This window comes from Micromonospora sp. WMMD730 (assembly GCF_049178955.1).
GTDB lineage: Bacteria > Actinomycetota > Actinomycetes > Mycobacteriales > Micromonosporaceae > Micromonospora > Micromonospora wenchangensis.
Genome location: NZ_JBMHML010000002.1, coordinates 2,351,849 through 2,467,191 on the forward strand (window position 1 = coordinate 2,351,849; position 115,343 = coordinate 2,467,191).

Below are 115,343 nucleotides of genomic sequence, written 5' to 3' on the forward strand. Positions count from 1 at the left end.
AGACCGCCGCCGAACACCTCAACCTCACCTACCGGCCGACCGGCCCGGCCACCGTGCTGCCCGACCCGGCCGCGGTGACCGACGCCCCGTTGACCGTGAGTGGGACGGACGGGCCGCTGCGGCTGGTGCCGATCCCGGCCGACAACTGGCTGGCCTGGCGGGACGGTGCCGTGCCGGTGCCCGACCGGTACGCGGCGCTCGGCTTCAACGGAGCCGCCGCACTCCAGGCCACCGCGCTGCGGGCGCTGCGGATCGTCGGCTCCGGACCGACGGTCGGGATGCCCGGAACGACCCTCAACCACCAGTTGATGACCCTGCTGGGACGGACCCACCTGTGGGCCGCCACCCCACACCGGATGGCCGGCCCCTACGAGATCACCCTCGCCGACGGTTACCGGATCGTCCTGCACACCCGGATCACCGCGGTACGGCTGGACACCGTGCTCGTGCCCGCCGAGGGGAACTCCGGTGTCGGTGGGGCCGGCCGGCACGGCGACGCCCGGGTGGTGGCCCGCGCCGACGCCGCCCTGCCGGACACCCTCGGCACCTCGGTCGGGGTCGTGCCGGCGCTCGGCGTCTCCGTGCCGGGCAACTCCAGCCAGCAGGAGGCCGCCGGGCACCGGACCGACGTGATGTGGCTGGGACTGGACGACGAGGGCGCGCGGGCGAAGGTGTGGTGGACCACCGAGACGGTCGTCGTCGCCGAGCACACCGACCTCACCGGCACCCGCCGTACCGCCGTGCAGGTGACCATGCCCGACTCGCAGCCGGTGCTGGTCGATCAGGCCGAAGCCCTGGACCACCTGCTGGCCGGTGACGCACCCGGGAGCGCGCCCGTCGACCGGGTGGTCGTGGCCGGGCTCCTGGAGCAGGCGGTCCACGCCGCGAAGCAGGCGCAGAAGGCGCTGAAGTCCTGGCGGGAGCTGGAACGGATCGCCCTGGTCGCCGAGTTCCCGGGTGCCGCCGGCACCGCCGCAGACACGGTCGCCAGGGCCGCCGCCGCGAACGCGACGGAGCGCGCCGAGGCGGAGGCGTCGGCCCGCCGCAGGTGGTGGGAGGCCCGAGCCGAGGTCGAACGGCTGGTGGCGCTGGCCGCCGGCCACCTCGGCCGGGGTTCCGCAGCCGACCCGGTCCTGCTTCCCCCGACCGACGGTGCCGATCCGACGCCGCCCGGTGGACGACCCGCCCCGCCGGCGGCCGGGCGGCGTGACCCGGTCGAGCCGGTTGACCCGGTCGTCGACGACCGTGCGCCGGCCACCTCGGTCGCAGCCGTAACCCCGGCCGGGCCGTCACCGTCACCGTCACCGTCACCGTCGATGGTCCGTGCGGTGACCGACAACCAATTCACCGCACTTCCTCCCCCCGCCGCCGGGGAGGTCGTCGACGTCAACCGCAACGGCCTCTGCCTGCTCGAATCCGTGGTCGTCAGCGCGTTGCCCGAGGTGCGCGGCCTGCTGCCCGACGGGTACCACGGGCAGCTCGACGAGATCCAGGCCTGGCGGGACGCCCGAGGGCCCCTCGACGTGACCCTGCCCTTCCGCCTGCGCCCACTGGTCCTGCGGGTCGCCGACGGCCTGCGCGCCCAGATCCATGCCCTGCTCGTCGACGGCCGGCTCGCCGAGGTGGAACAGGTGATCGCCGACGGCGGACTACTGGGCCGGGGTGTCAGGGCACAGCGGCGGGTACGCGTCCAACTTGCGCGGACCGTCAACAGGTGGCAGGCGGACTGGGCGGCCGACACCGGCGACTACCTCGTCCTGTTGGTCGGAGCGGCGCTGCGCCGCCCGGTGGTGCTGGCCACCCCCGTCCCGTCGGCCCGTCCAGCCGTCGACCCGACCGCCGGTTCCCGGCCCGCCGGCGACGCGCAGGCGGCGGCCCGTGACCAGGCCGCCGACGACGCGCAGGGGAACGTCGGGAGCTGGTCGATCCGGACGGTCTACAACCCGCGCTTCGACGGTGCCGAGGCCCGGATCAGCGAGGGACCGGTGCTGCTCTACCTGGCGAACGGCCACTACCGGGCGTGGCTACCGGAACCGGACGTGCTCGATCTGGCCCGGGCCCGGGAGGAGGCGCTCGAACTGCCCCGCCCGACGGCCGGCCTCTGGCGCGAGAGCACCGATCCGGCGACCCGCCGGCCCACGACGCCCGGGAGCGATCCCGGGTACGGCGCTGCGAACAGTGACGCCGTGCTCAGCGACGCCGTCCTGAGCGACACGGACAGTGACGCCGTGCTCAGCGACGCCGAGAGTGATGCCGGGTCCGACGGTGCCGTTCTCGGCCATCCGGGCGGTCATGCCGGCGTGCCCCGGCCGACCGGCCGGGGACGGCACCCGTTGACGCTGGCGGGGTTGGAGACGGCCGTGCAGGAGACCCAGGACGTGCAGGCTGCCGTCCGTCCGGCCGGCTCGGTGACGGATTGGCGTCCGACCGAGGATCCGTTGTCGTGTCTGGCTCTGGCCCGCCGGTTCGCGGCCGTCCTGCATCCGGGCATCGACGGGTTCGTCCGGCCGGGCCTGCGGGTCGGTCGGACCCGGGACGACGCCGCGATCGGCACCCGGTGGGCCGGCGAGTTCGCCGGTGACCGGTCCGACTGGGCGGTGGTGGATTCCTGGGCGCAGGTCGAGCGGGCGCTCGTCGCCGCCGTGCCCGGCACCGCCGTCTTCGTTTTGCTGGAACGTGCGGGCAGTGCCCCCGGGCACGCCTTCGCGGGGTACCGGTTGGACCGGGAGACCGATCCGGTGCGGTGGGTGCAGTTCGGCGGTGACCGGGGCGCGGTGCTGCTGCCCCGGGCCGCGGCGGACAACCGGCTGCCCCGGCTCAACGCCCTCGGTCCGGAGGTCGCCGCCCGTGCGGTCCTGGTGGATCCCGACGGCACTGTCGATCCGGCGGCGCTCGTCGACACCGGGACGTTCGCGCCCGTCGCCTCGACCTCGGTGGCGCGGGCGATCGTGGATGCGCCGGTGAACCGGACCTTCCTGGGCCACGGCACGGAGTTCGAGTTCTTCGAGATGCTCGACCTCAGCGCGGCCGCCGACATGTTCACGGACGCCACCGCCGAGACGCTGCCCGGTCTGGCCCGGACGAAAGCGCTCGCCAGGGACCCCAAGGGAACGGCAGTCATCGAGGTAGAGACCAAGACATACTTCCGCGACAGCGGCGACGGCCAGCTCTACCGGCGACCGGGCCCGAAGCGGACCGAGGAGGCCGTCGCCATCCTGGAGGTCATCGTCGGCGTCGTACCCGACACCGACGCCGAGATGGACGCCCACCACGGCGGCGAGTCGTTGTACCCGGCGATCACAGCGTTGGGTCAGGCCCTGTCGGCGCTCACCGGGCCTGTCCCGTTCGCCCAGCTCCTGGGCACGGTGCAGGCCGCCGGCCACCTCCCCCAGGTGGCGCTGACACCGCTCGGGCGCAAGGTGAACGTCGGCCCGCGCCCGTCGGACAGCGAGCCCGGCGCCCGGGTGCACCACAGCATCGGGGTCCCGCTCGCCGGCGCCCACTCGTTCCTGACCTACGTCGCCCGGCACACCTGGCGCAGCCCGACGAGTGTGTCCCCCTCCTACGCGCGCCCCCACCTGGAGGACGCGTTGTCCTTCGCCGACACCGTGGCCGACCACTTCGCCGACGGGGGCGGTAGCCCTCGGGACGTCGCGGAGCTGCGCGGCTTCGCCACCGTGCTGTACTCCAACACCGCGGGCGTCGCCGGAGCCTGGCTCCACCGGGGTCTGGTCAAGGAGAACGTCGCGGCGTTGTCCCGGCAGGACATGCGGACGCTGCTCGACGCGTTGTCCCCGGCGGTACAGGCCTACTTCCAGGCCAACTTCACGGAGATCGCGCAGTTGTTCCGCGGGATCTTCACGGACCGGTTCCCGGATCTCGAAGAGCGCTTCGAGCTGAGGACCAGGGTCAAGCTGGTCGGTGACTTCCTCCAGAACGTCGCCTTCGTCGACGAAAAGAACAACAACAAGCAACATTCGATCATCGACTACCTCCGCGGAGACGTGCGGCAGCATCTCGGGTACGGCGGGATGACCGTGATCAACGGTTTCGACACGTCCAACGGTGCGCTGCCGCTGATGGTGCTGGAGGTCCGGTACTTCGGCGCGCAGCACGTCGACGGCGCCACCGCCGAGGTGGAGGCAGCGGTCCTGCGCCGGGAGGCCGCGGCGGCCTTCGACGAGGCGCTACAGGTCACCGGCGTGGCGGTGGAGCGTCCGGGGGGCCTCCAGCTGGCCCTGCCCGACCGGGACCTCTGGCCGATGTGGCGGCATGCCGGCCCGCCCGGCCTGCTCACCGTCGAGTTGCCGCTGTACGCGCTGAACTGGTCGCTACGCCCCCTGTTGCCGGTCTCCGACGAGGTGACGGCGATCCGGGTCGTCCAGCACGTGGGCCTTCCCGAGCACTACGTCTTCCTGCAACGCCTCGCGGACCTCACCGGCCGGCCCGTCTACGCGTTGGCCGGGGAGGCGACGCCGGGGTGGGACGCGGATGCGGGGGAGCTGCGGGTCGACTGGCCCGACGGCACGCGGCCCTGGCTGGAGTTCCTGCCGGCGCTGTACGACGCCGACAGCGACCGGGGGGTCCGGCGGGGAATCGACCCCGACGGGGTGCTCGTCCCGCTGGACGACCGGGTCGACCTGCTGGACCCGACGACGGTCCACCTGAACCTGTATCCGCCGGACGTGGCGCATGTCCTGCCGCCCCTCTTCGGCACCGAGGACCCCGACGTGCTCGACCTGGTGCCCCTGATCCAGGCGTCCGGCAGCCGCCAGCTGATCTTCGCCGGTCCCGACGCGCCGACGTACCTGGCCGGCTGGGCGACGGCCGTCGTCGAGACGGTCATCGCCCAGTCGACACCGGTCGAGGGTCTCGTCCTCGTCGGGCACCCGCTGCCGCACGCGGCGGCGCAGACCCTGGTCGACGTGCTCGGACAGGCGGTGGCCGAGCAGCCGGGACTTCTCGTCACACCGGTGGTCCTGACCCACGGGGCGGACATCGACATCACGACGCGCGCCGGCGCGGCCCGGATGGTGTCCACCGACGACGGCCTCGGCGGATGGCGGGTGTTCCGGCCGGACCAGAAGGGCCGCACGGGTGCCGTCCCCGACGACCTGCGCGCGGTGATCACCGCCCCGACCGTGGCACCGGAACAGCCGCAGGGCAATGCGGACCCGCTGGGGCCCGACGGGGCGGAGCCGGCCCCGCCCCGCCCCGAACCCGGCACGGTGCCGCGCGGGGACGACGAGCCGTTGGAGTGGACGATCCGGCGCGCGATGGCACAGGTCGCGGTCCGCGAGCACCACTGGGTCGACCCGGTCAGCCGGCCCGGACCCGCCCAGGACGACCGCTACGAGGTCGTATCGCGGTTCGAGGCCCGCCGGTTCCACTACGGCGGCCAGCCGGTGACCGACCTGACCGTGCGGGTGTGGCTCGACGACGATCCCGGTCGGGCGATGTTCGCCGCCCTCGAACGGGAGGTGCACCGGGTGTTCAACACCAGCGCCGACGCGACGGCGTACCGGCTGCCCAACCGGTTCGGCGACCTGCTGCACGTGACCGTGGAGCGGGCCGCCTCCCCGCACGACGCCCACCTGCGGGTGCAGGTGATCGACGAGGGGCCGACCGACCAGTTCCACTGGCGTCGCGACGCCGCAGAGGAGGACCTGGTACACGAGTTCGCCCACCAGCTCGGCCTGCGCGAGGAGTACCGCGACGCCACCGCACCGCACCGCCCGCACGTGCCGGGCAGCCTTCTCGGTGACCTCGCGGGTCGTCCCACCGACGCCCTGTCCAACGAGGAACGGGCGGCGCTGTCCGACGAGGAGAAGGCCCAACTACGGGGCATGCGGTGGGCCGGGCTGCGCTCGCGGCACCTCCACCTGCTGGCGGCGCTGGTCGGCGAACCGGACGCCGACGGGGAGTACCGGGCGGTGGACCCGGTGCTCCGACCGATCGGTGTCGCGCCCTTCGCACCGCAGAGCACGACGGGCCAGCCGGGGCAGCAGCCTCCGGCAGCCGATCCGACGGTGCCATCGGTCAGGGCGGCCCAGCTGGAACGCACCTGGCGCACCCGGCCCGAGCGCCTCGACGTCGAGGCCCCGGTCCGGATCGCCGCGGACCACGCCGTCCGGGCGGTTCTCGACCGGGTGGAGCTGCTCCGCCGGCCGTGGGACCTGGAACTGCTCGGCGACACCCCGCCGACGACGGCCGTTGGGGGCCACCAGCGGCTCACCCCGGCTGAACCGGTAGCTGACTGGGCGGTGTTGACCGGACCCGCCCGCGACGCGATCGCCAGGCGGGCCGCGCTGGTCACCTCCTGGTTGGCCGGCCTGCCGCAGTCGGCGACAGCCGGCACGGCGGTGGAGTTCGGTCTGGTGCTGGGCGTGCCCCCGGAGCTGCTCGCCGATTCCCGGGACAACGCCGTGGCCCGCGTCCTCGCCGACGCCGCTGCCGACTTCCTCCGGGGCCAGCTCGACGCCCGGCTCCCCGTCGGGATGCTCCCGGTACGGGTCATCGTCGAGGTCACCGCCTTCGACGGGGTCGTCGACGGGGTCCGTGAGCAGATCCGGATGCAGATCGAGCTGTCCCTGCGCCGGGTGCTCCCCGGCCCGGTGTACGCCGACGTCCCGACGTCCGGCAGCGCGGTCGGCGGAGTCCACGACGGTCGGGACCTCCGCGACGACGTGCTGCTGCGCGTCACCGAGGCGCGGCAGGCCCTCGAAGGGCTGCCCGCCGGGGAACCGGAGGCCGCGGCGGCGGTCGTCGTCCACCGGCTCGGCGGCGTCCTGGTCCGGCTGCTGCCGGTGCTCGTCACGCCGGCCCTGGCCGCCCCGTTCGCGGCCCACGCCGCCCAGGTGCGTGGCGTGCTGGACGATTTCCGGTGGCTGGTGGGCCGGTGGGCGCAGCAGTGGCGGACCGGCGACGTCGAGGTCGCCGAGCTGGTCACCCGCGCGACCGGGACGCTCGACGCGATCGTCGACCTGACACCGCTGATCGAGCTGGCCCCGGCCGCCCACCGCGACCTCGACCTGACGCCGCTGGTCGACGGCGACCAGGCGGACGACGCGGACCACGTCGCGGCGCTGGCCCGGTTCCGCGCCGAGCTGAGCCGGCTGCGCGACGCCACCGGGATCGCGCTGGACGGGCCGATCATGCAGGTCTACGGCTGGCAACTGCTGACCCAGGCCCTCGGGGCGCTGTGGTTCGGCGTCACCGGGGGCCCCGAACCGGTCGCGGACTCACGCGCCCTCGGGGCTGCCGCTGCGGCGCTGGACGCGTACCACGAGGTGGTCGGCGGGCTCGGTGCCGGCACCGCCGATCTCGCGGCGATCGACCGGGCCGCCGGGGCCGTCGGGGTGCTGGCCGGCTGGCTGCGTCCCCAGCCCGACCAGGCGGCGACCGACCGGGAGCTCGCCCGGCTCGACGACGCGCTGGCGGTGGTGGGCCTGCGCACCGACGCGCAGCTCGACCGGCTCGCCCTGGACACCCGGGAGGCGATGCTCGACGGGCTGCTCGACGCGGCGACCGCCGCCCTGGACACGTTCCGGATCAGCCGCGACCCCGGCCGTGGCGCGCTCGCCGGGATCCCCGGCGCGCCGGGCCCGCTCGCCGACTGGATGACGCTGCTGCGCACCCTGCAGCAGATGAGCGCCCTCTGGAACGGCGGGGAGCCGGACCGGCCCCGGCTGCGTGCCATGCACGGCCTCGCCGGACAGGTCCGCGACGGCATCGCGGCCGGTCGGGACGACTTCGTCCGACTGGCCAACCGGGAGGCTCCCGGTGGCGACCCGCGTGCGGTGTCGGACCGGGTCCTCGACGCGCCGGCTGCCGGGGCCCGCCGCCCGGCCACCCCGGTCCGGTCCGCCATGGGCGTGACCGGACCCGGGACGGTGCGACCGGGCCCCGGTCAGGTCCTGCTGCACCTGGTCGTCGAGGTGCCCCGAGGGCGGCAGAGCGGGGCTGCGGAGCCGGTGTCGACCGACCTGCACCAGGACCCGGCCACCGGGCGGGTACATCTCACGACCGGTGACCCGTACGCCCCCGTCGCCGTGTTCACCCGGCCGGAGACCGCGTACGGGGTGGCCCGGGGGATGGCCGACCACCTGGCGCAGGTGGGTCTGCCCTCCGGCGACGGCCCGGTGGTACGCCGGTTCGTGGTCGACGCCGACGCGTTCACCGCCCCGGCCGACGCGCAGGTGTACGTCTTCCCGGCCCGTGACTTCGCGGCCCTGGTCGACCGGGCCGAACCCGGCTCGCTGGACAGCTACGCGACCGACCCGGAAACGGTCGACGACACCACCCGTGCCCTGGACGCGCTCGCCGCCGCCGACACCCCGGTCGTCACCGTCGACGAGGCCAGCCGGATGCTGCCGACGCGGGAGCCGAACGCCCGACACCGGCCGCGCCCCGAGCCGGCCCCGGTCGCCACCGGCGACCGACCTGCCGGCACCGCCGTCCCCCCGGTCGCCCGTCGGGACGCCGGTCCGGCTGCTGCCGTCCCGCCGGGCACGGTGCCGCCCGGTCCGGTCCCGTCGGGCACGGTGGTGCCCCCGGGCGCGGTCCTGGCGGGGGTGGTCCTGGCGGGGGTGGCCCTGCCGGGCACCGTCGTCGTGCCGGGACTCGGTGACATCCTGGTCACCGGACTCCCCGGACTGCCGGTGTACCCGCCCGGCGCGCGGTCGACCACACCCGCCCCGGTACCGGACCGCCCCGGCAGCCCGCCGCGCCGCCGACAGCGCACCCCGCGACCGGCGGCCGATCGGGGGTGAACCGGCACGCCCCGGGGGCCGTTGTGGGGGCATGACCACGACGACCGGGCCGACCACCGATCGGCGTACCGCCGTGCACCGGCTGCTGCTGCGCCTCGCCGGACAGGCCCCGGACGAGGTGGTCAGCGCGGCCCGGCAGTGGCTCGCGGCGGATCAGCTCGCCGAGGTGGCCCAGGCGGTGGCGTTCACCTGCCTGACCGGGGGCGTCGGGCTCACCGCGCCCGAGCAGGTACTGCTCGCCGGGGTCCTGGCCGACGCCGGCGCGGACGACGACATGCTCGCCGGGCTGTCCACCGGCGAAGCCCCGCCGGTGGCGTACGGGATGGCCCCGGTGGGTCCGCAGGTGCTGGCCGGGGCCGGCGGGCGGATGCCGTACAGCATGGACCTGACCGTGGGTGGGGACGGCCCGGGCTCGCCCGACGACCTCGACCGGGTCGCCATCGCCGCGGTGGCTGCCGCACCCGGGCCGGTGGGGCTCTGGCGGGCCTGGCGGTACCCGGCCGTGGACACGCCGTATCCGGCGCCGAAGCGGCTCTACCTCGTGCAGGGCGCGGATCCGGTCGCCCTCGCCGCCCGGATCGGGTCCACCCTGGAGGCGGCCGGGGAACGGCATCCGCTGGTGGAGGCGTTCGGTGAGCCGGTGGAGCTGCCGGAGTACCAGCGGCGGGCGTTGGCCTACTCGGCGCTGCTCTGGGCGGACCGCCCCGCCGGGCCGCTGCGGACGGCCACCCCACCGGACCCCGCCGACCCACCCGGCACCCTCGGCGACGACGAGGCGGAACGGGTCGTCGCCTACCTCGGCGCGGGGGTGCCGCTGCTGGCCAGCCCGCACCGGTCGGCTGACGGCTTCGATCCGGCGTCGGCCGTCGACCCGGTACCCACGGGTGTCCGGGGCGACGGGCGGTGGTTGTGGTCGGAGGCGGTCACCTACTACGCCGACCAGTACGGCTTCGCCCCCGAAGCGGACCTGCTCGCGGCGATCCGGGCCGCCGACTACACCGCCCCGGCCCTCGACGCGGTGGCGGTGCACCGTTCGCTGTCGTACCTCTTCGCGGCGATGTGCGACCCCGACCGGACCGGGGTGAACCATCACGCCGGACCCCCCGTTGTGGAGGCATGAGCGTGCCGTCGGCGATGCACCGGCTCCTGCTGCGGATCGCCGGGCAGGCCCCCGCCGCGCTGCTCGGCACCGCCCGCGCCCGGCTGGCCGACGGTGCGGTGACCGAGGTGGCCCGGATGGTGGCCTTCGCCGCCCTCGCCCGGCAGATCCGGCTGACCGACCCCGACGTGCTGCTGCTCACCGGGGTGCTCGTCGCCGCCGGTGCGCCCGACGACCTGCTCGCCGACCTGCCCCGCACCGCCGACGACCGCACCCCGCCCTACCTCTGGACACCGGACCCGCCCACCGACCCCGGCCAGCCCGGCAACGGTCACGCCGCCGGGCCGCCCGGGTCGGCCCCCTCCGGTATGCACCCACCTGTCGGGGGCGTCGCGTCCGACGGCGGGGACGCGGTCGACCGGGCCGCCGTCGACGCCCTCGGCGGCGGGGAGCCACAGCCCGCCGGGCTGTGGCGGGTCTGGCGACGCCCGGCGTCGGCCACGCCGTACCCGTCGGCCAGCCGGGTCTATCTGGTCCAGGCCCGCGCCGGGGCGGTCGCGCTCACCGCGCGGCTCCAGGCCGCCCTGGCGGCGGTGGGCGAGACCGACCCGCTGGTCGAGGTCTTCGGGCACCTCGCCGGGCTGCCGACGTACCACCGGCGGGCGCTCGCGGGGGCCGTCCTGCTCTGGGCCGCCCGACCGGTCGAGCGGGTACGCGTCGCGGCCACCTTCGACACCCTCGACGCGACCGGGAACCCGACGTTCGGCCCCGACCGGGCCCGACTGTCGACTGCGGAGGCGAATCGGGTCGCCGGCTACCTCGCCGCCGGGTTCCCCCTGCTCACCGGCCCGGCCCGGGTGCCCGACGTGATCACCCCGGGCCGCACGGTGCCGGTGGACCTGCTCGGCGACGGCCGGTGGATCTGGTCCGCCGCCACCGCGCACTACCTCACCCGCTACCGGATCGCCCCGGACGAGGGCCTGCTGGCGGCGATCCGGGCGGCCGGCTACGCGCCCCCCGACGTGGACGCGGTGGCGGTGCACCGGTCCCGGGCGGCGCTGGTCGAGGCCACCGGCGGGGTACGACGGGCGGCGGGCTGACCGACGATGACCGACCCGCCCGACCCCGTACACGCCGCCGTCGTCGGTGCCGTGCTCCTCGTCCACACCGCCACGGAGCCGTACGCCGCCCTGGCCGGGGTGGCCGCCCGGCTGCCGGCCGACCCGGACCGTACGGTGGTGCTCTGCTCGGCGACCGTGTCGGCCCGACCGGACCTGTTCGCTCTCCTGGCCGATTTGCTGCCCCGCCAGCTCGGCGGGTCGGCCGCCGGGTTCCGGCTGGTCCCGCTCGGCGGCTATGCCGACCCGGTGGCGGTGCCGGACCTGGCGGCCGGCCTCGCCACGGATCTCGGGATCGACGGGGCGGTGCCGCTGGACGCCCCGGCCGTGTCCACCCGGGCGGTACCGGCGGCCCGCCGGTGGATCGTCGCCGACGGTGGGCCGGCCCGACCGGAGCACCCGCCCGCCGACTGGTGCCCGCCACCTGCCGGGCCGGCCCGGCAGGTCGGCGGCCCCGAGGGCTGGCTGGTCGCCCCGGTCGGGGACGGCTACACGTGGCTGCCCGCCGGCTGGCCACCACCGGCCGCCGGGCCCGTCGGGTCCGTCGAGGACGCGGGACGGCCGGAGCGGACGGATGGTGACGGTCCGGCTGCTCCCGGCGGACAGCCGGCCGGTGACCGGGGCCGCCCGCCGGGGCGACCGGTCCCCGGTGGCTGGTCCTTCCTGCCCGACCCCGCCGGGACGCCGCTGGGGCGCGACGATCTCCCGGGCCCCGGACGGCAGGCTCCGGTGCCGCTCGACGTGTACCTGGTCGAGGTGGCGCTCGGCGCGGGCGGCTTCCAGGTGGACGGCCGGCCGGTGCCGCCCGGGGTGCTCGCCGGTCACCTGGCGGCCCTGCGGCGTGCCGGGCGACCCGTGGTGCTCTGCGGGGACGCACCGTACCCCGCCACGGCCGGGATGCTGTTCGGGGCTCTCGCCGACGCCCTCGGCGTTCCGGTCGTCGCCGGTGACGCCCGGGTCGAGGTGACCGCGACGGGGCTGCTGACCACCACGGGCACGTTCCGCCGGTGGCGTCCCCGGCCGGCGGCCCGCACCGCCCGCACGGTGACCGACCTCGGCCCGGTGCTTCCCGCCCCGGCGGACCTCCCCACCGCGCCTCCCACGCCACCTGCCGCGCCCGCCACCCCCGGACCACCCGACGACGCGCCCGCCACGGCCGGTGCCGCGCCGGCCACGACCGGCACCGCGCCCGCCATAACCGGCACCGCGCCCGCCATAACCGGCACCGCGCCCGCCATGACCCGTGCCGAGCCCGTCGTGACCGCCGACCGCCGGGCCGGGCCGGCCGCCGTGCCGTCGGACGGTGCCGGTGTGGCCCCGTACACCCCGGGCGTGCTCCTGGTCGGCGTGTCCGCGTCGGCCGTCGACCCGGCAGCCGTGCCGGTGGACTGTGTGCACCGGTGGCAGCGGATCGCCGCTCCCTCACTCGACCTGCTGCGGGTCGCGTCGCCGGAGGTGACCGGGGACGTCCGTCCGCCGGCCCCGGAGCCGACGGACGCGGCCCCGCCCGGCCCGCAGAGCCCGGCCCCCGACCCGACCGTGCCACCCGCCGCAGCCCACGACCAACCGGCCCCGGCCCCGGCACCCGACCGTCCGGACATCCCGGTCGGGACGCCCGACGCGGTGCCGGGCCGACCGGAACCGGCGTCCGGCCCGGTGACCGGCGACCCCGGCGTGCCGCCGGCCGCCGTCCCCGGACCGGGACCGGCCCCGCCGGGCCCGACGCGGGTCCCGGTGACGTTCCGGCTGGACGGGAGTGCGCCCACCGCCGGGGACCGGACGGCGCTGCGGCGGATTCTCGCCGGCCGCTACGACTCGTACACGCAGGTGGTGACCCGGACCCTGGCGGAGGAACCCGGCCTGCGGGTGGCCGCGGTGAGCGCGCCGGACCTGCCGGCGGGCCTGGTCGCGGTCCGCGCCTACTGCGTCGGCGAACGGGAGACGGTGAACGCGGTCCTGCGGGGCGACGCCGCGCCGGCCGACGATCAGGCGGTGCTGGCCCGCTGGGTGGGCTACGGCCTGCGTCGCCTGCCGGTGGTCTTCGGCCCGGTCTTCCGCGCCGCGGCCGTCGCACCGCCGGGCGGCTACCCGCCCGGCACGCTGCTGGTGGAGCCGGCCTTCCTCGACGTCGACCCGACGCCCGCGCCGGCGCCGGACGCCGGGGTGCGGTTCGTGATCTGGTCCGTCGGCGCCCGCCGGCTGGGCGGTCTCGGCACGACCGGCACCGGGGCCCGCGCCACACCGGCCGGCGTCCACACCGGATCCCGCACCGACGGTACGGCGGTCTTCCCCGCCGGGACCTGCTTCCAGGTGCTGGCGGACGAGCCGGTGGGCGACCGCGAGCTGCGGCAGGTGTTCCTGCGGGAGTTGCCGGCCGGCCGGCCGACCCGGGGCGGCGAGCAGACGTTGCAGCGGTTGCGGGCGGTCGCCGGGGTGGGGGATGCGGCAGGCGGCGGCACCCCGCCGCTGGCGGTGGGGGTCGGCGTCGACGGGGCGGGGCGGTTGTTCGCCCCGCCGTCGGGGTGACCGCCGGTGGTGGGGCGGGTCGGCACGACGGAACCCGCCCGTCGCCGGTCGGCCGGCGGGGTGCGGTGGGCGGGGGATCAACCAGACGAGAGGGTGGTGAGGGGTGAACAGCACCGTGATGGCGGTCTCCCAGACGGAACCGGGGTGCCCGCCGACGATCGCCGGTGCGTTGGCCGTCGCCCCGGCCGGTGCCACCGTCGTCGTGCAGCCGGGGGTGTACCGGGAACAGCTCCAGCTCGGCGGCGACGTGACGCTGATCGCCGAGGAGGGACCGGGCACGGTCACCATCGACGGGGGCGACGGGGTGGCGCTGCACGTCGGCGCGGGAGAGGTGACGCTGCACGGGATCGAGCTGCTCGGTGGTGGCGGGCACATGCCGGCCGTCCAGGTCGGCGGCGGCCGGCTGGAGCTCACCCGGTGCGGCGTACGGGCCGGTGGTGTCGTCGCGGTGCACGTGCCCCGGGGCGAGCTGACCATGCGGGACTGCCGGGTGGGCAACCCCGCCGGGGCGGGCCTGCTGTTCGAACGCGCCGGCACCGGTGAGATCGTCCGTACCACGGTCGCCGGGATCGGCACCGTGGCGGTGGCCGTCACCGGCGGCGACCCGGTGCTGCGCGGCTGCACGATCACCGACGTACGCGGCAGCGGGCTGTTGTGCACCGGCGGCGGCCGGGGGCTGATCGAGCAGTGCGTGGTCTCCGCCGTCGACGGCCCCGGCGTGGTGGTCGAGGACGGCACGGTCCGGCTGGTCGACACCCGGATCGTGGACACCGGTGGCACCCCGGTGCTGGTGACCGGTGGCAGCCCCGAGCTGACCGGCTGCGAGATCCGCACGGCGACCGGCCCGGCGGTGCTGGTCGGCGGGGCCGCCGACCCGACGCTGCGCGACTGCGTCCTCGGCGTCGAGGGCGGGCACGGGCTGAGCGTGCAGGCCGCCGCCACCGGCAGTTACCTGGGGTTACGGGTCGAGACGACGACCGGGGCGGCGGTGGTGGTCAGCGGCACGGCGGCGCCCCGGATCGAGGGCGGCACGCTGACCGCCACCGACGGGGTCGGCCTGCTCTTCGCCGACGCGGCGACCGGCAGCGCCCGGGAGGTGACGATCGTCCGGACCCGGTCCGGGCTGCTGGCCCGGGGTACCTCCCGGCCCGAGGTCGACGACCTGACCGTCACCGCGCCGACGCAGGAGGGGCTGCGGGTCGCGGAGTCGGCGCGGCTGCGGGCGCGAGGGGGAGCGGTGACCGACGCCGGGTCGGCCGGGGTGTCGGTGACCGACGGGGAGCTGACCGTGGAGGGGACGACCCTGCGCGACTGCGCCACCGGTCTCGTCGTGTCGGCCGGGCGGCTGCGGGCCACCAGTGTGGACGTGCTCGGCAGCCGGGGTGCCGGGTTGACCGCACAGCGCCAGGCGACGGTGCAGCTACGGCGCAGCCGGGTACGGGGCGGCGACGGGCCGGGGGTGTGGTTCGCCGGGGAGTCGCAGGGCGAGGTGACCGGGTGCGAGGTGTTCGGCAACACCGGCCCGGGGGTGCTGGTGCAGACGCGCCGACCGGTGCGGTTGGTCGAGACCGAGCTGCGGGGTAACGCGGGCGGGCGGCTGCGTACCACGGTGGACGACGCCGCGGTGGAACTCGTCGGCACCGACGCCGATCCCGCGCCCACCGGTCGCGCCGGCGGCCCCGGGTCCGTCGGCCCGCCGGCGGACGGGCCGCACCGGCCGCCGGAGCCGGTCGGGCGGCCCGACCCGGCCGCTCCGGCGCGGGCCGCCGATCCCGCCGTGCCGGTGCCGGCGACGCCGTCGGCCGGTGCCCCGCCCGCCGACGACCCGGCCGCGCCGCTGCTGGCCGAACTGGACGCGCTGGTCGGTCTGGCCGGGGTGAAGCGGGAGGTGGCGACCCTGGTCGGGCTGCACCGGATCAGCCGGCGGCGGGCCGCCGCCGGGCTACCGGCCCCGCCCATGTCCAGGCACATGATCTTCGCGGGTGCGCCGGGCACCGGGAAGACCACCGTGGCCCGGCTCTACGGCCGCATCCTGGCCGCCCTCGGTGTGCTGCCCGGCGGGCAACTGGTCGAGGTGGCCCGCGCCGACCTGGTCGCCGAACACATCGGCGGTACGGCGGTGAGGACCACCGAACGGTTCACCGAGGCGATCGGCGGTGTGCTGTTCATCGACGAGGCGTACACCCTCGCCCCGGTCGACGGTGGCGGATCGGGGCACGACTTCGGTCGGGAGGCGATCGACACCCTGGTCAAGCTGATGGAGGACCACCGCGACGAGGTGGTGGTGATCGTCGCCGGCTACTCCGCGCAGATGCGCACGTTCCTGGCGGCGAACCCCGGGTTGGCCTCCCGGTTCTCCAAGACCGTCGAGTTCGAGAGCTACACCTCCCCGGAGCTGGTGCAGATCGTCGAACGGCTGTGCAGCAACCACCACTACGCCCTGGAGTACGACACCCGGATCGCCCTGGAGTCGTGGTTCGAGTCGATGCCGCGTACCGGGTCGTTCGGCAACGCCCGGGTGGCCCGGCAGACCTTCGAGGAGATGGTCAGCCGGCAGGCGTTCCGGCTGTCCGGCAGCGGTGCCGCCTCCGGGGTGGAGCTGGCCCAGTTGCTGCCGCAGGACCTCGACGAGGCGGCGGCCGGTCCGGCCGACGACGGGCCGCCGGCCGGTGCGGTGGACGCGCTGCTGGCCCGGCTGCACGCCATGATCGGGTTGGACGCGGTGAAGCAGGAGGTGGCCGACCTGATCGACCTGCTGGCCGCCGTACGGACCCGGGTGCGGGCCGGCCTGCCCGCGCCGTCGGTCTCCCGGCACCTGGTGTTCTCCGGGCCACCGGGCACCGGCAAGACCACGGTCGCCCGCCTCTACGGGCAACTGCTGACCGCGCTGGGGGTGCTGCGGGGCGGGCAACTGGTCGAGGTGGCCCGCGCCGACCTGGTCGGCGAGTACGTCGGGCACACCGCGCACCGCACCCGGGAGGCGTTCGAACGGGCCCGGGGCGGGGTGCTGTTCATCGACGAGGCGTACACGCTGGCACCACCGGACGCCCGCAACGACTTCGGTCGGGAGGCGATCGACACGCTGGTCAAGCTGATGGAGGACCACCGCGACGAGGTGGTGGTGATCGTCGCCGGTTACGAGGCGGAGATCGAGCAGTTCCTCGCCGCCAACGCCGGCCTGGCGTCCCGGTTCTCCCGCCGGGTCCACTTCGCCCCGTACACCGCCGACGAGCTGGTCGCCATCTTCGAGGGGCTGGCCCGCGCCGGCGGGTACGACTGCCCCGGCGACACGCTGACCGCGCTGCGCCAGCACTTCGAGCAGGCCCCGCACGGTCCGGCCTTCGGCAACGGCCGGTACGCCCGCCAGGTGCTCGACGAGGCGGTGACCCGGCAGGCGGGCCGGCTGCGCGGCCTGACCGGGCCGACCGTCGCGGACCTGCGTACCCTGCGGGCCGAGGACGTCACCTCCGCGACGGCCCCGCATGGCTGACCGACCCGGTGGGACCGTGTGGCGGCTGCGGCCGGTGGACCGTCCGCATCGGAGCCGGTTGCGCCGTCGGGCGACGGGCGGCATCAGCGACAGCGGGTCCGACGGTGCCCCGTATGCTCTCCTGGATCGACGTGGGACCGGAGGTACGGGCGCGCCCGCGCGGCCGGTCACGCGGACGGTGAGCGTGCTGGGGAGGCACCGGTTGGCAGGTCTTTCTCGCGGGCCGGACGCGGACGCGCCGGGCGGGGCCGGCATCGGGGTGGCGGCAGCCGTCGACGCGTCGGCCGTCGACGCCGGGCCCCCGTCACCCGCCGCCGACCTGGCCCCCGACGCGCGGCTGCGGGAGCTGCACGCGGTGCACGCCGAGCCGCTGTTCCGGTTCCTGCTGCGGCTGGCCTCAGGTGAACGGCAGCTCGCCGAGGACCTGCTCCAGGAGACGATGATGCGGGCCTGGCGCAGCATCGACAGCCTCGCCGCCGACCTGGAGACCCAACGGCGCTGGCTGTTCACTGTGGCCCGCCGGGTCGCCATCGACGTGGCGCGGGCCCGGCAGGCCCGCCCGACCGAGGTCGGCGCGCTGGATCTCAGCCGGATGCCGGCGACCGCCGACGAGGCCGAGCGGGTGGTGACGGCGTGGACCATCCGTGACGCCCTACCGAAGATCAGCGTCGAGCACCGCCGGGTGGTGGAGGCCGTCTACTTCCGGGGGCTGTCCACCGCCGAGATCGCGGCGGAGTTCGGCATCGCCGAGGGCACCGTCAAGTCCCGCGCCCACTACGCCCTGCGCGCGTTGCGCGCCGTCATCGGGGAGGTCGACGGTGCGTGAGGCGTCCACCACGACCGCGATGGCATACGATTGCGGCGGCGGGGCCGCGAGGCGCTGCCTCCCCGAGCAGAGCTGACAGGCCATGACCGACCTCCGAAGCGACAGCGACGCCCCCGGTCCGGTGGCCCACGCCCCGCTGGAGCAGTGCGCTCCCTACCTGTGGGGTGACCTCGACCCGCAGGACGAGTGGGAGTTCGAACGTCACCTCGGCACCTGCACGATCTGCCTCGACGAGTGCGACCGGCTGGGCCCCCTGGTGGGGGCGTTCTCCGGGCTGACCCCCGGCGAGATCGCCGACCTGCGCACCGGTCCGGCCGACGCCACCGCCGCCCCGGCCCTGCCGGCCGCCGACGCGGCCCCTGACGCCATCCCGGCCCCCACCGCCACCCCGGATCCCGGCGGTGCCTCGGGGGATTCGTCGCCGTCGCGTCCGGGGCCGGCGGACCGGCCGCCCTCCCGGGACGCGGGCGGGCGGGGTCCGGCCGGCCGCGCGCCCGACCGGGCCCGGCGGGGTCGACGGCGGTGGCTCGTCGCCGGCACGCTCGCCATGGTCGCGGCGGTGTCCCTGGGGGTCACGCTCGGGCAGCGGCAGCAGGGCGGCGCGCCCGACGCCCGGCGGTCCACGGTCAACCCGGTCGCCGCCGGGGTGACGGTGGAGGGGGTCGGTGCGGCCACCCGGCTGTCCGTCACCGTCTCGGCCCGCACCGACGGCCCCGGACCGGCCTCCGACGTGCGGGCCACCGTGCTCGGCCTGACGGCGGGGGTGCAGTACCGCCTCTACGCGGTCGCCGCCGACACCCGCACCTACCAGGTGGCGCAGTGGACGGCGACCGCCGGGCCGCAGGAGGTCACCGGGGAGATCCCCGCCGCGATCGACACGCTGGCGTTCTTCGCCGTCGCGGAGACCGACGGGACGGCACTGGTGTCGGCCCGGATCGGCCGCCCCGCCGGCCCCCGCTAGACCTTCACCCGCGTCCACTTCTGGTTGGCCTCACCGGTGCACGTCCACAGTTGCAGGCCGGTGCCGTTGGCGGTGGACCAGTCCCGGATGTCGACGCACCGGCCGATCGCCGAGTTGACCAGATCACCGGAGCCGTTGATCCAGAACTTCTGCGCCCAGCCGCCGTTGCAGGTCGCCAGCTGGATGCGGGTGCCGTCGGCGCTGGAGGCGTCCGCCAGGTCCATGCAGAGCGATCCCATCCGGATCGTGCCGTCGCCGCCGAACGTCCACTTCTGCCGGGCCGAGCCGTTGCAGTCCCAGATCACCAGCGGCTGGCCGTCCACGGTCGAGGGGGCGTACAGGCAGGTGCTGCCGTACCCGCGAATGCGGTAGCCGGTGGATGCCGCCGCCGCTGGCGCCGGGGTCGTCGGCCGGGCCGCCGCCTGCGTGGACGGGGCGGCGCCCGCCGGGGCGGGCCTGGTCGGGGTGGTGCCCGGCCTGGTCGGGTTGCCACCCGGAGCGGGGCCCGCACCGGCGGGCGTGGGCGGCAGGGCCAGCACCGGGCCCCTGGTGCCGGCCGGCAGCGGGGGACGCGGGGACGGACGCCCACCGAGCCGGGGGTCCTGGGCGTAGAAGGCGGCGTAGGCGAGGACCCGGCCGGCGTTCTCGTCTACCGTGCCCAGGTCGGGTGCGCCGCCGGCCTGCACCCCGGGCCCCCACTGGAAGGCGGCCAGCGCGAGCGGGTACGGGTCGGCGGTGAGCCCACCCAGGTCGGTGGTGAGGGCGCACATCGTCTTGCCGAGCGTGGCGATCGCCGTGGCGGCGTCCCACGGTGACTGGCCGGCGGTCGCGTAGCGGCTCCACACGGTGGGGAGGAACTGGGCGATGCCCTGCGCGCCGTTGGGGCCGAGCAGGTTCGGGTTGAACCCGGACGCCGCCATGAGCTGACCGGCGATCTTCGCCGGGGTCACCGCCGGGCAGGTCCGGCCGGCGGCGAGGATCGCCGCCAGGTGCTCGTCGGGGATGGGGCGTGGCGCGCTGCCGGCGGGTGGCGCTGGTGGGGCGGGCGTCGGTGACGTGTCCGCCGCGTCCGGGTCGAAGTCGGGCTGGCGGGAGTACCACTCGGCGTAGCCGACGACGGTCCGCACGTACCCGGCCGCCGCGTCGGGGACGCCCCGGTCGGCCTGGACGGCGGGCATCCCGGAACGGTGTGCGGCGAGCGCGAGCTGCCAGGTGTCGCCGTCGATGTCGCCGTGCGACACCTGCCCGACGAGGTCGCACATGTGGTGGGCCAGCGCGACGATGTTCGCGGCGACGTCCAGCCGGGGCGCGTCGGGCCAGGGCAGCCACCGCTGCCAGAGTTCGTCGGTGAGGCCGGCCACCCCGGAGCCGCCGTCGTCGGTGCGGGCGTCGGCCACGAACCCGGAGGCGGCCATGAGCTGACCGGCCAGCCGGGGCGCGGTGAGGGTCGGGCAGGAGAGCGCGGCCTGGGCGATCAGGGGCACCTGCTCGGCGGGGACCGGTTTGCCCTCCACGGTCTCGGCGGTGGCCGTGCCGAATCCGGTGCTGGCGGCGAAGCCGGCGAGGACGGCGAGCGCCAGCGCCATCAGCCCGGCGATGATCCGCGCCACGATCGGCGGGCCGGGCAGGCGGGACATTCCCCGTCGGACGACGCCGGTCAGTGGTGACAGCCGTTGCCGCACCCCACCGACGAGTCGTTCCAGCCGCTGGCGGTGGGACGTGGAGGTCAGTGGCACCGGTGCGCTCCTCGACAGGCTGTGGCTTCGACCTCTCAACGCACCGAGCCAGCCGAAGGTTCAGTCGGATCAGCGTGGAGTTTGCCGGGTGCCGTTGATCGCGGCGCTGCCGGGGTGGGCGGTCCGGGTTGCCCGGCAGGTCGGCACGCCACCGACCTGCCGGACGTCACCGGGTCGACCCGCTATTCGCGGCTGTGGGGCTGCGCTGCGCTGCACTCCTCGCGCTCACCGGTGCCGACCTTCCGTTCGCGGCTGCGGGGCTCCGCTGCGCTGCACTCCTCGCGCTCACCGGATGATCAGGGTGTCGAGGTAGCCGGTCAGGTTGCGGCGGATCTCGGTCACCGAGTCACCACCGAACTTCTCCACCGCGGCCTCCGCGAGGACCAACGCCACCATCGCCTCCGCGACCACCGCAGCAGCGGGAACGGCACACACGTCGCTGCGCTGGTTGATCGCCGTCGCCGGCTCACCCGTGGCCACATCCACCGTCGACAACGCCCGGTTCAACGACGAGATCGGCTTCATCGCCGCCCGCACCCGCACCGGCTCACCCGTCGTGATCCCACCCTCCAAACCACCCGCCCGATCCGTCACCCGACGCACCCCCGTAGCGGTGGGCATGATCTCGTCGTGCGCCTCCGAACCCCGCGACCGCGCCTGCAACCACCCGTCCCCGATCTCCACACCCTTGATCGCCTGAATCGACATCAACGCGGTGGCCAACCGGGCATCGAGCTTGCGGTCCCACTGCACGTGACTACCCAGACCCGGCGGCACCCCGTACGCCAACACCTCCACCACCCCACCGAGGGTGTCCGCGGCCTTCTTCGCCGCGTCGACCTCCGCGACCATCCGCGCGCTCGCGTCCGGGTCGAGACACCGCAACGGGTCCGCGTCGATCCGCTGCGCATCCTCCGGCACCGGCCGCAAACCGGGCTTCACCGCCACCGACCCGAGTTCCACCACATGCGACACGATCTCAACACCGAGGGCCTGCTTGACCAGGGCCTTCGCCACGGCGCCCACAGCCACCCGGGCAGCCGTCTCCCGAGCGCTGGCCCGCTCCAGGATCGGCCGCGCATCCGTGTGACCGTACTTCTGCATCCCCGCCAGATCAGCGTGACCCGGCCGGGGACGCGTCAACGGGGCGTTACGGGCCTGACTCGCCAACTCGTCCGCATCGACCGGGTCGGCGGCCATCACCGTCCGCCACTTCGGCCACTCCGAGTTCCCCACCCGGATCGCCACCGGACTACCCAACGTCAACCCGTGCCGCACACCACCGACGACCTCGACCTCATCCTGCTCGAACGCCATCCGCGCACCCCGGCCGTAGCCGAGCCGACGACGCGCCAACTCACCTGCGATGTCACCGGAAGTCACCGCCACCCCGGCCGGCACCCCCTCCAACAACGCCACCAGAGCCGGACCATGCGATTCACCTGCAGTCAGCCAACGCAACACCGCCGTCACCCCCGCACGCCGGGCAGGGCGTGCGCCACCCCGACAGCGGCCGGGGCGTCGGCGGCGGCCGGGTTCCCGAGGTCGGCCAGGTGGCGGGCGTGGGCGGCGGCGAGGTGGCCCCCGGTCCGGGCGGTGCTGATCAGCACCGCCATGTTGGCCCGGGAGGACCGGCCGTGGGTGGCCGCGTCGACGGCGCGCATCAGGTACTTGGTGATGGCGTTGCCGCGTACGCCGTCCCGTCGGGCGGCCGCCATCGCCTCCTCGATGGCCCGGTCGACCTCGGCGTCGTCGACGGCCTCCGCGGCGTCGACCGGGGTGGTGATCAGGAAGGAGCTGTGGTTGCCCAGGGCCCAGTGGTTCTCCACCGCGCGGGCGATCACCGTCGCGTCGTCGACCCGGCAGGGGCTGGGGATGCCGCTGGAGACGCAGTAGAAGGCCGGGAAGTCGGCGGAGCGGTAGGAGACCACCGGCACCGAGTGGGTCTCCAGGTATTCCATGGTCAGCCCGAGGTCGAGGATCTTCTTGGCCCCGGCGCACACCACTGCCACCCGGGAACGGGTGAACTGGATGAGGTCCGAGGAGATGTCCATGCTCGTCTCGGCGCCCCGGTGCACCCCGCCGATGCCGGCGGAGGCGAAGAACGCGATGCCGGCCAGGTCGGCCGCGATCAGCGAACTCGCCACGGTCAGCGCGCCCATGCCACCCTGGGCGAGCGCCACCGGCAGGTCCCGGGCGCTGACCTTGGGGATGCCCGGCGTGGAGGCGAACCGTTCGATGTCCGCCGCCGTCATGCCGACCCGGATCACCCCGTCGTCGACGGCGACCGTCGCCGGCACCGCACCGCCCTCCCGGACGGCGTCCTCCACCCGGTGCGCGGTGGCGGCGTTGTCCGGGTACCGCAGGCCGTGGGTGATCACGTTGGACTCCAACGCCACCACGGCCCGTCCCTCGGCGAGGGCGTCGGCGACCTCCTCACTCAACCGCACCTCGACGGTGGAGTGGACCTTGCGTGTCATGCTGGCTCCTCGGTCGGTCCGGTCCGGTGCCCCGGGACCGGTGTCGGGCAGGGTGGGGTGCGGGCTAGGGCGGGTCGGGCTCGGTGCGGGCCGGGGATCGGCTCACTCCTCCAGGACCGCCTCCAGCGCGACGGACACCGCGTCCTCGTCGCAGCCGAAGGCCCGGGTCATGGCCCGGGTGACGGCGGTCACCAGCCGGTTGTGCTGCTCGTCGGTGAGCGCGATCGGCAGGTGGGAGATGCTCACGTGCGGGCGGACCGGGCGACGGCGGGAGCGGGCGGGCAGTGCCGCCACCACCTGGTGGACCCCCGGTTCGCGCAGCACCCCGTAGTGGTCGGCGGCCAGGTCGACGACGACGGGGGAGAGGTTGCGGCGGGCGGCGGCGGTGTCGAGGAAGGACTCCTGGTCACCCCGGGTACGCAGCACCGTCACCGGGGCCCGCACCGGCCGTCGGGCGAGTTCGGCCTCGGTGTGCCGTAGCCCGTACGTGCGGGCCACGACCCGGGTGATCCGGCGGACCAGCGGCAGGTCCAGGGCGGGGAAGTGCCGCTGGACGAACCCGGTGAAGGTCTCCTCGTCCGTGACGGTGGCCAGGCACTCGTCGATCACCGGGCCGGTGACGGTGCCGGCGAACACGGAGCACAGCACCGCCAGGTACGTCGGGTTGGCGAAGCTCGCCGGGCCGTCCGTGGCCGGGCCCTGCGGCACCCGGACCCGGGGTGACCCGGGGGCGATCAGGACGAGTTGGTCCACCTGCTCGCCGGCCTGCTCCAACTGGTACGCGGCCTCCACCGCCACCCGGGTGCCGAACGAGTAACCCCACAGCGTGTACGGGCCCCGGGGTTGCCGTTCCCGGATCGCCCGGATGTCCTCGGCCGCCATCCGGGAGATCGTCCGGTAGGGCTCCTCACCCGGGTTCACGCCGTACGCCTGTACGCCGTGGAAGGGACGCCCGGCGGTGCCGGCCAGCAGCCGCAGGTTCATCGGGTAGCCGCCGAGGCCCGGCCAGCAGTAGACGGAACGCCCCTCCCGGCCCCGCGCCAACGGCACCAGTCGGGACCTGCTCACCTGGTCCCGTTGCGCGACCCGTCGGGCGAGTTGGGCGACCGTCGGGTTGTCGAAGATGACCTGCATCGGCAGCGCCGCGCCGAACACCCGGTTGAGCCGGTTGATCAGGGCGACGGCGATCAGCGAGTTGCCGCCGCAGGCGAAGAAGTCGTCGTGGACGGAGACGTCGTCCTGGCGGACCGCCTCGGCCCACAGGCGGGCGATGCGGCGTTCCAGGTCGGTGCGGGGCGCGACGAACGGCCGTTGCGGGCCGGTGTCGTCGGCGACCCGGGCGGCGAGCGCCGTGAGGTCGGTCTTGCCGTTGGCGGTCAACGGCATCCGGTCGAGGATCACCACCTTGTTGGGCAGCATGTAGTCCGGCAGCCGACCGGCCAGGTCGTCGCGGATCAGCTCCGCCGGCCCCTTCATGTGGACGACGTCCTCCTTCATGCCCCGGCCGGCCACCTGGGCGGCGCTGACCCGCCCACCCACGGCGAAGTACGACGGACCGTCGGGCAGCCCGTGCCGGCGCAGGATGCCCCGGATGCGGTGGGCCGACGGCAGGTCGTGGCCGGTGTCGGAGCTGTAGCCGGAGGACATGAAGCCGAAGCCGCCGTCGTTCATGGACAGTCGTTGCAGGACGCGTCCCAGGTCGACGTAGCGCCGCCACCGGGTCGACGTCGTGCTGATCATGCTGATGCCGATCGCGGCCCGGTCGTACACCTGCTGGTTGATGGCGATGACGTGCTGGCGCTGCACGAGGGCGTCGTCGAGGCGGACCAGCTCGCCGTCGTGGTACCGGTACTGCCCGGCGGGCAGGTCGACGCCCCGGTCCGGGTGGACCTGGACGTACAGGTCGATCTCGTCGCGGGGCGGCGGGGCGTACGGCGTCACCGCGAAGCTGCCCAGGTAGAGGTCCTCGGCGGCGCAGTCGAGGTGCCGGATGGTCTGCGGCGCGTGATCGGTGGCGGTGATGCCCAGCCCGTACCCGGGCAGGACCTGTTCCAGCAGGCCGACCAGGTGGCCGGTCTCGATCTCCAGGACCTCGCGGATGTTGTCCTGGTAGACCGGTTCGATGGCCCGGCGTCGCCCGACGAGGTGCAGCCGGACGGTCGGCTCGGGTCGGGGCGGGGCCGGGCTGATCAGGACCAGCTCGTGGGTCAGCGGGTGGTGGTAGTAGTAGCCGGACGGCTGCCCCCACAGGTGGTGCAGCTCCAGGTAGACCTGGGTGGCGTTGAGCGCCCCGGGTGAGGCGTAGCCGTACTTGGGCAGCAGCCGTTCGTCGCTGACGAACTGCCCGAGGTAGCGGACGATCTCCCCGAAGGTGGCCAGGTCGAGCTGCCCGAGCGGGCGCGGTGGCACCGGGTCGGGCCGGGCCGGGCGCAGCAGCGCCAGCAGGTCGGCGTGGGTGACCGGCGGGCCCTCGTAGAACCGGTACGTCTTGCGGGCGAACACCCGCCGCACCTGCTCCGCGGTGGGTTCGGCCCCGGGCAGCGCGAGCACCGGCCGCCCGGTGAGCTCCTGCGGGGTACGCACCCCGACGTGCGACAACTGCGCCCGGACCTGGAGCCGGCTCTCCTTCGACCGGTGGTGGGCACCGTGGTGGCCCTGGTCCATCAGCGCGGCCTCGCGCGGGTTGAGTTCGACGACGGCGAGCAGGTGCGGATGGCCGGTACGCGGATCGTCGCGGACCAGCACCCCCGCGTGCCGGACCCACTGGTGGGCCTCCACGGCGAGGCGCACCTCGTCGAGTTCGACCCGGAACCCGCGCAGCTTCACCTGGTTGTCGACCCGCCCGACGAACCGTACGGTGCCGTCGTCCTGCCAGGCGGCCAGGTCGCCGGTGCGGTAGAGCCGTTCCCCGGTGACCGGGTCGGGCACGAACCGTTGCGCGGTCAACGCCGGCCGGTGCAGGTAGCCCCGGGCGAGCTGGATGCCGCCGATGAGCAGTTCCCCGACGGCGTCCCCGGTGACCGGGGCGTCGTCGGCGTCGACGATGACGTAACGCAGGCCGGTGACGGGCCGGCCGATCGACACGGACTGCCCGGTGGGGTCGAGCCCGGCCGGGTCGACGGTGAACGCCGAGGAGTTGATCGTGCACTCGGTGGGGCCGTAGAGGTTGACCAGCGTGGCCGGGTGCGCCTTGAGCACGTCGGCGGCCAGCGTGGTGGACAGCGCCTCGCCGCCGGTGAAGACCTGCCGCAGGCTGGTGCAGGTGCCGAGGCGCTCGGTGTCGACGAGCGCCCGCAGCAGGGTCGGTACGCACTGCAGGGCGGTCACGCCGTGCCGGCGGATGCTCGCGATGATGGCCTCGGGGTCGCGGTGCAGGCCGGGGGTGCCGGCGACGACCGTGCCGCCGCAGGCCGGGGCGAGGATCTCCCACTGCGCGGCGTCGAAGCTCATCGGGGTCTTCTGCAGGACGACGGCCTCGTCGAGCCGGTAGGTGTCCCGCAGCCAGCGCAGTTGGCTGACGATGCTGCGGTGCTCGATCATCACCCCCTTGGGTCGCCCGGTGCTGCCGGAGGTGTAGATGACGTAGGCCAGGTCGCGGGGGCGTGGCCGGTGGTCGGGCACGTCGGGCGGGGATGTGTCGTGCCAGGCGCTCAGCGGCACGACGGCGGTGTCGGGCGGGACCAGGTCGGTCAGCCGTTCGACGAGGTCGTCCTGGGCGACGACGAGGCGGATCCGGGCGTCGGCGGCCATGTAGCGCAGCCGCTCGTCGGGGTAGTCGGGGGCCAGCGGCAGGTAGGCCGCCGAGGCGTACAGGATGCCCCAGGCCCCGACGACGAGCCCGGCGGACGGCTCGGCGAACAGGCCGACCCGGTCGTCGGGGCCGGCACCGCGTTCGCGGAGCTGGGCGGCGAGGGCACGAGCCCGGCGGGCCAGTTCCCGGCGGGTGACGCCGTCCGGCCCGTGCCGGACGGCGACCGCGTCGGGGTCCGCCCGGACCTGCTCGTCGAGCAGGTCCGGCAGGGTGGCGGCGGGTGGGTGGTGGGCGTCTTCGCCCGGGTCGTGGGTGTCGGTGGTGGCGGGCGTGGTGCGCATGCTTCCCCCTGTGGTGGGTGACGCCTCACCGGCTGGTCAGCGCGGGTGACGCCACCGGCTCCGCGGCGGGTGGCGGTGCCGGCGGGGACGACCTGCGTTGGGCGAGGGCGACTGCGGCGACGATGACCAGGCCGCCGACGAGCTGGGTCAGGCTGAGCCGTTGGTCGAGGAAGGCGAAGCCCAGCAGGCTGGCGACGATCGGGCTGACCAGGCTGAGGAACGACGCGGCCAGGGCGGGTAGCCGTTCCAGGCCGCGGAACCAGACGGCGTAGCCGAACAGCGAGCCGACGATCCCCAGGTAGGCCAGTCCGGCGAGGTTGGGGCCGGTGAGGTGGTCGGGCAGCCCCTCCATCAGCAGGGTGGTGGGGAGCAGGACGAGCCCGCCGGCGGTGAGCTGCCAGCCGGTGAACTGCAACACCCCCACCCCGGGCGGTCGGGCCCAGCGTTTGGTCAGCACGATCCCGCTGGCCATGCTGGCCGCGCCGGCCAGCGCCGCGACGACGCCGAGCGGGTCGAGCGCGGCGGTCGGGCGCAGCACCAGCAGCGCGACCCCGGTCGCCCCGAGCAGGCACGCCACGACGTGCAGCGGCCGGATCCGGTCGCGCAGCAGCAGCGCGGCGAGGATCAGCACCAGCATCGGCTGGAACGACATGATCAGCGCCGCGACGCCGCCGGGCAGCCGGTAGGCGGCGATGAAGAGCAGCACGAAGAACAGGCCGATGTTGAGGGTGCCGAGCACCAGCGCCCGCCAGATCCAGGTGCCGCGCGGCACCACCCGTCCGAGCGCCATCAGGGCGAGCCCGGCGGGCAGGGCGCGGGCCAGGGCGGCCAGGTAGGGCCGGCCCGGGGGCAGCAGCTCGGTGGTGACGAGGTACGTGCTGCCCCAGATCGCCGGGGCCAGCGCGGTGAGCCCGACGTCGCCGATTCCGCCGCGCCTCATCGGGGCTGGTCCGTGCCGAAGTAGCGGTCACCGAAGTCGCCGATGCCGGGCACCATGTAGGCGTCGGCGTTGAGGCGCTCCTCGATGGCGGAGGTGACGATCCGGACCCGGGGGTACCGGGCGTGGACCGCGCTGATGCCCTCCGGGGAGGAGAGCAGGGTGACGAAGACGATGTCCTCCTCGAACACCCCGTACTCGCGCAGCAGCCCGAGGGCGGCCAGCGCGGTGCCGCCGGTGGCGAGCATCGGGTCCAGCAGCAGCACCTGGGACGTGGCGATGTCCGGTGGCAGGGCCGCGTAGTGGAAGTGCGGCAGCTTCGTCGTCTTGTCCCGCTGGATCAGGATCTTGCCGATCCGGGTCTGCGGCAGCATGGCCCGCAGTTCGCCCTCCATGCTCTCGCCCGCGCGGGCGATGGACACCCCGCAGACCGGCGCGGCCGGGCGCAGCCCGTGGTAGGTCTGCCCGACCGGGGTGCGCACCGGCGTGGGGACGACCGGGAGCAGGTCCAGGGCGGTGTCGAGGAGCTGCCGGAAGATCTGGGCGGAGGTCTGCACGAAGTCGGCCCGGGAGGCGTCGCGGTCCCGGATGACCGTGTGCAGCGCACGCAGCCGGTTGGTCTGCGGCAGCAGGTGCAGCCGGTCGGCCACGGCGGGGTCGGTCACGGTGCGGGTGGTCACGGTGCGGGCGGTCACGGTGGGGTCGATGGCGGTGTCGGTCATGGTTCTCAGTCCTGTCCGGCGAGGTCGGCGAACGCCTGGCGGGCGGCGGTGACGAACCGGCGCACCTTGGCCCGGTCCTTGCGACGGTCGGGGCCCTCCAGGCCGGTGTGCGCGTCGACGGCGGCGGGGCGTACCGCCGCGATGGCCGCCGCCACGTTGTCGGGGTTCAGGCCACCGGCGAGCATCAGCGGCCGGGGCGCGATCCGGACCAGCTCGGCGCTGACCGACCAGTCGTGGGTCAGACCGGTCGCGCCCTTGGCCCCGGTGGCGGGGTTGAAGCTGTCGGTGATGTACATGTCGACCCACTCGGCGCTCTCGTCGACGATCTTGGTCAGCTCGTCGATGTTGTCCTCCTTGACCACCAGGCTCTTGAGGACGTAGAGGTCGGGGTCGATCCGGCGCAGCTTCTCCAGCTGGGCGGGCTCGACGTCGCCGTGCAGCTGCACGGCGGTGACACCGAGTTCGGCGCAGAACTGCCGGATCTCGTCGGCCTCGGTCAGGTAGGTGATCAGGACGCCCCGGTGCCGGGGCTGGATCGCCGCGACGATGGCCGCGGCGTCGGCCTCGGACAGGTCCTCGTTCTTCGCCGGCAGCCGCAGGGCGAACCCCAGCCAGTCGGCGCCCTCCGCGCAGATCAGGTCGGCCTCGTCCTGGTCGATGACCCCGGCCACCTGGATCAGTCCCTGCATCTGCTGCTCCCTCTCTGTGCGAAAAACCGCTCGGATCTCCACCGACGGAAATCCCACGTGTGCGTCGACCAATCCGTGGCGGCCGGGGATCCGGGACGGGCCCGGCCGCGTGGTCGACTCGACGGGAGAAACGTACGAAACAAACGGCACCGGGGGACAGGCCCATGTCCGGCCCCGCGTCGGTGCCACTTCCACCGATGGCCCCGCCCGACGACGAAGCGGCCCCACCTGCGCACGGTGGAGCCGAAAAGGATTCGCCATGTCATTGTTTGAATTCTCGCGAACAATTCATGAATGGCACAGCCCCGCTGAGCGCGAAACGGCCGCCGATGACGGGACACGCCGTCACGACGATGCCACGGAATTGCCCGGACCCCTTGCTATCACTGTGCCGAGGAGGTCCACCAGTGACAACGAGTTCCACACCCGCCGCGGTTTCCGTCTCCGCGGCCGACCCGCACCCGCGCCGGCGCATCGACCTGTGCGGTACCCATCTGTCGTACGTCGACGTGGGGGCCGGCGACCCGATCGTGTTCCTGCACGGCAACCCCACGTCCTCGTACCTGTGGCGCAACGTCATCCCGGCGGTCCGCGACCTGGGCCGTTGCCTCGCGCCCGACCTGGTCGGGATGGGCGACTCCGGTCCGGCGTCCGACGGCGGCTACCGCTTTACCGACCAAGTGCGCCACCTCGACGCCTGGTTCGACGCCGTGGTGGGCGACCAGCCGGTCACGCTGGTGCTGCACGACTGGGGTTCGGCGCTGGGGTTCCACTGGGCGGCCCGTCACCCCGACCGGGTCCGGGCCGTCGCCTACATGGAGGCGATCGTCCAACCCCGCCGGTGGAGCGACTTCGAGGCCGGCCGCGACCAGCTCTTCCGCGCCATGCGCTCAGCCGAGGGGGAACGCCTGGTGCTCGAGGAGAACTTCTTCGTCGAGGTGGTGCTGCCCCGCAGCGTGGTGCGCCCGCTGTCGGAGGCGGAGCTGGACCGCTACCGCCGGCCGTTCGGTGACCCCGACTCCAGGCGGCCCACCCTCGCCTTCCCCCGGGAGCTGCCCATCGAGGGCGAACCGGCGGACGTGACCGCCGTCGTCGAGGAGTACGGTCGCTGGCTGGCCGCCTCCCCGGTGCCGAAGCTGCTGGTGGTCGCCGAGCCGGGGGCGTTGCTGACCGGTCGGGCCCTGGCGTTCGCCCGGACCTTCCCGAACCAGCGCGAGGTCACCGTCACCGGCAGCCACTACGTGCAGGAGGACTCGCCGGACGAGATCGGCGCCGCCCTGCGGGACTTCGTCGCCGGCCGGTGAACGCGGCCGTGGGGCGGGCGGTGGGAAACCGCCCGCCCCACGTGGCTGCTCAGGCCGCCGAGGTGGCCCGCTCCTCCTGCGGCGACTCGACCGTCGCCGACGAGGCGCTCAGCTCCCGCAGGATCGACTGCTCGGTGCGGGTCCGTGCCACGTCCAGCCCACCGTCCTCGTCGGTCAGCAGGAGCTGGGCGAACTGCGCGCGCACCTCACGCTTGAGCACCTTGCCGGTGACCCCCAGCGGGATCTTGGTGTCCCCCTTGGAGACGACCGTCGCGGCCAGCTCGTGCTTGCCCGCCGCCCGCAGCGCCCGGTTGATCCGGGTCAGCAGCTCCTCGGCGGTGAGGTCCGACCCGTCGATCAGGCGCAGCGCGGCGATCGGGGCGAACGAGGTCGGCTCGACCGGGTCGACCACCCCGACGACGGCGCAGTCCACCACCGCCCGGCACGCCTTGAAGATCTCCTCCTCGAGGGTGAGGCTGTAGACCGGGCCGCGCCGCGTCGTGATCACGTCCGTGGTCCGGTCGTAGTGGTAGAACCGGCCCTTGTCGTCCTTGTAGCCGATGTCGCCGGTGAGCCAGTAGCCGTTGCGGATCGACTTGTGCGTCAACTCGTGGTTGCCCCAGTAGCCCAGGGTCACCGTCGGGGTGTGCACCGCCAGGTAGCCGACCTGGTTGGGGCCGAGCTCCCGACCGTCCTCGTCGAAGACGACCGCGTCCTCGACGATCGGCTCCGGGTAGCCGACACAACGGTTGTAGGCGTTGGTCTTGGGGCCGTGGATGTTGAGGAACAGGGCCATGCCCATCTCCGAGGCGCCCAACCCGTCGAGGTAGTGCGACCCCGGCCGCCAGCTGCCGTTCTCCCGGTGCCGGCCGAGCCGGACCAGCTCCCGGACGTGGGCCTCGTGCGAGGCGTCCGCCGTGCTGATCCAGGTCGTCACGTTCGACGCGGCGGACGGCTCCAGGCCGAGCGCGAGCATCTCGGTGAAGGTGATCGGGAAGCCGGTCACCACGCTGGGCTTCCACCACCGCATCGCCTCGGCCACCGTCGCCCCGTCCTGGGACTCCATGACCAGCGTGGGCAGGCCGATGAGGGTGGCCATCATCATGTAGCTGTAGCCCGACGAGTGCGAGGCCGGGAAGGCCAGCAGCATCTTGTCGTCCGGGCCCGACGGCAGCGTCATGATCCGGGGGCGCTTGCCGGCGAAGAACTGGCGGTGGCCGAACGTGGCGGCCTTCGGCATGCCGGTGGTGCCCGAGGAGTGCGAGATGAGCACCGGGTCGCGGTCGCCGTGCCGGTACGGGTAGACCCCGGGCAGCGGGCCGGCCGGCGGCGCGGCGTGCATCGCCTCCTGCGAGGCGGTGAACCGGAACGGACGCGCGTCGGCCATCCCGTTGAGCAGCGGGCCGAGCTTGTCCGCGTCGACCACCACGCCGACGGCGTCGAGCCGGGAGAGGTACTTGGCGGCGGTGTCGGGCACCATGTTCGGGTTGATCACGGCGGGGATCGCGCCGAGGCTGTTGAGCGCCAGGAAGTGCACGAAGCTCGCCATGCCGTTGCGGGTGAAGACCCCCACCCGGTCGCCGTGGGTCACCCCGGCGTTGTGGTACCACCGGGCGTACCGCTCGGTCTGGTCGCGCAGCGTCGCCAGGCTGTAGACGACCAGGTCGTCCGGGCCACCGCCGGGCGGCAGGTGGTGGAACAGCGGGGCGTCGTGGTCCTGCCCCCGCTCCAGGGCGTGCCACAGGAAGTCACCCGCGCCGAGCTGACGGGTGGCCAGCAGCTCCAGCCGGGCCCGCAGCCCCCGGTGCGACCGCCCGAAGTGCATACGCGGGACCGATGCCAGATAACGCTGTAGTGACCTGAGCTTCATGGTGCCTCCTCGGTGCTTCGGTGCGGCCAGATGGCCTCGGGGTCGGGCAGGGGTTCGGTCAGCGCGTCGAGATGGGCGCGCCAGTCGTGCAACCGCCGCGCGTCGACGGGGGCGGTCGGCTCTCCGTTGATCCGGGTCAGGACCCGGATTCCGTGCAGGGCACTGGTGATCCACACCTCGCTGTCGAGCAGCTCCGCCACGCTGGGCAGCCGGTGGCGTACCGGCATCCCCAGCTCGGCGCAGCGGTCGAGCAGCAGCCGCCGGGTGACGCCGGGCAGGATCCGCCCGTCCTCCGGTGGGGTGTGCAGGACGCCCGACGACCACCAGTAGATGGTGCTGAACGCCCCCTCGCGGATCCGACCGTGCTCGTCGCAGAGCAGGGCCTCGTCGGCGTCCGCGTCGTGGGCGGCGGCTCTGATCTTCTCCAGCTCCTCGAAGTCCGGCCCCTTGAGGTGGGGCAGCCGCCGGGGGTCCGGATGCGGCCACAGCCAGCCACGGGCCTCACCGACCCGGGGCGGGGCGGGCCGCAGCCGCAGGGCCAGCCGCTGGGTGGGAACCAGGTGCAGTTCGATGCGGGGAAACCACACCCCGGAACGGGGCAGCGCCGTGGTGACCGACGCCCCGAAGGACGCCACCCGGTGCGCCGAGACCCCGAACCGTCGTACGGCCGCGCCGAAGCGCTGCCAGTGCAGGCGGTACGCCCGGGCCCGGCCGTCGGTCAGGAGCCAGGAGTCGGCCACCACGGGGCGGTAACGACTGTCCTCGATTCCTTCGCGGACCCCCGTCTCCCACAGCAGCAGGGGGGCGGCCCGAGTCGCCGACGGCATCTTCTTCTCCGATCCGTGGTGTGTCGCCGATTGGCTGGGCCGACCATAGGGCGGCCGTGAGGTCCCGCTCCAGAGCCACGTTGACGCCGTGCTCCGGGCCACTTGTCGCCCGCCGGCTTTGGACCCGTGCGAACCCCTGATGTGGCCCTGTACCGACCGTGGCCGGGTGCCTATCGTCGCTACCTACCGTGATCGCTGTTCACATTCGTCACCGTCCGTCGGCACGTCCGGCCCGGTGGGGGCGGGGGCACCGACCGCACGGACCGGCAGCCCGAGCCGCCGCGTTTCCAGCCAGACAGAGGGGAGTACGCCGTGACCGCCGTCATCGAACCCACTCAGGACACCTATCGGGTGGACGAGTTCGTCGAGGCCGCCCGAGCGAGGGCGGGAGTTGCGGACTTCGAGTTCGCGCACCTGGACGCCCTCGACCGGCTGCTGCGGGCGTTGGACACCGAGGGTGGCCTCAACGAGGCCGGTCGCCGGTCGGTCCGGGGCGCCCTGGTCGCCGCGCTGGCCACCCAGGCCGCCGCGCACCGGGCCCGGGTGAAGAACCCGGAGATCGCCTCGGTCGAGATCAACCAGCCGGTGTTCATCACGGGCATGACCCGCAGCGGCACCACGCTGATGCACAACCTGCTCGGCCAGCACCCGGACCTGCGTTCCCCCGACCTGTGGGAGCTGATGGCCCCGGCGACCGACGACCGCGACGAGGCGACCCGCCAGGCGCTCGTGCAGGCCGCGGAGAACTTCTGCACCGACTACTACACCGTCGCGCCGGCGCTCAAGCCGGTGCACCTGTGGGAGCCGCACCGCCCCGACGAGGACCACCGGCTGACCGCGCCGACGTTCAAGACGATGGCGTACGAGCTGCGCTACACCGTGCCCTCCTACGGCGAGTGGCTGCGCACCCAGGACCAGTACGACGCCTACGACTACCACCGGTACCTGATGCAGCACATCGTCTGGCGGGTGCCCACCGACACGCTGGTCCTCAAGGACCCGTTCCACCTGTGGCGGGCCGACGCGCTCGCCCGCACCTACCCGGACGCCCGGCTGATCTACATGCACCGCGCCCCGAGCGTCACCATCCCCTCCACCTGCAGCCTCACCGAGATCATTCGACTCGCGCGCGCCGACCGGGTGGACCGCCTCGCGCTGGGTAAGCTCTGGACCGAGCGCTTCGCCCAGATGCTCGACCTGTTCGCGCGGGCCGAGCAGGAGCAGCTCGCCGGCACCCCGGTGCTCGACGTCGACTACCAGCGTCTGATGGCCGACCCGATCGCGGTGATGGCCGAGATCTGCGACTTCCTCGGTGCCCGCTGGGACGGCGAGGTCGAGAAGGCGTTCCGCGACTACCTCGCCGCGAACCGCAAGGACAAGCTCGGCAAGCACGTCTACCGGGCCGAGGACTACGGTCTGGACGCCGACGAGCTGGACGAGCGCTTCTCCGCGTACCTGACGAAGTACCAGATCGGAGGACGGGCGTGAGCACCACGTCGGAGCCCACGGTGCTGGAGACGGTCACCGAGCAGGTCCGCGCCTTCGCCCGTACGGTGGACGGCGCCCCCACGGTCACCATCGGCATCGTGACCCCGCTGTCCCTGCCGGGCGACCCGACGGCCGGCACGCTGACCGCACGCGGGGCCCTGATCGGCGCGGAGTACGTCCGCGACCACGGCGGCATCCGCGACGGCCTGCAGTTCGACTTCGTCGTCCGCGACGACCAGGAGACCGTCACCCTCGACGGCGGCACGATGCCCCGCTCGGCGGTCGGCGCGCTGGCGAAGGTCGCGATCGTCGACCGGGCGCTGGCCGTGCTGGGGCCCTGGCACCTGCGCTACACCGAGGAGGTCGCCGACCTCGCCGACCGGATCGGGGTGCCGCTGTTCATCGAGAACGCCCACCCCGGGGTCACCGCGCGCAAGCGCCGGGCGGTCTTCCGCACGTTCACCTCGATGGCCGAACGCGCCCCGGTGCTGATCCGGTTCGCCGCCGACCAGGGCTTCCGGCGGGTCGGCCTGATCCACGCCGACACGGTCTTCGGGCGCAGCGCCGCCGCGCTGCTCACCGCCGAGTTGCAGGCGGCCGAGGAGCCCATGGAGCTGTACTCGGTGGAGTTCGACCAGGAGTCGACGACGGACCTGCGTCCCCAGCTGCGCGAGATCCAGCAGTGGGGGCCGGACGTGGTGATCAACGTGGGGGTGGTGCGTACCAACCACCTCATCGTGCAGCAGGCGGCGGAGATCGGGCTGCTGCCGAAGGTGCCCATGCTGGCGCCGTTCCAGTGGCCGCTGCGGGCGCCGGACTACTGGAAGGCGCTCGGCGCGCACGGCCTGCACATGGTGTGGCCGGCCACCCAGTTCAGCCCGAACTGGTCGGGGCTCACCCCGATCGGCAGGTGGTTCGTGGACCGCTACCGCGACACGTACGGCACGATGCCGCCGGACACCGCCCTCAACGCCTTCACCGACATCACGATCATCGCGCAGGCCCTGCGGCAGGCGGACCGGGTCGGCCGGGCGGAACTGATCGACGCGCTGGAGAAGGGCACCTTCGACACCTGGCGCGGCCCGGTCAGCTTCACCCGGGGCGAGACCCACTGGCACCACAGCCCGCCCCCGGTGGTGCTCCAGCAGTACCAGGAGATCGACCAGGACATCTCCACCGTGCCGATCGTCTACCCGCCCGAGCTGCGTACCGCCGGGTACGTGCGGCCGGGCTCCTCGACCTGACCGGCCTGACCGGCCGACACCTGTGGGGAGACAACGCCATGGCGTTCACTTCGACCGCATCCGAAACCTCATCCGACCTGCGGATGTCCTACCTCGACGTGCTCGAGGCCGAGGCGGTGCACATCATCCGCGAGGTGGCGGGCACGCTGGAGCGTCCCGTCCTGCTGTTCAGCGGCGGTAAGGACTCCGCCGTCATGCTCCACCTGGCCCTCAAGGCGTTCCTGCCGGGCCAGCTGCCCTTCCCCGTACTGCACGTCGACACCGGGCACAACTTCCCCGAGGTGATCGAGTACCGCGACAAGGTCGTGGCGGAGCACCAGCTCACGCTGCGGGTGGCGCACGTGCAGGACTACATCGACGACGGTCGGCTCACCGAGCGGCCCGACGGCAGCCGCAACCCGTTGCAGACCGTCCCGCTGCTCGACGCCATCACCCAGCACCGCTTCGACGCCGTGTTCGGCGGCGGGCGGCGCGACGAGGAGAAGGCGCGGGCCAAGGAGCGGGTGTTCTCGCTGCGCGACGAGTTCGGGCAGTGGGACCCCCGCCAGCAGCGCCCCGAGCTGTGGAACCTGTACAACGGCCGGCACGATCCGGGCGGGCACGTACGGGTCTTCCCGCTGTCGAACTGGACCGAGCTCGACGTGTGGCACTACATCGCCCGGGAGGAGATCCCCCTGCCGGCCATCTACTTCGCCCACCAGCGTGAGGTCTTCCTGCGCAACGGGATGTGGCTGGCGCCGGGGGAGTGGGGCGGTCCGCGCCGCGACGAGCAGGTGCAGGAACGCACCGTGCGGTACCGCACCGTCGGTGACATGTCCTGCACGGGCGCCCTGGAGTCGGGGGCCGCGACCATCGACGAGGTGATCGCCGAGATCAGTCTGTCCCGGATCACCGAGCGCGGTTCGAGCCGGGCCGACGACCGGATGTCCGACACCGCCATGGAGGACCGCAAGCGGGAGGGGTACTTCTAGTGACCACACTCAGCCTCGACACCACGCGTGACGGCGAGCTGCTGCGGCTCGCCACCGCGGGCAGCGTCGACGACGGAAAGTCCACCCTGGTGGGCCGGCTGCTCTACGACTCGAAGTCGGTGCTGGCCGACCAGTTGGAGGCGGTCGAGTCCGCCAGCCGTGCCCGTGGCTACGGCCAGGCCGACCTCGCCCTGCTGACCGACGGGCTGCGGGCCGAACGCGAGCAGGGCATCACCATCGACGTCGCCTACCGCTACTTCGCCACCGGCAACCGCCGGTTCATCCTGGCCGACACCCCCGGGCACGTGCAGTACACCCGGAACATGGTCACCGGCGCGTCCACCGCGCACCTGGCCGTGATCCTGGTCGACGCCCGGCACGGCGTGGTGACCCAGACCCGACGGCACACCGCGGTGGCCGCGTTGCTGCGCACCCCGCACGTGGTGCTGGCGGTCAACAAGATGGACCTGGTCGGCTTCGCCGAGGACCGGTTCGCCGAGATCGACGACGAGTTCCGCCGGCTGGCGGGTTCGCTCGGGGTTCCCGACGTGCGGTCCATCCCGTTGTCGGCGCTGCGCGGCGACAACGTCGTCGACGCTTCGACCGAGATGCCCTGGTACACCGGGCCGACCTTCCTGCAGCACCTGGAGCGGGTGGACCTCGACGAGGACCTGACCGCCCTGCCGGCCCGGCTGCCGGTGCAGTACGTCCTGCCCGACGGGTCGCTCGCCGGTCAGCTCGTCGCCGGCCAGCTCCGTCTCGGGCAGCAGGTCCTGGTCACGCCCGGCGGCCGGCCGGCGGTGGTCACCGCCCTCCAGCGGCTCGGCACGCCGATCGAGAACGCCCGGGCCGGCATGTCGGTCAGCGTGAAGCTCGACGGGGCGGGCGAGGTGGGACGCGGCGACATGATCGTCGCGGCGGACCGGATCCCGACGACGACCCGGCAGGTCACCGCGACGCTCTGCCACGTCGCCGAGCGTCGGCTCGGTGAGGGCGCCCGGGTCCTCGTCCAGCACCAGACCCGGGTGGTCGAGGCGACGGTGGCGTCGATCGTCGACCGCCTCGACCTGGCCACCCTGGAGCACACCCCGAACTCCGACCCGCTGGTGGTCAACGACATCGCGACCGTGGTGCTGGACCTCGACGAGCCGATCGCCGCGGACCCGTACCGGCTCATCCGGGGCACCGGGTCGCTGCTGCTCATCGACCCCGCCGACGGGGCGACCCTCAGTGCCGGCCTGGTGGGTCCGGCTTTCCGATGAATCAACCGAAGGATGTACGACGGTGCCCGAAGTGAACCGAATCCTGGTGGACATGTTCGTCGACCCGGTGTGCCCGTGGGCGTGGCTGACGTCCCGGTGGCTGCTCGACGCCGAGCGGCAGCGCCCGATCGACGTACGGTTCAAGATCATGAGCCTGTCCGCGCTCAACGAGGGACGTGCCGACATCGACGCGTTCTACCAGCGCAACATCGGACCGTGGCGGCGGCCGGTGCGGGTGCTGATGGCGGCCGAGCAGCAGCACGGGCCGGACGCCGTCCGGTCGCTCTACGACGCCATGGGCACCCGCCGGCACGTCAAGGGCCAGTCGTACGGGCCGGCCCTGTACAAGGCGGCGCTCACCGAGTGCGGCCTGCCCGGTGAGCTGGCCGACGCGGCGGACGACGCCGGGCTCGACGACGCGGTGCGCAAGAGCCACCAGGCGGGCATGCAGCCGGTCGGGCTGGACGTCGGCACCCCGACGATCCACGTGCACGTGCCCGGCGGCGACCCGGTGGCGCTGTTCGGCCCGGTGGTCACCCCCGCCCCGCGGGGCGAGGACGCCGCCCGGCTCTGGGACGGCTTCCTCCTGGTCGCCCAGACACCCGGGTTCTACGAGCTCAAGCGCAGCCGCACGAGTGGCCCGCAGACCCGCTGACGACCGGCCGGGGCGGTGCCATCGATGGAGATGGCACCGCCCCGGCGTTTTCCGCACAGAAAGTGAACGTCCCGACATGCAGGAGCCGTCAGTGCCCAGGATCGGTGACGAGGTGGTCCGCCGCTACCTCGCGCGCCTGGACGAGCCCGGCCGGCCCAGGGTGAACCTGGCGACGCTGGTCCGGTTGCACGAGCGTCACGTCCGGCGGGTTCCGTACCACAATCTCGACATCCAGTTGGGCCTGCCCACCGACGTCGACCCGGCCGGCAACGCCGCGCGGCTGGCCGACGGCGACGCCGGCTACTGCTTCCACCTCAACGGCGCGTTCGCCGCCCTGCTGGCCGCGCTGGGGTTCGACGTGACCCTGCACCGGGGCCAGGTGAAGAAGGCGCCCGCCCTGCCCGACGGCGTGCAGTTCGCCAACCACCTGACCATGACCGTCCGGCTGGACGGCCGGCGCTGGTTCGTCGACGTCGGGCTCGGCGACGGGCTGCTGGGTCCGGTGCCGTTACGTCCCGGCGTGGTCCGGCATCCGCCGCTGACCTTCGCCTTCGCCGAGGCGGCGTGGGGGTGGCGGTTCACCCACGATCCCCGCGGGTCGTTCACGGTGATGGACTGGGAGGACCGGCCGGCGCGGCCGCACGACTTCGTCGCCGCCCACCAGCTGCTCTCGACCGCGTCGAGCTCCACCTTCGTCCGCCGGTTCATCGTCACCAACCGAGGGCCGGACGAGGTGGTGTGGTCGCTCGTCGACCGGCTGCTGACCCGCATCGACGGCGACGGCGTGCACCGGCGGGAGCTGACCACCTTCGACCAGTGGCGTCGGGAGTTGGAGGAGACGTTCCTCCTGCGGCTCGACGACCGGCACACCGCCGGGCTGCGACTGCTGTGGCAGCGGTTGCCGCAGCGTCCCGGCATCCCCACCGGCTGACCCGCCGCAGCAGGACAGGAGACGACATGCAGATCAGCACCGGCCCCGACGGGGTGCCGCGCTGCGGGTGGTGCACCGGAACCCCCGTCTACGTCGCGTACCACGACGACGAGTGGGGGCGTCCCGTGCACGGTGACGCCCCGCTCTTCGAACACCTGGCCCTGGAGGCGTTCCAGGCGGGGTTGTCGTGGTCGACGATCCTGCACAAGCGGGACGCCTTCCGGTCGGCCTTCGCCGGCTTCGACCCGCAGACGGTCGCCGGCTACGGCGACGCCGACGTGGACCGGCTGCTCGCCACCGACGGCATCGTGCGCAACCGGGCCAAGATCGAGGCGACCATCGACAACGCCCGGCTCGTCGTCGCGCTGGCCGGCGGCCTCGACGCCCTGCTCTGGTCGTACGCGCCGGACACCGTCCGACCCCGGCCCCGCTCCACGTCGGAGGTGCCGGCCAGCACGCCCGAGTCGACGGCGATGGCGCGGGAGCTGAGGCGGCGCGGGTTCCGGTTCATCGGCCCGGTCGGCGCGTACGCCATGATGCAGTCGACCGGCATGGTCGACGACCACCTGGTGGGCTGCCACCTGGCCGTGGACGGCTGAACCCGCTGCGGGTGCGGCCCCACCGGCGACGACGGTGGGGCCGCACCCGGTCGTGTCCTCACGCCGCGACGCCCAGCAACCGCTGCATCGTCGGCAGGTCCCCGCGCAGCTCGGGGGTGGGGCACCGGTGGACGATCCGGCCCCGGACCATCACCGCCGCCTCCTCGGTCACCCCGAGGGCCAGGTGCAGGTCGTGCTCCACGAGCAGCAGTGTCAGCCCCTCCCGCACCACCGCCCGCAGCGCCTCGGCCACCTCGTCGACGACGATCGGCGCCAGCCCCTCGGACGGCTCGTCCATCAGGACCAGCCGCGGGTCGGTGGCCAGGGCCCGGCCGATCACGAGCATCTGCTGCTCCCCACCGGACAGCTGGCCGGCGAGGTGCCGTCGCCGTTGCGCCAGGCGGGGGAACAGCTCGTAGACCCGCCCGGTCGGCCAGGTCCGGCCGCCGTGCCGGGTGGCCAGGGCCAGGTGCTCGTGCACCGTCAGCGTCGGCCACACCCGCCGCCCCTGCGGCACCAGCGCGACCCCGGCGCGGGCGAGCCGGTCGGCCCGCCAGCCGGTGACGTCCCGCCCGTCCAGCAGCACCCGTCCGCCGGTGGGCCGCAGCAGCCCGGCGAGGGTGGACACGAGGGTGGTCTTGCCGACCCCGTTGCGGCCCAGCAGGGCCAGCGCCTGCCCGGCGGACAGGTCGAGATCCAGCCCGTGCAGCACCTGCCCCTGCCCGTAGCCGGCGGACAGCTCACGCACCACCAGGTTCACCGTGCACCTCCTCCATCCGGCCGCCGAGGTACGCCTGCTGCACCTCGGGACTGCGCCGCACCTGCTCGGGCGTGCCGCTGCACAGCACGGTGCCGAGGTGCAGGACGCTGACCCGGGTCGCGACGTCGAAGACGACGTCCAGGTCGTGCTCGACGAACACGATCGTCACGGTGGGTGGCACGCCGCGCAGCAGCTCCACCAGCCCACCCCGTTCCTCGCCGGACATGCCGGCCGCCGGCTCGTCCAGCAGCAGCAGCTGCGGCCTGGCCGCGAGCGCCACCGCGATCTCCAGCCGCCGGCACTGGCTGTACGACAGCGCCGCCACCGGCACGTCGGCCCGGTCGTCGAGACCGACCGAGGCGAGCGCGGCGGCCACCTCGGCGCGGCGGTGCCGGTCGGTGTGCCGGGCCAGCACCCGGCCACCGGTCAGCGCCAGGCCCACGTTCTGCGCGGCGGTGAGCGACCCCAGCAGGGTCGAGTGCTGGAAGCTACGCCCGATGCCCGCGCGGGCCCGCCGGTGGACCGGCTCCCGGGTGACGTCGCGGCCCCGGTAGTGGACGGAACCGTCGGACGGGCGTTCCTGGCCGGCGATCAGCTTGAGCAGGGTGCTCTTGCCGGCGCCGTTGGGCCCGATGAGCGCGTGCCGCTCCCCGGCGGCCACCGTCAGCCGCACCCCCCGCAGGACGCTCAGCGCGCCGTACCGGTGGTGGACGTCGTGGCAGCGGAGTACGTCGATCATGACGCGGCCCTCCTCAGCCGGATGTGGGCGATCCCCGTGGGCAGCAGGTAGACGACGAGCACGAACAGCAGCCCGAGGGCCAGGGGACCGTGCCCGTCGAGGGTCGCGCCCAGCGAGTCCCGCACGACGATGACCAGGGCCGCGCCGAGGCAGGGCCCCCACCAGGAGCCGGTGCCCCCGATCACCACGGCCAGCAGGGCGAGCGCGGAGGTCTCGAAGCCGGCGTCGGCCGGGGTGACCAGCCGCTGCTGGGCGGCGAGGAGCCCGCCGGCCAGCCCGGCGACGGCACCGGCGAAGACGAACGCCCCGAGCTTGACCAGCGTGGTCCGGTATCCCAGCGCCCGCATCCGGTCCTCGCTGTCGCGGACGCCCCGCAGCACCACCCCGGTGGCGGAGGTGGACGCCAGGCGCAGGGCGAGCAGACCGACGAGGAAGAAGGCCAGCACGTACCAGTAGGTCGTCGCGGGCTGGTCGAGGACCAGGCCCGACAGCGTCGGTGCCGGTACGCCGTACAGGCCGTTGGAGCCGCCGGTGACCGACTCCCAGCTGTCGGCCGCCTGCTGGGTCAGCTCCCCGACCGCCAGGGTCAGCATGAGGAAGAAGACCCCGCTCGCCCGGACGGCGACCGCCCCGGCGACCAGCGCGACCAGGGCGGCGGCGGCCATCCCGAGCAGGAGCGCCGGCACGCCCGACGTTCCGTGCAGGGCGCTCCAGGCCGCCGCGTACGCGCCGACGCCGAAGAACGCGGCGTGCCCGAGCGACGGCAGCCCGACGACGCCGACGAGCAGGTTGAGGCTCGCCGCGAGCAACCCGAAGACGAGGATGCGGGTCAACGTCGTCGTCGCGTACGGGGCGAGGTAGAGCGGGGCGGCGGCCAGCAGCAGGGTGCCGGCGGCCACGCCTGTCGCGTTGCGGACGGCGGGACGCAGCCGGGGGCGGGTGGCCGGGTGGGTCGTGGCCAGGGATGTCATCGTCGTCCTCCCGGGGCGAGGGTGAACAGGCCGCGCGGTCGGACGACGAGCACCGCCGCGAGCGTGCCGAAGAGCAGGAAGGAGGCCAGGCCGGGCAGCACCGCCCGGCCGACGGACTCGACCTGGCCGAACAGCAGCGCGGCGATCAGCGGCCCCCGGATGGAGCCGAGCCCGCCGACGACCACGACCACCAGGGCGAGCACCAGGATGGTGGTGTCCAGCCCGGGACGGGCGTGGTAGATGGGTGCGCCGAGCAGCCCGGCGAGGGTGGCCAGCACCGAACCCAGCACGAACACCCCACCGCGGACCAGGCGCGGGTCCACCCCGACGGCGGCGACCATGTCGCGGTCGCCGACGGTGGCGCGGAACAGCGCGCCCAGCGAGGTGCGCTCCACGGTCCAGTAGACGGCGGCGGCGAGCAGGGCGGCGACCCCGACCAGGGCGAGCCGGTAGCTGGGGTAGCTCCAGCCGGCGACGGTCACGGTGCCGGCCAGGCCGGCCGGTGGTTCGGTGGCGCGGACGTCGTCGCCGAACAGCGCGGACAGCACGTCGGCGGCCACCAGGGCGATGCCGAGGGTGAGCAGCGCCTGTTCGAGGTGGGAGCGGCGGGACAGCGGCGCGGTCAGCAGGGACAGCAGGCCACCGGCGGCGGCCCCGAACACGACGACGGCGACGACCGCCCGGCCCAGCGACGGCCAGGTCTGCTGCTCACCGCCGATCCACCAGGCCAGGTAGGCGCCGGTGAGGAAGAGCGCCCCGTGGGCGAGGTTCAGCACGTCCATCATGCCGAAGATCAGGGACAGGCCGGCGGCGGTGATGAACAGCAGCAGCCCGATGGCCAGCCCGTTCACCATCGCGGTCAGCGCGATCTGCGCGGTGGGCATCGTGATGCTCCGTCCGCTGGCCCGGTCAGGCCTGCGGGTCGAGCGGACCGAGGTCCTCGACCACGCCGTTGACCGGTGCGCCGGCCCGGGTCTGCACCCGGCGCAGGTAGAAGTTCTGCCGGGGCGACTGCTCCACGAACGACCACGGGCCGCGCGGGCTGTCGGTGATGACGCCGACCGAGCCGAGCGCACCCGCGAGGCTGTCGCCGTCGACGGCCCCCGCCTGCGCGATGGCGCGGGAGAGCACCTCGGCGGCGTCCCACGCCTGCACGGCGTAGGCGGTGGGGGCGGCGTCGTAGGCGGCGCGGAACGCCTTGCCGAACGCGGTGTTGGCGGGGTTGTCCAGTTCGGAGGTGTAGTGCAGCGTCGACAGCACCCCGTCGGCCGCCGCGCCCTGCGCGGTGAGCACCCCGCCCTCGACGAGGAACCCGGAGGCGTACAGCGGGATGGTGCGGGAGAGCCCGAACTGGGCGTACTGCTTGACGAAGGCCACCGACTCGGCCCCGCCGAAGAAGCAGAAGGTGCCCTGGGCGCCGGAGGACTGGATGCGGCTGAGGAACGGCTGGTAGTCCTGGGTCTTGCCGAACGGCGGCTGGCTCTGTCCGACGATGGTGCCCCCACCGGCCCGGTACGCGTCGCTGAACCCCTTGATCGCCTCGGCGCCGGCGACGTAGTCGGGGGCGATGGCGTAGGCCCGGCGTACGCCGCTCGCGGCCAGGTGGCGTCCCATCGCGGCGGCGACCTGGGCGTTGGTGAACGAGGTACGCCAGATGTAGGGGCTGCGGTTGGCGCCGGTGATGGCCCCGGCGCCCGCGTTGGCGATGACCAGCAGCCGGCGGGCGCTGGTGACGAGGTCCCGGACGCCGAGCGCGGTGGCCGAGCTGACGATGCCGACCAGCACGTCGACCCGGTCGTTCTGGAGCAGCTTCTGCACCGCCGGCACGCCGGTCTGCGGGCCCTCGCCCTCGTCGGCGACGACGGTGGTTACCCGGCGACCGCCCAGCCGGCCGTCGTGCTGGCGCAGCCAGAGGTCCCAGCCCCGTTGGATGTCCACGCCCAGCGGGGTGTAGACCCCGGCCTGGGGGATGACGAGGCCGACCTTGACGGTGTTGCTGTCGCCGCCGCTGGCGGCGGTGGCGCCGAGGCTGCTGCCGCAGCCGGTGAGGCCGGCGACGCCGAGGCCGGCGGTGAGGCCGAGGAATGTCCTGCGGTTGATTCCGGTCATGGCTTGACTCCCGAACGTATCGAGCAGGATTGGTGGCCTGAAGGTATGGCCGGCCGTCGGGGGCGGCCAGTGCCACATCGCCGCCCGGTCCGGAACCACTCGCCCCGCCGGTCGGGCCCGTTCCCCGAGGGCGGCGATTGGCCCCGTCGGGCGGCGTCAAGTGGCCGTTTTCCGTACCGCCGGGCCGTGGCACGCTGCTGGACGCCGTCCGGTCCTGTCCGACCCTTCCCGGGTGCCGGCCGGCGCGTCCGCCCGGACGGCACCCGGCGTCGACCGTCTAATGGGCGGTGCGCCCCGCCGCGGGCGTCGTGCCCGCTGACCCGGAGGGAACCGACAATGCTGACACCCGAGCAGGTACGGGAGTTCGCCCTCGCCATGCCGGAGGCGGTGGAACAGGAGACGTGGGGTCACCCCACGTTCCGGGTGCGCGACCGCATCTTCGCCAGCACCTCCGCCGACGGCGTGGTGGCGATCATCCGGGCCTCCAAGGAGGAGCAGGCCGAGCTGATGGCGGCCGACCCGGACACCTACGACCCGGCGGACTACTTCGGCCGGTACGGCTGGGTCCGCGCCCAACTCGCCTCGGCCGACCCGGACGAGATCCGGGAGCTGGTGGTGGAGGGTTGGCGGCGGGCGGCGCCGAAGCGCCTGGTGGCGCAGTACGACGGCACGCCCGCGCGGACCCCGGGGCGGTGACCGGGTGGCCGCGATCATCCTGGGCTGGAACCCGCAGCGGTGGAACGGGTGGACGCCGAGCTACGAGGCGCTGACGCCGGGGGTGTCCCCGCAGCGCACCCTGGCCGGGTCGTGGACGGTGGGTCGGCGGGTGAACATCCCGGTCGGTGCGGACGCCTGGCTGTTGATGCAGGGCCGCCTGCGGGGGCTGGTCGGGCACGCCGTGGTGACCCGCGCCCCCTATCCCGGCCCGCACGACCGGGACCCGGCGGTGACGACGAACTACGTGGACGTGGCGTGGGACGGGCTGCTGCCGGTGGCGGAGCGGATCGTGCCGGAGGTGTTGAAGACGGAGGCGTCCGGGGTCGCCTGGGGCTACGTGTTCAGCTCCGGCACCGGGGTGCCGGCCGCCGCCGAGGCGCAGGTCCACCAGCTCTGGCAGCGGTACGCCCTGGACTGATCCGTGGGGCCGGCCCCGGGGGTACGCCGTGCGCGTATCCCCGGGGCCGGCCCCACGGTCGTCACCGGCCGACCGGCACGGGTTCGGCGGCCAGCGCGGGCGCCTCGTCGCTCGACGCGGCGCGGGTGGCCAGCAGCGGTCCGGCCATCGCGGTGGTCACCAGGGCCATGATGACCATCATGGTGAACATCTGTCCGTCGAGGACGCCGAGGGAGACGCCGATGTTGAGCACGATCAGCTCGGTCAGTCCCCGGGTGTTCATGAGCACGCCCAGCCGGCGTGCCTGCGGCCAGGACAGGCCGAAGGCGCGGGCGGGCAGGGTCGCGCCGGCCATCTTGCCGACGCAGGCGACCAGGACGATGGCGGTGAGTTCGAGCAGGTTGGTCGGGCTCAGCGCGGCGATGTCGACGCTCAGCCCGGTGACGATGAAGAAGACCGGCAGCAGGACCAGGCCGATGTTCTCGAAGGGCACCCGGACGTGCTTGATCAGCGCCTCCGCGGGCTGGCGGGGCATGACGAAGCCGAACGCGAAGGCACCGAAGATGGCGTGGATGCCGATCCAGGTGGTCGCGTAGGAGGACAGGAAGACGCCGGCGGCGGTGATGGCCGCGAGCTGGTAGGTGTTGGGGCCGACCCGGCGGATCAGGGCGGCCAGGCCGGGGCGGACGGCGAGGGCCATCACCGCGATGTATCCGGCGGACATGAGGACCACCTGGGCGAGGTCGGTGGCGTCGCGGGCGGTGGCGACCGCGGCGACCACCGCCAGGATGCACCAGGCCAGCACGTCGTCGATGGCGGCGCTGGCCAGTGCCAGTACGCCGACCCGGGTGTTGCTGAGGTGCCGGTCGCGCAGGATGCGGGCCAGGACGGGGAACGCGGTGATGGCCATGGCGGCGCCGAGGAAGAGGGCGAACGCCAGGAACGGCACGGGTTTGCCGGCGATCGTGGCGTGCCGGGGGTAGATGAGGTTGGCCAGGCCGACGCCGAGGGTGAAGGCGAGGGCGATGGAGCACACCGACACCGACAGGGTGAGGCTCTTGTGCCGGGAGACCACGCGCCGGTCGAACTCCCACCCGATGAGGAACATGAACAGCAGGAGGCCGACCTGCGAGATGGCCGACAGGTACGGCCGGGCGGCGGCGGGGAAGAGCACGCCGGTCAGGTCGCCCGGGAGCAGGCCGAGCAGGCTGGGCCCCAGCGCGATGCCGGCGACGATCTCGCCGATCACCACGGGCTGCCCGAGCCGTCTGGCGATTCCGCCGAACAGGTGGGCTACCAGCAGGACGAGGGCGATGTCGGCCATCACGATTGCCACGGTGAGTTCGGCCGGGGTGGCTACGGACTTCATGAGATCTCCGGATCTGAGCGGGAGAGGGCTGGTCCGCCGGCCGGCGCCGTTAATGCGGGGCCTGCGCGGGTCACCGACCGTAGCAGCGGATTCTGCCGCCCGACATGTCCATGTCCGGCGGATCGGGGGTGCCATTTGCCGGCCCGGTCGCGGTGTGCGGGGGGTTGGATGGGAAACGCGACCGGTGGGTGTTTCACCGCCGTTTACGGCCGGCTCTCCGCGCGGTCACCGGGTTGAATGCGGAAATCCGACTCGTAACTGACGGGTCAGGTTGCCGACATCGGCTGGTTAACGCGAAATGCTGCATTCCAGCGATGGATACCGATGATGGGCGTCTATAGCCGGGCTTTTCCGAGGCCATTTGGTCACCTGCCGTGACGACATGCTCACGGCGTGACGTCAGCGCTGGGCAGTGGACTGCCCAGTGGCACTGTCTGCGGACAGAAAATGGCTCTGGTTGCCCCGCAACCGGTGGGTTAGCCTTCCTGACGTTCCGTCCCTCCGGCGACACAGAGAGTGCAACCATGACAACTTTGTCGGCTTTCGGTGGTCATTGCGGCCGGTCCGGGGCGGCCCTGTCCGGTGCGCAGCGGGGGCGGGTCGAGAGGTGACCAGACTGCTGCATGTCAAAGCCACCCCGACGGGCCCGCGAAGCCGATCGGCCGCCGTCGCCGAGGCGTTTGTCGACGCATTCCTCGAGTGTCACCCGCAGGCGACCCTCGATGTGCTGGACCTTTCCGCGACCACCCTGCCCCCGGTGGGGGCGGTGGCGGTGGCGGCCAAGAAAAACGCCATCTCGGGCGCGACCGGCTCCGCCGATGAGGCGATGTCGTGGCAGCAGACCCGGGAACTCGTGCGCCGGTTCACCGACGCTGACCACTATCTGTTTTCCGTGCCGATGTGGAACTTCGGAATCCCCTACCTGCTCAAGCACTTCATTGATATCGTCACCCAGCCGGGGCTGACGTTCCGCCTCGATCCGCGACACGGTTACCAGGGCCTGCTCACCGGCCGCCGGGCCTGTGTCGTCTACACCAGCGGTGTCTACACCCCCGGGTGCCCGCCGGAGTTCGGCGTCGACTTCCAGTCGGCGTACCTCAACTACTGGCTGCGCACCATCGGCGTCGACCCGGTGATCGAGGTCGCGCTGCGGCCCACCGACTTCACCCGTTCCCTGGCCGCGGACCTCGACCGCGCCCGCGAGGACGCGCGCAAGGCCGCCCACACCATCTGACCACACCGCCGGCCGGCGACCCGTCGGCCCGTGCCACAGGAGGGAAGAAGCATGTCCGTCTGGTTCGTCACCGGCGCCTCACGGGGCTTCGGCCTGGAGATCGTCCGGCAGTTGCTGGAGCGTGGCGAACAGGTCGTCGCCACGGCGCGCAACACCAGCAGCCTGGCCGAGCTGTCCTACCCCGACCGGTTGCTCGTGGTCCCGCTCGACGTCACCGACCAGTCCCAGGCCGACCGGGCGGTGCTCGCCGCGGTGGAGAGTTTCGGCGGCATCGACGTGCTGGTCAACAACGCCGGCCGGGGTCTGCTCGGGGCCGTCGAGGAGGCCACCGACGCCGAGACCCGGGCGGTGTTCGACACCAACGTGTTCGGCCTGTTGAACGTCACCCGCAGCGTGCTGCCCGTGATGCGGCGGCAGCGCCGGGGCCGCATCATCAACATCAGCTCGGTCCTCGGCTTCAGCGCCAAGATGGGTTGGGGCGTCTACGCGGCGACGAAGTTCGCGGTGGAGGGGCTCAGCGAGGCGCTGCGGGTGGAGCTGGAGCCGGTCGGCGTCCAGGTGTGCCTGGTGGAGCCCGGCCTGTTCCGGACCGACTTCCTCGACCCTTCCTCGCTGCACTTCGCCGGCCGCGAGTTCCCGGAGTACACCGAGACCTCCGGGCGGGTCCGCGCCTGGTCGGTCGGGCAGAACCACGCGCAGGCCGGCGACCCCGCGCGGGCGGCGGCGGCCATCATCGACCTCGGCCGCAACCCGCAACCGCCGTTCCGGCTCCCGCTCGGCGCGGACTCCGTGCAGCGCGTCGGCGAGAAGCTGACCGAGGTGTCGCAGGAGCTCGCGGCCACCCGCGAGATCGGGCTGTCGATGTCCTACCCGGAGCCGGCGGTCGCCGCCCACTGAGGCGGTCCGACCCATCCACCAGACGATCGGCGAGGAGCGAGCATGAACACGTTGACCACGACGGCGGTGGCGTCGAGTCCCGTCGAGACCTTCGACGAGCGGCTCCGGCGGCTGCTGCGATGGCACTTCGACCCCCAGACCGGCTCGCCGTTCTGGCTACGCCAGCGCGGGCTGCTCGACTTCGATCCGCTACGCGACATCGACACCGCCGCCGACCTGGTGCGCTTCCCGGATCTCACCGACCAGCTGCGGCACGTCCCGGTCGGTGACCTGATCCCGCGCGGCCTGACCGGCACCGGCTTCCGGGTGTACGAGTCGGGCGGGACCAGCGGCGCGCCCAAGCGCATCGTCGACCGGGACTACCGGAGCCGGCTGCTCTCCTGGGCGATGCAGCGGCTGCGGGCGCACCACATCGCCGACCCGGCGCACTGGCTGCACCTCGGCCCGAGCGGTCCGCACGTCTTCGCCTACGACTGCGCCCGCTACGCCGCCCTGGGCAACGGCCTGTTCCACACCGTCGACTTCGACCCGCGCTGGGTCAAGAAGCTGGTGGCGGCGGGGGAGGCCGACACGGTCAAGCGGTACGTGCGGCACCTGCTGGACCAGGCGGCCGAGGTGCTGCGCTCGCAACCGGTCAAGGTGCTCAGCACGACGCCCCCGCTGATCGAGGCGATCTGCGCCGACCCGGAGCTGCACGCGGCCGTCGAGCGGACCGTCGAGACGATCATCTGGGCCGGCACCTCGTTCAGCCCGGAGAGCCTGCGGCAGGTGGAGGAGGTGTTCTTCCCGGACACGACGATCGTGGGCATCTACGGCAACACCCTGATGGGTGTCGCCCCGCAGCGGCCCCGACGCCCCGACGACCGGCACCTGTGCGTGTTCGAGCCGTACGCCGAGGCGGTCTGGATCGACGTAATCGACGACGCCGGTGCGGTGGTCGACTACGGTCAGCGTGGCCGGGTTCGGCTGAGTCTGGTCAGCGACGAGATGTTCCTGCCCAACGTCATCGAGCGGGACACCGCCGTGCGGGTGGAGCCCGTCGGCGACGCCACGGTCGACGGCCTGGCCGAGGTCGGCACCGTGGCCGAGGTGGGCGACGTACGGGTGATCGAGGGGGTGTACTGAGTGGCCGGCATCGTGGTGGAGCCGATCGTCTGCGGCCGGCCGGTGGCGAGCCTCGACCGGGCCCCGCTCGCCGACGTCCGGGGCGACCTGCTGGGCGAGGTGGGGATGGCGCCACGGCTGATGGCCGTCGGTGCGGTGACCCGGGCCCGGCGGTCGGCCGACGGCACGCCGGTCGGGCACGACCTGCTGCTGCGGGCCGCCGACCTGTTCGCCACCGCCGACCTCGACGGGGAGACCCCGCAGGAGTACGAGCGGCGGGTCGCGCTCGCCGCCGGCCTGCCCCGGGTGACCGTCCGCAACGCCGTGGCCGACATCGTGCGCAGCCTCACCCACCTGCCGGCCACCACCCGGGCCGAGCTGCCCGGCACCCGGCTCGGCGACGGCTACGACACGGCGTGGGTGCCGGCGGGTCGGCTCTTCACGGCCGTGATGGCCAGCAACCACCCGGCCCCCAACGACTCGTGGCTGCACGCGCTGGCGCTGGGCTACAGCGTGCTGGTGCGCCCCGGCACCCGGGAGCCCTTCACCGCCCGCCGGTTGACCCTCGCCCTGCTCGCCGCCGGCCTGGCGGAGCACCGGATCTCCTTCCTGCCGTGCGAGCGCGCGGTGGGGGAGTACCTCCTGGAGGCCGCCGACCGGGGCATCGTGTACGGCGGCAGCGACGCCGTACGGCGGTGGGCCGACAGCGCGACGGTCACCACCCGGGGGCCGGGGCGCAGCCGGGTCCTGCTCGACCGGCCGGTGACCGACGAGGTGCTCGACCACCTCACCGTCAGCGCGGCGCACGACGGCGGAACCCGGTGCAACAACATCTCCCTCGTGTTGACCACCGGTGACCCCCGGCAGGTCGCCGAAGCGCTCGCCGCCCGCTTCGACGCGCTGGCCAGTCCCGAGGTGTCGGCCCCCGACGCCACCCTGCCCGTGGTCGACGCCGCCCGCGCCGAGGGCCTGCGCCGGCAGCTCGCCGGACTGGTCGGGGGTGGGGCGGTGGTGCACACGGCGGCCGGCGCGGACCCGCTGGTGCGGCTGCCGGACGGGTCGCACCGGCCGCTGCCCACCGTGCTGTCCACCGACGACCTGCGGCATCCGGCGGTGGGCGTGGAGCTGCCGTTCCCGTTCGTCGTGGTGGCGCCCTGGCGGCCTACGGACGGCACCGCCGCCCTCGGCGACGCGCTGGTGCTCAACCTGCTCACCGACGACACCGACCTGCGGGCCGCGGTGGTGGCCGACCCGAGCGTCCGTAAGGTCACGTGCGGGCTGACCCTGCCCTGGGACAGCGCGCCCGGAATTCCCCACGAGGGCAACCTGTCGCTGTTCCTGCTGAAGGCCAAGGGCGTCGTGACGACCGGAACGAGGGATCATGCGTTGGCTTGAGGAGTTGCTCTCCGACAGGTGGTGGGCCACCGGTCAGGCGGTGCGGTTCCAGCTGCCCAACCAGAGCGAGTCGTCGATCACCTATGGCGACCTGCTGCGTCAGGCGGCGACGTTGGCCGGCCGGATCGGCGAGCCCGGTGACGGCGCGCAGACCCGGCTGGCCATCCTGACCATGGGCAGCGCGGAGGGGCTGGTCGCCCTGATCGCCGGGCTGATCGTCGGCGCGGTGGTGATCTCGACGCCCATCCAGACGCCCAGCCCCTGGTCGGCCGACCTGCTGGGTGACCCGGACGTGGTGCTGACCGACGCGACGGGCGCGGCGGTGTTGCAGTGTCACGAACGGTTGACCGGGGAACGTCCGCGCTACCGGGTGCTCGGCGTCGACCTGACCGAGCCGGCCAAGGCCAGCGTCCGGCCGGACATCTGCGCCGACCAGGACGACGTCTGCAAGATCGCCTATCTGGACCCGGGCCGCTCGCCGCTGGTGGTGGGGCTGACCGGGTTCGCTCTCGACTCCGCCGTCCGCCAGCCGGAACGCCGGCCGGTGTTCGCGGCGGGTGGGCTCGGCAGCCTCACCGGCCAACTGGCCACCTACCGGACGCTGGCCGCGGGGGGCGTCGTCGACCTGACCACCTCCCGTCCGGCGGGACGGTCCATTCTGGACGCCGCGATGCCGGTGACCCTGCCGCGCCGGCCGGATGACCGGGCGACCGACTCCAGCACCACCTTTCCGTACATCGTGGACAACGCGGCCCAGTTGGACAAACTTGTGTCAGGAATCGTCCTACCGGCCGGGTCCGTCGCGCTTCCGTCGGTAGCTAAGTTGTAGGCATGGTCATTTCCGTTTCTTGAGCCGCCTCGGTCGGGAGATGGATCGTCAGCGCGGCCGGGTCCACAGGCAATCCCGGCCGCGCCCGATCGGGCAAGGACAAATGCATGCCACGTGAGTCTCCCGCGCTGCCGGGAAGCGGTTTCCTCATCGACCGTCATTCAACGGCGCCGCTCTACCAACAGTTGTACGAACAGTTACGGTGGAGCATCGAGGCGGGTCAACTCACCCCGGGCACCCGACTGCCGGCCACCCGCACCCTGGCCAAGGAGTTGGGGGTTTCCCGCAACACCGTGCTGGTGGCCTACGACCGGCTGCTCGCCGAGGGCTATCTCGACGGCCGGGTGGGTTCCGGCACCCGGGTGGCCACCCGGCAGAGCGCGCGGGAGATGGAGTCCCAACTGCCCCGCCCGGCCACCAAGACCCCCCTGCGGATCACCCGGGCCGCCCGTCGGATGGCCGAGGCGTCGGCCTACTTCACCCCGGCGCACGACCAGCTGCGCTACCCGGACCGGCCGTTCACCCTCGGCATGCCCGCCCTGGACCTCTTCCCGTCGAAGGTCTGGGGCCAGATCATGTTCAGCAAGTCGCACCAGCTCACCAGCGCCCTCTACACGCACCGCGACCCGGCCGGCTACTGGCCGCTGCGCAAGGGCATCGCGGCCATGCTGGGGCTGATGCGGGGCGTCCGGTGCACCCCGGAACAGGTGATCATCCAGCCGAGCGCCCAGATCGCCGTGCACGTGATGGCCCTGACCCTGCTGGAACCGGGGGAGAAGGTCCTCGTCGAGGACCCGGGCCTGCAGGCCATCCGGGGCGCCCTGCACTCCGCCGGCGCGGACACCTGCCCCGTCCCGGTCGACGCCGAGGGCATGTGCGTGGCCGTGGGCAAGGCCCGTCACCCGGACGCGCGGATGGCGGTGGTGACGCCCAACAACCAGTTCCCCCTGTCGGTGCGGATGTCCGCCGCCCGCCGGGCCGAGGTGCTCGCCTGGGCCCGCAACAACGACGCCTGGATCATCGAGGACGACTACGACGGCGAGTTCTGGGCGGAGAACCCGGGCCCGCCGCTGCACCAGGGCGACGAGGACGGGCGCGTCATCTATGTCGGGACCTTCAGCAAGGTCCTCTTCCCCGGGTTGTGCCTGGCCTATCTGGTGGTCCCCCCGGATCTGGTCGACATCGTCACCGAGGTGCAGCGGGCGACGGTCAACTCACTCAACATCCTCACCCAGGCGGCGCTCGCGGAGTTCATCGAGGCGAATCACCTCGCCCGGCACGTACGCCGAATGCGCGACGTCTACCGGGAACGCGGCGACATTCTCGTCGGCGCGCTGCGCGGCCGGCTCGGCGGGTTCGTCACGATCGACACCGCCCCACGGGGCACCCATCTGGTCGCCAGCCTGCCCGACAACGCCGACGAACAACGCCTGGCCCGGCTCGGTCGGGAGGCGCGGTTGCGGGTCTATCCACTGTCGTCGTTCGGCGACGAACTCGAAGGGATCGGGCGGGGCCTGGTCCTCGGTTACGCGGCCACCCCACCCGAGAAGATCCTCTCCGGCGTGACCCGCCTGACGGCGGTTGTGGAGCAGTTCACCGGTCGTTCGCATTCGAACGGCCGGGCTGCATTGAGGAAGAGCGTATAAGTCGTTCCCGCCGGGCCAAAGGTCCATGTAGCCAAATAGTCAGGTGCCAATCCCAGTGGTACTAGCGAGATGGCAAACATGGCCCTGTGCCAATCGTCTCTTGCGCCTATACGGTCCGTACCGGATCGCGGCGCCTTCTTCGGTGACCGGGCCGCCCCGAAGAATACAGGGGGAGAGACTTATGCCATCACCACAGCTTCTCGTACGGCGCCCCGAGGCGCCCACCACCGACAGCTGGAGTCCCGCCGGTTGGCGGACGCTGCCCATCGCGCAGCAGCCGACCTGGCCGGACCGGGACGAGCTCGACGCTGTCGCCGACTACCTGTCCGGCCTGCCCGCGCTGACCGAGGTCGCGGAGATCAGGCGGCTGAGGGAGGACATCGCCCGCGCCAGCGCGGGTGAGGCGTTCGTGCTCCAGGCCGGCGACTGCGCCGAGCCGCTCGGCATGGCCGCCACCACCTCGGCGCGGGCCAAACACCGGGCCATCACGGCTCTCGGTGAGCGCCTGGCCCGCGAGCTGCGTCGCCCGACCATCGGCGTGGGGCGGCTCGCCGGCCAGTTCGCCAAGCCCCGCTCGGAGCCCTTCGAAGCGGTCGACGGCCAACTGCTGCCGGTGTTCCGCGGTCTGATGGTCAACGAGCCGGAGGCCACCGCCGCCGCCCGCCAGGCCGACCCGTACCGGCTGCTGTCCTGCTACTACACCGCCCGGCAGGTGGTGGCGGAGCTGTCGGCGGCCGGCGGCGGCGTACGGACCAGCCACGAGGTGCTGATCCTCGAGTACGAGCAGGCGCTGACCCGCCTCGACGAGGCCAGCGGCGAGTGGTTCCTGCGCTCGACGCACCTGCCCTGGGTGGGTGAGCGCACCCGCGCGGTGGACGGCGCCCACCTGAACTTCCTGGCGGGGCTGGGCAACCCGGTCGCGGTCAAGGTCGGCCCCAGCGCCACGGTCGACGAGGTGCTGCGGATCTGCGCCCTGCTCGACCCGCACCGCCGGCCCGGCCGGCTGACCCTGATCAGCCGGATGGGCCACCGCAAGATCGCCGACCACCTGCCGTCGCTGGTCCGGGCGGTGGCCGACGCCGGGCACCCGGTCGCCTGGATGTGCGACGCCATGCACGGCAACACCGTCCGGGGTGCCGGTGGGGTGAAGACCCGCCACCTGGACACCATCGTGGACGAGTTGACCACCTTCGTCGAGGTGCTGCGCAGCCACGGCCGGGAGCCGGCGGGCCTGCACCTCGAAATCGCCGCGGACGACGTCACCGAGTGCGTCGGCGCGGGCGTGGTCGACGAGAGCCAACTCGGTCGCGCCTACCGGTCGCTGTGCGACCCGCGGCTGAACCACGAGCAGGCCGACGCGGTCGTCGACGCGCTCGTCACCGCGATGCACCGCTGAACACCAGTCCCCACACACCTCGTGACCCGAGCGGAGGAGGCATCAGTGCGTACCCTGCTGGTCGACAACTACGACTCCTACACCTACAACCTGTTCCAGCTCATCGCCGTGGTCAACGGCGTCGAGCCCACCGTCGTCCGCCACGACGACCCGGCCGTGGCCACCCTGGATCTGCGCCGGTTCGACAACGTGGTCATCTCGCCCGGACCCGGCCGACCCGACCGGGAGAAGGACTTCGGCTTCTCCGCACAGGTCATCGCGGAGTCCCCGGTGCCGGTGCTCGGCGTCTGCCTGGGCCACCAGGGCATCGCCTCGGGCCACGGCGCGGCCGTGCACTCCGCGCCCGTACCCCGGCACGGGCACCTGGCGTCGATCACGCACGACTCCGACGGCCTGTTCGCCGGCATCCCGCAGCACTTCACCGCCGTGCGGTACCACTCGCTGTGCGTGTCGGACCTGCCCCCGGAGCTGGTGGCGACCGCCTGGGCCGAGGACGGCGTGATCATGGGCCTGCGGCACGTCGACCGGCCGATGTGGGGGCTCCAGTTCCACCCCGAGTCGATCTGCACCGAGTACGGGCAGACCCTGCTCGGCAACTTCCGCGACCTGACCCGGGCCCACCAGGCCCGGGAGAGCATCCAGGTGGCGGCCCCGCCGCCCATCGCCGCGCCGACGCACCAACTGCACGTGCGCACCCTCGGCTGGGAGACCGACGCCGAGCAGGCGTTCACCAGGCTGTTCCGGGACTCGACCCACGCCTTCTGGCTGGACAGCGCCCGGGTCGAGGAGGGACTGTCCCGCTTCTCCTACCTCGGCGACGCCTCCGGGCCGCTGTCCGAGGTGGTCCGCTACGACGTCGGCACCGGCGCGGTCGAGGTCGCCACGGCGGCCGGCGCCCCGACCCGGGTGCCCGGCACCATCCTGTCCTACCTCCAGCAGCGGCTGGAGGCCATCCACCTCGACTCGTCGGCCCTGCCCACCGACCTGACCTGCGGCTACGTGGGCTACTTCGGCTACGAGCTGAAGGGCGACCTGGGCGCTGCCGGGCCGCACCGCGCCGACACCCCGGACGCGTACTGGATCTTCGCCGACCGGTTCGTCGCGGTCGACCACCGGGACCGGCAGACCTACCTGGTGGCCCTCTCCGACGGCAGCGAGGGCAGCGACGACGCGGCACGGGACTGGGTCGAGGCCGTCGCCGAGCAGCTCACCGCCATCCCCGAGGCGGGACCGGTCACCCCGCTCACCCCGCCGCCGGTCGACACCAGCTCGCTGGTCGCGTCGCTGGAACGGGACCGGGAGCAGTACCTGGCCGACATCGCCGCCTGCAAGCAGGAACTGGTCGCCGGGGAGAGCTACGAGATCTGCCTGACCAACGGGCTGCGCCTGCCGCGCCCCCGCGACGGGTTCGCCTTCTACCGGGCCATGCGCCGGTACAACCCGGCGCCCTACTCGGCCTACCTGCGGCTGGGCGACATCGAGGTGGCCTGCTCCTCCCCGGAGCGCTTCCTGCGGCTGACCGCCGACCGGGTGGTCGAGACCAAGCCGATCAAGGGGACCGCGCCCCGGCACCCCGACCCGACGGTCGACGCGGCACTGCGCGACGAGCTGACCACCAGCGACAAGACCCGCGCCGAGAACCTGATGATCGTCGACCTGCTCCGCAACGACCTCGGCCGGGTGTGCGAGGTCGGCAGCGTCACCGTCCCCAAGCTGATGCAGACCGAGTCGTACGCGAGCGTGCACCAGCTCGTCTCGACCATCCGGGGCCGCCTGCGGGCCGAGGCCACCGCTGTCGACTGCGTCGAGGCGTGTTTCCCCGGCGGCTCGATGACCGGGGCGCCGAAGCTGCGGACGCTGGAGATCATCGACGGGCTGGAGACCACCGCCCGGGGCATCTACTCCGGTTCGCTGGGCTTCCTGAGCTGCAACGGCACCGCCGACCTGAACATCGTCATCCGCACCGCGGTGCTGTCCGGCGACGGCATGCGGGTCGGCGCGGGCGGGGCCATCATCCTCGACTCCGATCCGGAGGGGGAATTCGACGAGATGCTGCTGAAGGCCGCCGCCCCGTTGCGCGCGCTGCTCAGCGGCGGCTACCGGGAGGACGTCGATGTCTACCAGTGATCCGCTGTCGGTGTGCATCGTCGGCATGGGGCCGCGTGGGCTCTGCGTGCTGGAGCGCCTGGTCAGCAACGCCGCCGCCGACCCCGACCGGCCGGTACGCGTCGACGTCGTCGACCCGTACCCGCCCGGGGCGGGCCGGGTGTGGCGGGCCGACCAGTCCGACCGGCTGCTGATGAACACCGTGGCCTCCCAGGTGACCGTGTTCCCCGACTCGACCGTGGAGCTGGCCGGTCTGCTCCGGGAGGGCCCGAGCCTCTACGAGTGGGCCCGGTTCCAGGTGCTGATGGGCGACCTCGGCCAGTTCCCGGCCGACGTCGCCGAGGAACTGCGCGCGGTGGGACCCGACACCTACTCCACCCGCCGGCTGTTCGGTCACTACCTGGCCTGGGTCTACCGGCGGGTGGTCGGCACCGCGCCGGCCAACGTCACCGTCCGCGCCCACGCCACGGTCGCCGTCGCGCTGTGGGACGAGTCCGACGGCAAGCAGTGCGTGCAGTTGCAGACCGGCGACCGGCTCCCCGGCCTGGACGCGGTGGTGCTGGCGCAGGGCCACTACCCGGTCACCCCGACCCCGCAGGAGCAGACGCTCGCCGAGTTCGCCGTCGAGCGGGGGCTGACGTACATCCTGCCGGCCAACCCGGCCGACGTGGACCTGTCGATGGTGCGGCCCGGCGAACCGACCCTGCTGCGCGGGCTCGGGCTCTGCTTCTTCGACTACCTGGCACTGCTCACCGAGGGACGCGCCGGCCGCTACGTCCGCGCCGACGACGGCCGGCTGACCTACCTGCCGTCCGGGTTGGAACCGCAGTTGCTGGCCGGCTCCCGCCGCGGCATCCCGTACCGGGCGCGGGGCCGCAACGAGAAGGGCGCACACGGGCGGCACGAGCCGCGGGTGCTCACCGTCGCGCTGGTCGAGCGGCTGCGCGCGGCCCGGGACACCACCGCGATGGACTTCATGACCGACCTGTGGCCGCTGATCGCCAAGGAGGTGGAGACGGCCTTCTACGTGGCGGTGCTGCGCCGGGCCGGCTGCCGCGGCAAGGCCCGCCGGTTCGAGGCCGAGTACCTCCAGGTGCCCCGGGGCGACGCGCGGGAGGAGGAGATCCGCCAGCGCTTCGGGATCACCGAGCGGTGGGACTGGGACACGGTGCTGGACCCGGCCCGCGACGAGACCTTCACCGGCTCGGCGGCGCTGCAGGAGTGGATGCTGCGCTACCTCGACGAGGACGCCCGCACGGCGGAGGAGGGCAACGTCAGCGGCCCGCTCAAGGCGGCCATGGACGTCCTACGTGACCTGCGCAACGAGGTCCGCCTCGCCGTCGACCACGGCGGTCTGCGGGGCGCCTCGCACCGTGAGCACCTGGACCGCTGGTACACCCCGATGAACGCCTTCCTCAGCATCGGCCCCCCGGCCCACCGGGTCGAGCAGCTGGCCGCGCTCATCCGCGCCGGTGTGCTGCGGATCGTCGGGGCCGAGATGCGGGTGACGCCGTGTCCCGAGCAGGCCGGGTTCCTCGTCGAGTCGCCCCGCACGCCGGAGAGCCCGGACGTGGTGACCGCCATGATCGAGGCGCGGCTGCCGGAGGTGGACCTGCGGCGTACCGCCGATCCGTTGCTCGGTTGGATGCTCGCGCACCGGTCCTGCGCGCCGCACGTGGTGCCCGACCGGGAGGCCGGGCCGCACGTCACCGGCGGGCTGGCGGTGACCGGCCGGCCGTTCCACCCGGTGTCGGCGGCCGGTGAGCGACACACCCGTCGCTTCGTGTTCGGGGTGCCCACGGAGGGTGCACACTGGGCCACCGCGGCGGGCGCGCGGCCGGGCGTCAACTCGGTGATGCTCGGCGACGCGGACGCGATCAGCCTGTCGGTGCTCGCCCTCACCGCGCAGGCGGCCACCACGACGGGAGCGGTGACGACATGACCGAAGGCTTCGACCACGGGCTGCTGAGCCCCGGCAGCGCCGGCCGGGGCATCGAGGACGCCGTCCGGGACCGGGCGGTCCTGCAGGCGATGCTCGACGCGGAGGCCGCCCTGGTGCGGGCCCAGGCCCGGCTGGGGGTGGTGCCCGGGGAACACGCGGACACCATCACCGCCGTCGCCGACGCCCACCGGATCGACCTCGACGCGGTGGCCCGCCGGGCGACCGAGACGGCGAACCCGGTGGTCGCGGTGGTCGCCGCGCTCACCGAGCTGGTCACGGCGCTGGACCCGGCCGCCGCGGAGTACGTGCACCGCGGCTCCACCAGCCAGGACATCCTGGACACCGCGCTGATCCTGGTGGCGGAGCGGGCGTTGCGGGTGATCGACGCGGACCTGGCCGCGACCGCCGACGCGCTGGCCACCCTCGCCGACCGGCACCGGGGCACGCCGCTGGCCGGCCGGACCCTGACCCAGCACGCCGTGCCGACCACGTTCGGCCTGAAGGCGGCGACCTGGCTCTCCGGCGTCCTCGACGCCCGGCAGGCGATCCACGCCCTGCTCACCGAGGGGCTGCCGGTGCAGCTCGGCGGGGCCGCCGGCACCCTCGGGGCGTACCTGGAGTTCGCCCGGCTCGCCGGGGACACCGACGACGGCTACGCCGAGAAGCTGATCCACGCCTTCGCCGAGGAACTCTCCCTGGCCGAGCCGCACGCGCCCTGGCACACCGTGCGGACGCCCCTGCACGCCGTCGCGGGCGTGCTGGGGCTCACCACCGGCGTGCTCGGGGCGATGGCGGCGGACGTGCAGGTCATGGCGCGTACCGAGATCGGGGAGCTGGCCGAGCCGACCGGCCCGGGACGCGGGGTGTCCTCGGCAATGCCGCACAAACGCAACCCGGTGCTGGCGACCCGGATCCGGGCGGCGGCCACCCAGCTACCGATGCTCGCCGCGACCGTCGCGCACTGCCTCGTCGCCGAGGACGAACGCCCCGGAGGGGCCTGGCATGCCGAGTGGCAGCCGTTCCGGGAGGCGTTGCGGCTGGCCGGCGGAGCCGCCGACGCGGCGGCCGAGCTGGCCGCCGGGCTGACGGTGTTCCCCGACCGGATGCGCGCCAACCTCGACCTCGCCGGGGAGTTCATGGCCTCGGAACGGTTGGCCGTGCGACTCGCCCCGCTGCTGGGCAAGGCGGTGGCGAAGGAACTGCTGACCACTCTGACCGGCCGGGCGGTGCAGACCGGGCAGCCGCTGCGCGACCTGGTGACGGCCGACCCCCGGGTCACCGCCGTCCTCGACCCGGCCGAGGTCGTCACCCTGCTCGACCCGGCCGGCTACGTCGGCGCCGCCGACCTGCTGGTGGACCGGGTCCTGCACCGCTACCGGACGGTCGGCGCGCGGTCGACTCTCGCGACCGAGGACCGGCGGCCGTGAGCGGGCCGGGCCCCCTGGCACGTCCGGTCCTCGGCGCGCCGATGGCGGGGGGAGTCAGCACGCCCGCCCTCGTCGCGGCCGTCGGCGACGCCGGGGGGCTCGGTTTCCTGGCCGCCGGCTATCTCCGCCCGGCGGACCTGGCCGCCGACATCGACCAGGTCCGCCGCAGCACCACCGCACCGTTCGGGGTCAACGTCTTCGTGCCGGAGTCCCGGCCGGTGGACCGGGCCGCCGTCGCCCGGTTCCGGGAGGCGTTGCTGCCCGAGGCGGCCCACCGGGGGGTGACCCTGCCCGAGCCGCCCGAGCGGGACACCGACCACTTCGCCGACAAGATCGAGGTGCTGCTGGCCGCGCGGGTGCCGGTGGTCAGCTTCACCTTCGGCTGCCCGTCCCGGGCGGTCGTCGACCGGCTGCACGCCGCCGGGTCGCAGGTCGTCGTCACGGTCACCGACGTCGCGGAGGCGCGGGTGGCCGTCGCGGCCGGAGCCGACGCGCTCTGCGTGCAGAGCGCCGACGCCGGCGGGCACCGGGCGAGCTTCACCCCCGAACGCCGCCCCGACCCGCAGCCGGGCACGGCCGAACTGGTCGGCACGGTCCGGCTGGCCGTCGCGGTGCCGCTGATCGCCGCCGGGGGGATCACCGACCCGGCGCAGGTCGACGCGGTGGTCGCGGCCGGCGCGTCGGCGGTGCAGGTCGGCACCGCGCTGCTGCTGACCCCGCAGGCCGGCACCCATCCGGCGCACCGGGCCGCGCTGACCGAGCCCGGCCGGCCCGGCACCGTCGTCACCCGGGCCTTCTCGGGCCGGCCGGCGCGGGGGCTGCGCAACCGGTTCGTCGACTCCTTCGACGCGCTGGCCCCCGCCGCCTACCCGCAGATCCACCACCTGACCAAACCGTTGCGCGTGGCGGCGGCGGCACGCGGCGACGCCGAGCACATGGCGCTCTGGGCCGGCACGGGCTACCGGTCCGCCCGGCCGGAGCCCGCCGGTCGGGTGGTCACCCGCCTCGCCGCCGCCGTGGCCGCCGCGACCCCACCGCACCCCGCACCCCGTTGACCAGCCGTACCCCCGAGGAGGACCCGATGCCGCACATCAACATCAAGTTTTTTCCGGTCGACCTGCACCGGGACACCGAGCAGCAGCTCGTCGACGAGCTGACCGAGGCGGTCACCACCGCCTTCGGGTGCAGCCCGAACGTGGTGTCCATCGCCCTGGAACCGGTGGAGGAGCAGCGCTGGCAGGCGCAGGTCTACCAGCCGGAGATCGTCGAACGGCAGCACCTGCTGCGCAAGGTGCCGAACTACTGACACCCCGGCCCCTGGAAGAGGTGGAGACCGCCATGGCGCAGCCGACCCGTACCCTCGCACCGAGACCGTTACCCAGCATCGCCGACGGCATCGACGACCTCGTCGGCAACACACCCCTGCTGCGCCTGCCCGTCGCGCACCGGGCACCCGGTGCCGAGGTGCTGGCGAAGCTGGAGTGCGCGAACCCGGCCGCCAGCGTGAAGGACCGCGCGGCGCTCTACATGCTCCGCGCGGCGGAGGCCGACGGGCGGCTGCGCCCCGGCGGCGTCGTGGTGGAGGCGACGTCGGGCAACACCGGCATCGCGTTGGCCGCCCTGTGCGCGGCGCGCGGGTACCGCTGCGTCATCGTGTTGCCGGACAACGCCACCCCGGAGCGGATCGGCCTGCTGCGCCGGTTCGGCGCCGACGTGGTGCTGACCCCCCGCGAGGCGCGTTACCAGGGCGCGGTCGACAAGGCCGAGGAGATCTGCGCGATGACGCCGGGCGCGTGGTTCGTCCGGCAGCACGACAACGACGACAATCCCCGGGCCCACCGGGAGACCACCGGCCCGGAGATCTGGACCGACACCGGCGGCCGGGTCGACGTCCTGGTCTGCGGGGTCGGCACCGGCGGCACGCTCAGCGGCACCGCCGGCTACCTCAAGGAGCGCAACCCCGCGCTGCGGGCGGTCGCAGTGGAGCCGGCGGGTTCGCCGCTGCTGTCCGGGGGTACGGCCGGCACCCACGCCATCCCCGGTTTCAACGGCGGCTTCGTCGCCCCCACCACCGATCTGAGCCTGATCGACGAGGTCGTCACCGTCACCGACGACGAGGCGGCGGACACGAGCAGCTGGCTGGCCCGCCGCGTCGGTGTCCTCGCCGGGGTGTCCTCCGGGGCGGCGACCCACGTGGCGCTGCGGGTGGCCCGTCGGCGCGACAGCGTCGACAAGCGGATCGTCGTCATCCTCCCCGACACCGGGGAGCGCTACCTGAGCATGTGGTCTGAGCGTCCGTGAGACGCCGGAGATTCGGAGGGGACGGTCCCGTGCGGACACTGCTACTCGTCGGTGGCGTCGACGACACCGCCGTCGCGGCGAAGGAACTCGGTCTGCGGGTGCTCCTGCTCCAGCACCCCACCAAGATCACCGAACGGCAGCGGCAGGTGGCCGACGTCGTGGAGGTGCTGGACTACACCGACTGGACGCTGACCGCGCCGGTCGTGACCCGGCTGCACCAGCGGTGGCGCATCGACCAGGTGGTGTCGCTGACCGAGCCGGGCCTGGACATCGCGGCCCGCGCCCGTGACCTGCTCGGCCTCGACGGCACCAGCTACCCGGTGTCCCGCCGGTTCCGGGACAAGCTGGCCATGCGGCGCCACCTGGTCAGCCGCGACGCCGAGGCGGTCGCGGCGGCCCCCCTGCGCGACTTCGACGACCTGCGCGCCTTCGGCGTCCGGCACGGCTACCCGTTCGTGGTGAAGCCGACCGCCGCCACCGCCAGCATCGGGGTGTTCCGGGTCGACGACCCGTCCGGACACGAGGCCGTGTGGGAGCAGGTGTGCCGGCTGCGGGGGACCCGCACCGACCGGGTGTCGACCCTGCTGGTGCTCGACGACTTCCTGATGGAGGAGTACGTCCACGGCCGGGAGTTCAGCGTCGAGACGTTCAGCTTCGCCGGCCGGCACGTGGTCGTCACGATCACCGAGAAGATGACCGACCCGGGCCACTTCGCCGAACTCGGCCACGCCGTGCCGGCCCGGCTGACCGAGGACGCCTGGGACCGGGTCGGCGAGTGCGTCGGCACCTTCCTCGACCACCTGGGCTTCACCGACGGCCCCTGCCACACCGAGGTCCGCCTCAGCGGCACCCGGGCCCGCATCATCGAGGGCCACCACCGCTACGGCGGCGACGCCATCCCCGAACTCGTCCGCGCCGTGTACGGCATCGACCTGGACCGGCTCGCCGTCGGCTGGCCGTTCCGCCTGGTCGACCCGTTGCCGGACAGCCCCGCGCCCCGGGGTGCGGGCTGTGTGCGTGCCGTCGTCGGCCCACCCGGTCGGGTGCTGTCCGTCGAGGGGGTGCAGGAGGCGGCCCGCCAGCCCGACGTCCTGGCGGTCCGGATCAGTGCCCGGCCCGGCGACGAGGTGCGCCCGCTGCGGGACAACTGGGACCGGCTCGGCCTGGTCGCCGTCACCGGCCCCACCGTCGCCGCCGCCGCACAGCGGGGCGCGCGGCTCGTCGACGAGGTCATCCGCATCCGCATCCGCGACGACCGGGGTGCCGTGCACCTGGCCCGGGTCGCCGAGGTGCACCAGCTGACCGGGGCGGTGGGGTAGGTGAGCGTGCTGATCCTGCACCGCAATCCGCTGGAGCCGTTCCCGTACCGGGACTGGCTGGCCGACCACGACCAGCCGGCGGTGCTGCTCGCCGCCCGCGACAAGATCGAGTCCTTCGGCGAGGAGATACCGACCGACACCCTCGGCCTGGCCCACCTGGAGGTGCTCGACCACTACGACCGGGACGTGGCGGCCCGCGCCACCGCGCTCGCCGCCCGCCACCGGCCCCGGCACGTCGTCGCCCTGCACGAGGCGGACCTGGAACTCGCCGCCGAGCTGCGGGCCCGCTTCGGGCTGCCGGGCCCCCGGCCCGCCGACATCCGGCCGTTCCGCGACAAGCTGCTGATGAAGCAGCAGGCGGTGGCCGCCGGCATCGAGGTGGCCCCGCACACCCTGGCGACCACGGCCGGGCAGGTACGGGCCTTCGCGGCCGACCACGGGTACCCGGTGGTGCTCAAGCAGCGGGCCGGCTACAACTCCGTCGGGTTGCGCATCGTGCGCTCCGCCGGGGAGCTGCCCGCCCACCTGGACGAGCTGTACCGCGACGGCGACCGCGACGACCTGCTCGTCGAGCGGTTCGTGCCCGGCCGGATGTGCCACGTCGACGGGTTCGTCCGGGCCGGCCGTACCGTGCTGGCCTGGCCGTCGCAGTACCAGTACGACCTCGCCTCGTTCGGCAGCGATCCCGGCCCACGCATCGACGTCACCCTCGACCCGGACGACCCGCTCACCGGGCGGCTGCTCGACCTCGTCGACCGGGTGCTGGCCGCCCTCACCCGTCGGCCCGGTGCGCTCACCGACCACGCCTTCCACGCGGAGGTGTTCCACACCCCCGACGACCGGCTGGTGCTCTGCGAGATCGCCTGCCGCAGCGGCGGGGCGAAGATCCGCGAGGTGTTCGAGGTGATGTTCGGCGTCAACCTGGCGGAGGCGGAGCTGCGTACCCAGCTGGGGCTGCCCGTACCGGCGTTGCAGCGGCTCACCGGCGACGCCCGCCCGCGTCCGCGCAGCATGTCCGGCCAGATGCTGATGATGAAACGTCCCGGGCTGGTCCGCACGGTGCCCAGCCCGCCGACCGAGCCGTGGGTCCGCCGGTTCTGGTGCTGGGCCCGACCCGGGCAGGTGATCCCGCCGGCCGCCGGGTCGGCCGACTTCCTCACCGCCGCCGTCGCCGCCGCCCCGACCCGGGTCGAGTGCGAGGCGCGGCTACGCCGCCTCGGCGACCGGGTCGCCGCGCAGATCCAGATCGGGGAGGCGTCATGACCGGCCGGGGAGTCCAGGCCCGCTACATGGCGGCGATGGTGATCGACGCCACCGGCAGCGGCATGTACCTGCCGCTGTCGCTGATCTACTTCCAGCACAGCACCGGCCTGTCCGTGGGACGGGTCGGCGCGATCGTCAGCGCGGCGGCGGTGCTCGGCCTGATCGCCAACCCGCTGACCGGGGTGCTCGTCGACCGGTTCGGCGCACGCGCCGTGGTGGTGGGCGGCTACCTGCTGCGCGCCGCCGCCTTCGCCTGCTATCCCCTGGTCGACTCGGCGGGGCCGCTGTTCCTGGCCGTGCTGGTGGTGGCGTTCGGTGACGTGTCGTTCTCCCCGTCGGTGCACTCGCTGGTCGCGGAGATCGCCAGCGGCAGCGCCCGGGACAAGCTGATCGCCGCGCAGCGGAGCCTGCGCAACGCCGGGCTCGGCGCGGGTGGTCTGCTGGCCGGGGCGGCGCTCACGGTGCGGGCCGACCAGGCGTTCACCGTGATCGTGCTGACCAGCGCGGTCGCCTTCACCGTCGCGGCCGGGCTGATCCGCGCGATCCCCGTGCACCGCCGGTCCGGCGGCACCGCCCGGACGACGCAGGGTCGGGGCTACCGGCTGGTGGCCCGCAACCGCCCGTTCCTCGCTCTCACCCTGCTCAACGTGCCGACCGCGTTCGGCTACATGGTGCTGGCGGTGAGCCTGCCCGTCTACGTGACGCTGCACCTGGGGCAGCCGGCCTCGCTCGTCGGCGCGCTCTACGCGGTGAACACCATCGGCATCGCGGTGGCGCAGATCCCGGTCACCCGGGCGTTGACCCGGTTCCGCCGGTCCCGGGCCGTGGCGGCCGGCGCCGGCGTGTTCGGGCTGTCGTTCGTGTCGTTCGCGGTGCTCGGCGCGACGGCCGGCGGCGCGGTCCTGCTGGCCGGTGTGTTCGCCGCGACCGCGCTGTTCACCGTCGGGGAACTCCTGCACGGGGCGACCGCGTCCGCGCTGGTGGTCAACGCGGCCCCCGAGCAGACCCGGGGCCGGCACCTCGCCGTCTACCAGCTGTCCTGGGCGGTGCCGGGCGCGTTGGCGCCGGCGGTGCTGACCGCGCTGCTGTCGCTGTCGCCGACCGGCATGTGGCTCGTGCTGGCGGCCGGTGTGGTGGTGTCGGCGGTCGGCGTGCTGCGCCTCGAACCCCACCTGCCCCCGGCGGCGGTCCGGGCGCCGGCCGCGCCGCAGGCGACCGACGGGCCGACGTCGCCGTCACCCGGGGACACCGCCCACGGCGGTCCGGCCGCCGACCCGTCCGGCGGTCCCGCCGCTACTGATCCGTCCGGCGGCGTGCCCGCCGCCGGCCCCGTACGAGTCAGGGAGAGTCACTGATGGGTGTTGCCAGCTGGGTGGTCCTCACCGGCGACGATCCACGGCACGCGCCACCGGCAGCCGCCGGCCAGTGCGGCTGGGTGAGTCAGATCGCGCCCCTGATCACCGAGTTCAGCCGGCCGGGGGACCTGGTGCTCGACCCGTTCGCCGGGTGGGGTACCAGCCTCGTCGCTGCCTCGGTCACCGGCCGGCGCGGCATCGGCCTGGAGATCTCCCCGGACCGGGCCAAGCAGGCGACGCGCCGCCTGGAGGCGTACCCCGGCCAGGTGATGATCTGCGGTGACGCCCGCCGGCCCCCGGTGCCCGACCGTAGCGTCGACTTCCTCGTCACCGACCTGCCCTACTTCGGCACCGCGCTCGACACCGACTCCCCGGTCGACGGCCAGTTCTACGCGCTGCGCGACTACTCCGCCTACCTGACCGCCCTCGACCACGCCTTCCACGCGCTGGCCCGGGTGCTCAAGCGGGGCGCGTACGCGGTCGTCGCGGTGCAGAACCGGCGGGTCGCCGACCGGTTCGTGCCGCTGGCGTGGGACGTCGGCCGGGTGCTCGGCGGTCACCTCACCCTCGGCGACGAGCGCATCCACCTCTACCCGCGCCCGGTCACCGAGGGGGACCCGATGGTCAACAACCGGGGGCACGAGTACCTGCTCGTCGCGCGGAAGCGGTAGCCGCCGCTCAGGAGCCGACACCCACGCCCAGGGCGCGCTTGTCCGGCTTGCCGCTCGGCCCCACCGGCACCCCGGCGATCACCTCCACGGTCGTCGGGACGGCGGCCGCGCCCAGGGCCGCCGCGACCCGGGCGCGCAGCCGGTCGACGTCCACCGGGTCACCGCCGGCCGGCACCACGTACGCGTGCACCGCCTCGCCGGTGACGTCGTCGGGCCGGCTGACCACGTACGCCTCGGCGACGGCGGGGTCGGTGGCGAGCACCCGCTCGATCGGGCCGGCGTACACCAGGTTGGCGTTGACGATGATCACGTCCCGGGCGCGGCCGGACAGGTGCAGGTAGCCGTCGGCGTCCAACCGGGCCAGGTCGCGGGTGCGCACCCAGCCGTCGGTGAACACCTCGGCGGTCTCGGCCGGGTCGCCCCAGTAGGCGTCGGCCTGCGCCGGGGTCCGGACGAAGAGTTCACCCTCGGTCGCCGGCCGGCCGTCGGCGTCCCGGACGGACAGGTCGACCACCGCCGGGGCGCGCCCGACCGAGGCGAGCCGGCGCGGATCGGCCAGCAGCTCGGCCGGGGTGACCATCGAGATCATCCCGGTCTCGGTCTGCCCGTAGCCGTGGAAGACGACCGGGCCGAGCACGTCGAGCGCCTCGGCGAGCCGGGACGCGGTGAGCGGGGAACCGGAGACCACGAGCGCCCGCAGGCTGCCCAGGTCGACCGGGTCGGCGCGCTGGTCCCGGACGAGCTGGTGCAGCTTGCCGACGGTGATGACGCTCGCGGTGGCCCGGTGCCGGGTGATCATGCCGGGGAATCCGGGCGGGCGGGCGGCGACCAGGGTGCCCCCGGCGGCCAGGGTGAGGATGCCGTACTCCAGCATCACCTGGCTGCTCAGCGAGCCGAAGACCAGGTAGCGCCCCAACCGGGGGGCGAGTTCGGCGATCGCCGGTGGCCACCGGTCGGGGTGGGCCGCCCAGGCCGCGCTCATCGCCGCGTACGTCTGGGCGCAGCCCTTGGGATGGCCGGTGCTGCCGCTGGTCCAGGTGATCCGGGCGACGTCGCCGGGCCGGCCGGCGGCGACCAGCGGGCTGCCGTCGTCGGTGGTCCCCGCCAGCGTGGCGAGCCGGGCGTCGTCGACGAGCAACGCGTCGTCGCTGGCGAGCAGCCGGTCGAGTTGCGCCGGGGTCAGCTCCGGCCGGATGCCGGACACCCGCGCGCCGACGGTGAACGCGGCGAGGACACCGGCGAGCGCCTCCGGGGTGACCCCGATCCGCAACGCCACCGCCCGACCCGGCCCGATGCCGGCGGCCCGCAGCCCGCTGGCGATCCGCCGGACCAGGTCCGCCAGCTCGGCCGCGCCGACGATCCGGTCGCCGTCCTCGAAGACCGGCCGGTCGCCACCGGTGGTGAGCAGCCGCAGCACGGGCTGCGGCCACAGCTCACCACCGGCGGCGGCCCCGGACCGGTCGCGGTCCGCCGACCCGCGACCGGTCCGGTCGTGCCCGCCGTGCCGGCCGGGCCCCGTGGCGCGAGGGTCGGCGTCCGCCGCGCCACGGCCGTCGTGGTGGTGCTCAGCCGGCATCGGACAGGACGCCCTTGAGGAACAGCGCCAGGGGCTGCTGGTGCACGCCGGGCAGGTCCCAGTTGTTCTCCAGGTTCTCGGCGAGGTGGTGGGTGGCGACGACCTGCCCGCCCCGGTGCACCCGGACGACGGGGTGCAGGTAGCTGGCGTCGTGGGCGCGTTCGGCGTCGTTCTCGGCGATCCGGGGGACGGTGATGTCGAACGGGTCGACCTGGTCGTGGTCCGGGCCGTACTCCAGGGTGGTCACCACCGCGAACGGCTCGGGCCCCAGGCCGCCGTCGAGCAGGTGGGCCACGGGCACCTCCTCGTGGTAGCGCGCGACGCCGTCGGCGATCACGACGACGTCGCCGAGGACGGTGAACTGCTGCCACAGCGCGGAGGTGCGGTTGATCCGGGCGATGATCGCGTCGGTGATCGCCTCCGGGGTGGCGTCCACTGTGGTGGCCGGCCACGGTGTGCCGTGGTACCGGGCGTCGAGCATCCGGTGCAGGGCGCGTACGCCGTACCGGAAACCGTGGATGAAGCCGTTGGTTGAACGCTTGAAGTCGCGTTGCTGGGTGAGGGTGCCGGCGAAGAATAGGCCGGGCACGTTCACCGACTCGAAGCCGGAGGTCTGCTCGGGGAAGCGGTCGTTGATGACCAGCCGGGGCCGGGCCGACGGGTCGAAGATGTCCGCGTCGAACCGGAAGCCGGTGCACAGGATGATCCGGTCGTAGTCGATCTGCCGCAGCGACTCGCGGGTGCGGGCGTACCGGAAGTCGATGCGGTAGCCGCCGTCGTCGCGGCGGGCGATCCGCTCGACGGTGCCGTCCAGGACCGCGTTCTGCGACTTGAGCTGGTAGGTGTCGAGGAAGTTGTTGTTCACCGCGCGCAGGTGCCCGACGTAGTGCGTCTGCCAGGCCAGCCGGATCGAGTGCGGGCCGGCGACGTGGATGACGGCGGCGGTCTCGACCAGGGCGTCGGCGGTCTCGAAGGCCGAGTTGCCCTTGCCGATGATCAGGACCCGCTGGTTGGTGAAGTCGTCCGGGTCGACGCTGACGGTGTCGTAGCGTTCGGCGAGTTCGACGCCCTCGATCGGCGGGACGTAGAGCTTCGAGACGCCGGTGGCCACGACGACCCGGCGGGCGGTCAGGGTGTCGTCGCCGGCCTCGACGGTGAACAGGTCACCGTCGCGGGCGATCCGGGTGACCCGGGTGTCGTAGCGGACCCGCAGCCCCTGCGCGAAGGCCGCGAGATAGCGCACCATGTCGTCGGCGTCGGGGAAGTAGCGCCGGCTGAAGTTGCGGAACAGCAGCGCCGGATCGTCGGTGAGCAGCGAGTTCCAGTCGGAGCGCAGGTTGAACTCCGGATCGTCGGAACCGGTCCAGACCTTGTTGATGGAGATCAACTGGCGGTGCCGCGGGTAGCGGCCGAAGAACGTGCCCGGCGCCGGCCCGGCCTCCAACACCAGATGGTCGCGGCCGTCGCGCTCCAGCAGGGCGGCGAGTTGGAGCCCGGCCGGCCCGGCTCCGATGATCAGGTAGTCGAGCGTCATGCGGCGCACCGTATCGGCCCGATTTCAAAGCGTTCTGAGAATCGCTCTCTAGGGTCCGGTCGCATGACGACAGAGGTTGATCTCGCGGCACCGCTGCGGATCGCCGACCTGAGCGCCGCCCGCGACCCGGTCCGGGTCGTGGTCGGCGCTCAGGTCCGCGACCGGGTCACCCGCACCCGCACCTTCCTGTCCGCGGTGCTCGGCGAGGACCGCGCGGTGTACGGCAGCACCACCGGCTTCGGCGCCCTCGTCGGGTACGCCGGCCGCGCCGACCTGCGCGACCAGGCCGACAACACCCTCGCCCACCTCGGCGCGGGCCACGGCCCGGATCTCGCCCCGGAGATCGTCCGGGCGACCGTGCTGGTCCGGGCCTGGTCGCTGGCCCGGGGCGCGTCAGGGGTGTCGCCGCACGTCGTCGACGCGTTGGCCGCGATGCTCGGGACCACCTTCGTGCCCGCCGTGCCGAGGTGGGGTTCGGTGGGCGCGAGCGGGGACCTGATCCCGCTGGGCGCGGCGGCCCAGGCGCTGCGCGGTCGCGGCCACGCCTACCTCGACGGGGTACGCCTGCCGGCCGCGCAGGCGCTGGAGAAGGCCGGCCTGACCCCGCTGCCACTTGACGGACGGGACGCCCTGGCCCTGGTCAACGGCACCTCGCTGACCACCGCGGCGACGGCGCTGGCGTTGTCGGCCGTACGTGCCGCGCACCGGGCGGCGCAGGTGCTCACCTGCCTGCTGGCCGACCTGCTCGGCTGCGACCCGCAGTTCCTCGACGCCCGGCTGCTGCGCGCGTACGGGCACCCGGGCGCGATCGACGTGGGCGCGCGGATGCGGCAGGTCGGCGCGGGGTTGGTCGCGTCGGGCAGGCGCCCGTTGCAGGAGCCGTACAGCATCCGGTGCGCGCCGCAGCTGCTCGGCGCGGCCGAGGACGCGCTGCGCCACGTCGATTCCGTGGTCACCGCCGACCTGGGCAGCGTCAGCGACAACCCGCTGTTCTTCCCCGACGACGACCTCGTGGTGCACGGCGGCAACTTCTTCGGCCAGCCGGCCGCGTTCGCCGCCGACCTGCTGTCGATGGTGGTGGCGCAGGTCGGCAACCTCGCCGAACGGCAACTCGACCTGCTCGTCGACCCGCACCGCAACGGTGGCCTGCCGCCGATGCTGGCCGCCGGCCCGGGGCAGCAGCACGGGTTGCAGGGCGTGCAGCTGGCCTCCACCGCGCTGATCGCCGAGATCCGCCGGGACGCCATGCCGGCGAGCATGCAGAGCCTGCCGACCAACCTGCACAACCAGGACGTCATCCCGCTCGGCACCCAGGCCGCCCTGCGGGTCTTCGACCAGGCCGGACTGCTGCGGCTGATCGTCGGCTCGTTGGCGTTGGGGCTGCGTCAGGCCGCGTACGTGGGGGCCCGCACGCCCACCGCGCCGGGCTGCGCCCGGGTGCTGGCGGCGCTGGTCGCGGCGATTCCCCCGGTCGACCCGGACCGGCCGCTCGACGGCGACGTCCGGCGGGCCGCCGACGTGATGGACGCACTGGAACTCCCGTTGACCCCTCTCACCCTGGATGGCCCGTCGTGACCCTCGACTGTCTGATCATCGGAGCCGGCCCCGCCGGCCTGCAACTGGCCGCCCTGCTGGAGGCCGACGGCCGGCGCGACTACCTGGTGCTGGAGGGCGCGGACATCCCGGGCGCGTTCTTCGCCACCTATCCCCGGCACCGGCAACTGATCTCCATCAACAAGCCGCACACCGGCTCCGACGATCCGGAGTTCAACCTGCGGCTGGACTGGAACTCGCTGCTCACCGACGATCCGGCGCTGCGGTTCACCAGGTACACCGAACGGTACTTCCCGGACGCCGACGTGATGGTCCGCTACCTGGCCGACTTCGCCGCGCGGACCGGGGTGAAGGTGCGCTACGGCGCGCGGGTCACCTCGGTGTCCAAGGTGGACGGGATCTTCGAGGTGCACGCGGGGGAGACCTTCCGGGCCCGGCGGGTGGTCGTCGCCACCGGCGTGTCCAGGCCGTACCTGCCGGACATTCCCGGGCTGGAGCTGGCCGAGCAGTACGCGGACATGCCCGTCGACCCGCGCGACTACCTCGACCAGAAGGTGCTGATCATCGGCAAGGGCAACTCCGCGTTCGAGACGGCGGACAGCCTGATGGAGACCACCACCCTGATCCACCTGGCCGGGCCCAGCTCGGTGCGGATGGCCTGGCGCACCCACTACGTCGGGCACCTGCGGGCGGTGAACAACAACTTCCTCGACACCTACCAGCTCAAGTCGGCCAACGCGATCCTGGACGGCACCGTCCGGCGGATCACCCGCGACGCCGACGGCTACACGGTGACGTTCGCGTTCTCCCGCGCCGACGAGGTGACCAAGGAGCTGCGCTACGACCGGGTGCTCGTCTGCACCGGGTTCGCCTTCGACGCGTCGATCTTCGACGAGTCGTGCCGGCCGGAGCTGGCGATCCGGGACCGTTTCCCGGCCCAGACCGCGCAGTGGGAGTCGGTGAACGTGCCCGACCTGTTCTTCGCCGGCACCATCACCCAGCAGCGGGACTTCAAGCGCTCGACCAACGGGTTCATCCACGGTTTCCGCTACGCCGTACGGGCCCTGCACCGGATCCTCGAACGCCGGTACGGGGACACGCCGTGGCCGACGGAGAAGCTGGACGCGACCGGGGCGTCGATCGCCGACGCGATCATCGCCCGGGTCAACCGCACCTCCGCGCTGTGGCAGCAGTTCGACGTCCTCGCCGACGTGGTGACCGTCGCCGACGCCGACGCGCGCTACCACGAGGAGGTGCCGGTGGACTACTTCACCGAGACCGGCCTGCGCACCGCCGACCACGACTACTCCGACGCGTTCGTGGTCACCCTGGAGTACGGCCCGGAGCACGACCAGGTGGACCCGTTCGACGTGACGGTGAAGCGGGTCGCGCAGGACGTCGTCGGTGCGGCCCACGACGCGGCGTACCTGCACCCGGTCGTCCGCCACCACCGGGGCGGCCGGGTCGTCGCGACCCACCACCTGGCGGAGAACCTGGAGAACCGGTGGGACCGGCCACAGGTGCACGTGACGCCGCTTGCCGCCTTCGTCGACAGGTGCCTGCGCGGGGCCGGGGACTGACGTGCCGGCCCTCGACGAGGTGGCGCTGAACCTGGCCGACGTGGCCGCCGCCGCCCGCCGCCGCCTCGACCCGGTGCACTGGGACTTCTTCGCGGGCGGGGCCGGCGACGAACGTACCCTGCGGGCCAACGAGGCGGCCTTCGCCCGACGCTTCCTGCTTCCCCGGGTGCTGCGCGCCACCGGCGACCGGGACCTGCGGATCTCGCTGCTCGGCAACGAGGTCTCGATGCCGGTGCTGGTCGCGCCGACCGCGTTCCACCAGCTGGCCCACCCCGACGGCGAGCTGGCCACCGCCCGTGCCGCCGCCGAGGCCGGCACGGTCATGGTGGTGAGCATGGCGGCCACCCGGCCGGTCGAGCAGATCGCGGCGGCCGGCGGGACGCTGTGGTTCCAGCTCTATCCGCACACCGACGTGGAGTTCACCACCACCGTGGTCCGGCGGGCGGTGGCCGCCGGCTGCCGGGCCCTGGTCGTCACGGTCGACTCGCCCGTGTTCGGTCGGCGCGAGCGCGACCTGCGGCACGGATTCGTCGACCTGCCACCCGGCATGGTCTGCGAGAACATGCGTGACGCGAACGGCCGGGTCCGGGACATCGAGATGAACGCCCGGGCGAGCTGGGAGCTGGTCGCCGTGCTGCGTCGGCTCACCACGGTGCCCATCCTGCTCAAGGGGGTGTTGCACCCCGAGGACGCCCGGCTGGCCGTCGAGCACGGGGTGGACGGGGTGGTGGTCTCCAACCACGGCGGCCGGCAACTCGACGGGGTGACGGCCACCCTGGACGCGTTGCCGGCCGTCGTGGCGGCCGTCGGTGGGCGGCTGCCGGTGCTCGTCGACGGCGGGCTGCGGCGCGGGGTCGACGTCCTTGTCGCGTTGGCGCTGGGGGCGACGGCCGTGCTGGTCGGCCGCCCGGTGCTGTGGGGGCTGGCGGCGGGCGGCGCGGCCGGGGTGCGGCACGTGCTCGACCTGCTGCGCGCCGATCTCGACCGGGCGTTGGCGCTGGTGGGCGTCGCGCGGCCGGGCGACCTGGGCGCCGGCCTGGTCACCACGGGAGCCCCGGCGTGAGCGCGCCGGTGCTGTGCGGCGTGCTGCTCGTGGCGGGGGTGGTCGGGTGGACCCTGCCCCGGTGGCTGCCCCCGGCGGTGGTGCGGCTGCGGCAGTGGGTGTTCGCCCGGGTCAACGGCGAGGAGGGCATCCCGGTGCCCGGCCCGCTCGTCGACGTCGAGCACTTCGAGCAGCTGTACGCCGACCCGGCGGCCGACGGGCGCAGCCGGGGCGCCGGCCTGTCCGACCTGTTCTGGTACTGGCTGTCGCCCGGCCCGCACATGCACCAGGAGCACCTGGAGCCGGGGGAACGGTACCGGGCGGTGGCCGGGGTGACCCGGCAGGTGCTCGCGCTGCGACCGCAGCGCGCCGACGCGCTCGCCACCGCCGCCACCCGGCGGGTGCTCGACGAGCTGCCGGCCGGGCGGGTCCACGTCCGGTTGCGGGATCTGATGATGCCGGTGTGGGCGGAGGTCTTCCACGAGCTGATCTTCGGTGAGGTGTGCCCGCCGCAGGTCCGGGCGCTCTACGTCGCCAACGCCACCGACGTGGTCGCCGCCCTGAAGTGCACCGGCCTGCGGCACCTAAACCGGCGGGACCCGTTGACCCGCTACCTGCGGGGGCGTCTCGAGGCGGGCACCTGCCCGGTGACGTTGCCGCCGCCGTTCACCACCGAGGAGACGGCCTGGTACCTGCACGGCGCGTTCGGCACCACGGCGGTGGTGCAGATGTCCGAGGCGATGGCGCACGTGCTGCTGGCCCTGGCCGGCCGGCCGGACCTGCAGCGGGGCCTGGACGACGACGACGCGTTGGACCGGGTGGTCGACGAGACGCTGCGGGTGCATCCGCTCTTCGGCGTCGCGCACCGGATCACCTCCGCGCCGATCGGGTTGCCCTCCGGGGTGACCCTGCCCGCCGGGTCGGTGCTGCTCTTCAACTACCTGGCGTTCCAGCGAAGCGGACCGGCCGGCGACGAACGGTTCGACCCGGACCGGTGGCGCACGCTGCGCCGCCGCGACGCCCGGTTCATCCCGTACGGCGTCACCGCGAACCGGGCCTGCCCGGCGCGCGGGGTCGCGCCGGTGATGCTGCGCGCCGCGACCCGCGAGGTGCTGCGCCGGTACGCCCTGGCGTCCTCGGCCGCGCACAGCCGGTCGCTGCCCAGCCGGGGCCCGGCGTACCTGACCCCGGTCGGGGTGGCCGGCCCGGGGCGGCTGCGGCTGGCCGCGATGCGGTGGCGGGACCGCTGGGCCGACGTGGGTCGCAGCGTCCGGCAACTGGTGTTCGGCGCCTGGATGGTCGTCGACGCCCGGCGACAACGGTTGTGCACCACCTACTTCGAGGAGGCGGTACGGTGACTCCCACCCAGTTGGCCCCACGGTTCTTCATCGCGGTCGCGGTGATCCTGATCTTCTGCAAGGCGGTGGCCTGGCTGCTCGGCAAGGTGGGTCAACCCGCCGTGGTCAGCGAGATGCTCGCCGGTGTGCTGTTGGGCCCGTCGCTGCTCGGCCTCGTGCTGCCGGACGTGAAGGACGCCCTGTTCCCGACCGCGCTGCTGCCGGTGCTGTACGTGGTGGGCCAGGTGGGCCTGGTGCTGTTCATGTTCCAGGCCGGGTACGCCTTCAGCGCCCACCGGGTGACCGGCCTGGCCGGCACCGCCGGGCTGGTGTCGTTGGCCGGGGTGACCGCGCCGCTGGTCCTGGGGGTGGGCCTGGTCCTGCTCACCGCGGACGCCGTGCCGATGCGGGCCGACGGGACGTCGATCGGGGTCTCGGCGGCGTTCGTCGGGGTGGCGTTGGCCATCACGGCCTTCCCGATGCTGGCCCGGATCATCACCGAACGCGGGCACGCCGGCACCCGGCACGGCACGTTGTCGTTGGCCAGCGGCGCGATCGACGACATGGTCGCCTGGATCATGCTGGCCGTGGTGCTGGCGTTCGCCTCGGGCCGGGCCGGGCCGGCGGTCGTCACCGCCGGTGGGGCGGTGCTGTTCGGGCTGGTGCTCTGGTTGGGTGGGCGGCGGGTGACCACCGCGCTGATGACCCGCCCCGGTCTCAACGACTCCGCCCGGGTGCTCGGCACGGTGGCCCTGCTCTTCCTGGTGGCCTGGTACACCGACGAGATCGGGCTGTACGCGGTGTTCGGCGCGTTCGCGGTCGGCGTGGTGATGCCCCACAACGCGAACACCGACCGGGTGGTGGACACCCTCACCCCGGTCGCCGCGACGGTCTTCCTGCCGCTGTTCTTCACCTATTCGGGGCTGCGGACGGAGTTCGGGCTGCTCGGCAGCCCGCCGGTGCTGCTGTTCGCGGCGGCCTGCGTGACGGCGGCGATCGTCGGGAAGTTCGGTGCCTGCTGGGCGGCGGCCCGGCTGCGGGGCGAGTCGCAGGGCGTCGCGCTGCGGGTGGGCGCGTTGATGAACGCCCGGGGTCTGATGCAGCTCATCGCGCTCAACGTCGGCCTGGAGGCGGGCATCGTGAACGCCTCGCTGTTCACCGTGCTGGTGCTGGTGGCCCTGGTCACCACGATGATGACGACCCCGCTGCTGAGTTGGATCGAGCACCGGGAGGCCCGTCGGGGCGACGACGTCCGGTCACGGACACTCGCGGCGGTGAAATGATAAAAAGATAGCTATCACTTTTTAGGCTTCCCCTGTGGGATTGTGGAGGCATGCACGGGGGAGGACCTAACCGGTTGCTGTTGGTCGAGGACGACGAGGAACTGGCCGACCTGCTCACCGAGACACTGAGCGGTGAGGGCTTCCTCGTCGACCGGGCCGCCGACGGTCAGCGTGGCCTGCACCTGGGGCTGACCCGCAGCTACGACGTGCTGGTCGTCGACCGGATGCTGCCGGCGCTGGACGGCCTCGACCTGGTCGCCCGGCTGCGGTCCCGGTCGGTCCCGACCCGGGCGCTGATGCTCACCGCGCTCGGTGGCGTCGGCGACCGGATCGCCGGGCTGGACGCCGGCGCCGACGACTACCTGGGCAAGCCGTTCGACCTGGACGAGTTGAGCGCGCGGGTCCGGGCGTTGTGCCGGCGCGGCGCGGAATCCACCACCGTGCTGCGCATCGGCACCGGGCGGCTCGACCTGACCTCGCACGACGTGGTGCTCGCCGACGGCACCCGGGTGGCGCTGTCCGCCCGGGAGTTCGAGCTGCTGCGGGTACTGGCGGCCCGGCCGAGCACCGTGCACTCCCGGGGTGAGTTGCGCCGCCGGGTCTTCGACGCGGCCGCCGCGACGTCGCTCGTGGACACCTACGTCTACTACCTGCGCCGCAAACTCGGCCGCTCGGTGATCCGGACCGTGCACGGGCTCGGCTACCGACTCGGAGCGCTGTGATGGAGCTGGTGGAGCAGTCGATGGTGCGCCGGGCCCGGCTGCGGATCGGGCTGCTGGTGGGGCTGGCCATCAGCGCCCTGCTGCTGCTGGCCGGCGGCCTCTCCTACGCGGTCCTGGTCCGCAGCCAGGAGGCGCAGATCCACCGGGAGCTGGCCTGGGGCGTCCAACACGCCACCATCCCCGGCCCGCCCGCGTGCAGCTGGGTGTTCCGGTACAACGGGCTCACCACCGACACCGGCCTCAACCCCCCACCGGCGGGCTTCCCGCTGGCCGGGGCGTTACGGTCGGTGGCGGCCTCCGGGATCACCGAGGTCACCACGGTCACCCGCAACGGCACCACCTACCACGTCCGTACCGAGTCCCGCAGCGACGGGGTGGTCGTACAGGCGGTGTTCGACGCGCGGTTCCAGTTGTCCGACCGCCGGCACCTGCTGCTGGCGTTCAGCCTCGCCGCCACGGTCGGGTTGTTCGTCGCGGTGCTGACCGGCGCCCTGGTCGGGCGGCGGGCCGTCGCGCCGCTGGCGGAGGCGCTGACCCGGCAACGGCGGTTCATCGCCGACGCCAGCCACGAGCTGCGGACCCCGATCGCCCAGGTGCACATCCGGGCCCAGTTGATGGCGCGGCGGGCGCGGAGCGGGGGCAGCACCACCAGTGCGGAGGATCTCGACCGGCTGATCGGCGGCACCCGCCGGCTGGGCGAGATCGTCGACGACCTGCTGCTCTCCGCCCAGCTCGCCGCGGCTCCCGCCGACCGCCGGCCGTACCCTCCGGTCGACCTGACCGCGCTCGTGGCGGCGGCCGTCGCCGCCGAGACGGAACGGGCCGCCGAGCGGCAGGTCACCCTCGCCGCCGACCTGCCCGACGGGCCGCTGCCGGTGCCGGGGGTCGCGTCGGCGCTGCGCCGGGTGGCCGGTGAGCTGCTGGCGAACGCGCTCGCCCACACCCCGCCCGGCGGCCGGATCGACGTGTCGTTGCGGGCCGGCGGCGACTACGTCGAGTTCGTGGTCGCCGACACCGGGGTCGGGTTCGACCAGGCCGACGCGCGGCGCATCTTCGACCGCTTCCACCGGGGCGGGGGTTCCGGGGAGCACCGGTTCGGGCTGGGGCTGGCCCTGCTCCAGGAGGTCGTGACGAGCCACCGGGGCACGATCGGGGCCGAGGGCCGGCCGAACCAGGGGGCGGCGTTCACCGTCCGCCTGCCCGCCGCCCGGGCGTCCGAGGTGCCGGAGCGGACCTCGGGCATCCGCCGCCTGCGGGTACGCCAGCTCGTCGCCAGGTGAGCCGCGTCGGGCCGCGACACCCGGGGCGGAGAAAAAGTTCCGCCGCCGGTGTCGAGAACGGCAGGCCGGCTCCGTCCCCGGGGTGAACGCGGCCAGAATGGGGGTCGCGCCGGCACCGAGGAGAGACCCGATGGCGAAGTACCTGCTGCTCAAGCACTACCGGGGTGCCCCACCCGCGGTCAACGACGTCCCGATGGACCAGTGGACGCCCGAGGAGATCACCGCCCACGTGCAGTACATGAACGACTTCGCGGCCCGGCTGGAGGGCACCGGCGAGTTCGTCGACGGTCAGGCCCTCGCCCCCGAGGGGACGTTCGTCAGGTACGACGGGCCGGGCCGTCCGCCGGTGACCGACGGGCCGTTCGCCGAGACCAAGGACCTCGTCGCCGGCTGGATGGTGATCGACGTGGACAGCTACGACCGGGCCGTCGAACTGGCCGGGGAGCTGTCCGCCGCGCCGGGGGCGGGTGGGAAGCCGATCCACGAGTGGCTGGAGCTGCGTCCGTTCCTGACGGCCCCGCCGACCGTCACCGACTGACGGTGGACGGTGACCTGCTGCGCCGGCTCACCCCGGAGGTGATCGGGGTGCTCGTGCGGCGCGGGGCGGACTTCGCGGCGGCCGAGGACGCCGTGCAGGACGCGCTGGTCCGGGCGCTGGACGTCTGGCCGGCCGACCCGCCCCGGGACCCGAAGGGCTGGCTGGTCACCGTGGCCTGGCACCGGTTCCTCGACGCGGGCCGGGCGGACGCCGCCCGTCGTCGACGCGAGGACCTCGTCGTCGAGGAACCGGCGTCCGGCCCGGCGTCGGGTGTGGACGACACGCTCCGGCTCTACTTCCTGTGCGCCCATCCGTCGCTGAGCCCGTCGTCGGCGGTCGCGTTGACCCTGCGCGCCGTCGGCGGGCTGACCACCCGCCAGATCGCCCGGGCCTACCTGGTGCCGGAGGCGACCATGGCGCAGCGGATCAGCCGGGCCAAGCGCACCGTGTCCGGCGTGCGCCTCGACCGTCCCGGCGACGTCGCCACCGTGCTGCGGGTGCTCTACCTGGTCTTCAACGAGGGCTACTCCGGCGACGTCGACCTCGTGGCCGAGGCGGTCCGGCTCACCCGGCAGCTCGCCGCGATGGTCGACCATCCCGAGGTGGCCGGGCTGCTCGCCCTGATGCTGCTGCACCACGCGCGGCGCGCGGCCCGGACCACGCCCGACGGCGGGCTGGTCCCGCTCGCGGCGCAGGACCGCAGCCGGTGGGACACCGACGCGATCGCCGAGGGGGTGCGCATCCTGCAGGCGGCGCTGGCCCGGGACCGGCTGGGCGAGTTCCAGGCCCAGGCGGCCATCGCCGCGTTGCACGCCGACGCGCCCGTCGCCGCCGAGACCGACTGGGTGCAGATCGTCGAGTGGTACGACGAACTCGTGCGGCTGACCGACAGCCCGGTCGTCCGGCTCAACCGGGCGGTGGCCGTCGGGGAGGCCGACGGGGCACGGGCGGGGCTGGCGGCCCTCGCGGCGGTGGACCCGGCGGTGCCCCGCCACGCGGCGGTGACGGCGTACCTGCACGAGCGGGCCGGTGATCCGGCGACGGCGGCCCGGTGGTACGCCGAAGCCGCCCACCGGGCCGCCCACCTCGCCGAACGTGACCACCTGATCCGCCAGGCCGCCCGCCTCAACGCCCGTCCGCCCGGCTGAGTTCCGGTGCGCCCGCCCGGCACCCCGGGCTGACGGCGGTGCCGTCGACCCGGGACGGGACCCTTCTCATTGATACCCTTGACTGCTCTCGGGGCGACCGCATTCGTGGGTGGCGCAGGGACGGGGGCCGGGCGATGACAGACTGTCGTACCCCTGGGGCGACCGCCGCGCCCCGGGCGGTGGCGGCGCTGGTCGCGTTGTCCCTCTCGGCGTTCTGCTACGTGGCCATGGAGACGTTGCCGGTGGGCATCCTGCCCCTGGTCGCCACCGACCTGGACGTGTCCGTGTCGCACGCGGGGCTGCTCGTCACCGGCTACGCGGTCACCGTCGCGGTCGTCTCGGTGCCGCTGACCCACGTCACCCGGCGGGTGCCGCGTCGCCGGCTGCTGGGTGTCCTGCTGGGCGTGCTGGTGGTCGCCACGGCGGTGTCGGCCGCCGCCCGCGACTACCAGCTGCTGCTCGGGACCCGGGTGGTCGTCGCGCTCACCCAGGCGCTGTTCTGGGCGGTGGTCGCGCCCGCCGCCGCCGGCATGTTCCCCGCCCGGGTACGCGGCCGGGTCACCTCCGTCGTGTTCGCCGGGGCGTCGCTCGGGCCGATGCTCGGCGTGCCGGCGGGCACCTGGCTGGGTCAGCAGTGGGGTTGGCGGTCGGCGTTCCTGGCCCTGGCCGCGCTGGCGCTGGCCGCGTTCGTGGCGATCGTGACGCTGATGCCGCCGGTCGCGGTCGGGGCGACGCACGCGTCGACCGGAACCACCCCGGACGCCCGCCGGTACGCGGTCGTCGTGGTGGCCACCGCGCTGTCGGTGGGGGGCCTGTTCACGGCGTTCACCTACACCGCCGTGTTCCTGACCGACGTCTCCGGGTTCGCCCCGGGCGCTCTCGGCCTGCTGCTGCTGATCCGGGGTCTCGCGGACTTCGCCGGCATCACCGCCGGGGGGATCGCGAGTGACCGCCACCAGCGGGTGGCGATGGTGACCCCGGTGCTGCTGCTGGTGGTGGCCCTGCTCGGGATGTTCCTGCTGGCCGGGTCGCCGGTGGCGACCGGGGTGCTGCTGGCCGTGTCCGGGTTCGCCATGGGCGCGTTGACCCCCGCCCTGCAGAACCGGGTGCTGGAGGTGGCCCCGGGCAGCGCCGACCTGGCGGCGGCCGGCAACTCCGCCGCCTTCAACGTCGGCATCGCCGGCGGGTCCCTGCTCGGCGCGGTGGTGCTGTCCCGGTCCGGGGTGCAGGGCACGGCGTTGGCGGGCGGACTGGTGGCTGCGGTGGCGCTGGTCGTCCTGCTGGCCGAGCCGCTGGTCGCCCGGGGCGGTGCGGCACGACGGGCCGTCCGGGGACGAGAATAGATCGTATTGCGAGATGGTGTCTCTGTTGACGTTGCGGTGGGCGTTGGTTAGCCTGGACCGATCATCGCCAGCCGCAGGAGAACGCCATGATCCGAGTTCCGCAAGGCTCTGGATTGCTGGTGCGCGGTTACGAGGAGCCGCTGCGGGTCCACCCGCCGCGGGAGGGCATGCGCCCCGGGACCGCCGCCGGGGACCCGCAGACCCCGTTCTGACGGATCGGCGCGCCGTCTCCCGACCGGGACACGGCAGGCGCCCACGTCGTTGATCAGCCCGGTGGCGGCATCGCCCCCCGGGACACCGACCCGTTTCCGCAGAACCGAACCTCGGAGCGCATCATCATGACCACCGCAATCGATCTCGCCCCCATCTCCGGTCCGTCCGCCTGGCGCGGTGACGAGCTGCGTACCTCGACCGAGTGGGTCTACCAGCTCAGTGACGCCGAGCGCGCCGAGCTGGAGACCGTCGGCCGCCGGTTCGTCGCCGACAACCCCGACCTGCGTACGGTGACCGCCGCCGACTACCCGCTGCCGGCCTGCGCCGGCCTCAACGAGGAGTGTGCCCGCCAGCTCGACTCCGGACGCGGCTTCATCCTGGTCCGGGGCCTGCGCACGGAGGAGTACGGCGACACCCTCGCCGGGGCGATCTTCTTCCTGATGGGGCTGCACCTCGGCGTGCCGATGGGGCAGAACCAGATGGGTGACGTGCTCGACCACGTCATCGCCACCTCCAACAAGACCCTCGACGACCCGTCGGCCCTGCCGTCGCGGGTCCGCGACCGGCTGCCGTTCCACTCCGACAGCTCCGACGTGGTCGCGCTGATGTGCCTGCGGGCGGCCAAGGCCGGCGGGGCGAGCAGCCTGGTCAGCGGCACCACGATCTACAACGAGATCCTGCGCCGCCGGCCGGACCTCGCGCCGCTGCTGTTCGAGTCGTGGCACTGGGACTGGCACCGGCAGGACCCGGACGCCCCGGCCCGCACCTACACCTCGCCGATCTGCAGCTACGTCGACGGGGTGTTCAGCACCTACGCCGGCAGCTCGATGATCTTCTCGGCCCAGGACTACCCGGAGGTGCCCCGGCTCACCGAGGCGCAGATCGAGCTGCTGCACCTCTACGACGAGGTGTCCCAGGCCCCCGGCCTGGCCCTGGACATGGACTTCCAGCCCGGTGACGTGCAGTGGCTGCTGAACTACGCCGCCCTGCACTCGCGTACCGGTTACGTCGACTTCCCGGAGCCGGAGCGTCGCCGGCACCTGCTGCGGCTGTGGCTCAAGCGTGACGTCGGCCGGCCGCTGGTCAGCGGGTTCGGCAAGCACGTGGTGACCGAGCGCGGCAGCGAGATCGCGCCGGGCGGCCGGTTCCACATCGCCGAGGCGGTCGAGCCCAACTTCGAGTGGGGCAACTGACCCACCGGCCCCTCGTCAGGACGGCCCGCAGCGCCCCAGTGTCGTGGCGCGGCGGGCCGTCCGCGTGCGGTCACCCGTACGGTCGTGCGGTCACGGTCACGTCGCGGCGAGCGGCCGGACGTCGGCGTCCGGCACGACCGGGCGGGCCGTGGGCCGGCGGTGCCGGGCGGCGTGCACGAGCAGCCAACCCAGCAGGACCACCTCACCGACGAAGGTGACCCCGGCGACCTGCACCGGATAGTCGGCCGTGACCAGCGGCCCGGCCGAGTCGGCCAGGTAGCCCGCGCCGGCGACCGCCACCAGTGCCGCCACCCAGGTCGGGACGGTGTCCGAGCGCCAGGCCAGCCAGCCGACCAGCAGCAGGTGGACGCCGAACAGCAGCAGCCCCAGGCTCCAGACCTGCTGGAAGCCGGTGAGCCCCGGGTAGCCGTCGGCGCGCAGCCGGTCGGCCCCCGCACCGTCGCGCAGCAGGCCGGCGACGCCGGTCAGGTGGACGATCGCTCCGGCGAGGACGACCGCGTAGCCGGTGCGGCACCATGCCGCGAGCAGGGCGACGGTGGGTTGGGCGTGGTCGAGGAACGCCCGTAGCGCCCAACCGACCAGGACGTCGAGGCAGGCCACCGCGAACAGGGCGACGACGGCCAGGGTGAGCGCGGAGCGCTGGGCGGGCAGCCGGGCGACGATTGCGGTCGCGTCGCCGGCGAGCAGCGGTTGCACCACGCCGAAGTTGGCCCATCCGGCGAGCACCGCCATCAGCAGCAGCCCCGCCCCGGCGGCCAGGGCCGCGCGGTGGGCGTGGGAGTCGTCCGGGGCCGCCATGGCCGCTCCGGTGGCAGCGGGCTCGGCGGCGGTGGCCGGCGGGGCTGCGGCGGTGGGCCCGGCGACGGTGACGGGTGAGGTGGCGGTGGCCGGTGCGAAGCCCCGGACGAGCAGCAGCAGCCCGAAGGCGATCTCGAACAGCCCGCCCGCAGCGGCCGGCGCGACGCCGATCCCCACCCCGGCCAGCTCGGCTGCCGCGCCGGCCGCCAGCAGCGCGTAGCCGGCGGCGCCCCAGCCGGCGAACCACCGGGGCAGCCAGCGTCGCCGGGCCAGCGCCAGGCAGAGCGGCAGGCTGCCCAGCCCCAGCGACAGCATGGCGAGCTGGTAGGCGAGGTCGGCGGCGCCGTCGCCGTACCGGGCGCGCAGCACGAGGCCGGCGGCGAGCAGGAACGCCTCCGCGCCCCGGGCCACCAGGTAGCCCCAGGCGACGCCGGGGTGCGGCCGGCGCAGCGCCCGGAAGACCAGCGCGCCGATGGCGGCCACCAGCACGGAGTTGGCCAGCACCAGCGCCACCCCGGCCGGTCGTCCGGCGAGCGCGCTGCCGACGCCGTAGGCGACGAACGCCGACAGGAAGAACGCGCCGGCCCACCGGCCGGCCACACGCAGGGACATCGTCGCCTCCCGAGTCTTCGTACTAAGTACGACTTACTTAGTACGGTACGGTGGGCGGTGCAGGCGGTCAACCAGGCGTCAGGGGAGCGGCAGGGTGGGCGAACCGGTGCGGCAGCTCAGCCGGGAACGGGTGCTGGGGGCCGCGGTCGCCATCGCCGACGCCGACGGGCTCGGCGCGCTGACCATGCGGTCGCTCGCCGCCGCGCTGCACGCCAAGCCGATGTCGCTCTACCACTACATCCGCAACAAGGAGGAACTGCTCGACGCGCTCGTCGACGGGGTGTTCGCCGAGATCGACCTGCCCGTGGTGGGCGGCGACTGGCGGGCCGAGGTGCGCCGCCGCTGCCTGTCGGCCCGCACCGTCCTGGCCCGGCACCCCTGGGCGCTGACCCTGATCGAGACCCGGACCAGCCCCGGCCCGGCCACCCTGCGCCACCACGACGCCATGCTCGGCGTCCTGCGGGGCGGGGGGTTCTCGCTGCCGATGACGGCCCACGCGTACGCGATCATCGACGCGTACGTCTTCGGGTTCGTGTTGCAGGAGGCGTCGCTGCCGTTCGAGACCGGCGACGCCGCCACCGAGGTCGCCGACGCGATCATGGCGTCGTTCGCGGCGGGGGAGTACCCGCACCTGGTCGAGTTCGCCACCCGGCACGTGAACCAGCCCGGTTACCACTTCGGCGGGCAGTTCACCTTCGGCCTCGACCTGATCCTCGACGCGCTGGCGAACGCGGCGTGACGACCACCGGGGACGGACGTCCGGACGGGCCGGCCCCGGGACCCGGGCCGGCCCGTCCGGACAGGACCTAAAGGTCCAGCACCAGCCGCTCCGAGCGGCACCGCCCGACGCAGATCATCATGCTGCGCCCGGCCGTACGCTCCTGCTCGGTCAGCAGCGAGTCGCGGTGCTCCGGCGTGCCGGCGAGCACCCGGGTCTCGCACGCGCCGCAGTAGCCCTTCTCGCAGTCGTAGGTCAGGCCCGGCACGACCTCGCGCAGCACGTCGATCATGCGACGGTCCCGGGGCACCCGCAGGGTCGCCCCGGTACGCGCCAGGTGCACCTCGAACTCGGTGTTCGCCGCCGGGTCGAAGGCGACCTCCAGGTCGTCCCCGGCGGTGAACCGCTCGACGTGCAACCGCTCCGACCGGCCGGTCGCGGCACAGACCCGCTCCAACGCGTCGATCATCCCGGTCGGCCCGCAGCAGTAGACGGCCGTGTCCGGCCCGGTGGAGTCGAGCAACGCCCCCAGGTCCGGCAGGCCGGCCTCGTCCTGCGGCAGCAGGGTCACCCGGTCACCGGCGAGCGCCGTCACCTCGTCGACGAAGGCCATCGAGGCCCGGCTGCGACCGCCGTACACCAGCCGGAACGGCACGCCCCGGCGGTCGGCCTCGCGGGCCATCGCCAGGATCGGGGTGATCCCGATGCCCCCGGCGAGGAAGAGGTAGTCGGGGGCGTCGACGAGCGGGAAGTGGTTGCGCGGACCGCGCACCGCGAGGGTGACGCCCGCGCGGGCGAGCGCGTGCAGCTCCACCGAACCGCCCCGGCCGGCGGGCTCCCGCAGCGCCGCGATCCGGTAGTGCCGGGTGTCGGCCGGGTCGCCGCACAGCGAGTACTGCCGGACCCGTCCGGACGGCAACCGCACCTCCAGGTGCGCGCCCGGCGCCCAGGGCGGCAGCTCCGCGCCGGTCGGGTCGGCCAGGCGCACCTCCAGCACCTCGTCGGTGGCGGTGGCGGTGGCCGCCATGACCAGCTCCCGGTCGCCGGTCAGGCTGGCGGTGGGCCGGGTCCCCGCCGCGTCGGCGTCGCGGCGGGGACCCGGGGTGAAGACGGCCGGGATCGCGTCCCAACCGCTCTGGTTGCCCCGGGTGGGATAGGCGACGAGCCCCTCCTCCACCACCCGGAAGTCGGGCAGCCGGGTGAGCACCTGCGTGATCATCTCGCGGAACATCAGCCGGGCCAGGTGCGCTCCGGCGCAGCGGTGGCTGCCGATGCCGAAGCTCAGGTGCCGGGCGGCGTCGCGGTCCAGCCGCAGCTGCTCGGGGTCGGGGAAGACGGCCGGGTCGTGGTTGGCCGCGACCCAGGGGATCAGCACCCGCTCGCCGGCGGTGACCGGGCAGCCGCCGACCTCGGTGTCGGTGCGGACGGTACGGGCCATCGACTGCGACGGGGCGAACACCCGCAGGAACTCGTCGGTGGCGGTGAGCAGCAGGTCGGGGGAGTCGATCAGGCGCTGCCGGTCCTCGGGGTGCCGGCTCAGGTGCACCAGGGTGGAGCCGGTCAGCGAGGTGGTGGTGTCCACCCCGCCCGCGATCAGCAGCCCGATGACCGAGACCAGCTCGTCGGCGGCGAACAGTTCCCCGTCTGGGCGGCGCTGGGCGGCCAGGTAGCTCACCGCGTCGCCGGTCGGCGCGGCCCGCCGCTCGACGATCAGCTCGCGGATGCGCTGGTCGAGGTAGGCCAGGCCGGCGGCCCCGCGGACGGCCCGCTCGCTGCCGGGCAGCGCGGCGAAGATGTCGTGGATCGGGCCGGCGAGCTTGGCCCAGTCGGATTCGGGGAAGCCCAGCCAGTCGAGGGTGACGGCGGCCGGCAGCGGGTTGGTCAGGTCGCGGACGAAGTCCACCGACCCCTCGGCGATGAAGGCGTCCACCACGCGGGTGGTGTGCCGGGCGACCATCGGGGCCAGTTCGGCGACCGCGTCCTGGGTGAGCAGCGGGTTGATCAGGTCGCGGTAGCCGGTCGCGGCGGGCGGGTCCAGCTCGATCGGGTACTGCTCCAGGCCGGGGCCCCGGGGGATGACGATGGCGGTGCCGTCACCCCCGGCGGTGGCACGGGCGGAGGAGAAGGTGTCGTCGTCGCGGGCGATCCGGACCACGTCGGCGTACCGGGTGGTGTAGACGAAGCCGCCGTGTGCGTCGGTCCGACCGACCGGGCAGGTCTGCCGGAACTCGCGGTAGTAGCCCACCGGGTCGGTGTTGCACTCGGCCGAGTGGTGGTCGAAGGGCGCGGGCCGGTCTTCGGTCGCGGTCTGCGCGGCGGCCGGGGCGGTGCGCTGCTGTTCGGTCATCGGGACGTGCTCCACAGGTGCGGGACGCTGCGCGGTGTTGCCCAGCCGCGCCACTGGGTGTGGGTCTGACACCAAGGGTAATGTCGCTCACATTGCGAGACAATGTTTCACGATGAGATACAGCGATGTCGATGAGGCGGGGGCGTCCCTGCTCAGAGGGTCAGGACGGCCTTGCCGACCTCGCCGGAGCGCAGCGCCGCCACCGCCTCGTTGATCTGCGCGAAGGGGAACCGGGTGATCAGGCGGTCCACCGGGAAGTTGCCGGCGGCGTGCAGGTCAAGCAGCCGTGGCAGGAACACCTGCGGCAGGCTGCTGCCGCCGATGATGCCGGTGATGCTGCGGCCGTTGAGCACGCTGCGCCACTCGAAGCTCATCTGCTCGCTCGGGCCGATCCCGACCACGCCGCACCGGCCGAGCGGGCCGAGCGACTCGACCGCGAGGCGCAGCACGTCCTCCCGGCCGGTGGTGTCGATCGCGACGTCGAAGCCGTGCGGGGCGATCGCGGTCAGCAGTTCGCGCGGGTCGCCGTCGGTGGAGTTCACCCCGTGGGTCGCGCCGAGCAGCCGGGCCGTGTCGAGCTTGCCGGCGTTGACGTCGACGGCGGCGACGACGGCGCAACCGGCCACCCGGGCGGCCAGGATCGCCGCCACGCCGACCGCGCCCGCGCCGAAGACGACGACCGAGGAGCCGACCTCCGGGCGCAGCACGTTGAGTACCGCGCCGGCACCGGTGCCGAAACCGCAGCCGAACGGGCCGACCACGCCCAGGTCGATCTCCTTGCTGATCGGCACCACCGCGCGGGCCGGGGCGACGACGTGACTGGCGAACGACGACTGGCCCAGGAAGTGGCCGTTGACGGGCTGCCCGTCGCGGGAGAGCGCCGTGCTGCCGTCCGGTCGCCGGCCGGTGAAGTTGACCGCGTCGAACCGTCGGCAGTACGCCGGGTTTCCGCCGCGGCACAGCGGGCAGTCGCCGCAGGAGGTGAAGCTCATCGCGACGTGGTCGCCCGGGGAGATCCCGGTGACCCGCTCGCCGACCTGCTCGACCACTCCGCTGCCCTCGTGGCCGAGCACCGCCGGGGTGGGGAAGAAGTTGGCGAACTCCAGGTCGGTCGCGCAGATCCCCACGCTGTGCACCCGGACCAGCACCTCGTCCGGCCCGGGGTCGGCGAGGTCGATCTGCTGGAGGGTGAACGGCCCTCCCGCGTTCTCCAGCACCGCCGCTGTGATCCGCACGCGCCCTCCCTAGTGACTCACAAAGCGAGATTGCATCTTGACATGCGAAACGTAGAGGGTCAAGGATTCGCACATGGCTGACCTGGACATCCCCACTGCCCGCCAGCTCGTCGACGGCGACTGGACCCCCGCCGCCGACGGCGGTGAGCTACCGGTGCTCGATCCCGCCACCCGGGAGCCCATCCAGTCGGTGGCCCGCGCCCGCGCGGTCGACGTCGACCACGCCGTCGCCGCCGCCCGCCGGGCTGCCCCCGGCTGGGCGGCCACCTCGCCCAGCGAGCGCGGCGCGATCCTTTCGCGCTGGGCCGCGCTGATCGGCGAGCACGTCGAGGAACTCGCCGCGTACGAGGCGCGTGACGTGGGCAAACCCCGCTCCGGCGGGCGGCTCAACATGTACATCACCCAGGGCATCGTCGACTACTTCGCCGGAGCCGCCGACAAGCTCACCGGCGTCACCCTGCCCACCCGTACGCCCGACTACTTCGGCTACACCCGGCCCGAGCCGTACGGTGTCTGCGCGGTGATCATCCCGTGGAACGTGCCGGCCGTGCTCACCGCCGCCAACGTCGCCCCGGCGCTGGCCGCCGGCAACACGGTGGTGCTGAAGCCCTCCGAGGTCGCGCCGTTGTCCCCGTTCGCGCTGGCCGAGCTGGGCCGCCGGGCGGGCCTGCCGCCGGGCGTGCTCAACGTGGTCACCGGGCTCGGCCCCGAGGCCGGGGTGGCGCTCACCGGGCACGCCGACATCGACCACATCAGCTTCGTCGGCTCGACGGTGACCGGCCGGTCCGTCATGCGCGCCGCCGCGCAGCACCTCGTCCCGGTCAAGCTGGAGCTGGGGGGCAAGTCCCCGAACGTGGTCTTCGCCGACGCCGACCTGGACGCGGCGATCCCGGCGATCATCGCCTCGATCACCGAGAACGCCGGGCAGAACTGCTACGCCGGCTCCCGGCTGCTGGTCGAGGAGTCGATCCGGGCCGAGGTGGTCGAGCGGGTCGCCGCCGGCATGCAGGCCGTCCGGACCGGCCCCTGGGACCAGGACCTGGACATGGGTCCGCTGGTCAGCCAGGCCCAGTACGAGCGGGTCCGGGGTTTCCTGGCCGAGGCCCCGGCCGCCGGGGCCCGGCTGGTCGTCGGCGGCGAGCCGGCCACCGCCGCGTTCGACGACGGCTGGTACGTCGCCCCGACCGTCTTCGACCAGGTCGACTCGGACATGCGCCTGGTCCGTGAGGAGGTCTTCGGCCCGGTGCTGGCGGTGCAGGGGTTCCGGGGCGTCGACGAGGCGGTGACCCTGATGAACGGCACCGACTTCGGCCTGCTGGCCTGCATCTGGACCAGTGACGTGTCCCGGGCGCTGCGGGTGGCCGGGCTGGTCCGCTCCGGGCAGGTCGCGGTGAACCAGTTCCACGACGCCGGGGTGATCGGCTTTCCGTTCAACATGCAGAAGGAGAGCGGCTTCAGCCGGGGCGGCGGCTACGCGGCGCTGCGCGAGTACACCCAGGAGAAGGCCGTCGCGGTCCGGCTGCTCGACCGACCGTCGGCGTGAGTCGATCGGGTGAGCTGGCGGCGGCCCGCCCCCGGCTGGCCGTCGCCGCCGCGCCGTCGCCGGCCGCGTTCGCCCAGTGGCTCGCCGAACTCGCGTTCGGCGGCGCCGGCTGGCCGGAGCTGCTGGCCGCGGTGGCGGAGCGGACCGGCGCGGCCTGCCGGCTGGTGGCCGAGACGGGCGAACTGCTCGCCGACAGCGACGGCGCGGGCGGTCCCGGTCGCGACGCCGCGCCGGACGACGTCCGCCGCGCCCTGGCCGCCGGTCGGGCCGGCGGGGCGGGACCGCCGGGAGGTGTGCCGACCACGGTCCGCTGCGCCGACGGATGGGCCGGCCGGGCGGTGGCGGTCGGCGCGGGACCCCGACGGATCGGCGCGTTGCTGCTGGCCGAGCCGGTCTCGACCGGGCAGTGGGAACTGGCGGCGGCGGCGACCACCGCGCTGTTGATCGAGGCGGTCCGGCACGAGTCACCGCCGCCCGCCGTACGGGACGCCCCGACGGTGCTGCGGGCCCTGCGTGACGGCCCCGGCGGCGCGGCCGGATCGCCGTCCGCGCCCCGGATGGGCGAGGCGGAACTGCTGCGGGCCGGCGCGGCGCACGGTTGGCGGCTGGACCAGCCGCACGCCGTGGCCGGGATCGCGTACACCGGGGAGCAGCAGCGCCGCTGGGCGTCCGCGCTGAGCTGGCTGGACCGGCCGGTGCTGGCCGAGGGGCGGCTGGCCTGGACCCTGCTGCACGGTGACGTGGAGCGCGAGGTGACCCGGCTGCGGGCCCGGCTGGACCAGATCGTCGGCCCCGGGCAGGTCCGGGTGGTCGCCGGGGCGCTGGTGACCGGGCCGGCCCGGACGGCGGCCTCGTTCCGCGACGCGGACCGGCTGCTGCGGCTGCTGCTGCGGTCGTCCGACGAGCGGTCCGAGCTGCCGTTCGGGCAGGCCGGCCTGGCGCAGGTCCTGCTGGCGGTGCCGGACGAGCGGCTGCGCTGGTTCGTGCACCGGCACCTGGGGCCGATCGCCCACCGCGACGACCTGCTGCGCACCCTGGACTGCTGGTTGGCGACCGGGGGCAGCCGGCAGGCGGTCAGTGAACGGCTGCACCTGCACCGCAACTCGGTGGGCTACCGGGTCGGCCTGATCAAGCGGCTGCTGGGGGTCGATCCGCTCGACCCGCGAACGGTCGCGGTGCTGCGTACGGCGCTCGTCGCGCGGGAGCTGCTGGCCGCGGCCGAGGCCGGTTGATCCCCTGGTGGGCGGCCTGTGAACGGCCTGGACGCCCGGCTTCGTTAACCGTTCCGCCTCTTTTGCGGCAAGCCGTTGACACGCCGCCGCCCCGCAGGCAGAGTACGACCCCAAGCAGCGAGAATCACAATGCAAGACGCCATATTGACTGGTAGACCATGGGGGAGGTTGCGATGCGGGCGATGGTCCAGACCGGTTTCGGCGGCGCCGAGGTGCTGAGCCTGCGGCACCTGCCCGACCCCGAGCCGGGCCCGGCCGACGTGGTCGTCCGGGTGCACACCGCCGCCGTCAACCGCCTCGACCTGCTCCAGCGGCGCACCGCCCTGCTCCCCGGCTTCGAGCTGCCCCACGTCGGCGGCATGGACGTCGCCGGCCAGGTCGACGCCGTCGGGCCGCAGGTCACCACTGTACGCCCCGGAGACCGGGTGCTGATCGACCCGACCATCGGCTGCGGAGCCTGCGCCACCTGCAAGAACGGCCAACCGGGCTACTGCGCGACGCTGGCCGTGGTCGGCGGGAACCGCCCCGGCGGCTTCGCCGAGTACGTCACCGTCCCCGCCACCGTCGTACACCGGGTGCCCGCCCACGTCGACCTCGCCGAGGCCGCCGCGCTGCCCACCGCGTGGAGCCTCGGCTGGCACGCCGTGCACCGCGTCGGCGGGGTCCGCGCCGGGGAGTGGGTGCTGGTGCAGGCCGCCACGAGCGCGGTCAGCATCGCCGCCGTCCAACTCGCCCGCCGGGCCGGTGCCCGGGTGCTCGCGGTGGCGCGTACCGAGGCCAAGCGGGCCGTCGCCGCAGACCTCGGCGCGGACGTGCTCGACCTCGACGAGCACACCGTCGAGCGGGTGCTCGAACACACCGACGGCCACGGCGTCGACCTGGCCGTCGACCACGTCGGCACCGCCACCTGGGCCACCTCGCTGGCCAGCCTGCGCACCGGCGGCCGGATCGTGCTGCTCGGCAACACCACGGGCGACCAGGTCAGCTTCTCCCTCTCCGACGTCTACCGGCGGGGGCTGCGGCTGCTCGGGGCCGGGGCGTACCGGCCGGCCGACTTCGCCGACATGCTCGACGCCTACTTCACCGGCGGCCTGCGGGTGCTGCGGGGCGCGGAGTACCCGCTGGCCGACCTGGCGCAGGCGTACGCCCGGCAGGAGTCCGGTGACCTCGTCGGCAAGATCCTCGTCCGGCCATGACCACCACCGCGACGGCGCACACCGCCGACCCCCGCCCGGCGGACCTGCTGATCGTCGACGCCGAGATCGTCACCATGGCCCCCGACCGGGCGCTCGTCCCCGGCGGCACGATCGCCGTGATCGACGGCCGGATCGCCGCGATCGGCCCGGCGGCGACCCTGCGCGCGGCGTACCCGGGCAGCCCCGAACTCGACGCCACCGGCTGTGTGGTCGTCCCCGGCCTGGTCAACGCCCACCAGCACACCACCGCCGACCCGCTGGTGCGCAGCAGCATCCCCGACGACGTCCCGGCCCAGCAGGCGATCTTCGACTGGATCGTGCCGCTGCACGCCGCGGTCACCGGCGACGACGACGAACTGTCGGCCACCCTCACGGCCGTCGAGTCGCTCAGCTACGGGGTCACCACCCTGCTGGAACCCGGCACGGTGGCGCACCCGCTACGGGTCGCCGCCGGGCTGCGTACCGCCGGCATCCGGGCCCGGGTCGGCGGCTGGGGTTGGGACGCCGACGACGCGCCGTACGCCATGCCGGCCGCCGACACCCTCGCCGTGCAGGCCGAGACCGTCGCCGCCCTGGCCGGCGACCCGCTGGTCACCGGCTGGATCACCCTCGTCGGGCACGACCTGGTCAGCGACGCGCTGTTCACCGGGGCGGCGGACCTGGCCGAGCGGCTCGACGTGCCGATGACCTGGCACCTGTCGCCCGGCCCCGAGGACGCCGCCGCGTTCGCCGCCGCCGGCCGGGCCCGGCCCGTACGCCACCTGCGTGACCTCGGCGTGCTCGGCCCCCGGCTGCTGCTCGGCCACGCGGTGTGGCTCGACGACGCCGAGGTCGACGCGCTCGTCGAGACCGGCACCGCCGTCGCCTCCTGCCCGGGGGCCTACCTGCGGCTCGGTCAGGGCTTCACCCGGGCCGGCCGGCACACCGCGCTGCGTCGGGCCGGCGGCCGGCTCGCGCTGGGCTGCGACTCGCACAACGCCGGGGACACCCCCGACCTGTGGCGGGCCGCCCGACTCTTCGCCGGCCTGGAGCGGGACCGGGGCGTCCCCGACCCGCTGCGCGCCGACGAGGTCTTCGCCCTGGCCACCGTCGACGGCGCCGCCGCCGTCGGGCTCGGGGCGCTGACCGGCTCGATCGAGGTCGGCAAGGCCGCCGACCTGGTGCTGCTCGACACCCGGACCATCCCCTGGACCCCGCGCGGTGACCTGCCCACCCAGCTCGTCTGGGGTGCGGCCGGGCACACCGTCCGGGACGTTCTGGTCGACGGCCGGCTGGTGGTCCGCGACCGGCGGGTCACCACCGTCGACGTCGACGCCCTGCGCGAGGAGGCCGCCCAGCGTCGGGCCGCCCTGCTGCGCCGGGTCGGCATCGACATCCCCCCTCGCTGGCCCACCGTGCCAGCGACCGAGTTCTCCGCGCGCCGGTCCGTGCCGGGCGGCGCGCCGACCCCACGTGAAGGGAAAGCACCATGACAATGAGGATTGGTCGGGGTCCGGCGGCGCTGCTCGCCGGGGCGCTGGGGTTCGCCCTGGTCGGTTGCGCGAGCAACGACGCGACCGCGCCGTCGGCGGGAGGGTCGGCCAGCAGCGGTACGGCCCCCGCCGGGCAGCCCGACGCCAACGGTGACGGCAAGGTCGTCATCGGCGTGCTCAGCCCCGGCGACATCAACGACAACGGCTACTACGAGAGCTTCGTGGTCGGTGCCGAGAAGTTCGCCACCGAGAAGGGCTGGCAGGTCATCAAGCGCGGCAACGTGCCGCCGACCGAGGCGCTCAGCGCCGCCCGCGCGCTGTGTCAGCAGGGCGTGGACATGGTGGCGCTCGGGGCCTCCGAGCTCAAGGACGCCATCCCGGCCTCCGAGGAGCCGGTCTGCGCCAAGACCTCCTGGTACGTGCCGTCGTCGGAGAACATCCCGCAGACGCCGCGGGTGACGCTGTCCAGCGACGACCCCAACCAGAGCATGCTCGCCGCCGGGTACGCCACCGGCCTGGTCATGCAGGCCAAGAACGCCACCAAGGCCGGCTTCGTCACCGGCATGGAGGCCGACTTCTCGGTCAACGCCGCCAAGGCGTACAAGGCCGGCATCCGGATGGTGGTGCCGAACGCGACCCTGGTGACCACCTACACCGGTGACTTCAACGACTCGGCGAAGGCCCGGGAGGCCGTCCAGGCGCAGATCAGCCAGGGCGTCAAGGTCGTCTACCCGTACCTGGGCGGGGCCACCGACGCGGCGGCCAAGCTGGCCAACACCGGCGGCGCGCTCACCCTGACCCCGGGCACCGACCGGTGCGACTCGACCGACCCGCGCTTCGACATCTCGGTCATCTTCGACCCGGGCGCGTACTTCGCCGCCGCGCTGGAGCTGTTCGCCAAGGGTGAGATGACCCTCGGCACCACCAAGAAGTGGGAGCTGGGCAAGGACCCGTACCCGGCCGTCAAGATCTGCAAGCCGACCCCGGAGCAGACCCAGAAGATGGACGCCTTCGTCGCCGACGTGGCCAGCGGCAAGACCGACACCGCCGCGACGGTCGCCAAGCTCGGCTCCTGATTCCCGCTGCCCGACGACCAACGAGGTGAAACGGACTGTGGACGTTGACGACCAGCTGACGCCGGCTCTCACCCTGCGCGGAGTCAGCAAGCGTTACGGTCCGGTCGTCGCCTGCGACGCCGTGGATCTCGCCGTACGACCCGGCGAGATCCACGGCCTGCTCGGCGAGAACGGGGCCGGAAAGTCGACCCTGATGAAGATCCTGCTCGGGTTGGTGCACCGCGACGCCGGCACCATCACGCGCGGCACCGAACCGGTCGAGATCGACAGTCCGCAGGTCGCCGCCGACCTCGGGCTGGGCATGGTGCACCAGCACTTCAGCCTGATCGAACCGCTCACCGTCTGGGAGAACGTCATCCTCGGCGACACCGGGCGGATCGACCGGGCGGCGGCCTGCGCCCAGGTCGAGGAGGTGTCCCGACGGTACGGGCTGCCCATCGACCCGCACGCCCGCATCGACCGGCTCTCCGCCGGGGAACGGCAACGGGTCGAACTGATCAAGTGCCTGCGCCGTGACCCGTCCATCCTGATCCTGGACGAGCCGACCTCGGTGCTCACCCAGGCCGAGTCGGCGGAGCTGTTCACCGTGCTGCGCCGCGTGGTGCAGGCGGAACGGCGGGCGGTCATCCTGATCAGCCACAAGCTCGCCGAGATCATGGCGGCCACCGACCGGGTGACCGTGCTGCGGCGCGGCGCGGTCGCGTTCCACGGCGCGACGAAGGACACCACCGCCCAGCAACTCGCCAGGCAGATGGTCGGCCGGGAGGTGTCGTTGCAGTCCGAGAGCGCGGCGCTGGGCCTGCTACCCGTCGAGCGTCCCGAACCGGTCGAGGGCGTCGCCCCGGCGGCCGGGAACGCGACGACGTCGGAGCAGCCGGCGGCGCTGCGGCTGCGCGAGGTGACCCTGCTCGTCGGCGGCCTGCCGGTGCTGGACAAGCTCACCCTCGACGTCGCGCCCGGCGAGATCGTCGGCCTGTACGGGGTCGAGGGCAACGGCCAGGCCACCGTCGGTGAGCTGCTGTCCGGGCTGCTCGTCCCCGACTCCGGCACCGTCGAGCTCGACGGCCGGCCGGTCGACCTGGTCCGGCCCGGCGCGCTGCACACCGCCGGACTCGGCATCGTGCCCGAGGACCGGCACCACTCCGGCGTGGTGCTCGACATGAGCGTCGCCGAGAACCTGGTGATGAAGTCCCTCGCCGGGGTCACCTCACGCGGGGTGCTCAGCCGGCGCAGGATGCACCGGATCGCCCAGCGGCAGATGACCGAGTTCAACATCGTCGCGCCCTCGCCGGACACCCCGCTGCGCAGCCTCTCCGGCGGCAATCAGCAGCGGGTGGTGCTCGCCCGGGAGCTGTCCGCCGGGCCGAAGGCGCTGGTCGCCGCCCAACCCACCCACGGGCTGGACGTCGGCGCGATCGAAGACATGTACGTGCGGCTGCGGCAGGCCGCCGCGGAAGGGGTGGCGGTGTTGCTGATCTCCACGGAGCTGGAGGAGGTGATGGCCCTGGCCAACCGGATCGCGGTGATCTCCTCCGGCCGGATCGTCGGGGTGCTCCCCACCGCCGAGGCCACCGCCGAGCGGCTCGGCATGCTGGTCGGCGGGGTGAGTCACTGATGGCCACCCTCGGTATCGACGGCACCGGCCAGCGGCTGCTGCGCCGGCTCAACCCCGGCCCCGGCGGCTGGCAGGTCGGCCTCGCCACCGTCGCCACGGTGGGTGTCGCGCTCGGCCTGTCGGCCCTGCTGATCGCGGTCACCGGCGGCTCGCCGGCCGCCTCCACCAAGGCCCTCTACCAGGGCAGCATGGCCACCCCGGCGGCCTGGTCCACCTCCCTGCTGTACGTCGCGCCGCTGCTGCTGGTCGCCGTCGGGGCGTGTGTCAGCGCCCGCTCCGGCTTCTTCAACATCGGCCAGGAGGGGCAGGTGCTGATCGGCGCGCTCGCCGGCGCGTGGGTCGGCCTGCGGCTGGCCGTACCCGGACCGCTGCTGCTGGTCCTGGTGCTGCTCGCCTCGGTGGTCGGTGCCGGCGTCTGGGCCGGGCTCAGCGCGCTGATGTACCGGTTCCGAGGCGTCAACGTCGTGGTCAGCACGATGCTGATGACGTTCCTCGCCCAGCAGCTCATCTCGTTCGCGGTGAACACCCCGTGGCTGCTCCAGGAGTCCCGGCTCGGCCGGGGCACGCTGTCCCCGCAGTCCAACCCGGTGCCCGAGAACGCCCGGCTCGCCTCCCTCGGTGACTACCCGAACCTCCAGCTCAACGGGGGCCTGGTGCTGGCCGTCGTGGTGGCGGTCGTGCTGGCGCTGGTGATGGCGCGTACCCGGTGGGGTTTCCGGTTGAAGATGGTCGGTCTCAACCCGGCGGCGGCCCGGCACGCGGGCGTGCGGGTCGGCGCCCTCGGCGGCATCGCTCTCGCGATCTCCGGTGCGCTGGCCGGTCTGGCCGGCGCGCTGCTGCTGACCAGCCCGGTCGGCACCAACCGGTTGCAGCCGGGGATGTCGCTCAACATCGGTTGGGACGGCCTGCTGGTCGCCCTGGTCGCCCGGAACAACCCGCTGCTGGCCATCCCGGTGGCGGTGCTGTTCGGCGTGCTGCGGGCCGGCGGCAGCTTCCTGGCCGCCACCGGAGTGCCGTCGTTCCTGGTCGACGTGGTCAAGGCGCTGCTGGTGCTGGCGTTCGTCGCACCGCCGGTGGTGATCGGCATGCTGCGTCGACGCCGCCTGGCCGACCAGCCGGCGACCCCGACCAGCCCGACCACTCCGACCGCCACGGTGGCCTCGCCCGAGCCGACCGACCCGTCGGCCCCGGCCACCCCGACCGCGTCGGTGCCCGGCCCCCGCAGCACCGCGCCGGAACCGGCGGACCCCGGCGACGCCGGGCCCACCGGCACCAAGGACGCCATGGAAGGCAGGTTGGCATGAGCGCCGCCGACAACATCGCCACCATCCTCTCCAGCGGGGCCCGGCTCACCGTGCCCCTGGCCTTCGCCGCCTGCGGGGAGTACGTCGCCCAGCGCGCCGGCACCCTGAACATCTCCGTCGAGGCGATGATGCTCGGCGCGGCGTTCGGCTCGATCGCGGTCGCCAGCGCCACCGGCAGCGCCACCATCGGCCTGGTGGCCGGCGCGCTGGTCGGGGTCGCGGTGGCATTCGTGCACGGCATCCTGTCGCACCGGGTGCAGATCAACACGTTCGTCGTCGGCCTGGTGCTCAACGCGCTGGTGCTCGGCCTGACCAGCTACCTGATCACGGTGAGCACCTTCACCGGCCACCAGGTCTGGCAGGTGGACGTCCCGGTGCTGCGGGACATCCCGATCATCGGCCCGATGCTGTTCGTCCAACGCTGGCCGGTCTACCTGCTGCTGGCGGTGATCCCGCTGACCTGGTGGCTGGTCGAGCGCAGCCGGTGGGGGCTGGAGCTGCGGGCGGTGGGGGAGAACCCGCAGGCCGCCGACGTCAGCGGCATCGAGGTCAACAAGCGACGGCGGCAGGCACTGCTCTGGTGCGGGCTGCTCGCCGGGCTCGGCGGGGCGTACCTGGCCGTCGGCGAGGTCGGTTCGTTCAACCAGAACATGACCGCCGGCCGGGGCTACCTGGTCATCGCGGCGGTCATCTTCGGGGCCTGGCGGCTCGGCCGGACCCTGATCGGCTGTGTCGTCTTCGGCCTGGCCGACGCGATGCGGCTGGCGCTGCCGGCGCTCGGGGTCACCATGAACTCGCAGCTGCTGATCGCCGCGCCCTACCTGCTGGCCCTGCTGGCGATGCTGGTGTTCGCCACCGCCCACCGTGAACCCCGGGCGCTGGCCCAACCGTTCCAACGCGGCACCACCTGACGGGGGATTCCCCGACTCCGGTCCGCCCACACGGCGCAGCGGCCACCCTCCTCCGGTGGCGGTCGCTGCGCCGTGTGGGTCCTGGGTCGGCACCCGCCCGCCGTGGTGGCCGTGTCTCGTTGCGCACGAGGACCCGGGGGCCCACCGGGCGTACCATGACTTTTTGTCACGATCGGTCGTGACAGCGGGACACTTCCGCAGCGCCTCGCGCGCTTGATTGGCTGGTCAGGCATCACGGGAGTGATCCGGATGCGCCGCCGATCCGAAAGAAGAACCCATGCCAAAGCCCGTGCGGGTCGTGCTCACCACCCTCGGTGTCCTGGTCGCCGTGCCGGTGCTCCTGCTCGCCACCACCGCCGTGGTGAACGTCGTGGCGACGCGGTCGGAAGCCTCCTCGATCACCCGGTACGGGCAGCCCGTGCCCGTGGCCGGCAAGCGGATGAACGTGGTGGTCGCGGGGGCCGGCACCGAGACGATCGTGCTGCTGCCCGGCCTCGGCACCGCCGCCCCCGCGCTCGACTTCCAGCCGCTGATCACGGAACTCCAGCGCACCTACCGGGTCGTCGCGGTCGAACCGTTCGGCACCGGCCTGAGCGACCCCGCCGACACCGAGCGCACCGCCGCGAACATCACCGCAGAGGTGCACGCGGCGCTGCGGCACCTCGGCATCGACCGGTACGTGCTGATGGGCCACTCGATCGCCGGGATCTACGCGCTGACCTACGCCGCCAGCTACCCCGACGAACTCGTCGCCTTCGTCGGCATCGACAGCAGCGTCCCCGACCAGCCCGGTTGGGACGACCCGATCCCCACCGGCGTGATCGTCGGCCTGAGCAGGCTCGGCATCACCCGGGCGCTGGCGGCGATCACCGACGACCCGTACGCGGGCCTGCCCTACGACGAGCGGACCCGGGAACAGTTGCGGTTGCTCACCGCGAAGAACACGGCCGCCCCGACCATGGTCGACGAGATGGAGCACGCCCCGGCGAACTTCGCCGCCGTCGGCGGGAAGACCTTCCCGAAGGGCCTGCCCGTCCTGTTGTTCGTCCGGTCGAACGACACCGACGTGGCGGACTGGGTCGCCCTGCACGAGCAGCAGGCGGCGAGCGTCGACACCGGTGAGGTGGTCGTCCTGGAGGGCGACCACTACCTGCACCACACCCTGTCGCCGGAGATCGCCCAGCGGACCAGGGCCTTCCTGGCGGCCCGGTCGCTACGCTGAGCCGGTGACGGACACCTGGCAGGGTGCGCCGCGAGTGGCCGCCGACCTGCGGGCGATGCGCCTGTTCACGGTGCTCTCGCTGGGGCTGGGCATGCTGATCGGTGGCGTCGTGCAGGTGTTGCTCGGCGTCGGCGTGGCAGGCGGCTCCCGCACGGTCGTCCTGGTGGTCGCGACGACCGTCGCCGTCCTGGCCGGGCTCGCCGCGATTCCCCTGCTGCTGCGGGGCCCCGACGAGGTGCCGTCCGGCCATCCGCTCGTCCTGGTGCTGCTGGCGGTGTCCGGCGCGGTGTGGGTGCTGGCCGTCGTGCCGCCGTTCGCCGGCTGGGGGTGGGCGTTCACCCTGGCGATGGCGGGCGGGGTGCTCAGTTGTCTGGTCCGGGAACGGTTCCGGGTGACGGTGATCCTCGGCACCTGGGCCGCGATCGGTCTCGGCGGCCTGGTCGGCGTGCTGACCACGTCGCGCGTCGGGCCGCCGCCCGATGCGGCCGCCGACGCCATCGTGCTCAGCACCGTCGCGGTGTTCACGCTGCTGCCGCTGAGCGCGGTCTGGGTGCAGCAGGTGGTGCTGCGGCTGGAACACGCCCGCCGGCTCGCCTCCGACCTGGCGGTGGCGCGGGAGCGGCTCCGGTTCGCCGCCGACCTGCACGACATCCAGGGCCTTCCGCTTCTTCGCTATTTCGCCGATGTGGCGGTATCGAAACGACGCCGACCCCACAACATCGGCGACATTGAGTCGATCAGCACCTCCTGGAGGAATGCCGGTGGGAGCCGGCGACCACCAGGGTCGACCTGTTACAGGATGAACCCGGGCAGACCGGAGACCTGCGCCGGGACGCGTTACTTGCCGCCCTCGCGGAGCACCTGCCCGCCCAGATGGATCTCGCTGCGCCCGACCGGGTCGAGACGTGGGTCGGCCCGAGAGCCGGCCCGTCGCCGTCGCTGTTTCGCCCCTGTGGCGGTATCAGAGCGCTCTGATACCGCCACACCGGCACAACAGCGCCAACGACGGTCGCCGACGGCCGACCTCAGGGGCGGCGGCGGAGGGTGGGGTCGGTCAGCGCCGGCAGCCGGTAGCCGGCGTCGGCCGGGTTGACGTCGTGGCCCGGCTGGACCAGCGCGTCGATCCGGTCCAGCACGTCGGCCGGCAGCCCGGCCGGCTCCCCGGCGGGCAGTTGGCTGCGCAGCTGGGCGAGGGTACGCGGGCCGATGATGGCGCTGGTGACCGCCGGGTGGCTCAGCACGAACCCGAGCGCCAGGTCGATCAGCGTCAGGCCGCTCTCGTCGGCGAGCGTGGCCAGCTCGTCGACCAGGGCGAGCTTGCGGTCCCGGGCGGCGGCGTCGCGGAAGTCGAAGTGGTCGCCGTTGCGCCCGGCGCGGGAGTCCGCCGGTACGGCCGTCGACCGGTACTTGCCGGTCAGCCAGCCGCCGTTGAGCGGGCTGAACACCAGCACGCCGAGCCGGTACCGGGCGCTGGTGGGCAGGGCTGCGGCCTCGACACCCCGGGTCAGGACCGAGTAGCCGAGCTGTTCGGTGGTGAAGCGTTCCCGCTGCCGGCGTTCGGCCACCCACTGCGCCTCGACGATCTGCTCGGCGGGGAACGCCGAGGTGCCGATCATCCGGACCTTGCCCTCCCGGACCAGGTCGGTCAGCGCGCCGAGGGTCTCGTCGACGTCGGTGAGCGGGTCGGGGCGGTGCACCTGGTAGAGGTCGATCCAGTCGGTGCCCAGCCGGCGCAGGCTGCCGTCGACCGCCTGCCTGATCCAGCGGCGGGAGTTGCCGCGCCGGTTGCGGTCGTCCCCCATCGGCTCGTGGAACTTGGTGGCCAGCACGACGTCGTCGCGCCGGCCACGCAGCGCCCGGCCGAGGATCTCCTCGGACTCGCCGTGGGCGTACACGTCGGCGGTGTCGACCAGGTTGATCCCGGCGTCCAGCGCCTCGGCGACGATCCGGTGGCACTCCTGCTCGTCGGTGTTGCCCCAGGCGCCGAACATCATGGTGCCCAGGCAGAGGGTGCTCACCTCGACGCCGGTCGCACCCAGTCTGCGGTACTGCATGATCCGATCGTCCTCCCGTACGCGATGTGCCCCCCACGCTGGCACGCGGGCCGGGCACCGGCACCGTCCCGGCGCGTCGAACCCGGCGTGCCGGCTTTGTGTCCCCGGCACATCGACCCGGCCGCCGAACAGTGAATAGGCTGGTGAACGCGATAGTGATGGACATTTCGGTACGGTGGAGGTAACAGTGGCGACCGGCCTGACCCAAGCCCGATGGACGCATGTGGCGTTGCCTACCGGCGACCTCGACAAGGCGATCTCGTTCTACACCACGCTCACCCCGCTGGTGGTCGTGGAGCGGTTCGCCGACGCCGACGGCGAGAGCGTCTGGCTCTCCAACGACAAGCAGGTCGAGACCCCGTTCGTGCTGGTGCTCGTCTCCTTCAACAAGGACAAGGGCGGCCAGCTCGGCCTGCTGCACCCGTTCGCGCACATCGGCATCGAGGTGCCGCAGCGTTCGGACGTCGACGAGATCGCCGGGCGGGCCCGCGAGCTGGGTTGCCTGCACTGGGAGCCGCGGCAGATGCCGCCGCCGGTCGGCTACATCTGCGCGCTGAAGGACCCCGACGGCAACGTCATCGAGATCTCCCACGACCAGCAGGTCTTCGACACCGTGCGGCGTCGGTGGGGGAGCTGACCGCAGCGTCCACCCGCGCCGCCGTGCAGCGTTACCTGGCGGCGCTGAACGCCCACGACGCCGATGCCGTGGCCGGCTGCGTGAGCGTCGACTTCGTCAACGAGCACACCGCCGCCCTCGGCCGGACGGTGGTCGGCCGGGCCCGCTACCGGGCCCGGCTCGACGGCTTCCTGGCCGAGTTCGTCGACCTGCGCTACGAGGTGGAGGAGCTGCTCGCCGACGCCGACCGGGCGGCGGTGGCGTACCGGATGTCGTTCCGGCTGGCCTCGGCCGGCCGCGCACCGGTGCGCATCCGTGGCGTGTTCCGGTTCCGGGTCGACGCCGACGGCCTGATCGCCCACCGGGTCGACTACTGGGACAGCGGCGAGGTCCACCGCCAGCTCGCGGGAGCACCCGAACCGCCGCCCGTCCCCGGTTCGGGGGCGGGCGGCCCGGCGTAGCCGGCTTCCGGCTCCGGCGTGCGGTGGTGTCCGTGTCGCCGGATCCGGCCCGTGCTCGGTAGAGTTCGCCTTTCGGCGGACGGCGAGTGCGAGGTGGCGCGGTGACGGGCGGAGTCGACGAGTCGGCAGGTGACGCGCCGGCGATTCAGACCGTGCAGCGGGCCGCCACCATCCTCCAGGCGTTCTCGGTGGAGCGGCCCCGGCTCACCCTGGCCGAGCTGACCGCCGACCTGGCCATCAGCCGGGCCACCGCGCACCGGTACGCCCGCGCGCTGCGGGCGGCCAACCTGCTGCGCTTCGACACGGCCACCGCCACCTACACGCTGGGTCCGCAGGTGCTGGCGATGGAGGCCGCCGCCCGCGCGGCGCTGCCCATCGTCACCGCCGCCGAGCCGCACCTGGACCGGCTCACCCGGCTGACCAACCAGACCTCGGTGCTCAGCGTCTGGAACGGTGAGGCGCCGACGGTGGTCCGCTGCATGGACAACACCAGCGGTGACGTGCGGCTCAGTGTGCGCACCGGCTCGCCGTTGGATCTGCTCCGCTCGGCGCAGGGCCGGGTCTTCTGCGCCTACCTGTCGGCCGCCGAGGCGCCCGCGGTGGCCCGCCAGTTGCGGCTGTCGGCGGGCCTGCGGGCCGTCGTCGAGCAGGTCCGCCGGGACGGTTTCGCGGTCAACTCCCCGGAGGATTTCGGGGTACGCGTGCTGGCCGCGCCAGTGTTCGAGCGGACCCAGGTGGTGGCCGCCCTGGCGGTGCTGGGCACCAGCACGGCGCTGTCCGGCGCGGTGGAGGCCGCGGCGGCGGACAGCCTGCGGCTGGTGGCCCGGGAGTTGTCCGAGGCGCTCGGCGCGGGCTGACGCCCGCGGCCCGCCCGCCCGTCAGCGGTGACCGTTGCCGTTGAGGTGCGGATGGTGGCCGTTGCCGCCGCTGCCCAGCTCGGCGGTGACCAGGGCGGCGACGCGTTGCAGGGCGATGGCGAGCGGGCTGTCGGTGCCCTCGGGCACTGAGGTGGTGGTGCCGACGATGGCCATCGCGGCGATCAGGGTGCTGCCCCGGAAGATCGGCGCGGCGATGCTGCGGACCCCGTTGGCCGAGGGCGTGTTGGCCGAGATGCCGGTCCGCCGGATCTTCTCGACCTCCCGGCGCAGCTCGGCGGAGGCGGCGATCTCGTCGGCCAGCCCCGGGACGTCGGCCTCGGGGAGGAATGCGCAGAACACCCGGCCCTGGGCGGATTCGGTACGGGACAGCCGGGAGCCGGTCCGCACGCTGACCCGGATCACCCGGTCGGTGTTGTCGTCGGCGCGGACCACCACGGCGGTGTCGCCGTCCCAGACGCTGAGCACCACCGTCTCGTCGATCTCGCGGACGAGCTGCTGCATGCGCGGGCCGGCGATGCTGATCACCGGCATCGCCGCGCGGGCGGCGGCGGAGAGGGTCAGGATCTGCGGGCCGAGGGAGTAGAGTCCCTCCCGCTCGTCGTAGCGCAGCAGGTTGCTCTCCCGCAGCGCCTTGGTGTAGCGGTGCGCGGTGGCCTTGCTGGTGCCGAGGCTGGCGGTGAGTTCGTTGAGGCTCAGGCGCGGACGTGCCGCCGTGAACGCGTTGAGGATGACCGCCGCGCGCTGCACGGTCTGGATCGCCGGTGAGCTGGGGTCAGCGCTCTTGACCGGCGAAGGGGCATCGTCCGCCATCTGGATTCCTTTGTGCGCAGAGTGAGACAGTATCATGGCATATGACACGTCAGCCTGTCGATGCCTGCTGGTGGCGCAGCGCGATGTCCGCGTACAACCGGGCGAAACGCAGCAGTTCCGACAGGGCGTACCGGTCCCGTCGCGGGTCGGCCGGATCGGGCGGTAACGCCGGCGGGCCCAGCCGTACCGTGGGCACCCCCCGGGCGCGCAGCACCACCCCGTCGGTCGACCCGGTCCACCCGCGCAGCGGTGCCGGCGGCCGGCCGTACGCGGCGAGCCAGGCGGCGTCGGCGTGCCGGCAGATCGGCGCGGTGGGTGGGGTGGCCGCGGCCGGGTGCGCCGGATGGCCGGCCACCGCCAGCCCGCAGTCGGCCAGCGGGGTGTCGCGCAGCCGCCGGGTCAGGGTGGCCCGCAGCGCGTCGGTGATCTGCGTCGGATCGTCGCCGGGCACCGTGGTCAGGTAGAGGTGGAGGTCGACCACCCCGGGCAGCAGGTCGGGCTTGCCCGGCTGGCCGGCGCGGACCGCCCCGAGGCCCAGTTCCGCCCCGACCAGGGCGTCCGGGTCGGCCCGCCGGGCCAGATGTGCCCGGCGGAACTCCTCCAGCGCCTCGACGACCACGCCGAGGTGGGCGAGCAGTCCGCCGGGGGGTGTGGCGGTGTCCCGGAACAGCGCCGGGTGGAAGCCGCTGGACAGCCGTACCCGCAGGAACATCGCTCCCGGTTCGGCGGTGAGGATGCCCGGCGGGCTGGTCTTGGCCACGATCGCGGCGGCCGGCCGTGGCCGCCCGCGCAGGTGGTGCAGGACCCCGCCGGTGGTGGGGGCGGGCGCGACGCCGTCCTCCGGTCCGGCGGTGGGGTCGTCGCGGTGGGTGCCGGTGGCGGCGAGCAGCAGGGTCAGCCGGTGCGGCCGGCCGGCGGCCCGCAGGGTCTCGGCGGCGGCGGCGTAGCCGACCAGGGCGGCGGCTGCCGCCGCCCGCGCCACCGAGAGGCCGAACCCGCTGACCACCTCGCGGGCCGGGCCGGACAGCTCCAGCGCGGGGGCGGGGGAGTGCCGGCCGGTGATCGGGGCGTCGAAGTCGGTCCCGCCGGTCAGCGAGGTGTCCAGGTGTGAGTAGATCAGCAGTTCGGGACGGTCGCCCAGGTCGGAGCCGCCGACCAGGTTGGCGCTGTCGGGCGTGGTCGCCGTGCGCTCCAGCGGGTCGACCCGCCAGGGCAGCTCCGGCCAGCGGCCGGTGGCCCAGTCGGCGACCCGGTGCGCGGTGGCCCGCTCCCGGCCGTACGGGCTGGGCTGGGCGGTGAGCGCGGCCAGGGCGTCGACCAGGGTGGCCTCGTCGACCGCCCGCGCGGCGGCGTGGCGCAGGGGCGCCGGTACCTCGTCGTCCATCCGCTCCCTCTCGCCAGCGTGACTTCATTCAAGATGACGTCTCGTATGTTGACATACTCTGGGCTGGGTCTCTAGCGTGGCCTGACACCAAACGACATCGCCCCGCATCCGGCGACGTCGCGGAACGGGCCCCGCACCCCGGATCGGCTGCGCGCCCGGACCTGCCGCTGCGGCGCGGATGCGGCCGGCCGACCAAACCGCAGGAGGACCGATGACCTACGTGGTCACCGACGAATGTGTGGACGTACAGGATCGGTCCTGCGTCGAGGAATGCCCGGTGGACTGCATCTACGAGGGCGACCGGATGATGTACATCAACCCCGACGAGTGCGTCGACTGCGGGCGCTGCGAGCCGGTCTGCCCGGTCACCTCGATCTTCCACCTCGACGACCTGCCCGCCGACCGCGCCCGGTTCGGCCCGATCAACGCCGAGTTCTTCACCGAGATCGGCACCCCGGGCGGCGCCCGCAAGATCGGCCGGGTCGGCCACGACCACCCGGCCGTCGCGGAAAGCGCCGGCTGATGGCCGAGCGGCACGAGGTCGACCTCGCGATCATCGGCGCCGGCCCGGCCGGCCTCTACGCCACCTACTACGCCGGCTTCCGCGGGATGAGCGTGGCGGTGATCGACTCGCTGCCCGAGGCCGGTGGGCAGATCGCCGCCCTCTACCCCGAGAAGGCGATCTACGACATCGCCGGGCTGCCCGCCGTGCGGGGCCAGGAACTCGTCGACGCCCTGCTCACCCAGGCCGCCACCGCCAAGCCGACGTTCCTGCTCGGGCAGAGCGCGACCGAACTGACCTGCGCCGAGGACCACGTGCTGATCGGCACCGACACCGGCACCCAGGTCCGGGCGGCGGCCGTGCTGCTGACCGCCGGCATCGGCACCTTCACCCCCCGCGAACTGCCCGTCGGCAGCGGCCACCTCGGCCGGGGCCTGCGCTACTTCGTCCCCCGGCTGGAGGAACTCGCCGGGCAGGAGGTCGTGGTGGTCGGCGGCGGCGACTCCGCCGTCGACTGGGCGCTGGCCCTGGAGCCGTACGCCAGCAGCGTCACCCTGGTGCACCGCCGACCGCAGTTCCGCGCCCACGAACGCAGCGTCACCCAGCTGCACGAGTCGACCGTGCGGGTGCTCACCCCGTACGAGGTCAGCGGGGTCGACGGGGAACAGCACGTCGAGGCCGTACACCTGGCGGAGGTGCGCGGCGAGGGCCGGGAGACCCTGCCCGCCCAGGCGGTGGTCGCCGCGCTCGGTTTCATCGCCGACCTGAGCGCGATGGAACGCTGGGGTCTGGAGATGCGCCGCCGCTACGTCGCCGTGGACCGGTCGATGCGTACCAACCTGCCCCGGGTCTTCGCCGCCGGCGACATCACCGACTACGACGGCAAGGTACGGCTGATCTCGGTCGGCTTCGGTGAGGCCGCCGCCGCCGTCAACAACCTGGCCCCGCTGGTCAACCCGGCGCTCGGCACCGTCCCCGGCCACTCCTCGGACGCCGCATGACCGCCCCCGCGCCCACCGTCGCGCACCTCGTCGTCACCCGGTACGGGTTGGGCCGGATCACCGGCGACGACGTCGAACTGCTCGACCTGCCCGCCCCGGACGTGGCCGCCCTGCTGCGCGCCGGCCGGGGGCTCGCCCCCGCCACCGAGGCCCGGGTCCGCCGCCGGCTGCCGCTGGAGACGCTCGTCGGTGACCTGCGCCCACCGATGGCGAGCACCCGCGCGGTGTGGGGCGTCGGGCTGAACTACCACTGCAAGGCCCGGACCACCGGCCGGGCCCTGCCCACCCAACCGGTGCTCTACCTGAAGTCGCCCAGCGCCGGCTCCGGCCCGGAGGACACCGTGCCGCTGCCCGGCTCGGTCAGCAGCCAGCCCGACTACGAGGGCGAGGTGGCCCTGGTCGTCGGCGCGCGGATGCACCACACCCCGGCCGAGCGGGTCTGGGCGCACCTGGCCGCCGTCACCGCCGCCAACGACCTGACCGCCCGGGACGTGATGGCCGCCACGGGCAACCCAACCCTGGCCAAGAGCTTCCCCGGGTTCGGCGCCCTGGGCGCCTCGGTGCTCGGCCTGGGCGCGGTCGCCGACCGCGACGCCATCGGCGTCCGCACCACCGTCAACGGCGAGCTGCGCCAGCAGGCCAGCACCGCCGACCTGATCTTCCCGGTGCCCGACCTGCTCGCCTGGATCACCCGGTACGTGGTGCTGGAGCCGGGTGACGTGGTGCTCACCGGCACCCCGACCGGCACCGGCCAGGACCGGGGTTGCTTCCTGAGCCCCGGCGACCAGGTCGAGGTCACCGTCGCCGGGGTGCTGCCCCTGCGTACCCGGTTCCGTGCCGAGAGCCCGGACCACCCCGCGCCGGCCGCCGTCGACGCGTCGACCCACTCGCTTCGCACAGAGAGCCCGATGTCATGAGTGAGAATTCCGAGCGGTACGACCTGGTGCTGGCCGGTGGCCAGGTGTTCGACGGTCAGACCGGAGCCAGCCAGGTCGCCGACGTCGCGGTGACCGGCGACCGGGTGGCCCGGATCGCGCCCGGCCTCGCCGCCGCCGCCGACCGGGTGATCGACTGCGCCGGGCAGTACGTGCTGCCCGGCCTGGTCGAGGCGCACACCCACATCTTCGCCGAGGTCTCCAAGGTCGGCGCGCCGCCGGACGAGGCGCACCTGCACCGGGGCGTCGTCGCCGCCTGCGACGCCGGCACCGTCGGCGCGTCCACCTTCGCCGCGTTCGAGAAGTACGTCGCCGCGCCGGCCCGGATGCGGCTGGTGAACTTCCTCAACGTCTCGGTCCTCGGCCTGATCGACTTCCGGTTCGGTGAGCTGATCAACCCGGGCACGCTGGTCCCCGAGGACGCCCTGGCGGTGGCCGAGGCCAACCCGCACCGGGTCCGCGGTTTCAAGATCCGGCTCTCCGAGGACGTCGTCGGGTTGGACTGGCGTCCGCTGCTCAAGCGTTCCCTGGCGCTCGCCGGCGAGGCCGGCCTGCCGCTGATGATCCACATCGGGGAGACGCCGGAGCCGCTGCCGGTGATCCTGCCGCTGCTGCGCCCCGGCGACGTGGTGGCGCACTGCTACACCGGCAAGCCGTACGGCATCCTCAACGACGGCACCGTGCTGCCCGAGGTCCACGCCGCCCGCGAGCGCGGGGTGCTGTTCGAATCCGCCCACGGCAAGAGCAACCTCAGCTTCGCCGTCGCCCGCCCGGCGATCGAGCAGGGCTTCCTGCCCGACGTGGTCACCTCCGACACCAGCGCCCGCAACTGGCGCGGCCCGGTGTTCGACCTGGTCACCAGCATGGCCAAGCTGCGGGCGATGGGGATGACCCTGGAGCAGCTCGTGCCCCGGGTGACGACCGCGCCGGCCCGGCTGACCGGCCTGGACGCCGAGGGCTACGGCACCCTGGTCGAGGGCGGCCCGGCCCACGTCACCGTGCTGGCCGAGGCCGAGGAGGCGGTGCTCCCCGACGCCGCCGGCAACACGATCAGCGCACCCCGGCTGGACCCGGCCGTGGTGCTGCTCGCCGGTGAGCAGGTGCCGACCGTGCCGTGGCGCGGGCTGCCCGCCACCGGGGCGTGAGGCCCTGATGTCCGCCGTCGAGCCGGCCCCGCCGGCCGGGGTGCACGGCCACCGCGCCCGGCTGCGGGCGGCGCTGCGCGCCGGTGGGCAGCTCGCCGGCACCTTCGTCAAGCTGCCCGGGGCCGACGTGATCGCCCTGGCCGCCCGCTCCGGACTCGACTTCGTCGTGATCGACCTGGAGCACTCCGGCCTGGACGAGCGGACCGCCACCGACCAGCTCCGGCTCGCCGCCCTGGCCGGCCTGCCGGCGCTGGTCCGGGTGCCGGCCGTCGACCCCGGCCAGGTCAACCGGCTGCTGGAGGCCGGGGCCGTCGGGATCCAGCTGTCGACCGTGCGCCGCCGGGCCGACGTCGAGGCGTTGCGCTCGGCCAGCCGGTACGCCCCGCACGGGCGGCGCAGCATCAGCCTGGCGCACCCGTCGGCCGGGTACGGCGAGGACGGCCTGGACCGGTACCTCGCGGCGGAGGCCGAGCACCCGCCCGTACTGGTGGCCCAGATCGAGACGGCGACCACCGACGACCCGCTGCCCGCCCTGCTGGCCGGGGTGGACGTGGGCTTCGTCGGGACCACCGACCTGGCGGTGAGCCTGGGCCTGGCGACCACCGACGACCCGGGGCCGTTGTTGCGGCGTACCGGGGACATCGCCGCCGCGGCCCGCACGACCGGGACCCACCTCGGCGGCTGGGTGCCCGAGCGGTCCGCCGCAGCGCTGGACCGCTGTGGCCTGACCGACGCGCGCTACCTCGTCGTCGGTTCGGACCTGCACCTGCTCGGCACCGGCCTGCGTCGGCTCGCCGCACCCCTCTGACCCGCCCGAGAAGGGACGCGTTCACATGCTCAACCCGCAGCTCTACCGCGCCTCGGTCAACTGGGACGACATCCCGGCCACCGACGTCCGGCCCGGGGTACGCCGCAAGGTGTACGCCACCGACGAGGTTCTCTTCGCCTGGCACGAACTGGCCGTCGGGATGGACCTCAACCCCCACCACCACGACGACTTCGACCAGTTGGTACTGATCCTCGGCGGCCGGTGCAACTACTACGTCGACGGCGTGCCGCACCCGATGGGGCCGGGCTCGATGCTGCTGGTGCCGCGCGGCGCGGAGCACTACATCGAACCGACCGAGGGCCCGTGCATCAACGTGGACGTCTTCGCCCCGCCCCGGGCGGACTTCCTGCCGCACGCCTGGCGTCCCGGGCAGGGCTGACCGGCGATGACCGACATCGTGGTGGTGGGCAGCCTCAACGTGGACGTGGTGGTGCCGCTGCACGAGCTGCCCGCCCCCGGGCAGACCGTGCTCGGCGCGGCCGACCACCGGCGGGCCGGCGGCGGCAAGGGCGCCAACCAGGCCGTCGCCGCCGCCCGGCTGGGTCGCCGGGTGGCGATGGTCGGCGCGGTCGGCATCGACGCCGACGGCGACTGGCTGCTCGGGCTGATCGCCGCCGAGGGGGTGGCCACCGAGGCGGTGCTGCGCGCCCCCCGGCCCACCGGGCAGGCGATCGTGCTGGTCACCGCCGACGGCGACAGCACCATCGCGGTCAGCTCGGGGGCGAACATGTGGCTCGCCGCCGAGCACCTCGGCCCGCTGCGTGACCTGCTCGGGTCGGCGCGGGCGGTGCTGCTGCAACAGGAGGTCGACGCGGCGGTGGTGGCCGAGGCGGTCCGGCTGGCCGAGGGGCTGGTGGTGCTCAACCCCGCACCGGCCCGCCCGGTCGACCCGGCGACCCTGGCCCGGGTCGACGTGCTGGTGCCCAACCGGGGTGAGCTGGCCGCCCTGGCCGGTGCGCCGCCGACGGACGTCGGGGTGGACGGGCTGGCCGCGATGGCCCGGTCGCTGCGCACCCGGGGGCCGGTGGTGGTGACCCTCGGCGGTGACGGTGCGCTGGTGGTGACCACCGACCGGCAGTGGCTGATCCCGGCGGAGCGGGTCGACGCGGTCGACGCGACCGGTGCCGGGGACACCTTCTGCGCCGCCCTGGCCGACGCGCTGCTCGACGGCGCGGCGATCGACGAGGCGGCCCGGTGGGCGAGCCGGGCGGCAGCGGTGACGGTCACCCGGCCGGGGGCGATGGAGGCCGCACCCCGGCGTGTCGAGGTGCCCACCGCCGCCTGAAACCCCGCCCTGCTACGCCGGCCGGCGCGTCCCCGCCCGGTCCGGCTGCCGCCTTGGCTTGCGAACCTGCCGCCCGTCGCATGCTGCCTGTCGGCGACGGCGCGGCCCGGCTCCGGCCGGCTGCGCGCTGCCCCCGGCCTGTCCCGGTCGGGGGCAGCGGCGTGGCACCGCCGCTGCACCGGTGGCGTGAGCTGTCCGGCCCGGGGCGGCTCGGTGCCGCCCCGGGGCCGGGCGCGTCAGGGACCGGCCGGCAGGGCGGTCGGCGGTGGGCGGTCAGAAGTGGGCCGGGAAGTCGGCCTTGCGGATCAGGCAGTGGATGCCCTTCACCCCGTCGACGACCTGGCTCACCTCGAAGTCGCCGGCGGCGCTCAGGTAGGCCAGCGCGGTCTGCGGGGGCATGCCCTGGGTGCGGACGAGGAAGTCGACGGCGGCCCGGACGGCCCGCCGCATCGCCTCGTCGAGGTCGCTGTGCAGGCCGACCGGCAGCCAGTGGGTGGCGGTCTCGCCGAACGGCCCGTCGACGGCCCCGAGCAGGCCGGCGGCCTGCGCCCGGGGGATCACCGACAGCCGCAGGGTGGCCCGCAGCGGTGCCTCCAGGGCGGTCAGCGCCACCTCGCCGTCGCCCTGGGCGTAGTGCGGGTCACCGGCGTAGAAGCCCGCCCCGGGCAGCTGTACCGGCAGGTAGAGAGCCGAGCCGACCTGCAACTCGTTGATGTCGAGGTTGCCGCCGAAGGCGCCGGGCGGCACCGAGTGGACCGGCTCGTCGGTGTCCACGGCGACGCCCATCAGCCCCAGGAAGGGGGCGAGCGGGAAGCGGGCCGCCCGGCCGTCGCCGTACGGCAGGGTGCCGAACAGCCGGCCGCCGTGGTGGATCACCTCGGTGAAGTGGCTGACGGTGCCGTACTCCCGGGGGCCGTCGCCGTCCGGGCCGGTGTCGGTGGGGGTGAGCGGGTACTCCCCGGGCAGCGCGCCGTAGCCGTGCCGGCTGCTGATGAAGCCGTACGGGGCGCGGACGAGCAGGTCGAGCACCTCGATCCGGAGCAGGTCGCCGGGTTCGGCCCCGGCCACCGTGATCGGGCCGGTGACCACGTGCGGGCCGTCGGCGTCGTAGTCGTGGGCCACGTCGGAGGCGGCCAGGTCCCGGGCGTCGGTGAGCACCTGGTCGCTGGGCACGTCGAACTGCTTGAGGAAGCCGACCGGGTCGCGGCCCTGGTCCTCCAGGATGCCCTCGTGGCTGAGCGTGTCGATGGTCA

At 73.8% G+C, this 115,343-nt stretch carries 90 protein-coding genes (2 of these 90 running past the window's edge); 66 read left to right on the forward strand and 24 right to left on the reverse strand.

The annotated features are described in order from the left end of the window. The 7 genes from ACN265_RS10450 to ACN265_RS10480 form a co-directional block, all read left to right on the forward strand. Positions 1–8,771, forward strand: partial view of a hypothetical protein gene (locus tag ACN265_RS10450; RefSeq protein ID WP_421407111.1) — the final stretch only. It extends 16,612 nt beyond the left edge of the window; the window shows 8,771 of its 25,383 coding nt (coding positions 16,613–25,383); the start codon falls outside the window, past its left edge; it ends in the stop codon at positions 8,769–8,771. 31 nt (positions 8,772–8,802) lie between these two features. After that, the gene (locus tag ACN265_RS10455; RefSeq protein ID WP_421407113.1) at positions 8,803–9,891 is read left to right on the forward strand and encodes a hypothetical protein; all 1,089 of its coding nucleotides are present in this window, start codon (positions 8,803–8,805) and stop codon (positions 9,889–9,891) included. Next, positions 9,888–10,970: a hypothetical protein gene (locus ACN265_RS10460; protein WP_421407115.1), complete on the forward strand. Its 1,083-nt coding sequence runs from the start codon at positions 9,888–9,890 to the stop codon at positions 10,968–10,970. Before ACN265_RS10455 ends, ACN265_RS10460 begins: the two co-directional genes overlap by 4 nt. A 6-nt stretch (positions 10,971–10,976) precedes the next feature. Next, entirely contained in the window at positions 10,977–13,514 is a 2,538-nt protein-coding gene (locus ACN265_RS10465; RefSeq protein ID WP_421407117.1) for a hypothetical protein, read from the forward strand. A gap of 103 nt (positions 13,515–13,617) precedes the next feature. Beyond that, the gene (locus ACN265_RS10470) at positions 13,618–17,004 is read left to right on the forward strand and encodes an AAA family ATPase (protein ID WP_421407118.1); all 3,387 of its coding nucleotides are present in this window, start codon (positions 13,618–13,620) and stop codon (positions 17,002–17,004) included. Positions 17,005–17,206: 202 nt separating this feature from the next. Beyond that, positions 17,207–17,830, forward strand: coding sequence for a sigma-70 family RNA polymerase sigma factor (locus ACN265_RS10475; protein WP_421407119.1), 624 nt, complete (start codon positions 17,207–17,209; stop codon positions 17,828–17,830). An 82-nt stretch (positions 17,831–17,912) separates the two neighbouring features. Continuing rightward, on the forward strand, positions 17,913–18,791 hold the full coding sequence (locus ACN265_RS10480; RefSeq protein ID WP_421407121.1) for a hypothetical protein: 879 nt from the start codon (positions 17,913–17,915) through the stop codon (positions 18,789–18,791). Here ACN265_RS10480 and ACN265_RS10485 read toward each other — a convergent pair. The 7 genes from ACN265_RS10485 to ACN265_RS10515 all read right to left on the reverse strand — a co-directional run bounded on the left by ACN265_RS10485 (position 18,788) and on the right by ACN265_RS10515 (position 29,447). Then, complete coding sequence (locus ACN265_RS10485) at positions 18,788–20,527, reverse strand: ricin-type beta-trefoil lectin domain protein (protein WP_421407122.1); 1,740 nt, start codon at positions 20,525–20,527, stop codon at positions 18,788–18,790. The two genes, ACN265_RS10480 and ACN265_RS10485, sit on opposite strands and share 4 nt — an antisense overlap. 285 nt (positions 20,528–20,812) lie before the next feature. After that, entirely contained in the window at positions 20,813–21,991 is a 1,179-nt protein-coding gene (aroC, locus tag ACN265_RS10490) for a chorismate synthase (RefSeq protein WP_421407124.1), read from the reverse strand. 5 nt (positions 21,992–21,996) lie between these two features. Continuing rightward, positions 21,997–23,007 (reverse strand): pseudouridine-5'-phosphate glycosidase, encoded by a 1,011-nt coding sequence (locus ACN265_RS10495; protein ID WP_421407125.1) that lies wholly within the window; start codon positions 23,005–23,007, stop codon positions 21,997–21,999. A gap of 102 nt (positions 23,008–23,109) precedes the next feature. Then, positions 23,110–27,099: an amino acid adenylation domain-containing protein gene (locus ACN265_RS10500; protein WP_421407126.1), complete on the reverse strand. Its 3,990-nt coding sequence runs from the start codon at positions 27,097–27,099 to the stop codon at positions 23,110–23,112. A 25-nt stretch (positions 27,100–27,124) separates the two neighbouring features. Next, the gene (locus tag ACN265_RS10505) at positions 27,125–28,039 is read right to left on the reverse strand and encodes an EamA family transporter (protein ID WP_420117549.1); all 915 of its coding nucleotides are present in this window, start codon (positions 28,037–28,039) and stop codon (positions 27,125–27,127) included. After that, the gene (gene upp / locus ACN265_RS10510; protein ID WP_421407128.1) at positions 28,036–28,758 is read right to left on the reverse strand and encodes a uracil phosphoribosyltransferase; all 723 of its coding nucleotides are present in this window, start codon (positions 28,756–28,758) and stop codon (positions 28,036–28,038) included. The genes ACN265_RS10505 and upp overlap by 4 nt, the downstream gene beginning before the upstream one ends. 5 nt (positions 28,759–28,763) lie before the next feature. Then, positions 28,764–29,447, reverse strand: coding sequence for a phosphoribosylanthranilate isomerase (locus ACN265_RS10515; protein WP_204923268.1), 684 nt, complete (start codon positions 29,445–29,447; stop codon positions 28,764–28,766). Positions 29,448–29,854: 407 nt separating this feature from the next. Here ACN265_RS10515 and ACN265_RS10520 point away from each other — a divergent pair, with 407 nt between their 5' ends. Next, on the forward strand, positions 29,855–30,751 hold the full coding sequence (locus tag ACN265_RS10520) for a haloalkane dehalogenase (RefSeq protein ID WP_421407129.1): 897 nt from the start codon (positions 29,855–29,857) through the stop codon (positions 30,749–30,751). A gap of 49 nt (positions 30,752–30,800) precedes the next feature. Here the strand turns inward: ACN265_RS10520 and ACN265_RS10525 are convergent, their stop codons facing one another. Both ACN265_RS10525 and ACN265_RS10530 read right to left on the reverse strand, forming a co-directional pair. Beyond that, positions 30,801–32,621: a class I adenylate-forming enzyme family protein gene (locus ACN265_RS10525; RefSeq protein ID WP_204923267.1), complete on the reverse strand. Its 1,821-nt coding sequence runs from the start codon at positions 32,619–32,621 to the stop codon at positions 30,801–30,803. Beyond that, positions 32,618–33,448, reverse strand: a complete 831-nt coding sequence (locus tag ACN265_RS10530; RefSeq protein WP_420118281.1) for an aminotransferase class IV — start codon at positions 33,446–33,448, stop codon at positions 32,618–32,620. Before ACN265_RS10530 ends, ACN265_RS10525 begins: the two co-directional genes overlap by 4 nt. 312 nt (positions 33,449–33,760) lie before the next feature. Between ACN265_RS10530 and ACN265_RS10535 the strand changes: the two genes are divergently transcribed. The 7 genes from ACN265_RS10535 (at position 33,761) to ACN265_RS10565 (ending at position 40,598) form a co-directional block, all read left to right on the forward strand. Next, positions 33,761–34,936 (forward strand): sulfotransferase family protein, encoded by a 1,176-nt coding sequence (locus ACN265_RS10535; RefSeq protein WP_357929356.1) that lies wholly within the window; start codon positions 33,761–33,763, stop codon positions 34,934–34,936. After that, positions 34,933–36,180 carry an ABC transporter substrate-binding protein gene (locus ACN265_RS10540; RefSeq protein ID WP_204923264.1) on the forward strand — a complete coding sequence of 416 codons (1,248 nt, stop codon included), beginning with the start codon at positions 34,933–34,935 and terminating at the stop codon, positions 36,178–36,180. The genes ACN265_RS10535 and ACN265_RS10540 overlap by 4 nt, the downstream gene beginning before the upstream one ends. A 38-nt stretch (positions 36,181–36,218) precedes the next feature. After that, complete coding sequence (cysD, locus tag ACN265_RS10545) at positions 36,219–37,151, forward strand: sulfate adenylyltransferase subunit CysD (RefSeq protein ID WP_357929352.1); 933 nt, start codon at positions 36,219–36,221, stop codon at positions 37,149–37,151. Further along, positions 37,151–38,413 (forward strand): sulfate adenylyltransferase subunit 1, encoded by a 1,263-nt coding sequence (locus ACN265_RS10550; RefSeq protein ID WP_421407132.1) that lies wholly within the window; start codon positions 37,151–37,153, stop codon positions 38,411–38,413. The genes cysD and ACN265_RS10550 overlap by 1 nt, the downstream gene beginning before the upstream one ends. A gap of 52 nt (positions 38,414–38,465) precedes the next feature. Beyond that, on the forward strand, positions 38,466–39,068 hold the full coding sequence (locus tag ACN265_RS10555; RefSeq protein WP_204923594.1) for a disulfide bond formation protein DsbA: 603 nt from the start codon (positions 38,466–38,468) through the stop codon (positions 39,066–39,068). Between the two features lie 76 nt (positions 39,069–39,144). Continuing rightward, positions 39,145–39,999 carry an arylamine N-acetyltransferase family protein gene (locus tag ACN265_RS10560; RefSeq protein WP_363655828.1) on the forward strand — a complete coding sequence of 285 codons (855 nt, stop codon included), beginning with the start codon at positions 39,145–39,147 and terminating at the stop codon, positions 39,997–39,999. Positions 40,000–40,025: 26 nt separating this feature from the next. Continuing rightward, positions 40,026–40,598 (forward strand): DNA-3-methyladenine glycosylase I, encoded by a 573-nt coding sequence (locus tag ACN265_RS10565; RefSeq protein ID WP_421407133.1) that lies wholly within the window; start codon positions 40,026–40,028, stop codon positions 40,596–40,598. A 58-nt stretch (positions 40,599–40,656) separates the two neighbouring features. Here ACN265_RS10565 and ACN265_RS10570 read toward each other — a convergent pair whose 3' ends face one another. Genes ACN265_RS10570 through ACN265_RS10590 form a run of 5 tightly spaced genes read right to left on the reverse strand, consistent with a single transcriptional unit; the run spans position 40,657 to position 45,177 of the window. Further along, positions 40,657–41,358, reverse strand: coding sequence for an ABC transporter ATP-binding protein (locus ACN265_RS10570; RefSeq protein WP_204923259.1), 702 nt, complete (start codon positions 41,356–41,358; stop codon positions 40,657–40,659). Continuing rightward, positions 41,339–42,097: an ABC transporter ATP-binding protein gene (locus ACN265_RS10575; RefSeq protein ID WP_421407134.1), complete on the reverse strand. Its 759-nt coding sequence runs from the start codon at positions 42,095–42,097 to the stop codon at positions 41,339–41,341. Before ACN265_RS10575 ends, ACN265_RS10570 begins: the two co-directional genes overlap by 20 nt. Next, positions 42,094–43,068, reverse strand: a complete 975-nt coding sequence (locus ACN265_RS10580) for a branched-chain amino acid ABC transporter permease (RefSeq protein WP_421407136.1) — start codon at positions 43,066–43,068, stop codon at positions 42,094–42,096. The genes ACN265_RS10575 and ACN265_RS10580 overlap by 4 nt, the downstream gene beginning before the upstream one ends. Beyond that, positions 43,065–43,952: a branched-chain amino acid ABC transporter permease gene (locus tag ACN265_RS10585; protein WP_088647215.1), complete on the reverse strand. Its 888-nt coding sequence runs from the start codon at positions 43,950–43,952 to the stop codon at positions 43,065–43,067. Before ACN265_RS10585 ends, ACN265_RS10580 begins: the two co-directional genes overlap by 4 nt. A 25-nt stretch (positions 43,953–43,977) precedes the next feature. Then, the gene (locus ACN265_RS10590; RefSeq protein WP_377686922.1) at positions 43,978–45,177 is read right to left on the reverse strand and encodes an ABC transporter substrate-binding protein; all 1,200 of its coding nucleotides are present in this window, start codon (positions 45,175–45,177) and stop codon (positions 43,978–43,980) included. 336 nt (positions 45,178–45,513) lie between these two features. On the opposite strand from ACN265_RS10590, the gene ACN265_RS10595 reads away from it, so the two are divergent. Together ACN265_RS10595 and ACN265_RS10600 are read left to right on the forward strand one after the other, a co-directional pair. Further along, positions 45,514–45,873: an MmcQ/YjbR family DNA-binding protein gene (locus tag ACN265_RS10595; protein WP_204923256.1), complete on the forward strand. Its 360-nt coding sequence runs from the start codon at positions 45,514–45,516 to the stop codon at positions 45,871–45,873. Positions 45,874–45,877: 4 nt separating this feature from the next. Beyond that, positions 45,878–46,312 carry a hypothetical protein gene (locus ACN265_RS10600; RefSeq protein ID WP_204923255.1) on the forward strand — a complete coding sequence of 145 codons (435 nt, stop codon included), beginning with the start codon at positions 45,878–45,880 and terminating at the stop codon, positions 46,310–46,312. 61 nt (positions 46,313–46,373) lie between these two features. Here the strand turns inward: ACN265_RS10600 and ACN265_RS10605 are convergent, their stop codons facing one another. Beyond that, positions 46,374–47,660 carry a cation:proton antiporter gene (locus ACN265_RS10605; RefSeq protein WP_357929328.1) on the reverse strand — a complete coding sequence of 429 codons (1,287 nt, stop codon included), beginning with the start codon at positions 47,658–47,660 and terminating at the stop codon, positions 46,374–46,376. 607 nt (positions 47,661–48,267) lie between these two features. Between ACN265_RS10605 and ACN265_RS10610 the strand changes: the two genes are divergently transcribed. The 17 genes from ACN265_RS10610 to ACN265_RS10690 all read left to right on the forward strand — a co-directional run bounded on the left by ACN265_RS10610 (position 48,268) and on the right by ACN265_RS10690 (position 68,545). Beyond that, a complete protein-coding gene (locus tag ACN265_RS10610; protein ID WP_204923253.1) occupies positions 48,268–48,894 on the forward strand; it encodes an FMN-dependent NADH-azoreductase in 627 nt (208 codons plus the stop codon). Positions 48,895–48,945: 51 nt separating this feature from the next. Continuing rightward, the gene (locus tag ACN265_RS10615; protein WP_204923252.1) at positions 48,946–49,791 is read left to right on the forward strand and encodes an SDR family NAD(P)-dependent oxidoreductase; all 846 of its coding nucleotides are present in this window, start codon (positions 48,946–48,948) and stop codon (positions 49,789–49,791) included. A gap of 42 nt (positions 49,792–49,833) precedes the next feature. Next, on the forward strand, positions 49,834–50,916 hold the full coding sequence (locus ACN265_RS10620; protein ID WP_204923251.1) for a hypothetical protein: 1,083 nt from the start codon (positions 49,834–49,836) through the stop codon (positions 50,914–50,916). Further along, complete coding sequence (locus ACN265_RS10625) at positions 50,917–52,290, forward strand: aldehyde dehydrogenase family protein (protein ID WP_421407137.1); 1,374 nt, start codon at positions 50,917–50,919, stop codon at positions 52,288–52,290. Next, entirely contained in the window at positions 52,277–53,119 is an 843-nt protein-coding gene (locus ACN265_RS10630; RefSeq protein ID WP_204923249.1) for a hypothetical protein, read from the forward strand. The genes ACN265_RS10625 and ACN265_RS10630 overlap by 14 nt, the downstream gene beginning before the upstream one ends. Before the next feature lie 107 nt (positions 53,120–53,226). Continuing rightward, positions 53,227–54,765: a PLP-dependent aminotransferase family protein gene (locus tag ACN265_RS10635; protein ID WP_204923248.1), complete on the forward strand. Its 1,539-nt coding sequence runs from the start codon at positions 53,227–53,229 to the stop codon at positions 54,763–54,765. Between the two features lie 181 nt (positions 54,766–54,946). Then, positions 54,947–56,161: a 3-deoxy-7-phosphoheptulonate synthase gene (locus ACN265_RS10640; RefSeq protein ID WP_204923247.1), complete on the forward strand. Its 1,215-nt coding sequence runs from the start codon at positions 54,947–54,949 to the stop codon at positions 56,159–56,161. A 45-nt stretch (positions 56,162–56,206) separates the two neighbouring features. Next, positions 56,207–58,288, forward strand: a complete 2,082-nt coding sequence (pabB, locus tag ACN265_RS10645) for an aminodeoxychorismate synthase component I (RefSeq protein ID WP_420118241.1) — start codon at positions 56,207–56,209, stop codon at positions 58,286–58,288. Beyond that, positions 58,275–60,209, forward strand: a complete 1,935-nt coding sequence (locus ACN265_RS10650; protein WP_421407138.1) for an FAD/NAD(P)-binding protein — start codon at positions 58,275–58,277, stop codon at positions 60,207–60,209. The genes pabB and ACN265_RS10650 overlap by 14 nt, the downstream gene beginning before the upstream one ends. Beyond that, positions 60,206–61,636: a 3-carboxy-cis,cis-muconate cycloisomerase gene (gene pcaB / locus ACN265_RS10655; protein ID WP_421407139.1), complete on the forward strand. Its 1,431-nt coding sequence runs from the start codon at positions 60,206–60,208 to the stop codon at positions 61,634–61,636. Before ACN265_RS10650 ends, pcaB begins: the two co-directional genes overlap by 4 nt. Then, positions 61,633–62,691: a nitronate monooxygenase gene (locus ACN265_RS10660; protein ID WP_421407141.1), complete on the forward strand. Its 1,059-nt coding sequence runs from the start codon at positions 61,633–61,635 to the stop codon at positions 62,689–62,691. Before pcaB ends, ACN265_RS10660 begins: the two co-directional genes overlap by 4 nt. Before the next feature lie 26 nt (positions 62,692–62,717). After that, positions 62,718–62,942: a tautomerase family protein gene (locus ACN265_RS10665; protein WP_088647261.1), complete on the forward strand. Its 225-nt coding sequence runs from the start codon at positions 62,718–62,720 to the stop codon at positions 62,940–62,942. A gap of 32 nt (positions 62,943–62,974) precedes the next feature. Continuing rightward, complete coding sequence (gene cysK / locus ACN265_RS10670; RefSeq protein ID WP_204923242.1) at positions 62,975–63,937, forward strand: cysteine synthase A; 963 nt, start codon at positions 62,975–62,977, stop codon at positions 63,935–63,937. Positions 63,938–63,966: 29 nt separating this feature from the next. Continuing rightward, positions 63,967–65,256, forward strand: coding sequence for an ATP-grasp domain-containing protein (locus ACN265_RS10675; protein WP_421407143.1), 1,290 nt, complete (start codon positions 63,967–63,969; stop codon positions 65,254–65,256). Then, on the forward strand, positions 65,257–66,519 hold the full coding sequence (locus tag ACN265_RS10680) for an ATP-grasp domain-containing protein (protein WP_421407145.1): 1,263 nt from the start codon (positions 65,257–65,259) through the stop codon (positions 66,517–66,519). It abuts the gene before it with no gap. Further along, entirely contained in the window at positions 66,516–67,874 is a 1,359-nt protein-coding gene (locus ACN265_RS10685; RefSeq protein WP_421407147.1) for an MFS transporter, read from the forward strand. Before ACN265_RS10680 ends, ACN265_RS10685 begins: the two co-directional genes overlap by 4 nt. Continuing rightward, a complete protein-coding gene (locus ACN265_RS10690; RefSeq protein ID WP_204923238.1) occupies positions 67,874–68,545 on the forward strand; it encodes a TRM11 family SAM-dependent methyltransferase in 672 nt (223 codons plus the stop codon). Before ACN265_RS10685 ends, ACN265_RS10690 begins: the two co-directional genes overlap by 1 nt. 7 nt (positions 68,546–68,552) lie before the next feature. On the opposite strand, the gene ACN265_RS10695 is transcribed toward ACN265_RS10690, so the two are convergent. Together ACN265_RS10695 and ACN265_RS10700 are read right to left on the reverse strand one after the other, a co-directional pair. Beyond that, complete coding sequence (locus tag ACN265_RS10695; RefSeq protein ID WP_204923237.1) at positions 68,553–70,121, reverse strand: class I adenylate-forming enzyme family protein; 1,569 nt, start codon at positions 70,119–70,121, stop codon at positions 68,553–68,555. Further along, entirely contained in the window at positions 70,111–71,655 is a 1,545-nt protein-coding gene (locus ACN265_RS10700) for an NAD(P)-binding domain-containing protein (RefSeq protein ID WP_420118050.1), read from the reverse strand. Before ACN265_RS10700 ends, ACN265_RS10695 begins: the two co-directional genes overlap by 11 nt. A gap of 63 nt (positions 71,656–71,718) precedes the next feature. Between ACN265_RS10700 and ACN265_RS10705 the strand changes: the two genes are divergently transcribed. The 11 genes from ACN265_RS10705 to ACN265_RS10755 all read left to right on the forward strand — a co-directional run bounded on the left by ACN265_RS10705 (position 71,719) and on the right by ACN265_RS10755 (position 84,888). Next, complete coding sequence (locus ACN265_RS10705) at positions 71,719–73,230, forward strand: aromatic amino acid ammonia-lyase (protein WP_421407148.1); 1,512 nt, start codon at positions 71,719–71,721, stop codon at positions 73,228–73,230. Next, on the forward strand, positions 73,227–74,789 hold the full coding sequence (locus ACN265_RS10710) for an NAD(P)-binding domain-containing protein (protein ID WP_420118048.1): 1,563 nt from the start codon (positions 73,227–73,229) through the stop codon (positions 74,787–74,789). The genes ACN265_RS10705 and ACN265_RS10710 overlap by 4 nt, the downstream gene beginning before the upstream one ends. Before the next feature lies 1 nt (position 74,790). Then, positions 74,791–75,852 (forward strand): alpha-hydroxy acid oxidase, encoded by a 1,062-nt coding sequence (locus ACN265_RS10715; RefSeq protein WP_421407150.1) that lies wholly within the window; start codon positions 74,791–74,793, stop codon positions 75,850–75,852. Beyond that, on the forward strand, positions 75,849–77,189 hold the full coding sequence (locus tag ACN265_RS10720; protein ID WP_421407151.1) for a cytochrome P450: 1,341 nt from the start codon (positions 75,849–75,851) through the stop codon (positions 77,187–77,189). Before ACN265_RS10715 ends, ACN265_RS10720 begins: the two co-directional genes overlap by 4 nt. Continuing rightward, the gene (locus tag ACN265_RS10725) at positions 77,186–78,451 is read left to right on the forward strand and encodes a cation:proton antiporter (protein ID WP_421407152.1); all 1,266 of its coding nucleotides are present in this window, start codon (positions 77,186–77,188) and stop codon (positions 78,449–78,451) included. The genes ACN265_RS10720 and ACN265_RS10725 overlap by 4 nt, the downstream gene beginning before the upstream one ends. Positions 78,452–78,525: 74 nt before the next feature. Continuing rightward, positions 78,526–79,173: a response regulator transcription factor gene (locus ACN265_RS10730; protein ID WP_420118045.1), complete on the forward strand. Its 648-nt coding sequence runs from the start codon at positions 78,526–78,528 to the stop codon at positions 79,171–79,173. Then, on the forward strand, positions 79,173–80,453 hold the full coding sequence (locus tag ACN265_RS10735) for a sensor histidine kinase (RefSeq protein ID WP_357929280.1): 1,281 nt from the start codon (positions 79,173–79,175) through the stop codon (positions 80,451–80,453). Before ACN265_RS10730 ends, ACN265_RS10735 begins: the two co-directional genes overlap by 1 nt. 130 nt (positions 80,454–80,583) lie before the next feature. Next, positions 80,584–80,991 (forward strand): YciI family protein, encoded by a 408-nt coding sequence (locus tag ACN265_RS10740; RefSeq protein ID WP_204923229.1) that lies wholly within the window; start codon positions 80,584–80,586, stop codon positions 80,989–80,991. A 2-nt stretch (positions 80,992–80,993) separates the two neighbouring features. Beyond that, complete coding sequence (locus ACN265_RS10745; RefSeq protein ID WP_421407155.1) at positions 80,994–82,139, forward strand: RNA polymerase sigma factor; 1,146 nt, start codon at positions 80,994–80,996, stop codon at positions 82,137–82,139. Positions 82,140–82,273: 134 nt separating this feature from the next. After that, positions 82,274–83,482, forward strand: coding sequence for an MFS transporter (locus ACN265_RS10750; protein WP_421407157.1), 1,209 nt, complete (start codon positions 82,274–82,276; stop codon positions 83,480–83,482). 338 nt (positions 83,483–83,820) lie between these two features. Continuing rightward, entirely contained in the window at positions 83,821–84,888 is a 1,068-nt protein-coding gene (locus ACN265_RS10755) for a TauD/TfdA family dioxygenase (protein ID WP_204923226.1), read from the forward strand. 96 nt (positions 84,889–84,984) lie between these two features. Here the strand turns inward: ACN265_RS10755 and ACN265_RS10760 are convergent, their stop codons facing one another. Continuing rightward, positions 84,985–86,319 carry a DUF4386 domain-containing protein gene (locus ACN265_RS10760; RefSeq protein ID WP_421407159.1) on the reverse strand — a complete coding sequence of 445 codons (1,335 nt, stop codon included), beginning with the start codon at positions 86,317–86,319 and terminating at the stop codon, positions 84,985–84,987. Positions 86,320–86,413: 94 nt separating this feature from the next. On the opposite strand from ACN265_RS10760, the gene ACN265_RS10765 reads away from it, so the two are divergent. Next, positions 86,414–87,058 (forward strand): TetR/AcrR family transcriptional regulator, encoded by a 645-nt coding sequence (locus ACN265_RS10765; RefSeq protein WP_204923224.1) that lies wholly within the window; start codon positions 86,414–86,416, stop codon positions 87,056–87,058. Positions 87,059–87,125: 67 nt separating this feature from the next. Here ACN265_RS10765 and ACN265_RS10770 read toward each other — a convergent pair whose 3' ends face one another. Together ACN265_RS10770 and ACN265_RS10775 are read right to left on the reverse strand one after the other, a co-directional pair. Then, positions 87,126–89,456: a cytochrome P450 gene (locus ACN265_RS10770; protein ID WP_421407160.1), complete on the reverse strand. Its 2,331-nt coding sequence runs from the start codon at positions 89,454–89,456 to the stop codon at positions 87,126–87,128. An 80-nt stretch (positions 89,457–89,536) separates the two neighbouring features. Beyond that, positions 89,537–90,619 (reverse strand): NAD(P)-dependent alcohol dehydrogenase, encoded by a 1,083-nt coding sequence (locus tag ACN265_RS10775; RefSeq protein WP_420117337.1) that lies wholly within the window; start codon positions 90,617–90,619, stop codon positions 89,537–89,539. Between the two features lie 73 nt (positions 90,620–90,692). Here ACN265_RS10775 and ACN265_RS10780 point away from each other — a divergent pair, with 73 nt between their 5' ends. From ACN265_RS10780 to ACN265_RS10825, 10 genes are all read left to right on the forward strand, one after another. Then, the gene (locus ACN265_RS10780) at positions 90,693–92,162 is read left to right on the forward strand and encodes an aldehyde dehydrogenase family protein (RefSeq protein WP_421407163.1); all 1,470 of its coding nucleotides are present in this window, start codon (positions 90,693–90,695) and stop codon (positions 92,160–92,162) included. Continuing rightward, on the forward strand, positions 92,159–93,394 hold the full coding sequence (locus ACN265_RS10785) for a PucR family transcriptional regulator (protein WP_421407165.1): 1,236 nt from the start codon (positions 92,159–92,161) through the stop codon (positions 93,392–93,394). Before ACN265_RS10780 ends, ACN265_RS10785 begins: the two co-directional genes overlap by 4 nt. Positions 93,395–93,567: 173 nt before the next feature. Beyond that, complete coding sequence (locus tag ACN265_RS10790; RefSeq protein WP_421407167.1) at positions 93,568–94,590, forward strand: alcohol dehydrogenase catalytic domain-containing protein; 1,023 nt, start codon at positions 93,568–93,570, stop codon at positions 94,588–94,590. Next, a complete protein-coding gene (locus ACN265_RS10795) occupies positions 94,587–96,062 on the forward strand; it encodes an amidohydrolase family protein (protein WP_421407168.1) in 1,476 nt (491 codons plus the stop codon). Before ACN265_RS10790 ends, ACN265_RS10795 begins: the two co-directional genes overlap by 4 nt. Continuing rightward, positions 96,059–97,138 (forward strand): BMP family ABC transporter substrate-binding protein, encoded by a 1,080-nt coding sequence (locus tag ACN265_RS10800; protein ID WP_232377008.1) that lies wholly within the window; start codon positions 96,059–96,061, stop codon positions 97,136–97,138. The genes ACN265_RS10795 and ACN265_RS10800 overlap by 4 nt, the downstream gene beginning before the upstream one ends. A gap of 37 nt (positions 97,139–97,175) precedes the next feature. Beyond that, positions 97,176–98,753: an ABC transporter ATP-binding protein gene (locus tag ACN265_RS10805; RefSeq protein ID WP_421407170.1), complete on the forward strand. Its 1,578-nt coding sequence runs from the start codon at positions 97,176–97,178 to the stop codon at positions 98,751–98,753. Continuing rightward, positions 98,753–100,057: an ABC transporter permease gene (locus ACN265_RS10810; RefSeq protein WP_420116885.1), complete on the forward strand. Its 1,305-nt coding sequence runs from the start codon at positions 98,753–98,755 to the stop codon at positions 100,055–100,057. Before ACN265_RS10805 ends, ACN265_RS10810 begins: the two co-directional genes overlap by 1 nt. Next, positions 100,054–100,968: an ABC transporter permease gene (locus tag ACN265_RS10815; protein WP_357935900.1), complete on the forward strand. Its 915-nt coding sequence runs from the start codon at positions 100,054–100,056 to the stop codon at positions 100,966–100,968. The genes ACN265_RS10810 and ACN265_RS10815 overlap by 4 nt, the downstream gene beginning before the upstream one ends. 277 nt (positions 100,969–101,245) lie before the next feature. Beyond that, positions 101,246–102,190: an alpha/beta fold hydrolase gene (locus tag ACN265_RS10820; protein ID WP_421407173.1), complete on the forward strand. Its 945-nt coding sequence runs from the start codon at positions 101,246–101,248 to the stop codon at positions 102,188–102,190. A 4-nt stretch (positions 102,191–102,194) separates the two neighbouring features. Continuing rightward, positions 102,195–103,283 (forward strand): hypothetical protein, encoded by a 1,089-nt coding sequence (locus ACN265_RS10825; protein WP_421407174.1) that lies wholly within the window; start codon positions 102,195–102,197, stop codon positions 103,281–103,283. On the opposite strand, the gene ACN265_RS10830 is transcribed toward ACN265_RS10825, so the two are convergent. After that, on the reverse strand, positions 103,216–104,244 hold the full coding sequence (locus ACN265_RS10830; protein ID WP_421407176.1) for an aldo/keto reductase: 1,029 nt from the start codon (positions 104,242–104,244) through the stop codon (positions 103,216–103,218). The genes ACN265_RS10825 and ACN265_RS10830 overlap by 68 nt on opposite strands. 223 nt (positions 104,245–104,467) lie before the next feature. Here ACN265_RS10830 and ACN265_RS10835 point away from each other — a divergent pair, with 223 nt between their 5' ends. From ACN265_RS10835 to ACN265_RS10845, 3 genes are all read left to right on the forward strand, one after another. Further along, the gene (locus ACN265_RS10835; RefSeq protein WP_240762839.1) at positions 104,468–104,881 is read left to right on the forward strand and encodes a VOC family protein; all 414 of its coding nucleotides are present in this window, start codon (positions 104,468–104,470) and stop codon (positions 104,879–104,881) included. After that, positions 104,869–105,321 carry a nuclear transport factor 2 family protein gene (locus tag ACN265_RS10840; RefSeq protein WP_245855058.1) on the forward strand — a complete coding sequence of 151 codons (453 nt, stop codon included), beginning with the start codon at positions 104,869–104,871 and terminating at the stop codon, positions 105,319–105,321. The genes ACN265_RS10835 and ACN265_RS10840 overlap by 13 nt, the downstream gene beginning before the upstream one ends. Before the next feature lie 101 nt (positions 105,322–105,422). Continuing rightward, complete coding sequence (locus tag ACN265_RS10845; RefSeq protein ID WP_158224267.1) at positions 105,423–106,178, forward strand: IclR family transcriptional regulator; 756 nt, start codon at positions 105,423–105,425, stop codon at positions 106,176–106,178. Positions 106,179–106,199: 21 nt separating this feature from the next. Here the strand turns inward: ACN265_RS10845 and ACN265_RS10850 are convergent, their stop codons facing one another. Together ACN265_RS10850 and ACN265_RS10855 are read right to left on the reverse strand one after the other, a co-directional pair. Continuing rightward, complete coding sequence (locus ACN265_RS10850) at positions 106,200–107,009, reverse strand: IclR family transcriptional regulator (RefSeq protein ID WP_204923209.1); 810 nt, start codon at positions 107,007–107,009, stop codon at positions 106,200–106,202. A gap of 49 nt (positions 107,010–107,058) precedes the next feature. Continuing rightward, positions 107,059–108,393: a hypothetical protein gene (locus ACN265_RS10855; protein ID WP_421407177.1), complete on the reverse strand. Its 1,335-nt coding sequence runs from the start codon at positions 108,391–108,393 to the stop codon at positions 107,059–107,061. Positions 108,394–108,604: 211 nt separating this feature from the next. Here ACN265_RS10855 and fdxA point away from each other — a divergent pair, with 211 nt between their 5' ends. From fdxA to ACN265_RS10890, 7 genes are read left to right on the forward strand one after another with little or no spacing between them, the layout of a single operon-like run. After that, entirely contained in the window at positions 108,605–108,916 is a 312-nt protein-coding gene (fdxA, locus tag ACN265_RS10860) for a ferredoxin (RefSeq protein ID WP_204923207.1), read from the forward strand. Then, a complete protein-coding gene (locus ACN265_RS10865; protein WP_421407179.1) occupies positions 108,916–109,896 on the forward strand; it encodes an NAD(P)/FAD-dependent oxidoreductase in 981 nt (326 codons plus the stop codon). The genes fdxA and ACN265_RS10865 overlap by 1 nt, the downstream gene beginning before the upstream one ends. Next, a complete protein-coding gene (locus ACN265_RS10870; protein WP_421407180.1) occupies positions 109,893–110,813 on the forward strand; it encodes a fumarylacetoacetate hydrolase family protein in 921 nt (306 codons plus the stop codon). Before ACN265_RS10865 ends, ACN265_RS10870 begins: the two co-directional genes overlap by 4 nt. Further along, positions 110,810–111,976, forward strand: coding sequence for a hypothetical protein (locus tag ACN265_RS10875; RefSeq protein WP_420116734.1), 1,167 nt, complete (start codon positions 110,810–110,812; stop codon positions 111,974–111,976). Before ACN265_RS10870 ends, ACN265_RS10875 begins: the two co-directional genes overlap by 4 nt. Before the next feature lie 7 nt (positions 111,977–111,983). Continuing rightward, complete coding sequence (locus ACN265_RS10880; RefSeq protein ID WP_421407182.1) at positions 111,984–112,784, forward strand: aldolase/citrate lyase family protein; 801 nt, start codon at positions 111,984–111,986, stop codon at positions 112,782–112,784. Positions 112,785–112,809: 25 nt separating this feature from the next. Further along, entirely contained in the window at positions 112,810–113,184 is a 375-nt protein-coding gene (locus ACN265_RS10885) for a cupin domain-containing protein (RefSeq protein WP_421407185.1), read from the forward strand. Positions 113,185–113,190: 6 nt separating this feature from the next. After that, positions 113,191–114,090, forward strand: coding sequence for a ribokinase (locus ACN265_RS10890; protein ID WP_421407187.1), 900 nt, complete (start codon positions 113,191–113,193; stop codon positions 114,088–114,090). Positions 114,091–114,363: 273 nt separating this feature from the next. On the opposite strand, the gene ACN265_RS10895 is transcribed toward ACN265_RS10890, so the two are convergent. Then, positions 114,364–115,343, reverse strand: partial view of an acetamidase/formamidase family protein gene (locus ACN265_RS10895; RefSeq protein ID WP_420117634.1) — the 3' portion only. The gene runs 130 nt beyond the window's last position; only the last 980 of its 1,110 coding nucleotides appear in the window; its start codon lies beyond the right edge, outside the window — the gene reads right to left on this strand; the stop codon is at positions 114,364–114,366.

Coding starts and splice junctions, on each gene's coding strand:
- ACN265_RS10455 (WP_421407113.1), top strand. CDS start 8,803: ATGACCACGACGACCGGGCCGACCACCGATCGGCGTACCGCCGTGCAC.
- ACN265_RS10460 (WP_421407115.1), top strand. CDS start 9,888: ATGAGCGTGCCGTCGGCGATGCACCGGCTCCTGCTGCGGATCGCCGGG.
- ACN265_RS10465 (WP_421407117.1), top strand. CDS start 10,977: ATGACCGACCCGCCCGACCCCGTACACGCCGCCGTCGTCGGTGCCGTG.
- ACN265_RS10480 (WP_421407121.1), top strand. CDS start 17,913: ATGACCGACCTCCGAAGCGACAGCGACGCCCCCGGTCCGGTGGCCCAC.
- ACN265_RS10495 (WP_421407125.1), bottom strand. CDS start 23,007: ATGACACGCAAGGTCCACTCCACCGTCGAGGTGCGGTTGAGTGAGGAG.
- ACN265_RS10500 (WP_421407126.1), bottom strand. CDS start 27,099: ATGCGCACCACGCCCGCCACCACCGACACCCACGACCCGGGCGAAGAC.
- ACN265_RS10505 (WP_420117549.1), bottom strand. CDS start 28,039: ATGAGGCGCGGCGGAATCGGCGACGTCGGGCTCACCGCGCTGGCCCCG.
- upp (WP_421407128.1), bottom strand. CDS start 28,758: ATGACCGACACCGCCATCGACCCCACCGTGACCGCCCGCACCGTGACC.
- ACN265_RS10515 (WP_204923268.1), bottom strand. CDS start 29,447: ATGCAGGGACTGATCCAGGTGGCCGGGGTCATCGACCAGGACGAGGCC.
- ACN265_RS10525 (WP_204923267.1), bottom strand. CDS start 32,621: ATGAAGCTCAGGTCACTACAGCGTTATCTGGCATCGGTCCCGCGTATG.
- ACN265_RS10530 (WP_420118281.1), bottom strand. CDS start 33,448: ATGCCGTCGGCGACTCGGGCCGCCCCCCTGCTGCTGTGGGAGACGGGG.
- cysD (WP_357929352.1), top strand. CDS start 36,219: ATGGCGTTCACTTCGACCGCATCCGAAACCTCATCCGACCTGCGGATG.
- ACN265_RS10555 (WP_204923594.1), top strand. CDS start 38,466: ATGTTCGTCGACCCGGTGTGCCCGTGGGCGTGGCTGACGTCCCGGTGG.
- ACN265_RS10560 (WP_363655828.1), top strand. CDS start 39,145: ATGCAGGAGCCGTCAGTGCCCAGGATCGGTGACGAGGTGGTCCGCCGC.
- ACN265_RS10565 (WP_421407133.1), top strand. CDS start 40,026: ATGCAGATCAGCACCGGCCCCGACGGGGTGCCGCGCTGCGGGTGGTGC.
- ACN265_RS10575 (WP_421407134.1), bottom strand. CDS start 42,097: ATGATCGACGTACTCCGCTGCCACGACGTCCACCACCGGTACGGCGCG.
- ACN265_RS10580 (WP_421407136.1), bottom strand. CDS start 43,068: ATGACATCCCTGGCCACGACCCACCCGGCCACCCGCCCCCGGCTGCGT.
- ACN265_RS10585 (WP_088647215.1), bottom strand. CDS start 43,952: ATGCCCACCGCGCAGATCGCGCTGACCGCGATGGTGAACGGGCTGGCC.
- ACN265_RS10590 (WP_377686922.1), bottom strand. CDS start 45,177: ATGACCGGAATCAACCGCAGGACATTCCTCGGCCTCACCGCCGGCCTC.
- ACN265_RS10595 (WP_204923256.1), top strand. CDS start 45,514: ATGCTGACACCCGAGCAGGTACGGGAGTTCGCCCTCGCCATGCCGGAG.
- ACN265_RS10605 (WP_357929328.1), bottom strand. CDS start 47,660: ATGAAGTCCGTAGCCACCCCGGCCGAACTCACCGTGGCAATCGTGATG.
- ACN265_RS10615 (WP_204923252.1), top strand. CDS start 48,946: ATGTCCGTCTGGTTCGTCACCGGCGCCTCACGGGGCTTCGGCCTGGAG.
- ACN265_RS10620 (WP_204923251.1), top strand. CDS start 49,834: ATGAACACGTTGACCACGACGGCGGTGGCGTCGAGTCCCGTCGAGACC.
- ACN265_RS10630 (WP_204923249.1), top strand. CDS start 52,277: ATGCGTTGGCTTGAGGAGTTGCTCTCCGACAGGTGGTGGGCCACCGGT.
- ACN265_RS10635 (WP_204923248.1), top strand. CDS start 53,227: ATGCCACGTGAGTCTCCCGCGCTGCCGGGAAGCGGTTTCCTCATCGAC.
- ACN265_RS10640 (WP_204923247.1), top strand. CDS start 54,947: ATGCCATCACCACAGCTTCTCGTACGGCGCCCCGAGGCGCCCACCACC.
- ACN265_RS10650 (WP_421407138.1), top strand. CDS start 58,275: ATGTCTACCAGTGATCCGCTGTCGGTGTGCATCGTCGGCATGGGGCCG.
- pcaB (WP_421407139.1), top strand. CDS start 60,206: ATGACCGAAGGCTTCGACCACGGGCTGCTGAGCCCCGGCAGCGCCGGC.
- ACN265_RS10665 (WP_088647261.1), top strand. CDS start 62,718: ATGCCGCACATCAACATCAAGTTTTTTCCGGTCGACCTGCACCGGGAC.
- cysK (WP_204923242.1), top strand. CDS start 62,975: ATGGCGCAGCCGACCCGTACCCTCGCACCGAGACCGTTACCCAGCATC.
- ACN265_RS10685 (WP_421407147.1), top strand. CDS start 66,516: ATGACCGGCCGGGGAGTCCAGGCCCGCTACATGGCGGCGATGGTGATC.
- ACN265_RS10690 (WP_204923238.1), top strand. CDS start 67,874: ATGGGTGTTGCCAGCTGGGTGGTCCTCACCGGCGACGATCCACGGCAC.
- ACN265_RS10695 (WP_204923237.1), bottom strand. CDS start 70,121: ATGCCGGCTGAGCACCACCACGACGGCCGTGGCGCGGCGGACGCCGAC.
- ACN265_RS10700 (WP_420118050.1), bottom strand. CDS start 71,655: ATGACGCTCGACTACCTGATCATCGGAGCCGGGCCGGCCGGGCTCCAA.
- ACN265_RS10705 (WP_421407148.1), top strand. CDS start 71,719: ATGACGACAGAGGTTGATCTCGCGGCACCGCTGCGGATCGCCGACCTG.
- ACN265_RS10735 (WP_357929280.1), top strand. CDS start 79,173: ATGGAGCTGGTGGAGCAGTCGATGGTGCGCCGGGCCCGGCTGCGGATC.
- ACN265_RS10740 (WP_204923229.1), top strand. CDS start 80,584: ATGGCGAAGTACCTGCTGCTCAAGCACTACCGGGGTGCCCCACCCGCG.
- ACN265_RS10750 (WP_421407157.1), top strand. CDS start 82,274: ATGACAGACTGTCGTACCCCTGGGGCGACCGCCGCGCCCCGGGCGGTG.
- ACN265_RS10755 (WP_204923226.1), top strand. CDS start 83,821: ATGACCACCGCAATCGATCTCGCCCCCATCTCCGGTCCGTCCGCCTGG.
- ACN265_RS10760 (WP_421407159.1), bottom strand. CDS start 86,319: ATGTCCCTGCGTGTGGCCGGCCGGTGGGCCGGCGCGTTCTTCCTGTCG.
- ACN265_RS10780 (WP_421407163.1), top strand. CDS start 90,693: ATGGCTGACCTGGACATCCCCACTGCCCGCCAGCTCGTCGACGGCGAC.
- ACN265_RS10790 (WP_421407167.1), top strand. CDS start 93,568: ATGCGGGCGATGGTCCAGACCGGTTTCGGCGGCGCCGAGGTGCTGAGC.
- ACN265_RS10795 (WP_421407168.1), top strand. CDS start 94,587: ATGACCACCACCGCGACGGCGCACACCGCCGACCCCCGCCCGGCGGAC.
- ACN265_RS10800 (WP_232377008.1), top strand. CDS start 96,059: ATGACAATGAGGATTGGTCGGGGTCCGGCGGCGCTGCTCGCCGGGGCG.
- ACN265_RS10810 (WP_420116885.1), top strand. CDS start 98,753: ATGGCCACCCTCGGTATCGACGGCACCGGCCAGCGGCTGCTGCGCCGG.
- ACN265_RS10815 (WP_357935900.1), top strand. CDS start 100,054: ATGAGCGCCGCCGACAACATCGCCACCATCCTCTCCAGCGGGGCCCGG.
- ACN265_RS10820 (WP_421407173.1), top strand. CDS start 101,246: ATGCCAAAGCCCGTGCGGGTCGTGCTCACCACCCTCGGTGTCCTGGTC.
- ACN265_RS10830 (WP_421407176.1), bottom strand. CDS start 104,244: ATGCAGTACCGCAGACTGGGTGCGACCGGCGTCGAGGTGAGCACCCTC.
- ACN265_RS10850 (WP_204923209.1), bottom strand. CDS start 107,009: ATGGCGGACGATGCCCCTTCGCCGGTCAAGAGCGCTGACCCCAGCTCA.
- ACN265_RS10855 (WP_421407177.1), bottom strand. CDS start 108,393: ATGGACGACGAGGTACCGGCGCCCCTGCGCCACGCCGCCGCGCGGGCG.
- fdxA (WP_204923207.1), top strand. CDS start 108,605: ATGACCTACGTGGTCACCGACGAATGTGTGGACGTACAGGATCGGTCC.
- ACN265_RS10865 (WP_421407179.1), top strand. CDS start 108,916: ATGGCCGAGCGGCACGAGGTCGACCTCGCGATCATCGGCGCCGGCCCG.
- ACN265_RS10870 (WP_421407180.1), top strand. CDS start 109,893: ATGACCGCCCCCGCGCCCACCGTCGCGCACCTCGTCGTCACCCGGTAC.
- ACN265_RS10875 (WP_420116734.1), top strand. CDS start 110,810: ATGAGTGAGAATTCCGAGCGGTACGACCTGGTGCTGGCCGGTGGCCAG.
- ACN265_RS10880 (WP_421407182.1), top strand. CDS start 111,984: ATGTCCGCCGTCGAGCCGGCCCCGCCGGCCGGGGTGCACGGCCACCGC.
- ACN265_RS10885 (WP_421407185.1), top strand. CDS start 112,810: ATGCTCAACCCGCAGCTCTACCGCGCCTCGGTCAACTGGGACGACATC.
- ACN265_RS10890 (WP_421407187.1), top strand. CDS start 113,191: ATGACCGACATCGTGGTGGTGGGCAGCCTCAACGTGGACGTGGTGGTG.